This is a genomic window from Kitasatospora phosalacinea, from assembly GCF_000717185.1.
GTDB classification, from domain to species: domain Bacteria; phylum Actinomycetota; class Actinomycetes; order Streptomycetales; family Streptomycetaceae; genus Kitasatospora; species Kitasatospora phosalacinea_A.
In genome coordinates this window covers 56,425-144,871 of the sequence record NZ_JNYE01000027.1, presented here as the reverse complement: position 1 = coordinate 144,871, position 88,447 = coordinate 56,425, and the positions used below count along the sequence as shown (strand labels likewise).

Genomic DNA, 88,447 nt, shown 5'->3' with positions numbered 1-88,447 from the left:
TACAAGCGACGCACCGACCTCGATTGGGCCTGCTCCAACCAGCCTGCAGCCATCATCTGCCTGCGGAAGCTCCGAACCTCATTCTGAAACGATCAGTTAGCCGCACCTTGCCCGGAACCGTCCGGGACAAGGGATTCGAGTACAGACAGGACCGTACCGTGGACGTCTTCGAGACCATCAAGTCCCTTGCCGATCAGCTGGATTCGCTGTCGACCGTACCGCCGGAGCAGGCGGTCACCCTGCAGGCGCTCAAGGTGTCGGAGGAGGCCGGGGAACTCGCCGAAGCCGTCATCGGGGTCCTCGCGGCCAACCCGAGGAAGGGCGCGTCCCACACCTGGGAGGACGTGTACGGGGAGGCGTGTGACATCGCGGTCACCGCGCTGATCCTGCTGGCCCGCCGCAGCGAGGACCCGCGCCGACGCCTGGAAGCGCACCTGCAGCACCTGGTGCAGCGCTCGCTCACGCCGGAGCCCACCGCTTGAGCCCCCTGCCCGGAGCTCCGGGTCGGCACCGGCGCCCGACGCCGCAGCACCCCGTCCCGCCGGAGGCCGCGGAGCTGCACCTGCGGGCGATCACCGAGAGGCGGCCGGTCGAGGAGGTCGGAGTGTTCACCTCCGGCGGCATCGCGTTCTGGTGGCGGCAGGAGTACCTCCCCGACGGCCGTACCCACCGCTACCTGGTGCGCCTGGACAGCACACTGCCCTTCCCTCCACCCGACCCGCGCTGACACCCCTGCCCCCGCCCGCCTGCGCCGACCGCCGACGGGCCCGCTCCCGCCCACTGCCCACCGTCCGGAGGAGACACCCCTGATGACACCGCCCCCCGTCCGCCCGGCTCTGCCCGAGGACGCCGAGGAACTGCTACGCCTGCGCGTGGACGTCCTGACCGGCCGGCCGACCACCGACGCCTGGCGCTCCACCTTCCTGGCCGACATGCGGGCCCGCCTCGGCACCGACCCGCACCTGCTGGCCTACGTCGCCGACGCCGGGGACGGCGTGCTGGCGGCGTGCGCGATCGGCGTCGTCTACCGGGGCTACGACGGCCCCGCCTACCCGGACGGCCGGTGGGGCCGTGTCCACACCGTGGTCACCGATCCGCGTCACCGGCGCCGCGGCCTGGGCGAGGCCGTCACCCGCGCCCTGGTCGGCGAACTCCAGGACCGCGGCTGCTCCTCGGTCGAGCTGATCGCCACCGAAGAGGGCCTGCCGCTGTACGAGAAGCTCGGCTTCGAGTCGGCCGCCCACTACCTGACGCTGCGCCACCCCCTGGCATCGACCGCCCCCGTCCGCCCCGCGACCGCGGGAGGGGCGGCGTGAAGCGGCTCCGGCGCGGGACGGCCCCGGTGGACGGGTCGTCCCCGAGCGAGCAGCTGCTGTTCGGCGGGCCGATGCGCTACGACGCCGGGTTCGTCCGGTACGAGGACGCCGGCGCACAGGCCGGGCTGTGGGCAGTGGTCCGGCAGATCCCCGGGATGCTGCGCCTGGCGTGGCAGCTCGCCTGGCGGGCCGACCGTACAGCACTGGCGGGGGTGGTGCTCGCGGAGGTCGGACGGGCCGGCGCCGGGGCGCTGTCCCTGGTCGCAGTGAACACCGCCCTGGGGCACCTGTTCGCCTCCGGCGGCGGCGCCGGCACGCTGCGCGCGGTGCTGCCCTCCGTGCTGGCGGCGGGCGCTGCCGCCGGTGCCGGGGCGGTCTTGGCGGCGGTGTCCTCTTGGGGGGGGCGGACCGGCTCAGCCCGCGGATCCAGCGCACCGCGACCCTCACCCTGCTGGAGCGGGCCCAGCGGGTGGAGCTGGCCTCCCTGGAGGACCCGGAGTTCAACCGGCTGCTGGAGTCCGCCCGGTTCGGCATCCACTCCGTGCAGCGTCTGACCAGCGAGTCGGTCTCGGTGCTCAGTACCCTGCTCTCGATGGCGGCCACCGGCGGCGTGCTGTTCACCCTGTCTCCGGTGCTGCTGCCGCTGATGGTGCTGATCGCAGCGCCCCGCGCCTGGGGGGCGGCTGTCACCGCCCGGCGGCGACGCACCTCAGTGATGGCCTGGCTCCAGCACCTGCGGGCCTCCCAGCTCGTCGCCCAGCTCCTCACCCAGACCCACACGGCCGCCGAGATCCGGGTGCACGGCGTCGGTGCCTTCCTGCTGCACCACTTCGAGCGGATGGCCGTGGCCTCGGACCGGGAGCAGGCCCGCCTGGCCGCGGCCGGCGCCCGCACCACGATCGCTGCCGCGGCTGCCTCCGGCCTCGCCTTCACCGCCACCTTCGGCCTGCTGGGCGCGCTCGTCTCCGGCGGGCACCTGGCGCTCGCCGCCGCGGGTACCGCCGTCGTCGCGGTGCGCACCGGCGCCGCGAACGTCGGCGGCCTGCTCGGCAGCGTCAACCAGCTGTTCGAGGAAGCACTGTACGTCGGCGACCTGCAGAGGCTCACCACCGAGGCCGACGCCCTGGCCATCCCCGCCGGCGGCGACGACCTGCCCGAGCGCCCCGCGGCGATCCACGTCGAGGACGTCTGCTTCACCTACACCGGCCGCACCACGCCCTCGCTGGACAAGGTCAGCCTGGTGGTGTCGACGGGCAAGATCGTTGCCTTGGTCGGTGACAACGGCGCCGGCAAGTCGACCCTGGCGCGGCTGCTGTGCGGGCTGTACCAGCCGGACAGCGGCACCATCCGCTGGGACGACGTCGACACCGCGACCGCCGACCGCAAGCAGCAGTTCGCCTCCACCGTCCTGCTCCCGCAGGACTTCTTCCGCTGGCCCCTGACGCTTCGGGCGATCGTCACCACCGGCCGTCCCGGCCACCACGACGACGCCCACGCCCTCGGCGCGGCGGCCGACTTCGCCGGGATGCAGGACCTGCTCCGCAAGCAGGACCGGGGCTGGGACACCCTGGCGGCACGCGGCTTCGAGGGCGGCGTCGACTTCTCCGGCGGCCAGTGGCAGCAGATCGGCACCGCCCGCACCCACCTGCGCGCCACCACCACCGGCGCCGAGGGCCGGCGCCCGTTCCTGGTCGTCGCCGACGAGCCGACCAGCGCGCTCGATCCGGCCGCGGAGGTGCGGGCCTTCGACAACCTGCGGCGACTGGCGGGCCAGGGGGCGACGGTGCTGCTGATCACCCACCGCCTCGCTGCCTCGGCCGCCGCCGACCTCATCTACGTCCTCAAGGACGGCCGCCTGGTGGAACAGGGCACGCACGAGGAACTCATGGCCGCCGCCCCGAACGACGACCGGCCCGGCGCGGGCAGCTACCGCACCGCCTACCTCCTCCAAGCCCAGCAGTACGCCACCCGGCTCCCCGGCCCGCGGTCCGCTGACGCCACCACCACCGCTGCCCCGTGACCGGCGCCTCGTACGCCGAGCGGGGCGCACCAACTCCGCCACCGCAGCACGACCCGTAGGAAGAAGGAGCAGGCGACATGATCGAAGGCTGGAGCACGGAGTCGTCGACCATCGTGTTCACCGGACGCCGGGTGGTGGTGCGCCGCGACGAGGTCCGGCGCGCGGACGGCAGCCTGGGGACGTACGAGTACACCGAGTCGGTCGACGGGGTGCGCGTCCTGGCCCTGGACGACCGGGGCCGCGTGGCCCTGGTGGAGGAGAACGTCCACGCCTGCGGCCTGCGGCTGCTGATGTGCCCCGGCGGCGGGTGCGGGGCGGACGAGGACCCGGCGGTAGCCGCGCTGCGCGAACTGCTGGAGGAAGCCGGCATCCGCGCCGCCCGGATCGAGCCGCTGACGGCGATGTGGCGGATGCCCGCCGGTGCGCGGACCCGCGAACACCTCTACCTCGCCACGGACCTGACCGTCGGCGAGCACCAGCGGGAGGCCAGCGAAGCCGACATGGAACTGCGCTGGGTCCCGCTGGAGGAAGCGACGGCGATGTGCGCCGACGGCCGGATCACCGAGGCCGGCACCCTCGCGGCCGTCCTGCTCACCGCACAGCGCACCACCGGCCTGCTGCCGCACCAAGCCACCGACCAGGCAGTGACGCCCCTCGTATCCGGTCGATCGACAGCGCCTCAGGAAGAGGAACCCGCTGACCGCCCGTCACCGCGGGCTCCCGCCGCCGGACCGGCCGAGCGGACCGGCCGGTGACCGCGCCCGCGGGGCGGATCGCCCGGTGCCGCCCTGCATGGAACACCACCTGCGCCTGATCGGAGCGTGCCCCATGGAACTCAGCGAGATCACCGAGCGTGCGATGCGCGTCCACGCCCTGTACGACCGGCTGAACGCGGCGCAGCGCGGCCGCACCTGGGAGCGGCAGGACTTCGTCCTCGGCTTCGCCGGGGACGTCGGCGACCTGGCGAAGCTCACCCAGGCCGCCGACGGGATCCGTCCCGCGCCGGGTGGACGCGACCTCGGCCACGAACTGGCGGACTGCCTGTGGTCAGTCGTCGTGATCGCCCGGCTGTACGGCGTCGACCTCGAATCCGCCTTCACCGCCACCATGGCGGACCTGGAGCAGTCCATCACCGGCGCACTCGACGCGGAGGCGCAGCGATGAAGCGGATCGAGTTCGACGAGCAGGCGTATGCGCGGCGGTCCCGGAGCGGGCCGTGCTTCATCTGCCGCATGCTGGCCGGCGACGAGGAGTTCCGGCACGAGGTCGTCTACCGGGACGAGCAGCACGTCGTGTTCCTGGACCGGTACCCGACCCTGCTCGGCAAGCTCCTCGTCGCTCCCGTCGCACACCGGCGGGACGTGATCGGCGACTTCACCGCGGTGCAGTCCGCCGCGCTGTGGCACACCGTCCACCGCGCCGGGGCGGCGCTGCAGCAGGTCGTGCCGACGGAGCGGATCTACCTGCAGAGCCTCGGCTCCCACAGCGGCAACAGCCACGTCCACATCCACGTGGCCGCCCTCCCCGCCCGGCGTGCCCTACGAGCAGCAGCAGACGGCCGCCCTGCTCTGGGAGAGCGCCGGACTGCTCGACGTGCCGACCGAGGAGACGGCCCGGATCGCCGCACGGCTTCGCGCCGCCCTCGCCGCGCCGCCGGCCGCAGAGCCCCCCGCGGACGGTCCCACACCGGCGGTGCGGGAGTTCACCGAGCAGGCCGTCGGCCGCATCGCCTCCTGGACGGACGTCTCCTGGGCCTGGCCGGGCAGCCGGGTGTGGCGCGCCACCGGGGCCGAAGGCGGCCAGTGGTACGTGAAGATCCACCGGGGCGCGCGCTTCCACCAGCGCGAGGTGCGCCTACCGCACCTGGGTGCCCGGCCTCGGGGCGGCCACACCCCGGCTGGTGGCCGTCGACGCCGACTTGTCGGCCGTCGTCGTCACCGCGCTGCCCGGCCGCCCCCTGCACGGCGCCGTCCACCCGCCTGAGCAGCAACGCGCGATCTTCCACCAGGTCGGGGCGCTCGCCGCCGCGATCCACCGCCCGGCCCCCGCCGCCGGGCCCGACGACACCCTGTCGGCCGCGCTGGAGAAGATGGAACGGCACCTGGATGCCGCCCGCACCCACCTGGCGCCCGGCGACGCGGACTTCGTCCGCGCCCTGGCGGCCCGCGCCGAGCTGCTGCAAGAACCCGAGACGGTGTTCACCCACGGGGACCTGCAACTGCGGAACCTCCTGCTCGGCGAGGCCGACGAGCTGTACGTGATCGACTTCGAACGCGCCCAAATGGGCCCGGCCGTCCGCGACTTCGTCCGCCTCGCCGACCTCTGGGCAGGCCGCCCGGACCTGCTGGAGGCCCTGACCGACGGCTACGGCCGCACCTTCACAACCGCGGAGCTCGAATACCTGACGGTGCTGGAGGCCCTGGACGCGGTGTCCGGCATCCAGTACGGGGCCGCCGCCGGCGATCCCGAACTCCTGGAGCGCGGCCTGCGAACCCTCACCCGGCTCCGCGCCACGGCCGAGGCCGCAGCCCGACGGGAGGGTACGACGTGACGGGACTGCTCCACGATCCGTCCCTGGTCGGCCTGACGCTGGTCGTCATCGACTTCGAAGGGCTCACCCCCACCGGGCGCCCGGCAGAGCCGACCGAGGTCGCCGCGCTCGCGCTGCGCCCCGTACACGGACGCCTGGCGGAAGTCGGCCGGTTCGAGTCCCTGATCCGGCCGCCCGCCGACGTCCCCGTCACCGCACGCGACGTCGCGCAGAGCGGCATCACCGCACAGATGCTTGCCGCCGCGGACCCGGCCGCCGTCGTCCTGGCCCACCTGGACGCGCACCTGACCGCGCCGCCCTACCGGCTGGTGGCCCACCACGCCACCACCGAGGCCGGGATGATCGCCCGTCAGGCCGCGCACTGCCCCGTCCTGGCCGCCACACCCCTGCTCGACACGATCCGCCTCGCCAAGGCCCTCACCCCCGGCCTCGGCTCCTACAGCCTGGACACCCTCCTGGCCCACTACGGCATCGCCCGCCCGGCCGACCGCCACCGGGCGATGCCCGACGTCACCGTCACCGCCCAGTTGCTGGAACGCCTGCTCACCGACGGGTGCACCGCCGGACGGTGGAACACCCTGCTCGACCTGGACACCACCGCCGGACTGCAGCCCAAACGCCCCGCCCGGCCCGACCCGCCCGCAGAACAGGACGCCCTGTTCTAAACCCCGGCCCGCCCGCGCCTCCAACGGCTCGATGCCTGCGGAACGACAACTGCACCGCCAACCCGTCTTCTGCCCGACGCACCGTCACGTAGATCCATGACCGTCCCCAGTTCACTGCCGCCGTCTGGAACGAGAGCTACGAGACTGGCATCGCCTTCACAGCCCTGCGCCCGTAGGAGCAGGCTGCGCTCACCAAGCACGCGCCCGCCCGACCACCCGGGGCTTCCCGCTGGTGCCCGCGTTCCTGTCCCTGAACGCCGTATCAGCCAACCCACCGAACCGCCGACCCGCGTGGCCTCACCTCCACCGTCCTCGAACCAGCCCCTTCCTCTCCTCTGCCATCACGAGGTCAATCAGCAGACGGTCCGTAGCAGCTTCTGTCGGCATCGGAGAACCGCCGGACCGCGGTGACCATCCTGATCCCGCTCCACCGGAGCATCGCAGCGCAGGGAGAAGGATCGATGGTTTCACAGTTCATGGACGCCAAGCAGACGGCCGAGTACCTGAACGTCTCGCTCTCCTGGTTGTACCGGGAGGCCGCAGGCGTCGGTCTGGTGGCCTACCGGTTCGGGCAGGGGCGGAACGCCAAGCTCCAGTTCAAGGTGTCCGAAGTCCAGGCCTGGATCAAGCAGCAACGAACGTACATGTGAGCACCGGGTACGGCCCACCGATCCGGTGGGCCGCAGCCAAGCGGGACCCACCCGGTCGAGGCGGGCCCTCCTCGGCCGTCAGGCGGCGAGGCCACGGCCGAGGATCTCGGCGGCCCGTCCGATCGAGCCGGGCATGAGGTGTCGGTAGGTCTTGAAGGTGATCTCGATGTTGCGGTGGGGCACTGTCGGGCCTTGGATGTCGCCTCCTCACCTGACCGTCCCGCGCTTCGTCCTGCCCGGCCTGGAACTCCTGCTGCTGATCCCGCTGATCGCGGTCAACCCGCGCCGGATGACCCGGCAGAACCGCTTCTCCCGGATCGTGTCGCTGACCCTGGTCGCCCTCATCGGCACCAGCAACCTCGTCTCGCTCGGCCTGCTGGTCGACGCCATGGTCACCAGCCGGGCCCAGGAGGGCGGCCCGCTGCTCCTCGCCGCGCTCCAGGTCTGGGCCACCGGCATCATCGTCTTCGGCCTGGCGTTCTGGGAACTCGACCGCGGCGGCCCCGTGGCGCGCACCCAGGCCGAGCGCTCCGACCTGCCGCTCGCCGACTTCCGCTTCTCCCAGGACGAGAACGACGACGCCATCGAAGAAGTCGCCGACGGCTCCTCCCGCACCAGCGACTGGGTACCCACCCTGATGGACTATCTGTACGTTTCGGTGACCAACTCCACCGCCTTCAGCCCCACCGACACCATGCCGCTGTCCGCCCGGGCCAAGGCCCTGATGGCCGTCGAGAGCATCGCCGCACTCATCACCTCCCTGCTCGTCATCGCCCATGCCGTCGGCGTCCTCGACCAGTAGCCAGGCGTCCCGGCCTGGAGCGCCGCGGGTAGGGAAGGGGGCGACGCCCTGCTGCAGTCCGGGCGGACGTTTGCTCGCCCCGCCGGGCTCAGCGGGTCCTGTGCGGCGAGGGATCTCCGCCTTGACAGTGCAGACGCTGCTGGCGCCCGTGATGTCCAGTAGATGCGAGACGGCCTCCGACAGGCGGGCCAAACCGCACCTCGACGGCGATGCTGGCGCTTACGACCTCGTGCGTGGTTGGCCGTGGCCCGTCTGTGGGGAGGTCCTGGCCTTGCCGATCACGCGGCTCGGCCCGACGAGAGTGCCATCAACTGTTGCTTGGACACGGCTTGTTGGTCCGACAGGAGTCCGGCGACGGCGCGGATGGTGTCGGGCAGGTAGTCGCGGCGGCCGTGGTGTCGGGTGAGGGTGCGCCAGTTCTTCAGGTGGACGATGCCGTGTTCGACCGGCATGCAGCGTGAGGAGTGTTCGAAGCGGGCCTATTCGTGGTGGGCCATGAGCCATTGGACCTACTCGAGGTACTTGCCGCGGCGTTTGCGGGGCGGGGTGACCACCTGGCCGCAGGTCTGGGCGCCCAGGCCCTGGTAGTCGGCGTCCGCAAGGATCTCCAGGTGGATGCTGTCGGCGAGCAGGTCGACCAGGCCGGCGTCGCGGGCCTGGGTGATGTCGGCGACCGACCCGGCCCGCACCTCGCCGCAGAACAGCACTCGGCCGCGGTCGTCGGTGACCACCAGCACCTTCATGGCGTTCAATCCGGCTCTTGCCCGAGACGAACCGATTGCGGCCCGGCCGGTTCGAAGCCGGGCGGCGCACTCGGATCTCGGTCGCGTCGATGATCCTGGTCCGCCCGGTGGCGCCCAGGTGGGCGATCACGTCCGCGAGGGTGCGAAGACGAAGGCCGGACGTGATGCGGCAGCCGCGCTCGGCCAGCAGCGGGCGGATCTCGCCGATCGCGCGGGTGACGGTGGAGCGGTCCACGCCGAACCAGCAGGCCAGGACGTCGTGGGTGACACCGTGCCGCAGGTGGACGAGCGTGGCCAGGAGCCGGTCGACGAAGACCAGTTTGTATTCGCGCCCGCGCCGACCGCCCGCCGCCGCAGCCGCTCGGACAGCTCTGCGTCACGCCGGGCTTGCCACATCGGTCCCAACTCGGTCACCAGGTCGGCGATCACCGCCCGCAACAAGCCGGTGATCCGACGCTCCGAGACGATCAGTGCACGCGTTGCAGTCCCCACCACGGAAGGTCCAACGACCAGGCCGCCCGCAGGCCACGGCCAACCACGCACGAGGTCGTTAGAATTCCTAACGAAATGCGGTCCGTGATCCTTCAGTGGGTCGGTTCCGCTGCAGCTGTGCCGGTGCGGCGTGGTCAGTGGCGGATGGAAGGGTCGGCTCGTGACGTGTGACGTGTGCGGGCACGAGATGCGACAAGTGCCAAGAGCGGACTCGCGGGTGAGCGAGGCGTGGGTCTGTCCCTGGTGCTACGCATGGACCGAGCTGGGTGCTCATCCGGGCTTGGTCAGCCGGTCGTGGTACGAGCCTGTGCACATGCGGTGGGAGCGCGCCGATGCCACAGAACTGCCCGCTGGCGTCTCCCATGCATACAGCCACTTCGGTGCAACCTTGTGCGGTATGCAGCAGGAGGGCATGGTTCCCTCTCCCTACCCGTGGGTCCCCGATTGGGACGACGCGTGCCGAGAATGCAAAGAGACAGCCATCGTCATCGACGATCGCTGGCCTGTTGACGTGGGCGGCGAGAAGCAGGAGCGGCTACGCCCTACGCCTCCGCCCGGTGCCGACTGGCCGCTCTTCTAGCGAGCGCAGGGCCAGCGGAGGGGTGCCGCTGGCGCGCTCGATGCTACCGCGCTCGCGGTCGGAGCCGAGGACATCGCGCAACCGGGCCGGAGGTGATGGCGGTGCCGTCCGAGGCGTACGCGCAGTCGCCGGAACTGCGGCCCGCACCAGGAAGATGACTGGGTCGATGAGCCCGTCGAGGTCGGTGGCGTCGTCGTAGGGGAGGAGCCGGGTGCGGGTGGGCAGGACGTGAGACCAGATGGCGACCCGGGTCAAGGCTCAGCCGCGACGGCCCCGGGAAAGGAGACCGAGGGCGGGTCGGCGTGGACGGGGCACAGTGCTTTCGACAGCGCCGGTGATCCAACTGGGCTGCCGGATGCCCCAGCCGTCATGGCTCTGGTACCCGGCGTGACGGTCGTTGACGGTGTCCACCAGGATCGCCAGTCCGGGAACTGCCGCGCTCTGGGCCAGATCGGCGGGCTGGCCGAAAGTGCCGTCCCCCGAACTCGTTCTGAGGCCGTGCAACACATGTGCGGGGCCCGCCCTGACCGAGCGGGCCCTGCACATGCTCAGGCGGCGAGGCCGAGATCAAGGATCTTGGCAGCCTTCCCGATCGAGCCGGGCATGAGGTGCCGGTAGGTCTTGAAGGTGATCTCGATGCTGCGGTGGCCCATCCACTCCGCGACATCGGTGATCGGGATGCCGCGGCTGAGGCAGTTCGAGGCGAAGAAGTGGCGCAGGCCGTAGAGGACCATCCCTTCCGGGATATGAACCTGCCTGGAGCGCCTGATCCTGCGCCACTGGTTGTCGACGGTGTGGTGCGGCATGGGCAGGGTGATGTCCTTGGGGTTACGCAGGAGGTAGCCCTCAACCGTCCCGTACGTGTCCGCGTAATGTTCGATCGCCTGTTTGGTCCGCGCGGGCAGCGGGACGTCGCGGTACTCCCCCACCTTGCGGTGCTTGAGGGGTGCGTAGGTCTTGGTGGTCTGGTTGACCTGCTCGGTGACGCGGTACACGTCGTCGGCGACGATGTTGTCGACGTTGATCGCCAGTGCCTCGCCGTTGCGCAGGCCGCAGCCGCTCATGAGTTCGGCCACCAGGTTGAAGGCCTCGTCTCCGGCGGTGCGGATCCCCTGGAGCTGGGCGAGGGAGGGGATCACCGCGCGCTTCGGGTCGTACTGCGGGGGCTGGACGCCGTCCACCGGATTGTCCTCGTACAGGCCGAGCCGGTGCGCGTCCAGCAGGATGGTCTTCAGCCTGACGAACGCGTGGGTCTGAGCGGCGAGGCCGACACCATTGCGCTCCATCGTCTCGATGAACGCCTCCACGACCTTGTGGTCGAAGGTCCCCATGCGGCGGCTGCCGAACGCGGGCAGGAGGTGGTTCTTCAGAGTGGACTCGAGCATCCGCAGCGAGGCCGGGCCCTGGTGACGCTGGCCCTTGAGCCACTCGGCGGCGTAGGCCGAGAACTGCATCCCGCCGTACTTCTGGATGCGCTCCGCCTTGCGCTGGCTCTGCGGGGAGTTCTTGCGCGCGTGGTAGACCTCGGCGAGCCTGGTCCTGGCCTTCTCCTGGGTGGCGAAACCGGACTCCTCGGTCTGCTGTCCCGCCGCGTTGCGGTACCGGATCTTGTACTCGTGGGGACACCTGGTCCAGCGGGACTCGGGGTGCTCGCACTCCTTGAAGAAGCTGCCCATGCCGCGGGTGAGACCTGTGGTTGCCATGGCGGACGGTACCTCCGGGAACTTGCTGACGTTTCGCTGACCCCGGATGGTCGTCCACCCCTCTGAGCTGGGAAGAACCGTCAAACCCGTGATACGTACAGGTAGTCCATCAGGGTGGGTACCCAGTCGCTGGTGCGGGAGGAGCCGTCGGCGACCTCCTCGATGGCGTCGTCGTTCTCGTCCTGGGAGAACCGGAAGTCGGCGAGGGGCAGTTCGGAGCGCTCGGCCTCTGCCGGGTCATCCGGCGCGGGTTGACCGCGATCAGCGGGATCAGCAGCAGGAGTTCCAGGCCGGGCAGGACGAAGCGCGGGACGAACAGCAGCTGCTCCGGCAGCACCAGGTAGAGCAGCACGGCGGCCAGTGTGGCGAGCACCGCGGGCAGCCGGGCCTCGCCGCGCCGGTCGTGGCGGGGGAAGCGCTGCAGCGCCCTCGCCCGGTGGTCGTTGACGTGCCGTCGCTCTCCACTGTCCATGGACGGGTCCTCCGGGTCGGAACGGGTGGCACGGCGCCTGCCCGATCGGCCCGGGCCCACACCCCCGGGCGTCCGCGGGCATAGGCGCGGCCGCACCGGGCAACCGGGGGCGGGGACGGCGCGGGCGGCGGAGAATCGGCGGGAGCGGCCCGGCCCCGGCCTCCCGACCCCGCCCCCGTTCCCGTTCCCGCCGACCAGGTGCGACGAGCGAAAGGACCCCCTATGGACGACTCTGCGCAGTCCGGAGGCGGCCCCGGCCGTGACGAGAGCCCGCAGGAGCGGGCGGACCGGCAGTGGGACGAGATGCTGCAGGAGGTGCGGGTCGCCCAGACCGGGGCGCAGATCCTGTTCGGCTTCCTGCTGAGCGTGGCCTTCACCCCGCGGTTCGCCTCGCTCGACGACTTCGACAAGGGCCTGTACACGGTCACCGTCGTCCTGGGCGCCTGCGCGACCGCCTCGCTGATCGCGCCGGTCGCCTTCCACCGGCTGCTGACCGGGCACGGCCTGAAGCCGGTGCTGATCCGCACCGGCTCGCGCCTGATCGGGCTGGGCCTGACGCTGCTCGCCCTGACCATCGGCTGCGCCCTGTTGCTGCTGCTGCGCACCGCGACCGGCAACGCCGTGCTCGCCGCGACGGTGTCCGCCTGCACGGTCGCCTACTTCGCGACCACCTGGCTGGTGCTGCCCTTCCTGCTGCTGCGCCACGAGGAGCGCCGCCAGCACGAGCGGTGAGCGGCCCGGGGCCCCGCGGCCGGACGGCTGCGGGGCCCCGGGCCGGGCGGGCGGTCACTTCGTGGCGCTGGGCACCTTCAGCGGGTCGCGGGTGGCGGTCTCCCTGGCCGCCGCCAGGCGCTCGCCGAGTTCGAGGAGGCGGTTGCGCCCCATGGCCTTGCGGACCTCGGGGAACCAGTCCCGTTCCTCCTCCTCGACGTGGTGGCGGACGTTCTCCATCAGCACCGTCATCTTGGCGTCGAACCGCTCGTCCTCGGGATCGAGGCCGGCCAGTTCGGCCAGCATCCACACCACGACGTGGTGCTCCTCGACGCTCTCCAGGACGTGGTCGGTCGTCCCGGGGGCGGCCTCGCGCGCCGCCGGGTAGAAGACCTCCTCCTCGATGACGGCGTGGACGGTCAACTCCTCGATCACCCGGTCGGCGAGCCTGCGCTTGGTCGCGAAGGCCCGGTCACCGGCCTTCTCGAACTCCTTGAAGAGCTTCTCCACCGTCTTGTGGTCTTCCTTGAGCAGCACGATCGCGTCCATCGGGCCTCCTGGTCCGGGATGGGGTGGGACGGGGTGGGACGGCCGTCGGCTACCCGGAACGGGCCGGGGCAACCGGGGCCGGTTTGCGGCGGGCGGCGCCGGGCAGCCGCGGGAGCGTTCCCGGCGGCACGGCGGAGGAGGTCCGGTGGAGGCGGCAGCGGTGGTGTACAGGCCGGTCGGCATGGTGGTGGGGGCGCTGGGCGGGGTGGTGGCCGGGGCGGTGTTCAAGCGGCTGTGGCAGCGGGTCGCCCACGAGGACGACGCGCCGGACGCGACCGACGAGGACCGCGGCTGGCGGGAGGTGCTGATCGCCGCCGCGCTCCAGGGGGCGGTGTTCGCGCTGGTGAAGGCGGCCCTGGACCGGTCGGGTGCGGCCGCCTGGAAGCGGGTGACGGGCGTGTGGCCCGGTGGGTCGGGCTGAGCACCGGGCGCGGTTCACCCGGTCGGCCCCGTGTGGCCGTCCGGGTCGGGGGTAGCCGCCCGGTGTCCCGACGGAGTGCAGGAGAGGAGCAGCCATGACCACGCAGGACGGCAAGGACCGGGCCGCCGAGGAGGCGCCCGGGGAGGACGTGCGCGAGCGCTCGGCCGAGGAGCGCGAGATCACCGCGCCGACCCCGGCCGACGTACGGGCCAAGGCCGCGGGCCGCGGCGGCGCTGGGGGCGACGAGGAGCCCGAGCCCCCGGCGGCGGACACCCAGGCTCCCTGAGGCCCGCCGGAAGCGCCCTGACCCCCGCCGCCCCGGTCCGCGCGGCGGGGGTCAGGGCGTTTCCGGCGGCGGGGTGAGGAGGGCGGAGAGGAGTTCGGCGATGGTGGGCCCGGCGTCGGCGGGATGGCGCAGTTGGCCGTCGATGACGTGGTAGTGGTTGGTGCGGCCGCGGCGCTCGTGGGAGAGGTACCCGGCTTCCTCCAGGTCGGAGATGATGCGCTGCACCGCCCGTTCGGTGAGCAGGCACCGGGCGGCTATGTCGCGGACCCGGATGCCCGGGTCGCGGTAGATCTGGATCAGCACCCTGGCGTGATTGGTCAGGAACGTCCACTGGCGGCTGGATTCGACGGCTCTCTCCACCCATCCAGGATAGGTAGTGCAGTTCGCGAATCGTAATGCATGACATAATTTTCGTGCATTCATTGACGCATGTCGTGCGTGCGGGGAGAGTGGGACGTGCCGGCCTCCCCGCACCGGCACCTGGAGGCGATGTCGTGGAGGTCCCGACCCGGGCCCGCCTGGAGCACTTCACCGAGGCCCTGACCGCCGGCACCGGCGCCGTCGAGGCCCTACCGCCGCAGCTGCGGTACGCGATCGCCGGGGTGAGCGCCTACCTGGCCGCCGTCGAGGAGGGGGCCCCGGCCGCCGGCCACCTGCACGGCAACGCCGTGGCGCTGTGGGAGACCCTGCGGGACGCGGTCGGCTCGTCCGCCGTGCCCGTGCCCGTGCCGCTGCCCCCGCCCCGGAGCGCCCCGGCGGGTGCCGCACGGTGACCCGACGCCACGGGCGGCCCGTCGTGGTGCGCACCCCCGACCTGCGGATCGAGACCCGCCGCACCGGGGGCACCGTCCGGTGCGCCCTGATCGGCGCCCTGCACCAGGACAACCAGCAGGTGTTCGCGCTGGCCCTGCGGGACGGCCTGCGGGCCCGCCCGGTCCGGCTCTCGGTCGACCTGCGGGCGGTGGACCTGTTCACCTCGTCCGCCCTGGACACCCTGCTGCGGACCAGGTACGAGGCCCGCGCCATCGGGGTGGCGCTGGCGCTGGACTCGCCGTCGCGCTGCGTGCGCCGGGTCCTGGAGATCAGCCGCTCCGCGCCGTACCTGCCGGTCGAGGACAGCGCCCCCGTCCGGACCCGGCGGTGCCCGCGCCGGAGGCCGCCGGGAACGCCGGAGGCCGACCGGAACCCGGTCGGCCTCCGGCGCGGCACCGCCTTCAGGCGGCCCGGGGCATGACCTCCTCGGGCTCGCGGCGCACCAGCAGGGCGCGCCGCTCGTCCTCGGTCAGGCCGCCCCAGACGCCGTAGGGCTCGCGGGTGGCGAGGGCGTGCCGCCGGCACTCCAGGCGGACGGGGCAGCCGGCGCACACCCGCTTGGCCGCCTCCTCGCGCCGGCGGGCCTCGGCGCGGCCCTCGCTCGCGGGTCGGAAGAAGACCTCGCTGCCGACGGTGCGGCAGGAGCCTTCGAGCTGCCAGTCCCAGTGGTGCGTCTGAGCGCCGGGGAGACGGGAGACCATGGTCACGACGGTGCCTTCCGGACGGGGATGATCGAACGACCGCCGTCTAACCGCTCCTCCGCAGGTCATGCACGCCCCGCCCGATCCGGGTCAGCGGCCGGGGTCGGTGGGGGCGAACTCCGGGCCGTCCCCGGCGTCCTTGGTGCTCTCGTCGGGCGCGGGGGCGCCCTCGCCGGTCATCCGGGCCTCGGGGGTCTCCAGCGCCCGGTCCGTGTCGGCCGCGGTGCGGGCACCGGCGTCGGCGCCCTTCAGGGCGGGCAGCACCCGCGTCCGGTAGGCCTCGAAGAAGGCGTCCTGGTCGGGGCCGATCTGCCCGACGTACACCTCGTCGAAGCCCGCCCGCGGGTAGGCGAGGACCGCTTCGACGTGCGCGTCGACGTCGTCGCCGCAGACCACCGCGTCGGCGACCATGTCGCGGGTGACGAGGGTGCTGGCCTGCTCGAAGTGGGCGGGGGTGGGCAACAGTTGGGCGAGTTCGCCGGGGAGCAGCTCGGTGGGCCAGCGGCGGTGCACCTCGTCGATCGCCGCCTCCCGGTCGGCGCTCCAGCAGACCTTGAGCCCGCCGACGACGGGTTTGCCCGCGCCGCCCGCGCCGCGGAAGGCGGCGACCAGGTCGGCGTCGGGCGTCATGGTGACGAAGCCGTCGCCGATCCGGGCTGCCATCGCGGCGGCCTTGGGGCCGAACCCGGAGACCAGGACCGGCAGCCGGCCGCGGGGCGCGGTGTAGAGGCGGGCGTTATCGACGGTGTAGTTCGGGCCGCGGTGGCTGACCTGGCGGCCGGTGAACAGCTCGCGCATCACCTCGACGGCCTCCTCCAGCATCTCGGCGCGCTCCTCGAAGGAGGGCCAGCGGTCGCCGAGGACGTGCTCGTTGAGCGCCTCGCCGGTGCCCACGCCGAGGGCGAAGCGGCCGTCCAGCAGGACGCTGGAGGTGGCCGCGGCCTGGGCGGTGACCGCCGGGTGCAGGCGCACGGTGGGGCAGGTCACCAGGGTGGTGACGGGCAGGTCGACGGTCTGCGAGAGCGCGCCGATCACCGACCAGACGAAGGCGCTGTTGCCCTGCGCCTCGTTCCACGGGTGGAAGTGGTCGGAGATCGCCAGCCGGGTGAACCCGGCCTCCCGAGCCCGTTCGGCCTGGCGGATCAGTTCCTGCGGGGTGAACTCCTCGCAGGACAGGAAGAACCCGTACTCGGTCATCGCTGCTCCTCGTCTCGGTTCGTCTCGGTGTCCGGGGCCCGCTCCTCCTCGGGCCACTTGCGGGTGTCGCGCGGCGGCACGTACGGCTCCTCGTCGGGCGGCATCCCGCCCTCGACGGCCCGCTCGCGGGCGAGCTCGGCGTCGAACTCCAGGCCGAGCAGGACCGCCAGGTTGGACAGCCACAGCCACACCAGGAAGACGATCACCCCGGCGAGGGTGCCGTAGGTGCGGTTGTAGGAGCCGAAGTTGGCGACGTACGCGGCGAACCCGCCGGAGAGCAGCAGCCAGAGCAGGACGGCCAGCAGGCTGCCCGGGGAGATCCAGCGCCAGCCGCGGCCGCGCACGTTGGGCGCCGCCCAGTACAGCAGCGCGATCATGATGCTGACCAGCAGCACCAGGACCGGCCACTTCGCGATCGACCAGACCGTCACGGCGGTGGCGCCCAGCCCGAGGACGTCCCCGGCGCGCTGGGCCACCGGGCCGGTGAAGACCACGATCACGGCGCTGGCCAGCAGCAGCACCATCATCAGCAGGGTCAGCCCGACCCGCAGCGGGGTGAGCTTCCACACCGGACGGCCCTCGCGGATGTCGTAGACCGCGTTGGACGCCCGGATGAACGCCGCCACGTAGCCCGAGGCCGACCACAGCGCGCCCAGCAGGCCCACCACGGCCAGCACCCCGCTGGCGCCGCGCCCGTCCTGCAACTGCTCGACGGTGGAGCGCAGGACGTCCCGGGCCGGGCCCGGGGCGAGCTGCTGCAGGTTGTCGAGGACCGTGTCGGTCGCGGAGCGCCCGAGCAGCCCGAGGACGGAGACCAGCACCAGCAGCGCCGGGAAGACCGCCAGCACCCCGTAGTAGGTCAGGGCGGCGGCCCGGTCCGGCAGCTCGTCGTCCAGGAACTCCTTCGCGGTGCGCCGCAGCACCGCGAACCAGCCGCGGGCCGGGACGTCCTCCGGCCCGTCCGGGGCCGCGGTGCTCCCGGCCCGGCGGCGGGGCCCGTCCTGCTCGTGCTGCGGCATCCGCGTCCCCTTCCGTCCGTGCTGCGGTTCGTCCTGCCGTTCGTCGTGTCGTCCGTGTGCGTTCATCCGGCCCGGACCGCCTCGATCACGAAGCCGCTGCGCGGCCGGGCGATCATCCGGCCGAGCGGGATGGCGAGGTCCTGCGCGGGCAGCACGTACTCCAGCCGGGCCAGGCGCACCGACAGGTCCTCCAGCAGCCCGACCACCACCGCCTCGCCCGGGCAGCGGTGGCCGCTGCCCGGGTCTCCGCCGCCCTGCGGGACCAACTGCCCGACGTCCTGCGGGCGTTCGAGGAACCGTTCGGGACGGAAGGCGTACGGGTCGGGCCACAGCTCCGGGTCGTGGTTCTGCCCGTACAGGTCGAGCAGCACCGTGGTGCCCGCGGCGATCGGCTCGCCCCGGTGGGTCAGGTCGGCGGCGGCCCGGCCGCCCACGAACGGGGCGAACGGGTAGAAGCGGCGGACCTCCTGCGCGAACGCCCGCGCGTAGGCCGGATCGCCGGTGGCGAGCGCCTTGCGGGTCTCCGGCCAGCGGTGGGTGGCGTGGGCCGCGAACGCGACGAACCAGCAGACCGCGACGGTGGGGCGGACCAGGTTGAGCACCTCGACGGCCGCGACCCGGGGCTCCAGCAGCTCGCCGTCCGCGTCCCGGTGCAGCGCCACCCGCTCGACCGGGCAGCCGGACGGCAGCGGGGCGCTGCCGTCCCGCGCCCCCGCCACGATCCCGGCGATCCACGCCTCCCGGCGGCGCCGGGCCAGCCGCCCGCGCCAGTGCCGCGGGCCCGGCGTGGCGAAACCGTCGACCATCGCGACCAGGTCCGCGGCGAGCGGGCCGACGCCGTCCGCGGGCAGCGGCAGGCCCGCCCACCGGCACACGCCCTCGGTGAGGACCCGCGCCGACGCGTCCAGCAGCACCACCCGGGGCCGCCCCGCCCAGTCGTCCGCCGCGGCGTCCCACGCCGCGCCGACCTCGTCGACCAGGGCCCGCACCTGGGCCGGATCGGCCAGCAGCGACAGGAACATCGCCTTGCGCAGCCGGTGCACCGGGCCGTCCAGGGAGTGCACGGCGCCGTGCCCGAAGAGCGTGCTGCGCACCGGCTCGGGCAGCGCGCCCGCGCGTTCGACGTGCCGCTCGTCGTAGAAGAAGCGGACGGCCTCCGGCCCGTGCAGGGCGACCGCGGGCCGCCCCGCCAGCCTGGTCCGCACGACCGGGCCGGGGTGGCGGCGGCGCAGGTCGGGCAGCCACGCGTAGCCGCGCGCCAGCAGCGGAAGGGTGCTGTCCCACCGGGGGTGATGTCGTCGGTCCATGGCCGTCGGCTGCCCCGGTCCGGGAATCGGAAACGGCCCCGCCCGGCGCCTCACCCGCCCCGCCCGGCGCCTCACCCGGACGGGGGCGGCGGGCGGGGCCCGGTGGCCGCGGCTCAGTCCGGCCGGTCGGCGAGCAGGTAGTCGGCGGTGCCGGTGAGGCGCAGCAGGCGCTCCAGGTGGGCGGGGCGGTGGTCGAGCCGCAGCCGGCCCCCGGCGGCGTCGACGTCGCGCCGGATCTGGAGCAGCGCCGACAGGCCCATCGAGTCGCACAGCGACATGCCCGCGCAGTCCAGCCGCAGCACCTCGACCTGCGGGCGGGCGGCCAGGTGGACGGTCACCGCCCGGACGAGCTCCTCGCAGCTCTCGTGGTCGAGTTCGCCCTCCACCGGGACGGTGACCGTACGGGGCCGGGGCCCGGGGCCGGTGCTCACGCGGCGCCCCCCGCCGACGTCGACAGGGCGGCCGTCAGGACCGCGACGCTGCGCGGCAGGTCGCGCAGCTGCTCGCGCAGCACCGTCAGCGAGAAGGCGAGCAGGGCGTCCGGGACGCCCCGGGCGAGCAGGATCTCCCTGGTCCAGCCGGTGAACGCGGTGAACAGCTCCGGGTCGCCGGTGTACAGGGTGACGGCCAGGTGCTCGACGATGTGGGCCAGGTCGTCGAGGGTGTGCGCGCGCTGGAGCGGGGTGTAGGAGCGCACCGCCGGGTGCTCCCGCTCCAGGGCCGCCATCACGGCGCCCACCAGCTCGCGGGAACTCCGGCTGACCAGGGTGTACTCCTGGTCCGCGAGGTGCGGGAGGTCGTCGACCGGCTGGTGCGGGGTAGCGGGCAGCGGCAGCCCCCGGGCCAGGCGCTCGGCCGCGGCGCGGGCGTCCGGCGCCCAGGCGTCGGCCCCCAGCAGCCGGGCGTGCCGACCGTCCGGACCGAACGCGGCACCACCTGCGATGACCGGCACGCCCGCGGCCTGGGCCGCCGTGACGGCCGCGTGCGCGGCGGGCAGCCGGGTCGACAGCGAGGCGGACAGGGCCAGCGCGTCCGGGGCGGTCCGGTGCAGGTGGGCGATCAGGTGCGGGGTCGGGCACTGCGCCCCGAGGTAGTCCACCCGCCAGCCGCGCAGCATCAGCACCTCGGCCAGCAACCGGGCGGGGAAGGCGTGCCACTCGCCGTCGACGCAGGCCACCGCGATCCGGCCGCGATCCGGCTGCCGGGCAGCGGCGGCGGCGAACGCGGGGTGCCCCGCGACCAGCGCCACCACCCGGTCGTTGACGGCGGTGGCGGCGTGCTCCTGGATCACGGTGATCCGATCGGCCGCCCACTCCCGCCCGACCCGCGCCTGCAACCCCCCGATCACGTCCAACAACAACGCCTCCGGCTCCAGCCCCGCCTCCAACGCCCCCGTCGCAAGAGCCGCGGCCCGCACCTGGTCGCCCCCGATGACGGCCTCCCAGAGCCGCCCGGCGAGAACGGACACGGACGGGGGCGGGGAGGAGGGAGGCGGAACGAGAGCGGGAAGGGACGGGGCCGGGCCGGACGCGGCGGGGGCCGCCGTCCCCGCGGCCGGAGGCGAAGCTAGGGTCGCGGCCCGCGCGGCAGGGGCCGGGGCGCCCTCGCTGAGGGCGGTCGTCCCCGTGGCCCGGGGGTGCGGGGGTGCGGGGGTGGTCGGGGTGTCGGTGCTCATGTCGTGTGTCCTCGGCGTTCGCCGACCACGGGTAGGTGGCCGCGTGGGGGTGCGGCGATGACCATGACTGCCATGTCGTCGTGTCGGCCGTCGCGCAGCCACTGCGCGGCGAGCATCTGGATGCGTTCGACGATCGCCTCCGCGGGCAGGCCCGCGCACTGGGCGAGGGCCTGGCGGAGCCGGTGGTCGCCGAACTGTTCGCGGCCGGTGGGGCCGCCCTTGGCCTCGGTGATGCCGTCGCTGTAGAGGAGGCACGCTTCGCCGGGGTCGAGCAGGACGGTGTCGGTGCAGGTCGTGGCTTCGGGGAGGACGCCGACGATGCTGCCGAGGGTGGTGGAGTCGGTGACCCGGCCGTCGGCCCTGAGCACCATCGGCGCGGGGTGCCCGGCGGCCGAGAGCCGGACCCGGACCCGGTCGTCCTCGCGGCGGACCGAGGCGAGGACGAGGCTGGCGAAACGGGTGTGGTGGGAGGTGAGCAGGGCCCGGTTGAGCAGGTTCAGGACCCGTCCGTGGTCGTCGGCGAGCGGGAGCAGGGCGTGCAGCGTGTTGCGGACCTTGCCGGTCATCACGGCGGCTTCCAGGCCCTTGCCGCTGACGTCGCCGAGCAGGGCGAGCGTCTCGCCGCCGGGGTCGGCGGCGGGGTGGACGTCGTAGAAGTCGCCGCCGATCCGGTCGCGGTCGACGGAGGCCCGGTAGCCGCCCGCATAGTCGACCCCGTCGAGGTGCTCGAGCCGGGGCGGGAGGAGTTCGCGCATCAGCAGGTCGGTGACGGCGGCCTGCTCGGAGTACATGACGGCGGCGGAGACGGCCGCGCCGGCCCGGGTGGCGAACAGGCGGGCGAAGACCTCCTCCTCGCTGGCGAACGGGCCGCCGCCCGCCGCGCGGAGCAGGACCAGGGCCCCGGCGGGGACGCCGTGCCCGGGCAGCGGGGTGACCAGGACGGAGCCGACCCGGCCGAAGCCCGCGGGGACGAGCCAGCGCGGGGTGGCGTCCGGGTCGATCCAGCGCGAGGGCACCGGGGGGAAGCCCTGCAGCGCCTCGGCCAGGCCGGGCACCTCGGCGGGGTCGGCCCGCTGCTGGACGTGCGCCGGGTCGCCGCCGCGCAGGCAGGTGACGAGACGCAGGGTCCGTCCGTTGCCGGGGGCGACCACCACGGCGGCGTCGGCCAGGTGCAGCGCGGCCTGGCGGACGACCGTCTCCAGGATCCGGTCGACGTTCAACGAGGACAGCAGCAGGCCGGACAGCCGGGTCAGCAGCTCCCAGTCGCAGGCGCCGTCCCCGGCGGTCCGCGGCAGCAGGCCCGCGCAGCCCTCCGGGACGACGAGCCACCACACCGTGCTGCCGTCGGGCCGGGGCACGGGGTGCGCCTCGACCGGGCCCGCGACGGGGTGGGTGTGCCGGACGGTGTCGGGCCGGGCACCGTCGGCGAGGGCCTGCTGGGCCCGGCGCAGCCAGGGTGGGACCCCGCCGGTGGCGGGGCCCTCCAGGAGGAGGCGGGCGCTGCGGCTGGAGTGGAGCAGTTCGCCGTCGGGGCCGAGCACCACCACCGGGTAGGGGGAAGCGGCGAGGAACTCCCGCTCGGTGGTCGCCGTGGAGGAAGAAGATGCCATCGTCCGGGCCCTGACGGGCCCTCACCTCGCAATTCGGTTTCCGCCGCCCGGCCGGGCCCGGGGGCCACCGCGGTCGGCGGGTTTGGCGCGAACTGCCGATCCCGACGGGCGGGTCCGACGGGCCGCACCCGAACCGCCATGCTACCGCCACCCGGTGGGAACCCTGACGGGCCGGTGCGAGTCCGGCCCGCAACGGGCCGGGCCGACAGCCGGGCAAGCGGGCAAGCGGGCAAGCGGGCAGCCAACAAGCAGCCAGGCGGAGCCGACAAGCGAGTCAGGCCAGTAGACGGGCCAGGCCGGGGTCGAGGTCGAGGTGGGCGGACTCGGTGCCGGGCGGGACCTCGGCGAAGGTGTCGGCGAGGAAGGCGTTGACGGTCTCGGCGGGGGCGCTGATCACCGCGCGGTCGGTGCGGCTGCCGAGGGTGACCAGGATCCGGCCGTCCGCGCCCGGGGCGACCCGGACGTCGCCCTCGCCGCTGGGGGTGTGGCGGCCCTCGGCGAGCAGGTCGCGGCCGAACCACCAGACGATGTCCTGGTCACCGGGGCGGCGGGGTGGGAAGGCCAGCCCGACGCCGTAGGGCAGGGCGGGGTCGAAGCGGAGCTGTCCCGTGACCGGGGTGTGGGGGTAGGGGCTCTCCGGGAGGGTGACGGAGATCGGCCTGGACACGGCGACGGGCATGCGGGGTCCCCTGTTCCTGTTCGTGCTGGTGTGCCGGTGACGTGCCTGCGGGAGCGGCCCCGGTGCCGGTCCGGGTGCCGGTCCGGACGGCCGGGGCCGTGTCGGCGCGACTACCCGGGGTCGGGGGGTCCACGCGGGTGATGCGAAACCGTTATCCGGGGGCGCGGGCGGGTTTCCGTCCGGCCGCGGCGGGCAGCCGAAGGACGGTCGGCGCTCGCCGACCGCCCCCGACGTGGAGAGGACCGAACGATGGACATCGCCACCGGCAGCCCGCTGGCCGCGCACGACCGCGACACGGCAGGGGAGGCGCTGCAAGGCGCCCTGGTCGATCTCGTGGACCTGTCGCTGATCGGCAAGCAGGCGCACTGGAACCTGTACGGCCCCCGGTTCCGCTCCGTCCACCTGCAGTTGGACGAGGTGGTGGCCACGGCCCGCGACTTCTCCGACCAGGTGGCGGAGCGGGCGGCCGCGATCGGCGTCAGCCCGGACGGGCGGGCCGCGACCGTCGCGGCGGGCGGCCTGCCCGGGGTGCCCTCGGGCTGGCAGGCCGACACCGCGGTCGTGGAGCAGTTGGTGGGGGCGCTCGCGGCGGTGGTCGGCCGGATGCGCGAGCGGATCGCGAAGACCGAGGAGGCCGACCCCGTGACCCAGGACCTGCTGATCACGGTGACCGCGGCGCTGGAGAAGCACGCCTGGATGTTCAGGGCGGAGCACGTGGACCGGCGCTGAGCTGCGGAGCTCCCGCGGAGTCCCCGCGGAATCCCCCCTGCGGGGCGGCCGGGGAAATTCTTCGGCCGCTGCTGCATACCCCGCGCTGACCGGGGCAGAAGGCGCGCGGCGACCCGACCGACCGGTCCGGGTCGCCGCGCGCCGTCGCGTAACGGCCCGGCCCCGTCCGCGGGGCCTTATCAGCGAGGAGAGCGCCTGATGGCGGTGGAGCGTGCGTCGGAACGGCTCGTGGAGCTGCTCACCCGGGACGGTGCGGTGCAGGAGCAGTGGGTGGCGGCCGTGGCGGCGTCCCTCGGCGGCCGGATCAGCCGGGCCGAGTTGGAGCGCGAGCTGTCGGACCTTTACCAGGCGCTGCTGCAGGCCCTGGACAAGGGCGGCCTGGACTGGCAGGACGAGGCGTACTCGGAGGTGCGCGCCCTGCTGGTGGAGCTCTCCCGGAGCCGGGCCCGGCACGGTTTCACGCCGACCGAGACGGCCGTCAGCGTCTTCGCGGGCAAGGACGTGCTGGAGCCGACCGCGGACAGCACCGCCGAGGACACCGCGGCCTACCTCCAGCTGGCCCGGCTGTTCGACGCGCTGGGCCTGTTCACCATCGAGGCGTACGCCCGCACCCGGGAGGAGATCATCAGCGCCCAGGCCGAGCAGCTGCTCGAACTGTCGACGCCGGTGGTCAAGCTGTGGGAGGGCGTGGTCGCGGTGCCGCTGGTCGGCACGCTGGACTCGGCGCGCACCCAGGTGGTGATGGAGAAGCTGCTGCAGAGCCTGGTGGACTCGGAGTCCGAGCACGCCATCATCGACATCACCGGTGTGCCCGCGGTGGACACCGAGGTCGCCCAGCACCTGTTGAAGACCGTGGTCGCCGCCCGGCTGATGGGCGCGGAGTGCACGATCTCCGGCATCCGGCCGCAGATCGCGCAGACCCTGGTCGCGCTGGGCGTGCAGTTCGGCGACATCGTCACCAAGGCGACCCTGGCCGACGCGCTGCGCCACGTGCTGCAGCACAGCGGCGCCGCGCTGCCTTCGGGCGGCGACCGATGAGCGACCGCGTCCCCGTCCTGAAGATCGGGCAGGTCCTGCTGGTCTCCATCCAGGTCGACCTGGAGGACCAGATCGTCCTGGACCTCCAGGACGACCTGGCCGAACGGATCGTCGCCACCGGTGCGAACGGCGTGGTCATCGACATCACGGCGCTGGAGATCGTCGACTCCTTCGTCGGCCGGATGCTCGCCAACACCGCCGCGATCTCGCGCATGCTGGACGCCGAGACCGTGGTCGTCGGCATGCGCCCGGCGGTGGCGATCACCCTGGTCGAGCTGGGCCTCTCGCTCGGCGGGGTGCGCACCGCGCTCACCCTGGAGAAGGGCCTGGCGCTGCTGGAACGGGACCGTACCGCGCGTACGGGCCGCCCATGACCGGGCCGCGGGTGGTGGAGGACGAGCAGAGCGTGCCGATCGGCTCCAACGACGACGTGGTGCGGGCCCGGCAGACCGTCCGGACGTACGCCCAGCAGTGCGGGCTGTCGCTGGTCGACCAGACGAAGCTGGTCACCGCGGCCAGCGAGCTCGCCCGCAACACGCTGGTGTACGGCGGCGGCGGCCTGATGCGCTGCGCCGCCGTCCGCAGCGGCGCCCGGGTGGGCGTGCACGCGGTGTTCGAGGACAGCGGCCCCGGCATCGCCGACCTGGACCTCGCGCTGACCGACGGGTGGACCTCCGGCGGCGGCCTGGGCCTGGGCCTGAGCGGGGCCCGGCGGCTGGTGGACGAGTTCGAGCTGCGCAGCGAGCCCGGCTCCGGGACGAAGGTGTCGGTGACCAAGTGGGCCCGGTGACCCCCGACCGGGCGGGCCCGGCCGCGCCCGTCCCGGCCGGGTGCGAGGACACCGTGTGGTTCCGGCACTCCGACTCGCTGCCCGCCGCCGCCCGCGGCACGGCCCGGCAGCTCGCCCACCGGATCGGCCTGCTGCCCGAGCGGGCCGCCGAGGTGGCGCTCGCCGTCAGCGAGGCCGCCACCAACCTGCGCCGGCACGCCGTGGACGGGGCGATGGTGCTGCGCGTGGTGCGCACCGACACCGAGGCGGCGCTGGAGTTCCTCACCGTCGACAGCGGGCCGGGGATGGCGGACGTCCCCGCGGCGCTCGCCGACGGCTACTCCTCCGGCCCGACCCTGGGCATCGGCCTGGGCGCGGTCGCCCGCCTCGCCGACGCCTTCGACCTGCACTCGCTGCCCGGCCGGGGCACCGTGCTGACCGCCCGGTTCTGGAACCGCACCCCGGCCGGGCGGGCGGCCGCCGCGGCGGGCGAACCGGCCGCGGCCGGGCTGACCCGGCCGATGAGCGGGCAGGAGCTGTGCGGCGACGCCTGGGCGGTGCGCCCGCTCGGGGCGCTGCCGCCGGTGCCCGGCCGCGTCCTGCCCCGGGCCGCGGGGGTGGCGGGGGCCGCGCTGGACTGGTCGGTGCTGACCAACCGGGCGCCCCGGACGCCCGTCTCCCCCGGGCCGGGGCGGCCGGACGCCGGTTCCTTCCTGCTGCTGTTCTGCGACGGGCTGGGCCACGGTCCGCTCGCCGCCCGGGCCGCCTCGGACGCCGTCGCCGCCTTCCACCGCAGCCAGGCGCACCGGCCCGAGGAGGTCCTGGCGGACCTGCACCGGGTGCTGCGCACCGGGCGCGGCGGGGCGATCGCGGTCGCCCTGGTCGAGCCCGCCGCCGCCCGGGTGGTGTTCTGCGGGGTCGGCAACGTCAGCGCCTTCGTGGTGGACACCGCCACCGGGGCCCGCCGCTCGCTGCCCTCCTCCCCCGGCATCGTCGGCCACCAGCTGCCCGCGCCGCACACCGTCCAGCAGGAGCTGCCGCCCGGCAGCGCGGTCGTGCTGCACTCGGACGGCCTGACCGACCGCTGGCGGGCCCCCGACGTCCCCGGCCTGTTCTCCCACCTGCCCGTCACCGCGGCCGCGCTGCTGCTGCGCGAGGCGGGGGTGCGCCGGGACGACGCCGGCGTGGTGGTCGCGAAGGGTGCCTGGTGAACGGACCGAACGACCCCGTGGACGACCGTACGAACGAGCCCGACGACCAGCCCGCAAACGACGACCCCGCGAACGACCAGCCCGTCGAACAGCAAGCCGTGCACCTGGGCGCCGCGCCCCTGCTCACCGCCCAGGACGCCTTCGCGCTGCGCCGCAGCGCCCGCGCCGTCGCCGACCTGCTCGGCGCGGACGGGCAGGACGCCGTCCGGCTGGCCACCGTGCTGAGCGAGCTCGGCCGCGGCCTGCTCGGCGCCGAGCGGCTCACCGCCTCGTTCGACCTGCTGCCGGGGAGGCCGACCGCGCTGCGGGTCACCCTGGCCTGGCGGGGCGGCCACCGGCTGCCCGACGAGGCGCTGGAGGCGTCCGCCCGGCTGCTGCCCACCCGCCACGAGCACGGCGGCGGGGACGGTCTGGTGCGGGTCGAGCAGCGGCTCGGCTCCGGCCCCGAGCCGGGCCCGGAGCTGGTCGGGCAGGCCCGCGACCTGATCGCCGCGCACACCGGCACCAGCGCCCTGGAGGACTCCCGGGCGCAGACCCGCGACCTGATCGCCGCGCTGGAGCGCACCCGGGCCCAGCGCGAGGAGCTGCGCCGCCTGAACCGCGAGCTGGAGGAGACCAACCGGGGCGTGGTCGCGCTGTACTCGGAGCTGTCGGAGGAGCTGGAGGAGACCAACCGGGGCGTGGTCGCGCTGTACGCCGAGCTGGACGAGAAGTCGCGGCAGCTGCGCGAGGCCAGCGAGGCCAAGAGCCGGTTCTGGGCGAACGTCAGCCACGAGCTGCGCACCCCCGTCAACGCGGTGGTGGGCCTGGCCGAGCTGCTGCGCGCCGACGCCGACGCCCCGCCGGAGGAGCGCGGCCGCCAGCTGTCCCTGATCGCCGACTCGGGCCGCACCCTGCTCGCCCTGGTGGACGAGCTGCTGGACGTCGCGAAGGCGGAGTCCGGCACCCTCGACCCGCTGTGGGCGCCGCTCGACCTGCGCGCCGTCCTGGCCCACCTGGACGGCACCCTGCGCGGCCTGGCCCGCCCCGGCGTCGAGCTGCGGATCGGCCCGGCGCCCGAGGTGCCGGGGGCGCTGCTGGGCGACGAGACGATGCTGGTGCGGATCCTGCGCAACCTGCTGTCCAACGCGCTCAAGTTCACCGAGCGCGGCTCGGTGGAGCTGACCACCCGGGTCGAGGAGGCCCGCGGCGAGGGCCCGCTGCTGGTGATGACCGTCACCGACAGCGGCGTGGGCATCCCCGCGGACCAGCACGAGCGGGTCTTCGAGGAGTTCTACCAGGTGAAGGGCGCGCACCAGCGGGGCCGCCGCGGCACCGGCCTGGGCCTGCCGTACGCCCGCCGGCTGGCCGAGATCCTCGGCGGCACGCTGCGCCTGGACAGCGCGCCCGGCCGGGGCAGCACGCTCACCGTCCGGCTGCCCGCGCGTCCGGCCCCGCCGCCGGGCCCGCGGCGGGGCGTGCTGGTCGCGGTCGACGACGACCCGGCGTTCCGGGACGTGCTGCGCCCGCTGCTGCACGAGATCGCCGAGCGGGTGGTGGAGACCGACGACGGGGCGGCCGCGCTCTCCGTGGTGCGCGACGTCCGGCCCGACGGGATCGTCCTGGACCTGCACCTCGGCGACGTCGACGGCTACCAGGTCCTCGCCGAGCTGCGGGCCGACCCGGTGCTGCGACGCACGCCGGTGGTGGTGCTGACCTCCGCCTCGCTGACCGCCGCTGACCGGGCCCGCCTGTCGCACGCCCGCGCCGTGCTGCCGAAGTCCGGGCTGAGCAGCGGCCGGATCGCCGCCGCCCTGTCCGCCCCCCGCCCCGCCGCGCCGCGGCGGCCGTCCCCCGAGGAGGGGTCATGACCGGCTCCGATTCCGGGCCCGCCACCGTCCTGGTGCTCGACGACAACGACGCGACCCGTTACATCGTCGGCAGCTGGCTGCGCCGCTCCGGGCACACCGTCGTCGAGGCGGTCGACGGCACCCAGGCCCTGGCGCTGCTGGAGCGCACCCCCGCCGCCGAGCTGCCCGAGCTCGCCGTGGTGGACATCAGCCTGCCCGACATGACCGGCTTCGAGGTGTGCGAGCGGATCAAGAGCGGGCCGCGCACCGCCGCGCTGCCCGTCGTCCACATCTCCGCCACCGCGATCGGGGCCAGCGACCGCACCCAGGGCCTGCACCGGGGCGCCGACGCCTACCTGACCGAGCCGATCGACCCGGCCGAGCTCCAGGCCACCGTCACCGCCGTGCTGCGCTACACCCGGGCCCGGCGGCACGCCGAACGGCTGGCCGCCCGGGTCGCGGCCCTGCACCGCAGCACGCTCGCCCTGTACGGCGCCGCCGACACCGACGAGCTGGTCGCCGCGGCCGCGCTCGGCGCGATCCGGCTCGGCGCCGCCCGGGCCACCGCGATCGCCCTCGGGCCGGACCGCGACGCCCTGCACCTGGCCCACCACGACCCGGACCTGCCGGACGGCCCGGCGGTGCGGCTGCTCCAGGCCCCGCCGGTGCTGCTCGACGTCATCGCCCACCACACCCTGGGCGACGCCACCGGCACCGACACGGCCCTGCTCGACGCCGACCAGTGGCACGAGGTCCTGGCCGGCCACGGGCTGGGCGGCGCGGGCCTGCCCGCCGGGCCGGTCGCCCTGGTGGTGGCCCGCACCAAGCCCGGCCGCCCGCTGCTCGCCGTGGTCGTCGACCGGGACGCGGTCGCCGCCCCCGACGAGCGCGGCCTGCTCCCCCAGCTCACCCAGGCCGGGGCGCTCGCCCTGGAGGCCCAGCGCAGCCAGGCCGAGGAGCACGCCCTCGCCCTGACCCTGCAGCGCAGCTTCCTGCCCAGCCGGCTGCCCGCCGTCCCCGAGGTCGGGCTCGCCGTGCGGTACGAACCGGCCTCCGCGCGCAGCGAGATCGGCGGCGACTTCTACGAGGCCATCGACACCCCCGCCGGGCTGCTGCTGGCGATCGGCGACGTGGCCGGGCACTCCCTGGAGGCCGCGATGGCGATGGGCGAACTGCGCCACGCGCTGCGCGCCTACGCCATCGAGGGCCACGACCCGCAGACCCTGCTGCACCGGCTGGACGCCCTGCTGACCCGGCTGCGCCCCGGCCTGACCGCGACGGTGTGCCTGGTGCTGATCGCCCCCGACCGGCGCAGCGTCAAGGTCGCCAACGCCGGTCACCTGCCGCCGTTGCTGCGGCTGCCGGACGGCTCCGCCCGCTACCTGACCGAGCACGGCATCCTGCTAGGCCTGAACGTGCCGCAGCCGCCGCCGGTGGACTTCCCGGTCGAGCCCGGCACCACCCTGCTGCTGGTCACCGACGGCCTGATCGAGGTGCCCGGCGAGCACCTGCAGACCGGCCTGGACGCCCTGCGGGACGCCTTCGCCGCCGCCCCGGCCGCGCTGGACCCGGCGGCCGACCTGCTGCTGTCCTCGTTCGCCCGGGCGCAGACCGACGACGTCGCGCTGCTCCTCGCCCGGCTCGACTGACTCCGCTGCCGCACCCCGCCCCGCCCCGCCCCGCCCGCAAGTCCGCCCCGCACCGTACGGAGCCCCCGTGCCCGAGTACGCCCTGACCATCGAGGTCCGCACCCGTCCCGTGGGGGTGACCGTCGTCGCGCTCGCGGGCGAACTCGACCACCACACCGCGCCGCGCCTGCACCGGGCCGTGGAGCGGACCGCCGAGGACCTGCCGCTGGTGCTGGACCTGACCCGGCTCGGGTTCTGCGACTCGGTGGGCGTCGCCGAGCTGCTCTTCGCGTTCCGCCGGACCCGGGCCGCCGGGACCTCGCTGGCCCTGGCCGGGACCTCTCCCGACCTCGGACGGCTGCTGGCCATGGCCGGGGTGGACGGGCTGCTGCCCAGCCACGACACGGTCGACGCGGCGGTCGGCGCGCTGCACCGCGGCGGCTGAGCCCGCCCCGGGCCCCTCACCCCTCGGGCCGCTGCGGGCCGTCCGGGGCGAGCTCGGGCTCCAGGCCCTCGGCGAGCGGCGGCGGGACGGGGCGGCCGGTCTCGCGCCGCCAGCCCTCGAACGCCCAGGCGGTGGCCGCGACCAGGGCCAGGCCGAGCAGCCACCCGCCCAGCACGTCGCTGGCCCAGTGCACGCCGAGCGCGACCCGGGTGAACCCCACCCCCAGCACGCTCGCCCCGGCCGCCACCCGGGCCGCCCACCGCCACGGCGGGCGCAGCACCGGGGAGAACACCAGCAGCAGCACGGTGCAGCAGGTCGCCGCCGTCATCGCGTGCCCGGACGGGAACGAGAAGCCCGGGGCGTGCGCCACCGGATCGGGCAGCGCGGGCCGGGCCCGGGCGACGGCCGCCTTCACCGCCCAGCCGATCAGCCCCGAGGCGGCCACCGTCGCGGCGGCCCACACCGCCAGCCGCCAGGCCCGCCGCCACAGCAGCCAGCCGACGGCCGCCGCGACCAGCAGCCGCATCGTCAGCGGGTCCCACACCCCGTTGCTGAGCGTGCGCAGCGCCGAGAGGACGGCGGGGTGGTCGCGCACGGTGGTGTGCAGCCGGTGCGCCGCGCCCGCGTCGAGCCGGTGCAGCGGCGCCCAGTGCGACTCGATCAGCACCAGCAGCAGCGCCGTCGGCACGGCGGCCACCGCGAACGCGGCGACGGCGGCGAGCAGGCGCTCGCCCAGGTGCAGGTCGGCGGTGCGCAGCCTGGCGGTGCGCGGGGACGGGCGGGGTCGGCGGATCACTGCGGCGACCTCCCCCGGACGCGGGTCGGCCGGTCCGACACGGACCGCCCCGACTCGGACCGCCCCGACTCGGGCCCTCCCGCCGCCGACCGCGCGTCCGCATCCGCGGCCGCGGCCGCGGCCTCCCCCTCCTCGGGGGCCAGCGGGTCGGGGAGGACGGGCCCGGGGCGGCCGGTGCGGTCGGCCTCCAGCTGGGCGGCGAAGGACAGGCCGAGGAAGAGCGCGATCGCGGTCAGGTACGCCCACACCAGCAGGGAGAACACCGCGCTGAGCGGCCCGTAGACGGCGTCGAAGGAGCCGCTCAGGCGCAGGTAGAGGCTGAGCAGCCAGGTCGCCGCCAGCCAGAGCACCAGGTGGACCCCGGCGCCGAACGCCAGCCAGCTGTAGCCGGGTTGGCGGCGGCGCGGGGCGCGCCGGAAGACGACCGCGGTCGAGGTGAGGGTGAGCAGCACGCCCGCGGGCCAGCGCAGCAGGGTCCAGGCGGTGGTGGTGGCCGGGGCGAGCCCGAACACCTCGTCGGCGGCGGCCGTGACCTGCGGTCCGGCGACCATCAGCAGGAACCCGGCGCCCACCGGCAGGCCCGCGCCCGCGGCCATCAGCAGGCTCCGCCCGTACTTGCGGTCGAACGGCCGGTCGCGTTCGATGCCGTAGATCCGGTTGGCGCCGCGTTCGATCTGGGACATCGCGGTGACCAGGTTGGCGAGCGCGAACAGGGCGCCGAACCAGAGCGCGAGGGTGCCGCCGGTGCGGTGGCGGCTGCGGTCGAGCACCTCGCGCACCAGGTCGGCGCTGGAGGCCGGGACCATCCGCTGGATGCTGGCGGCGACCAGTTGCCCGACCGGGCCGCCGTGCAGCGAGGAGGCCAGGCCGACCACGGCGATCGCGAACGGGACGAGGGCCAGCACCACCTGGAACGCCAGGGCGCGGGCGTGGCTGAACCCGTCGGCGTAGCGGAACCGCACGAAGGCGTCGCGCGCCAGCGGCCACCAGGCGCGCCGCCGCAGCGTCCCGACGGCCTCGTCCGCGGACAGGTGCTCCCGGCCGGGCCGGACCCGGCTGGCGGTTCCCATCAGGCCGCCTCCCGGTCGGCCCCGACCGGCTCGCCCGCCTCGACTGCCCCGACCGGCCCGTCCTGCCCCTCCGACCCGCCCGGCCCGGGCCGGGCGTCCTGCGGGGCGGCGGGGACGCGGACCAGCAGGGCGTCCGGGCGGGCGGTCAGGGTCAGGGTGCGGCCCTCGTCGACGGGGTCGCCGTCGCACTCGCGGGGGCGGGCGTGGTCCGCGGTCAGTTCGATGCGGCGGCCCCGGAAGTGCTCCAGCGGGGTGTCGGGGCCGGGGCGGCGGGTGCCGGTGAGCAGCTCCAGCAGGGTCTGCCACCAGCCGCGCGGCCCGTGCGGCTGCACCAGGACGAGGTCGAGCAGGCCGTCGTCGGGGGCGGCGTCGGGCAGCAGGCGCACCCCGCCCTGGAGGGTGCCGACGTTGCCGACGATCGCGGTGCGGACCTGTCGGCGCACGGGCGGGGCGCCGTCGACGGTGACGGTCAGCGGGAAGCGCCGGTCGCGGAGGTGGCGGGCGGCGGCGATCAGGTAGGCGGGCCAGCCGAGGCGGCGCTTGAGGGCGCGGCCGGTGTCGGCCATCACGGCGGCGTCGAAGCCCATGCCGACCATGGTCGCGGCGGCCCGGGCGGGCAGGCCGTCGCCCTCGACCCGCATCAGGTCGATCCGGCGGGTGCGGCCGGTGAGGGCGGCGGCCAGGGCGGTCTCGGGGTCGGTGGGCAGGCCGAGGTTGCGGGCCAGCAGGTTGCCGGTGCCGCAGGGGACGACCAGCAGGGTGGCGCCGGTGCCCGCCAGGGTCTCGGCGCAGGCGGTGACGGTGCCGTCGCCGCCGCAGGCCGCGACCAGGCGGGCGCCGTCGGCGAGGGCCCGGGCGGCGGCGGCCCGGCCGCAGTCCTCGGCGTCCCCGGCCAGGTGGCGGACGGGGCCGTGGCCGTGGGCGGTCAGGACGGCGGTGAGTCGCTCCAGCAGGGCGTCGTCGACGGTGGTCGGGTTGTGCACCAGGGCGGCCGGGAGCGGGGCGGCGGGGACGACCGGCGTCCGCCGCTCGCGGGCGGGCAGGGCGTGCGCGACCACCCACAGGGCGGCGGCGCCGTTGAGCAGCCCGGCCGCCACGTCGGTGGGGTGGTGCATGCCCCGGTAGAGGCGGCTGGCGGCGACCAGCACCGGCACCGTCCAGGCGAGGGCGCACAGCAGCACGCCCGGCACCCGCCACCGGCCGCGCAGCAGGTGCAGGGCGAGCAGGCCCAGGCCGCCGTACAGGGCGGTGGCCGCCCCGACGTGCCCGGACGGGAAGCTGGAGGTGGGCAGCGAGCCGTCCAGCCGGACGACGTCGGGCCGGGCCCGGTCGACCAGGTGGGCGGCGGTCACGAACAGCGCGGCCTGCAGCGTCACCGCACCGGCGAGCAGCACGGCGGCCCGCCACCGGTGCCGGAGCAGCAGCAGGGCCGCGGCGGCGGCCGTCACCGCCACGACGGCGGGGGTGAAGGCGAGCCCGGAGAGCCAGGTGCTGACCGTGGTCAGGGCGGGGGTGCGGTGCGCGGCCAGCCAGCTGACCAGGCCGTTCTCGCCCGGGTCCCACCAGCCGCCCGGCGGGTGGGTGAGCAGCAGTCCGACGGCGACCAGGGCCGCCAGCTGCCCCAGCACCGCCACCAGTACGCCGAGCGCTGCCGCCCGTCCTCCCCGAGTCGTCGTCATGGCCCCCGTGTCCCCCGGTCCGCGGTTTTCATCCCTGCCGGTTCTCGGCCCGGCCCGGTCGGCGGGCATCGTTCGCCGCGCAGCGGGTAGCCGAGCGCCCGCCACAGCGACCCGCCCCGTACGGAGGGACCCCATGACCACCGAGACCGCGCCCGAGCCCGCCCCCTCTCCACTGCCCGCGGACCGCGGCCGGGTGCTGCGCCGCCGACTGGAGGGGTTGATCGGCATCGCCGCGACCGAGGGCAACCTGCTGACGCCGCTGCGCAACGGGGACGAGATCTTCCCCGCCATGCTGGAGGCGATCGACGGGGCGCGGCGGACGGTCGACCTGATGACGTTCGTGTACTGGCGCGGGGACATCGCCCGGGTCTTCGCCCGGGCGCTGGCCCGCAAGGCGGCGCAGGGCGTGCGGGTGCGGCTGCTGCTGGACGGGTTCGGCAGTCGGCTGATCGAGCCGGAGCTGACCGACCTGATGGAGCGGGCGGGCGTCCGGATCTCCTGGTTCCGGCGGCCGGTGCGGCTGTCGCCGTTCAAGCAGAACCACCGCTGCCACCGCAAGGTCCTGGTGGTGGACGGCCGGACCGCGTTCACCGGCGGCGTCGGCATCGCCGAGGAGTGGTGCGGCGACGCCCGCCACCCGGGCGAGTGGCGCGACACCCACGTGCGGGTGGTGGGCCCGGCGGTGGACGGCATCGCGGCGGCCTTCGCGCAGAACTGGGCCGAGTGCGCCCCGGGCACGCTGTACGACGCGGCGGACCGGTTCGCGGAGCACGAGCAGCCGGGCGGTGCGGTGGTGCAGGTGGTGCGGGGTTCGGCCGCGGTCGGCTGGCAGGACCTGCAGACCCTGATGCGGGTGGTGATCTCCTCGGCCGAGCGGCGGCTGCGCCTGGCGACGGCGTACTTCGCGCCCGACGACTACTTCGTCGACCTGCTGTGCGCGGCGGGGCGCCGCGGGGTCGCCGTCGACCTGCTGGTGCCGGGGCGGCACACCGACAAGCGGGTGTGCCAGCTGGCGGGCGAGCGCCATTTCGGGCGGCTGACCGCCGCCGGGGTCACGGTCTGGCGGTACGGGCCGACGATGATGCACGCCAAGGTGCTCACCGTCGACGGGACGGCCGCGGTGGTCGGCTCGGCGAACTTCAACCGGCGCTCGCTGGACCACGACGAGGAGGTGGTGCTCGCCGTGGTGGACGGGGAGTTCACCGCCGTCCTGGACCGGCACTTCGACGAGGACCTGGCCCGCAGCGAGGCCGTCCTGCCGGGCCGCTGGCACCGCCGCGGGGCGGGCCGGCGCGCCCTGGAGGCAGCCACCGCCCCGATCCGGCACTTCCTGTGAGCGCCGGGCGGCCCGGCCGGGCCCGGGCGCACGGATCGCGAACTCCCTTTCCCAGCAAGGGGTTTGGGGCCAGCACAACGGGCAAGGCGGCAGCCATGAGACGGACAACTTCGGTGATATCGGTCCTGGCCCACGCGCTCGCGGCGATCCTGGTCGTCTGGATCCTGCTGGACCTCTTCGACGCCAACCAGGGCAACGGCCTCGTCAACTGGTTCCACACCGCAGCCGACTGGCTCTCCGGCTGGTCCCGCGGCCTGTTCACGGTGTCCAACCACACCGCGCAGGTCCTCCTCGACTACGGCATCCCGGCCGTCGTCTACGTGGTCATCGGCAACCTCGTCACCCGCAGTCGGGCCCTTGACTGAGCGGGAGCAGCGAGAAGGAGCAGGGAGGAGGACGTCCATGGATTCGAACACGCATGCGGAGGCCCGGCTGGGCCGGGTGACGACGGTCGCGGGCCGGTCGGGCTTCGTGGCGCGGGGCGTGGTGTACGCCCTGGTCGGGGTGCTGGCCCTGCGGATCGCCTTCGGGGCGGGCGGGGAGGACGCCGACCGGCAGGGGGCGCTGCACCAGGTCGCGGCGCGGCCGTTCGGCACGGCGCTGCTGTGGGTGCTGGCGGCCGGCTTCGTCGGGATGGCGCTGTGGCGGGCCGCGACGGCGGTGTTCGGCGAGGCCGGGCGGAAGAAGGCCGGTTCGCGGGTGCTGTCGGCCGGGCGGGCCGTGTTCTACGCCTTCGTGGCATGGGGGACGGCCGCGTACGCGGCGGGCTCCGGCGGCGGCTCGGACAGCGACTCCGCCTCCAAGGACTGGACGGCCACCGCGCTGGGCCGGCCCGGCGGCCGCTGGCTGGTGGGCGCGGCCGGGCTGGTGCTGGCGGGCGTCGGCGCGGCGATCGCGGTCCGCGCCCTGCAGCGGCGGTTCCTGCGCAAGCTCGACACCGCGTCGATGCACCCGCGCGCCCGGACCGCCGTGACCGCCACGGGCGTCTCCGGCAACGTGGCCCGCGGCGTCGTGTACGCGGCCGCCGGGGCGTTCGTCGTGGTGGCGGCCGTCCGCTTCGACCCCGGGCAGGCCCGGGGCATGGACGACACCCTCCGCTCCTTCTCCGACAGCGCGGCGGGCCCGTGGCTGCTGGTGGCGGTGGCCGCCGGGCTGGTCCTGTACGGCGTGTTCTCCTTCGCCTCGGCGCGCTGGCGCCGGTTCTGACCCCGCCTCCCCCGCTCAGAGCCGTTCGAGGCGGCGGCGCGCGGGCCCCAGCGAGCGGGTCCGGCGGGCGGCGTTGCGCCACGGGTCGGGGGAGCCCAGGCGCTCCTCCACGGTGGTGAGGGTCCAGCGCCGGGCGGTGAGGTCGGGGTCGTCCAGTTCGCCGCGGCCGATCGGGACGGCGACCGGCGCGCCGGGGAGGGCCCGGACCGCGTACGGGGTGACGGCGTTCTGGCCGTAGGCGTTGCGCTGGACGTCGAGGTAGAGCCGTCCCCGGCGGGCCGCCTTGCGGGGCTCGGTGGTGAGCAGGTCGGGGTGCCGGCGGGCGAGCAGGTCGGCGGCGTCCCGGGCGAAGGCCCGGACCTCGTCGAAGGGGGCGCTGCGGTCGAGCCGGACGAGCAGGTGCAGGCCGCGCGAGCCGGTGGTCATCAGGTCGGCGGGGAGGCCGAGTTCGGCGCACAGGCCGTGTGCCAGGACGGCGGCCTCCCGGACGGGCTCGAAGTCCTCGTCCGCCGGGTCGAGGTCGATCACCAGCAGGTCGGGGTGGTCGGGCCGGTCCGCCTTGGAGAGCCAGCGGTGCGGGGTGACGCAGGCCTGCCCGACCAGGTGGAGCAGGGTGGCCAGGTCGTCGCAGACGGGGTAGTGCACGGTGCCGCCCGCCTTGGGCAGTTCGGCCCGCCGGATCCAGTCGGGGAAGTGCTCGGGGGTGTCCTTCTGGACGAGCCGGGGGCCGTCGATGCCGTCCGGGTAGCGCTCCAGCATCAGCGGGCGGTCGCGCAGCTGCGGCAGGATGCGCCGGGCGACGCGGCGGTAGTGCGCGGCGAGGTCGGCCTTGGTGAGGCCGTCCGCCGGGAACAGCTCCTTGTCGGCGCGCTTGAGCTGGACGATCCGCCCGCTGGCCCGGATCTCGACGGTGGTCATGGCGTGCTCCGTTCCCGGACCGCCCCGGCGGGCCGTCCGTCCTCGTCCGGGCCCGGGCGCCTACCCGGCCGGACCCGCCCGACACGTTCCGCGTCCGGGCCCCGACCGGGTGCGGACCGGCGCCCGCGGCCGGACCCTGGTGTGGGCGCGGGCCGGACCGGGCAGCCGCGCGGCACGTGCCGGGACGGCGGAGGGAAAGGTGAGCACGATGGCCAAGGCGGTGTGGAAGGGAACGCTGACGTTCGGGCTGGTGAGCCTGCCGGTGGCGCTGTACCCGGCGACCGAGTCGCACGCGGTGCGCTTCCACCAGTTGCAGCGCGGCACCACCGACCGGGTGCGGCAGCGGCGGGTGAACGAGCGCACCGGCGAGGAGGTGCCGTTCGAGGACGTCGTCAAGGGCTACGAGCTCGCGGAGGGGCAGTACGTCGTCGTGGAGCCCGCCGAACTGGAGGAGCTCTCCCCCGGGCGCTCCCGGACGATCGAGATCGGCGGTTTCGCCGACCTCGCGGAGATCGACCCGGTCCTCTTCGACAGGACCTACTACCTCGGCCCCGCCGATCCGGCGACCGCCAAGGTCTACCAGCTCCTCGTCGAGGCGCTCGCCCACTCCCGCCGGGCGGGCATCGCCGTGTTCGCGATGCGCGGCAAGGAGTACCTGACCGCGGTCGACTCCGCCGACGGGCTGCTCGAACTGCGCACCCTGCACTGGGCCGACGAGCTGCGCGACCCGCAGCAGGAGGTCCCCGACCTGCCCGCCCGGCGCAGGGAGTTCAACCGGACCGAGCTCGCCACCGCGGAGCAGCTCATCGAGATGCTCTCCGTCGACTGGAACCCGGACGACTACCACGACACCCACGAGGAGCGGGTCCGCGCCCTGGTCGCGGCGAAGGCCGAGGGCCGGGAGGTCGCCCTGTCCGCCGGCGCCGAGCCCGAGGCCACCGAACTCACCGACCTGGCGGACGTCCTGCGCCGCAGCCTCGACGAGGCCCGCGCGGCCCGCGGGACCGGCCCGAAGGGCGGGAGGTCCGGGAGGTCCGGGAGGTCGGGGAAGCCCGGGACGGCCGGAGCCGCCGGGGCTGCCGGGGCTGCCGGGGCTGCCGGGGCTGCCGGGGCTGCCGGGGCTGCCGGGGCGAGGAACGCGCCGAAGCGGGAGCGGGCCCGGCGGGCGCCGGAACCCCCCGAGGCTGTGGAGGGCCTCGGCTCGCTCACCAAGGCCGAGCTGTACCGGCGGGCCGCCGCCCTCGGTGTCCCGCACCGGTCCACCATGACGCGCGACCAGCTCCAGTACGCCCTGGAGGCCGCCGCCAGGCCGCGCCGGAAACTGGGCAAGGCGTCCTGACCGGGCGCCGGACGGCCCTGACGTCAGTCGGAGGAGAGCAGCGGGCCGAGCGGCCCCAGGTCGATGTTGAGATCCTCCGGGGCGAGGCCGAAGTGGTCGCGGAGTTCCGCCATCCGCTCCTCCAGCGCCATCAGGGTCAGCCCCAGTTGCTCGATCTGCTCCTCGTCCAGGTCGCCCTGGTCGATCCGGCGCAGCGCCTGGCGCTCCATCAGCTGCCGGAGCAGTTCGACCACGGTGAGGACCAGGGCCGCGAGGTCCCGCCCGACCGTCTCGGGGTCGAGCTCCACCCGCCGGGGCCGGTCGCCGCTCACGGTGCCGCTCCCCCGCCGGCGACCGGCCCCTCGGCGGTCGGCCCGTCAGCGGTCGGCCCGTCGGCGGCCAGGGAGCGGACCGAGGCGATCAGGGCCCGCAGGCTGATCCGGACCAGGTCGACGTCGGCGATCGAGAGGGTGATCTCGCCCGCGATCACCACGCCGCCGGCCAGCACCCGGTCGAGCAGGTCGACCAGGGCGACGTCGCGCTGCCGCAGCTCGGGGGCGAGGTCGTACGCGCTCATTCCGCGTCGCCCCCGGTCGGCCCAGCTGCCCCGGCTGCCCCGGCTGCCCCGGCCTCGCCGGTCGGCAGGTCGGCGAAGGAGTACGGGGGCCAGGGCCCGGTGAGTTCCACCCGCAGCGCGGGGCCGTGCAGGCGCTGGAGGCCGGTGACCTCGCGGGCGAACTCCGCGGCCCGCGAACGGTGCACCAGGTAGGCGCCGTTGAGCAGCATCGGTTCGCGGACGCCGGTCGCCTCCGGGGGCTGCGGCGGGTGCTCGGTGCTGCGGTCGGCGAGCCCGGCCAGGGCCCGGTGGACCTGCCGGGCGCGTTCGGCGGCGTCCGTCAGCGCGTGGTCGGCCCGGTCGCGGGCGGAGCGGCGGCGCAGCAGGTAGGCGGTGCCCGGACGGTCGTCCGGCGGGCCGTCCCCCTCGGCCGCCGCGTCCGGGTCCGTCCGCTCCTGGTAGGCCTTGACGCCCCACTCGGTGCGGTCGGTGATGCCCGCGAGGGCCGTCCGGAACCCGTCGGCGTGCGCCGTCAGCAGGGCCCGGACCCGGTCGTCGTCGCGGTACACCGTGCCGTAGCGGACCGGGAGGGCCCGGCTGCCGACCGCGGTGACCACCCGGTGGTGGGCGCGGGCCGTGCGTTCGAGCCACTGCGGTTCGCCGAGGTGGCGTTGCAGGGCGTCGGCCTCGAAGTCCGGGGCGGGCACCGAGCCGACGACCGCGAGCAGTCCGTCGGCCGTGACCGTCCGCGGGCCCTCGTCGGCGACGCCGTCGGGGACGTCCGGCGGCAGCGGGTCGGGGCCCGCCCGGGCCACCGCGTACAGCCAGGTGTAGGTCACGACGCCCTCCGCGGTCGGCTGCCGGTGCCCTTCCGGGCCGGACGTTCGGCCACCGCCTCCGGCTCGGCGTCCGCGGTGCCGTCCGCGGTGCCGTCCGGGGCGTCCTCCGACGAGCGGGCGGCCTCCAGTTCGCCGAGGCGTTCGCGCAGGCGGCGGTTCTCGGCGGCGAGGTCGCGGCGGTGGTCGCCGGAGGAGAGCGTGGGGTCGTGCTCCCACCAGTCGATGCCCATCTCGCGGGCCCGGTCGACGGAGGCGATCAGCAGCCGGATCCGGATCGTGAGCAGCTCGATGTCGAGCAGGTTGATCCGGATGTCCCCGGCGATCACGATGCCCTTGTCCAGTACGCGTTCGAGCAGGTCGGCCAGGTTGGCGGGCTGCGGCGCGGCGGAGGTCCCGGGGTACGCGGGTGCCGCGCCGTTGCCGCGCCACGGGGTCGGAGTGCTCACTGTTCCTCCTCCTCGGGGAACCGGCCGCGGTGGTAGCGGCTCTCCCGGCGGTAGGCGAGCAGGTCGCCGTCCCCGCCGAGGTCGACCCGGTAGAGGGCCAGGATGTCGGTGGAGTCGGGGATCCGGCGGCTCTCCACCACCTCGATGCCGATCCGCCAGCCGTCCTCGGTCCGCTCCACCGCGGTGACGCCCTCCGGGCTGCGGCCGGTCATCGCCCGCACCTGGGCGGCGGCCCGGCGGGCGGCCTCGGCGGCATCGATCCGGGCGGGACCGTCGTCCTCCTCGGGTTCGTCCTCCTCCTCGGGCTCGTCAGGCTCCTCCTCGGGCTCCTCCTCCTCGATCTCGTCCTCCTCCGGCTCGACGTCCTCGGGCTCGGCGCGCCGGGCGGCCCGGCGGCGGGTGCGCGGTTCGGTTTCGGGAGCGGCGCGCGCGGTGCGTCGGCGCGGCGCGCCCGTGGACGAGTTGCCGTGCGTCGCTCGGCGGGTGCGTGGCTCGGGCACGGTTCACACCTCCCACCCCTCGGTCGGTGGTAGCAGCCGCCGCACCAGTTCCGCTTCGCGGCGGGCGGCTTCCTCCTCGCTGATCGTCCCCGCCTCCCGGGCGGCCTGGACCTCCGTCAGCTGGCGGCGGACGGCCGCCGGGTCGTTCAGTTCCTGCCACGCCTGGTCGTACAGCTGCTCGGCCACCCACACGACGCCGCGGACGGGGGCGAGCGGGAGGGTGAGCAGGCCGGTGATCAGTCCCATGAGTCGCGTCCTCGGGCGTCGACGAGTTGCGAGGCGAAGTCGTACGGGGCCAGTGGGCCGAGCAGCCGGAGGTCGATCCGGCCCTCCCAGGTGGCGGCGAGGCCGTCCGCGGCGCGTTCGAACTCCTCCCAGCTGTCCTCGGCGACCAGGAAGGAGGCGTTGACCGGCTGGTCGGCGGAGGAGTCGGCGCGGGCGGTGGCCGCCGCGAGCGGTCCGAGCCGGGCCGCCAGTTCGTCGGCGTCGGCCCGGGCGCGGGCGGTGAGTTCCTCGGAGACGAGTTCGCCGAGCCGGATCTGCTGGTAGCGGGAGGCGTCCTCGGGCAGCGCGGCGATCTCCTCGCGGAGGCGGGCGACGTCCGGCCGCTGTTCGAGGATCTCGCGCAGCACCCGGTCCTGCCGGTACGCGCCGCGGACGGTGAACTGGGCGAAGCCCTCCAGCCCCTCCAGCGCGGCCAGGAAGCGTTCCTGCTGCGGGGCGAGCAGTTCGTCGGTGACGGCCGCCGCGTCCCGGACCACCGCGCCGAACCGGAACGGCAGGACGGGCGTGCGTCCGGCCGCCACCGCGTCCAGCACCCGGGCGTGGCCGATCAGGTCCTGGGGCGTGCCGAGCGGGCGGCGTGGGTCGATCTCGCTGACCAGGGCGGCCACCTCCCCGTGCTGCACCGGGACCACCGGCGCGGGCGGGTCGCCGACGCCGAGCACCTCCTCCGGTACGGGGGCGTCGGCCGGGACGATGCCGTAGACGTAGCAGGCGGAGTCGGACGGGAGGGTGCCGCTCATTGCTCACGCCCCTTCCGGGCCGGCCGCGTCCGCCGACGGGGCCGCTCCTCCTGCTCCTCCTCGTCCTCCTCGCCGTCTCCTCCGATCAGGTCGGTCACCTTCTCCTTCACGCCTTCGAGCGCGCCGCGGGTCTTGTGCCGGGCACCGCCCTCCTGCATGTCGTTCACCAGCTGCGGAAGTCCTTCGCTCCGGTCCTGGGTGATGTCGAGCCGGTTGACCGCCTCGGCGAAGCGCAGGTACGTGTCGACGCTCGCCACCACGATGCGGGCGTCGATGGTCAGCAGTTCGATCCCGACCAGGGAGACCCGGATGTAGATGTCGATGACCAGGCCCTTGTCGAGGATCAGGTCGATCACGTCCACCAGGCCCGACGAAGAAGGGCGGGACATGTAGTTGCTGGAACGCGGGGCCACTGACACCGCTCTCACCTCTTCCGGGAGGAGGCCCGGCGGGAACTCCGGCGGGCGGGCTGTTCGGGCTCGTCCTCCGTGTCCTCCGCGTCCTCCGCGTCGTCCTCGTCCTCGTACTCGCCGTCCTCGTCCTCGTCGCCGCCTTCGTCCTCGTCCTCGTACTCCTCGTCGTCGTCGTACTCCTCGTCGCCGTCCTCGCCCTGGTCCTCGTCCTCGTAGCCCTCGTCGTCGTAGCCCTCGTCCTCGGGCTCCTCCTGGTCCTGGTCCTCCTGGTCCTCCTGGTCCTGGTCCTGCTCGTCCTGGTCCTGCTCGTCCTGGTCCTGCTCGTCCTGGTCCTGCTCGTCCTGGTCCTGCTGTTCCTCCTCCTGCATCGCGTCCTCGTGGGAGCGGACCACCTTGCTGTCGCGTATCTCGCCGCGCCAGCCCTCGACGTCGTCGGGGTCGAGGATCGTGCGCGTCATCACGTGGCGGCGGAAGTGCTTCAGCTCCAGCCGGGCGCGTCGGCCCTGGGCCCGCCACAGGTTGCCCGTCCGTTCGAACAGGCCTTGGGGGTGGTACTCGAGGACGACCAGGATCCTGGTCAGGTTGGGGGCGAGTTCGTGGAACGTCACCGCCCCGTCCACCGAGCCCTTCTGGCCCTTGGAGCGCCACACGATCCGCTCGTCCGGGACCTGCTCGACGATCGTCGACTCCCAGGTGCGGTGCGAGAGGAAGATCCCGGCCTTCCAGCTCAGCTTCTCGTCGGAGGACTGGTCGACGCTCTCGACCCGCTTGGTGTACTTCGGGAAGTCCTGGAACTGGGTCCACTGGTTGTAGGCGACCCGGAGGGGGACCCCGACGTCGACCTGCTCGATGATGTTGGTGACCTTGGTCTCCTTGCTCCCTCCGCCACCACCCCCGCCACCGAGTTTCCCGGTCACGGCATCCTTCACCTTCGACACGCCCGCTCCCAGCGCCTTCTTCGCGAGGGTTCCGCCGATGCTGCCGCCACCGCCCCCACCGCCACCGTCGTCGTCATCGTCGTCACCGCTGCTGCTGCCGCCGCCGTTCGCCACGTAGTCGACGAGCCGCTCGGTCACCCCGCCGACCTTGTCGGCGGCTGCCGTCATCGCCCGCTCCCCCACTGCGGAGACCAGCTCCCGGGCCTGTTCCATCAGCCGGTCGGTGGGGAGCGCCTCCAGCACGCTGCCCGAGCCGCCCTTGTCGTCATCGGAATGGGACTGCCTGGCCATCGCCGGTCACCCCGCCTTCGTCTTCTTGGCGGACGCCCGTGTCCCGGTGCTCTTGCGGGCGGACGCGGTACCGGTCGACTTCCGTCCGGAGGCCGACGAGGCGGTCCGTTTGGCGGCCGTGGACTTCCGCGGCGCCGCCGCCTTCTTCGCGGTCTTCTTCGCGCCGGTGCCGCTTCCGGTCGAGCGGGAGCGGGAGGCGGTGGACGCCGTGCCGCTCTTGGCCCGCGACGGGCGCTTCGTGCCCCCGCCGGCCCCGCCGCTCGCGCGGGAGGCGCTGCTGCTGCTGCTGCTTCGCGAGGTGCGTCGCCGGGGCGGCGGCTCCTCCTCGGCCTCCTCCGGTTCGTCCTCGGCCTCGTCCTCGGCCTCGTCCTCGGCCTCCTCCGGCTCCTCGGCTTCCTCGGCCTCGTCCGGTTCCTCCTCGGCCTCCGCCTCGTCCGGCTCGGGCTCCTCCTCGTCCGGTTCCTCGCTGTCGTCCGGCTCCACCTCGTCCTCGTCCGGTTCCTCGTCGTCCCGGCCGCGTCCCGCAGTACGGTCGCGGACGGCTTCGGTCTGCTGCTGCAGACGGTCGGTGAGCGCGCCCATCCGGTTGCCCGCGGCCGTCACCAGGGCGTTCTTGCCCGCTTCGGTGAGGTCGCCGCGCATCTCGTCCACCAGGCCGCGCAGTTGCGGTGAGGACTCCATGAGCTGCCCGAACAGCACGCCCGGATTGGTGCTGAGTTTCTTTCCCGCCGCCATGCCCGCCAGGGCCAACGCCCAGCGGGCCTTGCGCCAGCGCCCGAGGAAGTAGCCCGCGACCACAGCAGTTGCCAACTTCGAATTCTTCATCGGATACCCCGTAGAAGGAGTCGGACCGGTCCTGGTGGCCGCCCCTCTTCGACAGTCGTACCGCCTACCCGGAGCGCGGAACACAACACACCGATATCCGGACCTATCGGGCATTCATTCCGACCGCACCGGGTAGGCGGGGTGCGACGCGGGCCCGATCGGACCGGCCCGCCGGAGCGAAGGAGCAGGTCATGACGGTCGACGTGGTACTGGCGGCGGAGTCGAGCGGCCCGTCCCTTCTGGTGATGGTCATTCCGGCGCTGATCATCGTCGCCGCACTGATCGGGGCGTTCGTGTGGGGCAGTCGGCGGCGCGCCCGGCGGCGCCCCCCGGCGGGGCCCGGGCCCGCGGCCCCGCGCTCCGACTCCTGGAGCACGCCGGAGGGCGACGGGCCGGACCGTCCGGAGCCGACCGTCCCCCCGCGGGGCCCGGACGGCCACTGACCGACACGGCCGTCGACCGACACGGAAGCCGCCCGGCGCGCACCGCCCGGGCGGCTTTTGCGGGGATCGACCCGTTGGGCGCCGGAATGTCGGGCATACGTGCGACGTATCCGGAGGCTTTCGGCGATCGAGGAGGCGGTCAGCGGTGATGCTGCTGTGTCTGGGGGTGGTGGCGGGCTACGCGCTCGGCGGGCTGCTGACGGCCCGGACGGTCTTCCGGCGGGGACGGGCACGCTTCCTGCGGGCGGGCGGTGCCCGGGCGGCGGCCGACGAGCGGCGGGTCGGCACGTTCGAGCGGCAGGAGCGGCAGCAGACCGAGGCGTTCGCGTTGTGCGCGGGCGCGCTGTGGCCGGTGGCGCTGCCCGTGCTGGCGCTGCACGGCCTGGTCGGGGCGGTGGCCCTGGACCGCGGCCGCCCCGCCGCTCCGGCCGCCGCCCGGCCGGACCCGCAGGAGGTCACGGCCCGCATCGAGGAGCTGGAGCGCGAGCTGCAGCTGGGCCCGCACGCCGGGCCCGCCCCCCGTACGGTCGAGCACCGGGCGGTGGAGCACCGAGCAGTCGAGCACCGAGCGCCCGCCCACCGTACGGCGGAGCGGCGTATGCCCGAGCGGCGTACGCCCGAGCGTCGTACGCCCGAGCAGCGTCCGGCCGGGGCGGCGCGGTCCCGGCGTCCACGATCGGTTTGAGAATCGGTTCGAGAGATGCCTGACGAGACCGGGACACCGTCCCTGAACCTCGGTGAGCAACTGCTGGAGCAGTTCCTGACCGCGGGCCGCACCCTCGACCCGGGGGAGGCGCCGCGCTTCGCCGAGCAGTACACCCGGACGCTGGGGCTGGGGTCGTCCGCCGTGTACCTGGCCGACATCCAGCAGCACCGCCTGGTGGCCCTCGCCGAGGGGCCGGACCTGCCGATCGACGGGACGCTGGCGGGCTGGGCGTTCCGGACCGGGACGATGCGGGTGGCCGAGGACCCCGACTCCGGGCTGCGGGTCTGGTTCCCGCTGAGCGACGGGGCCGAGCGGCTGGGCGTGCTGGGGCTGCGGACGCCGTCCCTGGACCGGGAGGCGGTCCGGCGCTGCCGACTGCTGGCCTCGGTGCTGGCGATGGTGATCACGTCCAAGCGGGACACCAGCGACAGTTACGCGCACGGCACCCGGGCCGACACCATGAGCCTCCCGTCGGAGATGCTGCGGGCCTTTCTGCCGCCGCGCACGATCTGCACCGACCGGGCGATCTCCACCGCCGTCCTGGAGCCGGCCTACCGGTTGGGCGGGGACGCGTTCGAGCACTCGCTGGCCGACGGGGTGCTGCACGCCGCCGTGCTGGACGCGATGGGGCACGACCTGGCGTCCGGCCTGACCGCCGCGCTGGCGCTGGGCGCGTGCCGCAACGCCCGCCGCAACGGCGCGGACCTGCCGGACCTGGTCGACACGATCGACCGGGCGCTGCACGACTGGTTCCCGGACCGCTTCGCGACCGGCGTGTTCCTGCGGCTGGACGTCGCGACCGGCACCCTGCACTGGGCCAACTGCGGCCACCCGCACCCGCTGCTGATCCGCTCCGGCGAGGTGGTGCCCGGCGCGCTGGACGGGCCGGGCGAGCTGCCCCTGGGGCTGAGCCACTACACCGACGTGCCGCGGACGGTGCGGACCTTCTCGTTGAAGCCGGGCGACCGGCTGCTGATCTACAGCGACGGGGTGGTGGACGCGAAGGGCTCGAACCACGAGTTCTTCGGCCTGGAGCGGTTCACCGACTTCGTGATCCGGGCGGCGGGTGCCGGGGAGACGGCGCCGGAGACGCTGCGCCGGCTGATGCACGCGATCCTGGAGCACCAGGACGAGGGGCTGACCGACGACGCCACCATCATGATGATCGAGTGGCAGCCGCTCTCGCCGCCGCTGCTGGACGACACCCGCCCCCGCGTCTCCCGCTGGTGAGCCCGTTTTTACGCACACGTACGCCTTTTACGCACACGTACGCCGACGGCGGAGGCTGTGGACCTCCGCCGTCGGCGTCGTTCGTCGTTCGTCGGTACCGCCGGATCCGCTACCAGCGGTACCAACGTCCGCGGCCGCCGGTCGCGTTGGTGCCGCGGGCGAGGAAGCCCACCAGCCACACGACGAGCACGATGACCGCGACCCACCACAGGATCTTCACCGCGAAGCCCGCGCCGAACAGCAGCAGGGCGAGGAGCAGGACCAGCAGAAGCGGAACCACGATTTGTCCTCCTTCGTATCAGTACGTCCGCCGTCTGCCCGCTGATCGTTCACCCATGCCGCCTCCGGTAGGAAAATCCGCCCGGTTCAGCTCTGCGCGGGCGGCGGGAAGCGGTCCCAGACCCGGTGCCCGGCGAGCAGGTCCGCGAGGTCGCGCAGGACCTGCACCGGGTCGGTGCCGAGGACGACGCCGGGCCCGTCCGACGGGAGCCCGGCCGCGGTGAGGGCCTCGCGGGCGTCGCCCCAGCCGCCGATCGCCTTGGCGTGCCGCCAGGCCTCGTCGAGCAGCAGGGCCAGCCGCGGGTCGAGGACGGCGTGCGGCCCGGCGGCGCGGGCGTCGCGGGCGGGGGCGGCGTCGGCGGCGGGCGCGGGGGCCCCGGCCAGCAGGACGGCGTCGAACTCGACGGAGCGGGCGGTGGCGAAGCTGCGCTGCACCCGGGCCGGGTCGCCGCCGGTCGGGGCGACCACCAGCGGCACCAGGTCGGCGGCGAGGGCGGCGTCGCGGACGGCGTCGAGGGTGGCGGGGTCGGCGTCCGGCCCGGTGAGGATGCCGACGGTGCGCCCGGCGACCGGCCAGCTGCGGCCGAGCTGGGAGAGCGCGGGGCTGGGCTCGGCGGGCCCGTCCGCGGGGTCCCCCTCGGGGGCGGGCAGGCCGAGGGCGGCGGCGACCTCGGCGCACAGCCGTCCGTCGATCCGGGCGAGGACGCGCAGGCTGCGTTCGCGGACGGCGGGCTCGGTGCACTTGCCGAGCTCGAAGCCGTAGGCGTTGATGATGTGCTCCTGCTCGACGGGCGTCATGCTGGCCCAGAACAGCCGGGGCTGGCTGAAGTGGTCGTCGAACGAGGCGGGCAGCTCCCGGACCTTCCTGGACTCCGGGACGGGCTGCGGGTGCTCGACGAAGGCCCGCTCGTCGGTCCCGGCGAAGAACGGGCAGCCGCCGTCCAGCGAGTTGGGCTTGTAGGGGGCGACGCCGGTGTGCACGGCGTCCTGGTGGAAGCCGTCGCGCAGCATGTCGTTGACCGGCGCGTGGGTGCGGTTGATCGGGATCTGCGCGAAGTTGGGGCCGCCGAGCCGGGTGATCTGGGTGTCGAGGTAGGAGAACAGCCGTCCGGCCAGCAGCGGGTCGTCGGTGACGTCGATACCGGGCACCAGGTGGCCGGGGTGGAAGGCGACCTGCTCGACCTCGGCGAAGAAGTTGGTCGGGTTGGCGTGCAGGGTCATCAGGCCGAGCGCCTGCACGGGGGCCAGCTCCTCGGGGACGATCTTGGTGGGGTCGAGCAGGTCGATGCCCTCGAAGGTCTGCTCGGGGGTGTCGGGCATGACCTGGACGCCGAGCTCCCACTGCGGGAACGCCCCGGCCTCGATCGCGTCGTACAGGTCGCGGCGGTGGTAGTCGGGGTCGGCGCCCCCGATCAGCTGGGCCTCGTCCCAGGTCAGCGAGTGGACGCCGAGCTTGGGCTTCCAGTGCCACTTGACCAGGCAGGTGGCGCCCTCGGCGTCGACCAGGCGGAAGGTGTAAATGCCGAAGCCCTCCATCGTCCGGTAGGAGCGCGGGATGCCGCGGTCGGACATGTTCCACAGGGTGTGGTGGGTGGCCTCGGTGTGCAGCGAGACGAAGTCCCAGAAGGTGTCGTGGGCGGACTGCGCCTGCGGGATCTCCCGGTCGGGGTGCGGTTTCGCGGCGTGCACCACGTCCGGGAACTTGATCGCGTCCTGGATGAAGAACACCGGGATGTTGTTGCCGACCAGGTCGAACACGCCCTCGTCGGTGTAGAACTTGGTGGCGAAGCCGCGGGTGTCGCGGACGGTGTCGGCGGAGCCGCGCGAGCCGAGCACGGTGGAGAACCGGACGAAGACGGGCGTCTTCGCCCCGGCGGCGAGGAACCCGGCCTTGCTGATCCCGGCGCCCGCGCCGTAGCTCTCGAACACGCCGTGCGCGGCGGCGCCGCGGGCGTGCACCACGCGTTCCGGGATCCGCTCGTGGTCGAAGTGGGTGATCTTCTCGCGCAGGTGGTGGTCCTGGAGCAGGACGGGGCCGCGCGGTCCGGCCTTCAGCGAGTGGTCGGAGTCCGGCAGCCGGGTGCCCTGCGCGTTGGTCAGGTACGCACCCTCCTGCGCGCGGACCGGGCCGTCCGTCCGCGGGCCGCGCCCGGTGGCCGAGAGGGGCGCGGGCGCGGCCTGGTCGGGCTTGGGCGGCAGCGGCGGGCGCGGCTCGACCGGCTCCTCGACCGTGGGCTCGCCGGAGCTCGGCGCGCCGGGCAGGTCGGGGCGGGTGTCGTCGGCAGTCATGGGAGTCCTTCCGGAACGTGGACGTGGAGGGGCGTTACCGACGCGGCTAACCGGTCGGGGCCGAACGGAAACGGGTGAATGTCCCCATCCATCTCTTATCGCCCCGTTTCCTCCCCTGCACCTCGGGCAGGCGCGGCGCAGTCGGATCCCCGAGGAGAGGTGGCGGCCGTGGAGCGGACGGATTTCGCGGACCGGGCGGCGCTGGTCACCGGCGGGTCGCGCGGGCTGGGCCTGCTGGTCGCGGAGGAGCTGGCCCGGCGCGGCTGCCGGGTCGCGGTCTGTGCCCGGGACGGCGCCGAACTGGCCTTCGCAGAACGCAGGTTGGCCCGGCTGACGACCCGGCGGGCGGCGCTGGAGTGCGACCTGTCGGTGCCGGGCGCGGGGCGGGCGGTGGCCGCGGAGGCCGCCGAACGTCTGGGGCGTCCGCTGGACCTGCTGGTGAACAACGCGGGGGTGATCCAGGTCGGGCCGCTGTCGGCGCTGGTCGAGGAGGACTTCCGGCTCTCCTGGGACGTCATGGTCGCGGCGCCGCTGGAGCTGGTGCTGGCGGTGCTGCCGGGGATGCGCGAGCGCGGCGCCGGGTCGGTGGTGAACATCGCCTCGATCGGCGGGCCCGTCCCCGCGCCGCACCTGCTGCCGTACGTGACGGCGAAGGCCGCGCTGGCGGCGTTCTCCCGCGGGCTGCGGGTGGAGCTGGCGGGCAGCGGGGTGCGGGTGACCACGGTGGTGCCGGGGCTGATGCGGACGGGTTCGCACCGGGCGGCCCGGTTCTCCGGCCGGGCGCCGCTGGAGTACGCGTGGTTCGGCACGGCGGCGAGCACGCCGCTGCTGTCGATGGACGCGGGCCGGGCGGCGCGCCGGATCGTGCGGGCCGCCGAGCGGGGGCGGCCCGAGCTGGTGCTGACCCCGGCGGCGAAGCTGGCGGTGCGCCTGCAGGGGGTGGCCCCGGCGACGTTCGGGGCGCTGCTGGGCGCGGCGGGCCGGCTGCTGCCGGGGCCGGGCCGGGTGGCGGAGCACGACCTGCCGGGCGAGGACGCCTCCCGGCGCACCGGGCGGCTCGTCCCGGTCCTGACCGCGCTCGGCGACCGGGCCGGGCGGGGGAACAACGAGCCCGGCCCGCAAGCGGGTTGACCCCTCGGCTCGACCCTTCGAGTCGACCCTCGACTCGATCCCTCGAACGGAAGGAGCGCGTGATGCGTGCGGTGACCTGGCAGGGCAGGCGGGACGTCCGGGTGACGGAGGTGCCCGACCCGATGGTCGAGGACCCCTCGGACGTGCTGGTGGAGGTGAGTTCGACCGGCCTGTGCGGCTCCGACCTGCACCTGTACGAGGTGCTCGGGCCGTTCCTCGACCCGGGTGACGTCCTGGGCCACGAGGCGATGGGCACCGTCCAGAAGGTGGGCGGCGCGGTGCGGACGCTGAGCCCGGGCGACCGGGTGGTGGTGCCGTTCAACGTCAGCTGCGGCACCTGCCGGATGTGCGCGGACGGGCTGCACTCGCAGTGCGAGACCACCCAGGTCCGCGAGTACGGCAGCGGTGCGGCGCTGTTCGGCTACACCAAGCTGTACGGGCAGGTGCCGGGCGGGCAGGCCGAGCTGCTGCGGGTGCCGTTCGGCGACACGCTGCCGGTGAAGGTGCCGCAGGGACCGCCGGACGACCGGTTCGTGTTCCTCTCCGACGTGCTGCCGACGGCCTGGCAGGCCGTCGAGTACGCGGCGGTGCCGGAGGGCGGCACGCTGCTGGTCCTGGGCCTGGGGCCGATCGGCGAGATGTGCGTGCGGATGGCGCTGCTGCGGCCGGGCGTGCGGCAGGTGATCGGCGTCGACCTCGTCCCGGAGCGGCTGCAGCGGGCCCGGGAGCGCGGCGCGGTGGTGCTGGACCTGAACGACCGGCCGAAGCAGCTGCCGCAGGCCGTCCGCGACCTGACCGACGGGCTGGGCCCGGACAGCGTGATCGACGCGGTCGGCATGGAGGCGCACGGCTCCCCCGCCGCGACCGCGGCGCAGCGCGTCACCGGCCTGCTGCCGGACGCGCTGGCCCGGGCGCTGATGCAGAAGGCCGGGGTGGACCGGCTGCACGCCCTGCACCTGGCGGTGGAGCTGGTGCGGCGCGGCGGGACGATCTCGGTGGCGGGCGTCTACGGCGGCGCGGCCGACCCGATGCCGCTGCTGACCATGTTCGACAAGCAGGTGCAGCTGCGGATGGGCCAGGCCAACGTGCGCCGCTGGACGGACGAGCTGCTGCCGCTGCTGACCGACGCCGACCCGCTGGGCGTGGACTCCTTCGCCACCCACCACCTGCCGCTGGACGAGGCCCCGGAGGCGTACGCGATGTTCCAGCAGAAGCGGGACGGCGCGGTGAAGGTGCTGTTCCGGCCCTGACCGCGCCGCTGGCGGTGGCGGTGGCGGTGGCGGCGCTCCCGGCAGCGGCGGGCGGCGGCCGGAAAACCGCTTGGGGGCCGCTGGCATGCTGGTGCCGTGGAGAGACCGGAGATCTGGATCGAGTTCGCCCCCGACCTGCACCCCTTCGTCGGCTCCCGGCACCGCGGCGGGCCCGCCGCGGTGCGGACCGACGGCACCTCGTCGCTGGGGCACGTGGTCGAGTCGCTGGGCGTCCCGCTCACCGAGGTCGGCGAGCTGCGGATCGACGGCGCCCCCGTGCCCGTCTCCCGGGTCGCCGGGCCGGGCGCGCGGGTCGCGGTGCTCGGGGTGACCAGGCCGCAGCGGCTGGCCGGGCCGGTCCGCTTCCTGCTCGACGTCCACCTGGGCACGCTGGCCCGGCGGCTGCGGCTGCTCGGCGTCGACGCCGCGTACGAGAACGTGGACATCGGCGACCCGGCGCTGGCCGCGCGGTCGGCCGCCGAGCAGCGGGTGCTGCTCTCCCGCGACCGGGGCCTGCTGCGTCGGCGCGAGCTGTGGGGCGGCGGCTACGTCTACAGCCACCGGCCGGCCGAGCAACTGCGCGACGTGCTCTCCCGGTTCGCGCCGCCGCTGGCGCCGTGGACCAGGTGCACCGCCTGCAACGGCCCGCTGCGCGCCGCCGCCAAGGAGGCGGTGCAGGGCCGGATCGAGGACGGGACCGAGCGTTCGTACGACGTCTTCGCGCAGTGCACGGAGTGCGGCCAGGTCTACTGGCGCGGGGCGCACCACGCGCAGTTGGAGGCGGTCGTGGCGGCGGCGGTCGCCGAGTTCGGCGGCTGACGCCCCCGGGTCCCCACGGTCGGGTGCGTCTCACCGGGCGGCGCGCAGCGCGGGCAGCAGTTCCCGCTCGGCCCAGTCGAGGAACGCGGGCTGGCTGTCGCCGCCGACCTGGATCAGCGCGAGTTCGTCGAACCCGGCCTCGGCGTAGGGGCGGACGGCGGCGAGGAAGTCCTCGACCCGGTCGCCGCACGGGACGGATTCGGCGACGTCCTCGGGCCGGACGTACCGGCTGGCGGCGGCGAACCCGGCGGTGCCGGGGAGGTCGGCATTGACCTTCCAGCCGCCGCCGAACCAGCGGAACTGCGCGTGGGCGCGGGCGACGGCGGCGTCCCGGTCGCGGTCGAAGCAGACCGGCACCTGGCCGACCGCGGGCTTGCCCGCGCCGCCCGCCGCGGCGAAGGCGGTGAGCAGTTCGCGCTCCGGCTGGACGGCGATCGCCAGGTCGGCGAGCCGTCCGGCGGTCGCGCAGGAGACCGGGCCGGAGACGGCGACGCCGATCGGCGGGGGCTGCTCGGGCAGGTCCCACAGTCTGGCGCCGTCGACCTGGAAGTGGCGTCCGTGGTGGGTCACGTACCCGCCGTCGAACAGCGCCCGGATGATCTCCACGGCCTCGGCCAGCATCTCCTGCCGGACCGCGACGGGCGGCCAACCGCGGCCCACCACGTGCTCGTTGAGGTTCTCCCCGCTGCCCAGGCCGAGCCGGAACCGCCCGGCGGAGAGCAGTTGCACGGTGGCGGCCTTCTGCGCCACCACCGCCGGGTGGTAGCGGACGGTCGGGCAGGTCACGTACGTCATCAGCGGCAGGGTCTCGGTGGCCTGGGCGGCCGCGCCGAGCACCGCCCAGGCGTAGGGGGCGTGGCCCTGCTCGTCCAGCCAGGGGAAGTAGTGGTCGGAGATCACCGCGAAGTCGAACCCGGCCCGCTCGGCGAGCGCCGCGTCGGCGACCAGGTCGCGCGGGCCGCGCTGCTCGGTCATGAGGGTGTATCCGATGCGCATGCTTGGCTCCTCGTTCGGGTGGTGCGGTCAGCTCGCGGTGAGCAGTTGCGGGGCGAGCGTCTTGGTCAGGGTGTTGGTCCAGCGCATCTGGCGGAGCGTCTGCGGGTGGCAGCGGCTCGCCAGGGCCAGCAGTTCGCCGTCCCGGCCGGCCTGCGCGGCCTGGGCGAGCATCTCCCAGTGCAGCGAGTTGCGGACGGCGGCGAGGTGCAGGGCGGCCAGGGTCTCCAGCAGGTCGGGGAGGCCGTCCGGGCGCGGGGCGAGGTCCCGGGCGGCCTTGCGGCGCAGCCGGGTCAGGGCGGGGCTGTCCGGGGCGGCGGGCAGGTGCAGGCCGCGGTCGGCGGCGGTGGCGGCGATCAGGCGGGCGTGTTCGGCGGACCAGCGGGCGGTGTCGGTGGCGACGTGGTGGAACTCGTGCTCGGCGGCGTGCTCCTCGGCGGCGGCCAGCAGGTCGTCGTGGAGGGCGAGTTCACCCTCGTGCAGGGTGCGCAGGACGGCTTCGACCGGGTTCACGGGGTGGCCTCCGGTGCGGGTGGGGCGGGTGGGGATGCGGGTACGGATGCGGCCTCCTGCCGTGCGGGCCGCTGGTCGGCGAACGCGTCGGGGCCGCCGGTGGTGGGGGGCGCGGCGGCGGGGTCGGCGGGTGCGGCGGCGCCGGTGGTGGGGGCGGGTGCGGGGGTGCCGTCGGCGGGGGCGAGCCGGGTGAGGCGGGCGGCGGCGGTCTTGTAGAGGGGCTGCTTGGAGACCGGGTCCCAGTCGGTGGGGGTGGTCTCGTTGGCGGCGCGCCCGCCGTCGGGGCCGGGGCCGGTGCGGCCGGGGGTGTCCCAGTAGCCGTAGTGGAAGGGCAGGAAGAGCAGTCCGTCGCGCAGCGCGGTGACCCGCAGCCGGGCCCGGACGGCGCCGCGCGCCGTGGCGACCTCGACCAGGTCGCCCTCGCCGAGGCCGCGCCGGTGGGCCTCCCCGGCGCCGATCTCGACCCACATCTCGGGTGCGGCGGCGGCGAGTTGGGGGGTGCGGCCGGTCTTGGTGCGGGTGTGGAAGTGGTAGAGGGTGCGGCCGGTGGTGAGCTGCAGCGGGTACTCGGGGCTGACGTCCTCGTGCAGGGGCAGGTGCTCGGCGGCCTTGAGCACGGCCCTGCCGTCCGGGTTGAGGGCCCGGTACTCGGTCTCGGAGACGGCGGCGCCGGTGACCAGGTCGCGTCCGTAGGTCTCGCAGGTGTCGGGGGCGGCCCAGGAGATGCCGTCGGTGTAGAGGCGTTCGGTGCCGTCGGGGTGCTCGGCGTCGCAGGGCCACTGGACGCCGCCGCGCTCGCGCAGCAGCGCGTAGCTGAGGCCGGTGTAGTCGCAGGGGCGTCCGGCGGAGCAGCGCTGCCAGGCGGCGAAGGCGCCGGGCGCGTCGTGCCAGCCGATCAGCGGGGCGCCGTCGCGGTCGCGGAAGTCCATCCGGAGGGCGTAGTCGAGCAGGATGGCGAGGTCGGAGCGGGCCTGCCCGGGCGGCTGGACGGCCTGTTCGCAGAGGTGGACGGTGCGGTCGGCGTTGGTGAAGGTGCCGGTCTTCTCGCCCCAGGTGGCGGCGGGCAGCACGACGTCGGCGAGCAGCGCGGTCTCGGTCGGGTAGAGGTCCTGGACGACGGTGAACAGCCCTTCGGCGCGCAGGATCTCGCGGATCCGGGCGAGTTCGGGCAGCGAGACCGCCGGGTTGGTGCCGGAGATCCACAGCAGTTTGACCGAGCCCTGTTCGGCGTACCGGAAGATCTGCATCGCGGGGGTGGGCGGGCCGTGGTGCGGGATGCGCTCGGGCTCCACGTTCCACAGCTCCGCGAGTTCGGCGACGTGTGCGGCGTTCTCCCAGTTGCGGAAGCCGGGCAGGTCGCCGTCGGCGCCGCACTCACGGGTGTTCTCGGCGGTCGGCTGGCCGTTCATCTGCAGCACCCCGCAGCCGGGGCGGCCGAGCATGCCGCGCACCAACTGGATGTTGTTGACCTGGACGGCCGCGGCGGTGGCCTGGTGCGACTGGTAGACGCCCTGCAGCACGGTCGACAGCAACTTCCGTGCCCCGCCGAGCAGTTCGGCGGCCCGCCGGATCTCCCGGGCGGGAACGTCGCAGATCCGCGCGGCCCACTCGGGCGTGCACGTCGCGACGCCCGCGGCGAGCTCCTCGTACCCGACGGTGTGCGCGTCCACGTACGCGTGGTCGATCCGGTCGGTGCGGACGAGTTCGTGCAGCAGGGCGTTGAGCAGCGCGACGTTGGTGCCGGTCCGGGGCGCGAGGTGCACCTCGGCGCGGGCGGCGACGGGCGTGGGCCGCGGGTCGACGCACAGCAGCCGGGGCGGCTCGGGCCCGGCGAGGCGGTCCAGGACCCGCATCCACAGCACCGGCTGGGTCTCGGCCATGTTGTGGCCGTACAGCGCGAGCGTGTCGCAGTGGTCGACGTCGGTGTACGAGGCGGGCTGGCCGTCGCAGCCGAAGGTCTCCTTGAGCGCCTCGGCGGCGGTGGCGGTGCACAGCCGGGTGTTGCCGTCCAGGTGGTTGGTGCCGATGCCCGCGCGGGCGATCACCGCGAGCGTGTAGTACTCCTCCAGGAACAGCTGCCCGGAGGTGTAGAAGCCGATCGAGCCGGGGCCGTGCGCGTCCAGCAGTTGCTCCGTCCGGTCGACGACCAGGCCCATCGCGGTGTCCCAGTCGCTCTCCTCCAGGCGGCCGCCGCGTCGCACCAGGGGCGTGGTGAGCCGGTCGGCGGCGTGGTTGGCCTGCCAGCCGAACAGGTCCTTGGGGCCGAGCCGCCCCCGGTTGACCCGGTCGTCGGCCCGGCCGCGCACCCCGACGATCCGGCCGTCGCGCACCGCGACGTCCATCGCGTCGCCGTTGGAGTGCAGCAGCGAGGCGGCGGGCACCCAGCGGTCCACGCCCGTCCCGGTCAGGTGGGTGTCCTGGCGCACCGGCCACGGCTGCCCGGGCCCGTAGGGGGTGCGGTCGCCCCAGGGTTCGGCGATCCGGTCGATCCGGTCACGCATGCTTCCGCCCTTCTCGGCGTTCGGTTCCGCCCTTCTCGGCGCTCGGTTCCGCCCTTCCCGGCGCTGTGGCCCGACGGCTGGCGCGTGTACCCGGGGGTGCGCGCGGCACACTCGCCGCGGCCGTTCAGCCCCCGGGGCGCAGCGCGTCGCGCAGCAGCCGCAGGGCGGCCTCGACCGCGGTGGCCCGGACGTCGGCGGGCCGGTCGGTGGGCGGTTCGGGGTTGGCGGTGCGGGTGCCGTCGGGGCCGCTGACGGCGACGTGCACGGTGCCGACGGGGCGCCCGTCGTGCGGGGCGGGCCCGGCGGCGCCGGTGGTGGCCAGGCCGTAGGTGGCGCGGGTGAGGGCCCGGGCGCCCTCGGCCATCTGGGCGGCGACCTCGGGGTGGACGGTGCCCTGGTCGGCGACCAGGGCCCGGTCGACGCGCAGCAGCCCGGTCTTGACCTCGGCCGCGTAGGCGACGACGCCGCCGAGGAAGACCCCGCCCGCGCCGGGGGCGTCGGCGAGGGCGGCGGCGAGCCGTCCGGCGGTGAGCGACTCGGCGGTGGCGACGGTGTGCCCGGCGGCGGCGAGCGCGGCGGTGACCTGCCGGGCCAGGACGGCGCCGTCGGGCAGGCCGGGCCGGGGCGCGCCGGTGCTCACGGCTCGCGGGCGACCTTGACGGTCGCCAGGTCGGGGTCGGCGCTGTCGGGGACGAGCATGCCCGCGTCCAGCCCGGTGCGCAGGTAGTCCAGGACAGCCTCGTTCAGGCGTTCGCCGGGGAGGACGGCGGGGATGCCGGGCGGGTACGGGGTGAGCATCTCGGCGGCGATCCGGCCGGACGCCTTCTCCAGCGGCACCTGCTCGGTCGGGCCGAAGAACGCGTCGCGCGGCAGGTCCGCCTGCTCCAGCCGCAGCCCGCCCGGGTCGGGGACGCTCACGGGGGTGGCGGGGCGCAGGGTGGGCGCGGCGGCGACGAGTTCGCGCAGGCCGTGCAGCAGGGCGTCGGCGGTGGTGGCGTCGTCGGCGTGGGTGAGCTGGGCGCTGATCCGCCGGTGGTCGCAGACGTGCAGGGTGAGCTGGTGGTACGAGCGCAGCCAGTCCCCGGCCCGGTAGCCGGTGGTGCCGAGCGCGGAGACGTCGACGATGACCTGCAGCGGGTCGAGGTCGGCGGCCAGGTCGGGCCCGCAGAAGTCCTCCCGGCCGTGGACGTGCAGTCCGTCGAACGCGTCGATCCGCTCGCGGACGTCGGCGGCGAGCGCCAGCGCGGCCCCGTACAGCTCGCGGCCGTGCTGGACCATCTGGCGGCGCCAGCCGTCGAGCGCGGCGTAGATCAGGGTGGAGGGGCTGGTGGTGCCGAGCAGGTCCTCGCGCTGCTTGAGGGTGTCGGGGGCGACCAGGTCGCCCCCGAGGTGGAAGACCGAGCTCTGTTCGAGCGCGGAGCCCATCTTGTGGACGGAGGTGACGCACACGTCCGCCCCGGCGTCCATCGCCCACTGCGGCAGGTCGGGGTGGAAGGGCAGGTGCGCGCCCCACGCCTCGTCCACGATCAGGGGCTTCCCGGCGGCGTGGCAGACCTCGGCGATGCCCGCCAGGTCGGCGCAGGTGCCGTACGGGGTGGGCGAGGTGACCAGGGCGCCCTTGACGTCGGGGTGCCGTTCCAGGGCGGCCCGGAACGCCTCGGCGCGCGGCGGGTGGGCCAGGTGCAGGTCGGCGTCCCAGGAGGGGTCGACCCAGACCGGGCGGATCCCGGCCAGGATCAGCCCGGCCACCACCGACTTGTGGGCGTCCCGGCCGACCAGCAGTTCCTCGTGCGGCCCGGCGACGGAGAGCATCGCGGCCTTGACCGACAGCGAGCTGCCGCAGGTGGAGAAGAAGGTGTGCTCGGCGCCCACCGCCTCGGCCATCAGCGCCTGGGCGTGCGGCAGGATGCCGCGCGAGTCGGTGCGGTCGTCGAGTCCGCCGGAGGCCAGCACGTCGGCCCGGAACACGTCCGCCCCGAGGACCGCCAGGACGCGGGGGTCGGCGCCCCGTCCCTGCTTGTGCCCGGGCGGGGTGAAGACGGTCAACGGGTTGGCGTGGAAGGCCGCGAGGGCCTCGAGCACCGGCGCTTGTGACTGGTCCATGCGGGCGCGTCTGCCCCTGGCCTGGGCGACGAAACGGGCCCGGCGGGCGGCGGTGCGCACCGCCTGCCGGTGCCCGGGCGCCCCGGCCCGTCGTCCTCACGCCCTGTCCTGCCCCTGCCCCTGACCCCCTCCGCCACCGGGGCGGGGGGGCCGGAGGTGCCTCCGGATCGGCTCGGCTACCCTTCAGCGCACCCCGGTGATGCGGGGCCGTCCGGGCGCGGTGTCCGGGCGCGGAGGGGGACGGGAGTCGGGGACGTGGACGAGCAGGAGCGCTCCGGGCAGCCGGTGGCGGCCGGACGGGTGCTGCCGGGGTGGCTGCGCGGGCGGGCGGCGCGCTGGGGCGGCGGGGTCGCGGTCGCGGCGCTGCTGGTCGGCGGCGGGGCGGCGGCGGTCGCGGCGGCCGGGCAGCACGGGGAGCACGGGCACCACGGGGAGCACGGGCACCACGGGGAGCACGGGCACCACGGCGGGAAGACCTCGGCCCGCGGCGGGGAGCGCGACGGGCGGCGGCACGACCGGGGCGGGCGCGAGGGCCCGGCCGAGCAGCGCAAGCAGGAGCAGCTGGAGCGGCGGCAGGGCGGTCCGGCCCCGGCGCCGCTGCCCTCGCTGGCCGCCGCCGACGCGGTGCTGAAGGCGGCCGCGGCGGTGCCGGGCGGCCGGGTGGAGTCGCTGCGCACGGTCGCCGCGGCCGACGGCGGCCGGGCCTGGCAGGCCGTGGTGCTGGGCCCGGACGGCGTCCGGCACCTGGTGACGGTGGACGGCACCACCGGCGAGCCGACCGGCAACACCGTCCTCGGCGGCTGACGCCCGCCGCGTCCCCTGCCCGCCCCCTGCTTACCCGCCCCGGTGGCGGACGGGGGGTTTCCCGGGGGCGTCTGCAGGACTTCGGGGACCGTCCGGCAGGGCTGGGCCCATGCTGGTGTCGACGGTGCCGCCCGGCTCCGGCGCTTCGCGGAAAGGCGCTTCGACGATGCTCTCCCCCTCGCTGCCCATCCGGCCGGGGCGCGCCCCCGGCTGCTCCGTCCCGGAAGCGGACCGCCGCCGGGCCGTGGCCCGGTGACCGGCGCGGACCTGCGGCGCCCCGCCGCCCTCGCCGCGGCCTGCGGCGGGGCGTTCGCACTGCTGGCGGTGGTGCTGGCGGCGCACGGGTGGCGGCCGTTCGGGTTCGAGGCCGCAGCGGTGCGCTGGGGCGTGGCGCACCGGCCGGAGGGGGCGCGGTCGGCGGCGGTCGCGGTGACGGCGCTGGGCACCGACGTCTTCCCGTACGTGCTGGCGCTGGCAGCGGGTGCGGTGTCCGTCCGGACGGGCGGGCCGTCCGGACGGCGGGGGCGGCGGACGGCGGCGGTGCTGTTGGCGCCAGCGGGGTGGCTGGTGGCGGGGCAACTGCTGCGGCAGGGCCTGATGCGGGGCTTCGCCCGCCCGCGGCCGCCCGCGGCGGGCTGGGCGTTCGACGCCTCGTGGTTCGCGTTCCCCTCGGGGCACGCCTTCACCTCGGCCCTGTCGGCAGGACTACTGGCCTGGGCAGTGGCCCGGGCCCGTCCCCGGGCGGCCCGCGCCGCAACAACGGCAGCAGTCCTGTTCACCGCCGCGATCGGCGCCACCCGGGTCTTCCTGGGCGTGCACTGGCCGCTGGACGTACTGGGCGGCTGGCTGCTCGCGGGCTGCTGGCTGGCACTGGGAGCGTGCCTCCTCCCGGCCCTCCCGACCCTCCCGGCCCTCCCGGCCCTCCCGCCCGACCCGGACAGCCACCGTCGCCGGCCCCGGCCTCCCCAGGACGACGACCGCACCGACCACAGCCGTCGACGAGTAGCGGCGACCGCGCTCCTCAGTGAACGCAGAACTCGTTGCCTGCCGGGTCCTGGAGGACCGTCCAGGTGAGGCCCGGGATGCTGTGCTCGCCGACGACGCTCGCCCCCAGCGCGACCAGCCGCTCCACCTCCCCCGCCATGCCGGTGCCGGGCGCGGCGGCGAAGTCGACGTGCACCCGGTTCTTGCCCCGCCGTTCCTCGGCCACCCGCTGGAAGCCCAGGGCCACCGGCTGCGCGCCGACGATGACGAAGTCGCCGTGGTCCTCGGCGATCTCGCCTCCCAGCGCGGTGGCCCACCACCGGGCCAACTCCTGCGGTTCCGCACAGTCCACCGTGATCATCGCTGCTGCCAGGCTCATGACCGCCACCCTAGTCGGCGTCAGGCGGCCTTCCCTCCTTGCCCGCCACCGGGCGGGAGGGGGGCGATCGCCGCACCGGCCGAAAGCCCGAGCACACCCGGTACGAGGAGTTCCGTCCGGCACGCCGCGAGTACGCGCTCCTGGCCACGGCCGCCGACGGCCCGCGGAACCGGGCGTGCGGGTCACGGCGTCCACCTACCTGCTGGTCCGCCGGGGCGGACGCGAGTAGTGGAGGGGTCGCGCATGGCCGTCGAGTTGCAGCGTTGCACCGTCCTCGGCCCGCGGGTCCGGCGGGTCCTGCTGGAGGTGTACGCGGATGTGCGGGCCCCGCTGCTCCACGAGCCGAACTACCGGGTCGCGGCGTTCGCCGAGCGCCTCGACGGGCACGCCGCCGCGCCGGGCTTCGTCCTCGTCCTCGGCCACGACGGCGGTGCGCCGGTCGGCTACGCCTACGGGAACACGGTCGGGCCCGGCGACCGGTACTGGCGGCGGATGGCCGAGCCGCTGCCGGACGGCTTCACCGACGAACCGGTGCTCGCCGTCCGGGAGATCGGCGTCCGGGCGCCCTGGCGGGGCACCGGGGTCGCCCGCCGGATCCACGACGCGCTGCTGGCCGGTCGGGCGGAGGGGCGGGCGGCCCTGATGGTCAATCCGCTGGCGGGCGGGGGCAAAGTGCAGCGGCTGTACGAGGGGTGGGGCTACCGGCCGTTCAACTCCCAGCGGGCGTCGGAGGTTTCGCCGGAGCTGGTGGTGATGATCCGCTCCGCGGCGGTCGGCTGACGGCCGGTCACCGCGGCGGGGCGGGTCAGGACTTCATCACCTTGAGGACCTTGCCGGTGGCACCCGCGGTGAGGTAGCCGCCGCCCCCGTAGTCGTCGGACAGGTAGTAGCGGACGGTGATCTCGTCGGCGAACCAGCCGTAGGTGATGATCAGGTAGCGCGACTCGGGCGCGGGCACGCCGAGTTCGTCCTGCGCGGTGGCCATCACGGTCGGGAGCTGGTTCCAGTCGATCTTCTGCAGGTCGACCGGCTTGTCCCGGTCGCTGGTGAGGCCGCCGGTGGCGCGGGTGACCTTGCCGTCCCGGTAGGTGACGGTGTCGTAGTGCTTGGGGTTCTCCTTGGTCAGCACCTTGGCGGTGGCGAACTCCGGGTAGACCACCATCTCGACCACGGTCGCCCCGCCGGTGGACGAACGGATCGCGTCGACCATCCCGCGGGCCCCGTCCGGCGTCAGCAGGTCGCCGCCCGCGGCAGGCCCGCCGGTCGCGCCGGTCGCGCCGGGCGTATCGGACGCCTCGGGCGCGGGGCTCTCCCCCGCGGGCGGCGGGGCCCCGGTGGTGGCGGGGCCGGTGACCTTCGTGACGGGGATGCGACCGCCCTCGGCCTTCTTCGTGTCGAACAGCTTCGGCACGAGCGTCCACCCCAGCAGCCCGACCACCGCGACCCCGGCCACCGCCACCGCCAGCACCGGCCCGGTGCGCCGCCGCGACGGCCGCTCCGGGCGCACCGCCTCGGTCGGGGCGTACGGGCCGCTGGGCGGGTACGGGCCCGTCGGGCCGGTCTGCGCGTACGGGAGGACGCCGTTGGTCCCGGTCGGGGTGTACGGGGGCGGCGTGTTGGTCTCGGTCGGCGAGAAGGCGGGGCTGCCGCCGAGGGTGCCGTCGACGCCCTGCTCGGCGGCGGCGAAGAGCCGGTCGAGGCGGACGGCGTCGGGCCGCCCGGCCGGGTCGCGGGAGAGCAGCGCGGTGAGGGTCGGCCCGAGCGCGCCGGAGCGGACCGGCGGCGGCAGCGGCTGGTCGAGGACGGCGGCGAGGGTGGCGATGCTGGTGGCGCGGCGCAGCGGGTGGTGGCCCTCGACGGCGACGTACAGCGTCATGCCGAGCGACCACAGGTCGGAGGCCGGGTCGCCCTCCTGGCCGCGGATGCGTTCGGGGGCGATGTACTCGGGCGAGCCGATCAGGGCGCCGGTGGCGGTGAGGCTGGTGGACTCGCTGAGCGCGGCGATGCCGAAGTCGGTGAGGACGGGCGTGCCGTCGGTGCGCAGCAGCACGTTGCCGGGTTTGACGTCGCGGTGCTGGATCCCGGCGGCGTGCGCGGCGGTGAGCGCGGAGAGCAGGCCGCGGCCGATCCGGGCGGCCTCCTGCGGCGGGAGCGGGCCGCGGGTGATCCGGTCGTGCAGGGAGCCGCCGGGGACCAGCTCCATCACCAGCCAGGGGTGGGCGAGTTCGGGGTTGTCGACGATGTGGTGGATGGTCACCACGTTGGGGTGCTGCAGCCGGGCCAGCGCCCGCGCCTCGCGCAGGACGCGCTCGCGCAGCTCGTGCGCGGCCGCCGGGTCGGCGGCGAGCATCGCCGGATCCGGCGGCCGGACCTCCTTGAGCGCGACCTCCCGCTCCAGCAGCGTGTCCCTGGCCCGCCAGACCAGGCCCATCCCGCCGCCCCCGAGCCGCGCGAGCAACTCGAAGCGGCCGTCGATCAGTTGGCCGCCCGGCCCCGCTGTCGTCATGCCGCCCATCGTAGGGGCTCCGGCCGACACCCTTCGAACGCGCCCGCGCCCGTTCCCGCACCTCACGGCCGTGGTGGACGAACGACCCGCCCCGGCAGCCGAACCGCTCCCGGCCCCAGTCCCAGGGCCGGGGCCGGGGCCGGGGCCGGGGCCGGATGGTCACCGGACCGTTCCCGGCGTACGACGGGCGGAGCCGCACCGGCAGGACGCGGCCGGCCACGATCCGGCGGGCCCGTGGCGACGGGGGTGGCGGGGTCCCCGGGGGTGGCGGTCAGGAGGTGGCCTCGAACGGGCGGACCGTGAAGTCGGCGCAGACGTTGAGGGTGTCGTTGTCGACGCCGCCGGTGACCGGGACCTGCACCTGCTCGGTGGTGTCGGGCAGGATCAGCGAGACCTTGGAGCCGGTGACCGGGCAGACCAGGCGGCCGGAGGCGCTGCCCTCGAAGTTGACGTTGGGGAAGAGCAGTTGGGCGTCGGCGGACTTGCCGGGCTGGAGCGTGACGGTGGCGGGGGTGCTGCCCGTCTCGCGGACGGCGTCCAGCGGGGCGGACTTGCCCTGGTCGTCGGCGAGCCGGACGCCCGGGAAGCCGGTCAGGGTGCAGGCCTTGCCGGAGGTGTTCCGGGCCCGGACGGTGGCCAGGGCGGAGGACTTGTCGGTGGCGTGGTCGTTGGGGCCGGTCACGGTCAGCTCGACGTCCCCGGCGGTGCACTTGGCGCTGCCCGCCCCCTTCGCGGAAGCGGTCGCGGCGGCACTCGCGGCGCTCGCGGGGCTGCCGGTCGCGGCGGCCGGAGCCCCCGGGGCGGACACGGCGGCGGACGCGGCGGCGGTCGGGGCGGCGCCCGCGGTGGCGGTGTCGTCGTCGTTGCAGGCGGTGAGGGTCAGCCCGGCGAGGAGGGCGACGGCGGCGGTGGCGGTCAGACGGATGACGGTGCGCATGGCGGTTCTACCTCGGTGGGGGTGGACGGGCGGTCCGGAGCGGACCGGGTGCCTTCCCCGAAGTTGTATCGCGCCAAGATCCACAGCCGCGTCCCCCGCCCGTCACAGCCGCGTCACGGGCCGGGGGCAGAACGGACGCGGGCGGACAGAACCGGCGCCGGGCCTGCCCGATGAGGCATCGTCGGACGAAAGGCACCCGGCGGTTCAGAGCGCGGCGAGGCGGGCGAGCGGGCCGCCGGGGTCGGCGATATCAGGGAGGCCGGGAAGGTCGGGAAGGCCGCAGGCGGTGCGGACGGCGGCGTCGTGCGCGGCGGCGAGGGCGTCCAGGCGGGCGAGGCGGGTGCGGCCGCGGCGGGAGAGGTGGGCGGTGATCCGGCGGCGGTCCTGGTCGTCATGGCGGCGGTGGACCAGACCGGCGTCGGCGAGGGCGTCCACCAGTCGGCTCAGGCTGGCCTGCGGGATGAGCAGGGCCTGCGCCAACTCGCCCATCGTGCGGCCCCGTTCGTCGCTGAGGGCGCGCATCGCCCGCCACTGGTCGACGGTGCAGTCCTCCTCGGCGAGGGCGGCGGCCAGCCCGGCGGTGAGGCGGCGGTGGGCGAGCGCGACGAGCTCGACCAGCAGCGGCGCCGGAGCGACCGCGCCACCCGCGACCGCGCCACCCGCGACGGCGTCCTGCCCGGCCGCGCCCTGCCCGGTGGCGTCCCGCCCGATGGCCTCCTGCCCGGTGGCGTTCGCGGACATCCGGCCTCCCGTTCCGATCCCTTGCCGCGGCCCGCCGGGGTTCCCCGGGGGCGGGCGTCACGACCATACTCGCACCGGTGAGGACGGAGTGATGCTGGACGCCAGGCTGGTCGACCCGCTCGACGCGCTGCACCTGGGACGGGAGGACGGCGCGTTCCGGGTCGGCCTCGTCGTGCCGCAGTCCGGGACGCTCGGGCTGACCGGCCCGTCCGCGCTGGACGGCGCGCTGCTGGCCGCGCACGAGGTGAACGCGCGCGGCGGGGTGCTCGGCCGCCCGCTGGAGCTGGTGCTGGTGGACGGCGGGGGCGCGCCGCAGCCGGTGGCCGAGCAGGTGCGCCGTCTGCTCGCGGCGGGGGCGCTGGACGCGCTGGCCGGGTGCCACACCAGCGACGTGCACCGGGCGGTGGAGGCGGTGGCCGCCGAGCGGGTCGCGTACGTGTTCACCCCGCCGCACGAGGGCGGCTCCCGGCGGCCGGGAGTGCTGTGCACCGGCATCGCCCCGGCGGCCCAACTCGGCCGGGCAATCGGTGAGTTGGCGCAGCTGCACGGGGTGCGCCGGTGGGCGCTGGTCGGCAACGACTACATCTGGCCGCGCAACGTGCACCGGGCCGCGGCCCGGCTGGCGGCCGGGGCGGGGGGCCGGGTGGTACTGGAGCGGCGGGTCGCGTTCGGGGCGGTGGAGCGGTCGGTGGAACCGCTGCTGGACGGGTTGCGGGCCTGCCGCGCGGACGCGCTGCTGCTCAGCCTGATCGGGCGCGACCAGGTGGTGTTCCACCGGGCGCTGCGCCGCAGCGGGCTGGACCGGCGCCTGGTGCGGCTGTCCGGCTCGCTGGAGGAGAACGGCCTGCTGGCCCTGGGCGGTGACGGCACCGGCACGCTGTACGCGGCGATGCCCTCCTTCGCGTCCCTGCCCGAGGAGCCGCGCCAACTGCTGGCCGAGCGCCACCGCGCACTGTGCGGCCCGTGGGCGCCGGTGCTGGACGCGTACGCGGTGGGCCTGTACGAGGGCCTGCACCTGCTGGCGACGCTGGCCTCCCGCCGGACCCTGGAGCCCGCGGGCCTGGCCCGGGCGGCGGCTCCGCTGCTGCGCGCGGCGCGGCGCACGGTGCACCTGGCCCGGGCCGAGGACGCGGGCTTCACCGTCCTGACCTGAGCCGCCCCCGTCCCCGCCGCCGCAGCCCCGCGCCGTCCCCGCGCGCCGAGAAAACCCTTCCATCTGGAAATACTTGCCCCTACAGTCTCCCCCACACCCGCTGACCCGTCACGGAGAGGGAGCACCATGGCCGACACACCCGCGCCGCAGGGCATCGAGAGCTACGGCTACCGACAGGAGCTGCGCCGCTCGCTGACCTTCACCGACCTGCTCGTCTACGGGCTGCTGTTCATGGTGCCGATCGCACCGTTCGGCATCTTCGGCAGCGTCTTCCAGGGCTCCGGCGGCATGGTCGCGCTGGCGTACGTGCTGGGCATGGTGGCGATGATGTTCACCGCGCTGTCGTACGCCCAGATGTCGCGGGCGTTCCCGATGGCGGGCTCGGTGTACACCTACGCGGGCCGCGGGATCGGCGCGCCGGTGGGCTTCCTGGCGGGGTGGATGATCCTGCTGGACTACGTGCTGGTGCCGGGCCTGCTGTACCTGGTCGCGGGGGCGGCGATGAACTCGCTGGTGCCCTCGGTGCCGGTGTGGCTGTGGGTGGTCGGGTTCGTGCTGCTGAACACCGCGGTCAACTACCTGGGGATCGAGACCACCGCCAAGGTCAACAAGGCGGTGCTGGTCGGCGAGTTGGTGGTGCTGGCGCTGTTCGTGGTGGTGGGCGTGGCCGCGCTGGCGGGCGGCAAGGGCCGGGGCTTCGACTTCACGCCGCTGTACGACGGGCACACCTTCTCCTGGAGCCTGGTGTTCGGCGCGGTGTCGATCGCGGTGCTCAGCTTCCTCGGCTTCGACGGCATCTCCACCCTCTCGGAGGAGAACCGGGACTCGGCGAAGGCGATCGGCAGGTCGATGGTGGTCGCGCTGCTGCTGGCGGGCACCCTGTTCATCGTGCAGACCTGGGTGGCGTCGCTGCTGGTCACCGATCCGGACGCGCTGGTGAAGGACGGCGACCCGGACGGCACCGCGTTCTACGACGCGGCGCGCACCGCCGCGGGCGGCTGGCTGGCCACCCTGACCGCCGCCGCGACCGCCGTGGCCTGGGGCTTCGCCAACTCGCTGGTGGCGCAGGCGGCGACCTCCCGGCTGCTGTTCGCGATGGCCCGCGACCGCCAACTGCCCGCCTTCCTGGCGAAGGTCCACCCGACCCGCCGGGTGCCGGTCAACGCGACCCTGCTGACCGCCGGGGTCTCGCTCGGGCTCGGCCTCTGGATGACCTCCCGGGACGACGGCATCACCCTGCTCAGCTCGCTGGTCAACTTCGGCGCCCTGAGCACCTTCCTGGTGCTGCACGTCGCCGTGGTCGTGCACTACCTGGTCCGCCTGCGCAGCCGGGACTACTGGCGCCACCTGGTCGCGCCGGTGCTGGGCTTCGCGATCCTGGCGTACGTGGTGGTCAACGCGAACATCGCGGCGCAGCGGCTCGGCTTCGTCTGGCTGCTGGTCGGCGCCCTGGTGCTGACCGGGCTGGTCGCGACCGGCCGCCGCCCCACCCTGTCCGTCGCCGAAGCCCCCGCCCCCGTCGCCGCCCCCACCACCACCGCGCCCGCCGAGGAGACCCCGTGACCCTGCCCGAACCCGTCCGCCTGTCCCACGGCCCGGAGGACTGGTCCTACACCTTCGGCGGGCGCGCGCCGCTGGTGACCGTCCCGCCGGGCAGCATCCTGGAGCTGACCACCGAGGACTGCTTCGGCGGCAAGGTCCGCGGCGTGGACGACCTGCCCAGCCGGGTGTGCGTGTTCCCGTACCTCAACCCGGTGACCGGCCCGGTCGCGGTGGCGGGCGCCGAGCCGGGGGACGTGCTGGCGGTGCACTTCGTGGAGGTCACCCCGGCCCGGGACCGCGGCTTCTCCAGCACCTTCCCGCACTTCGGCGCCCTGACGGCCACCCACCGGACGGCGATGCTGCACCCGCCGCTGGAGGAGCGGGTCTGGGCGTACGACCTGGACGTGGCGGCGGGCCTGTGCCACTTCCGGGCCCGGAACTCCGACTTCGCGCTCGCGCTGCCGCTCGACCCGATGCACGGGACGGTCGGCGTGGCCCCGGCGGCCGGGGAGGTGCTGGCCTCGATCACGCCGGGCGCGCACGGCGGCAACCTGGACACGCCCGAGATGCGGGCGGGCACCACCGCCTACTTCGGCGTCAACGTGGACGGCGGGCTGCTGGCGATCGGCGACGGCCACGCCCGGCAGGGCGAGGGCGAGGTGTGCGGGACGGCCGTGGAGGCGGCGATGCGCACCACCGTGGTGGTCGACCTGGTCAAGGGCGGCGGCCCGGCCTGGCCGCGGCTGGAGAACGACGACTACCTGATCAGCACCGGTTCGGCCCGCCCGCTGGAGGACGCGTTCCGGATCAGCCAGCACGACCTGGTCGGCTGGACGGCCGAACTCCTCGGCCTGGACCAGCTGGACGCGTACCAGCTGGTCAGCCAGACCGTCCTGGCCCCGGCGGCGAACGTCTGCGACACCGACTACACGATGCTCGCCAAGCTGCCGAAGTCCGTCCTGGGCCGGGCCCGGGCGTACGACGGCCTGCACGAGCGGCTGCGGGCGACCGCGGCGGCGTACCTGCGGAGCCGGTGACGGCGCGGCGGCGTACCTGCGGAGGCAGCGACGGCGCGGCGGCGCACCTGCGGGGGCGGTGACCGGCCGCGCCCGCCGGATCTGCGATCGTTGCAGGTGAAAGCGCACGCGAAGGCGTGCGGACCCACCGCAGAGGAGCAGCAGTCGTGATCTTCATCGCCGTGAAGTTCACCGTCCGGCCCGAGCACAGCGCGGACTGGATCGAGCGGGTCACGGAGTTCACCTCCGCGACCCGCGCCGAGGAGGGCAACGTCTTCTTCGAGTGGTCGCGCAGCGTCGACGACCCGCACCAGTACGTGCTGCTGGAGGCGTTCCGGGACGGCGAGGCGGGCGCCCGGCACGTGGAGTCGGAGCACTTCAAGACCGCGATGGCCTGGATGCCCGACTTCATCAGCCGCACGCCGGAGATCGTCAACGTCGAGGTCCCCGGCACCGGCTGGAGCGCGATGGCCGAACTCAGCCCGCGCGGCTGAGCCCCCGGGCGGCCGGTGCCCGACCCGGCGTCAGGCGCCGGCCGCCCGGTCCTGTCTGCGGGAGGCCAGCAGGCTGGCCACGGTGGTGACGGCCAGCACCACCACGATGAAGGCCAGCGAGAACGCGATGCCGATCTCCGGCACGTGGACGCCGCTCTCGTGCAGCGCGTGCAGGATCAGCTTGACGCCGATGAAGCCGAGGATCACCGACAGGCCGTAGGAGAGGTAGACCAGCCTGGTCAGCAGACCGCCGATCAGGAAGTAGAGCTGCCGCAGGCCCATCAGCGCGAAGGCGTTGGCGGTGAAGACGATGTACGCGTCCTGGGTCAGGCCGAAGATCGCCGGGATGGAGTCGAGGGCGAACAGCACGTCGGTGGTACCGATCGCCAGCAGCACCGTCAGCATCGGCGTCATCAGCCGCCTGCCGTCGACCCGGACGAACAGCTTGGTGCCGTGGTACTCGTTCGTGGACGGGACGCGCTTCTTGACCAGGCGCAGCAGCCGCCCCTCCTCGAACTCCTCCTCCGTCTTGTCCTGCCTGGCCTCCACGAGCAGCTTGACGGCCGTCCAGACCAGGAACGCGCCGAAGAGGTAGAACACCCAGGAGAACTTGGCGACCAGCGCCGCGCCGCCCGCGATGAAGAGGCCGCGCAGCACCAGGGCGATGATCACGCCGAACATCAGCACCCACTGCTGGTAGATCTTCGGCACCGCGAACTTGCCCATGATCAGGATGAACACGAACAGGTTGTCGACGCTGAGCGACTTCTCCGTGACGTACCCGGCGAAGAACTCCACCGCGGACTTCGACCCGCCGTACCACCAGACGAACCCGCCGAACAGGCAGGCCAGCACCACCCACACGGTGGTCCAGACTCCGGCCTCCTTGATCGAGACCTCGTGCGGTTTGCGGCCGCCGATGAAGAAGTCGGCCACGATCAGCGCGATCAGCACCGCGATGGTGCCGGCCCACAGACCCGCGGACACGTCCATGACTGCTCCTCGTCGCAGCCCCGGGAGGGGCGGTTCGGCACGGGAAGCACCATCCTGACCGCCGAAGATCGATCCGCCCGCGCGACACACCCACGACCCCGCGACCCCGCGCCCACTACTCCCCGCGCGCCGTGGAGACGCCCTGGCAGCGCCGCTTCGTCGCCCGCTTCCGCTGACCCGCCCCGTGACCCTCGCATTGCGGACGGGAACTGGCCGCTGCGGCCCCTAGCGTGGGGAGCAGGCCACCGACCGACGGGAGAACCCGCACCGCATGAACGACGTGCTGTCCGTCCGCACCCTGAACCGGACGCTGCTGGAGCGGCAGTTCCTGACCGGCCGGACGCGGCTGCCCGTGCCCGAGGTGGTGGAGCGGCTGGTGGCCCTGCAGGGGCAGGAGCCGAACTGGCCGTACCTGGGGCTGTGGGCGCGGGTCGCGGGGTTCCGGCGGGAGGAGCTGGCGGAGCTGCTCGCGGACGGGCGGGTGGTGCGGTCGGCGTCGCTGCGCAGCACCCAGCACCTGTCCGGCAGCGCGGACTTCGGGCGCTGGCGGCCGCTGCTCCAGCCGGTGCTGGACCGCACCTCGCGGGCCCGGTACTTCGCACCGGCCACGGACGGGCTCGACCTGGACGAACTCGCGGCCACCGGACGGGAGTTGCTGGCCGGACGGACGCTGTCGCGGCAGACCCTCGCCACCGAGCTGGCCGCCCGCTACCCGGGCCGGGACGGGAAACTGCTGGCGGGCGCGGTGCAGCTGCGGGTGCCGGTGCTGCAGGGCCCGGACAGCGCCGCCTGGGGCGGCTGGGGCACCCGGGTGAACACCTCGCTGGTGCTCGCCGAGCAGCGGCCCGGCGAGCTGTCGGCGGGCGCGGCGGTGCTGCGGTACCTGGCGGCGTTCGGCCCGGCCGGGGTGAAGGACTTCCAGGCCTGGTCCGGGCTGACCCGGACGCGGCCGGTGTTCGAGGAGCTGCGCCCCCGGCTGCGGGCGTACCGGGACGGGCGGGGCACCGAGCTGTTCGACCTGCCGGACGCGGTGCCCGCCGACCCGGAGCTCCCGGTGCCGGTGCGCTTCCTGCCCGCGTACGACAACCTGCTGCTCGGGCACGCGGACCGCACCCGGGTGCTCGCCGACCCGGACCGCCCGCGGGTGATGCCGGGCTCGGCCCGGGTCCTGCCGACCTTCCTGCTGGACGGCTTCGTCGCGGGCACCTGGGCGGTCAGGGGCCCGGAGCTGCTGGTCAGCCCGTTCCGGCCGCTGCCGGACGCGGCCGCCGGGGAGGTGGTGGCGGAGGCCGGGCGGCTGGCGGCGTTCCTGGGGCCCGATCAGCGGGTGTCGTTCGAGCCTGTGGGCTGACGTACCGTCAACTCACGGTCGCGGCGAGGGCGGTGACGTCGTCGCGGCGCCAGTCCAGGCCGAACCGGTCGGCCTCGGCGTGCAGGGCCCGGACGGCCGCGTCGGGGGCGCTCCCCGGCAGGGCGGCCAGCAGGTCGGCGACCCGCTGCTCGCCGAACTCGCCGCCGGGGCCGCGGCCTTCGGTCAGGCCGTCGGTGCACAGCAGCAGCAGGTCGCCGGGGCGGAAGGGGGTGCTGCGCTCGGTCCAGGTGCCAGGCCCGGGCCCGATCAGCGGGTGCAGCAGCGGGCCGGTGGGGGCGAGCCGTTCGACGGTGCCGTCGGCGCGGCGCAGGAAGGGCCGCTCGTGTCCGGCGTTCAGCCAGCTGAGACGGCCGGTGCGCGGGTCGATGCGGACCAGGACGAGGGTGGTGAAGTGCTCGTCCTCCGGGTCGAGGGTGTGCCAGGCCGCCCGGACGGCGGCCACCGGGTCGGCGGCGGTGCGCAGGGCGCCGCGCAGCGCGCACTTGAGCTGGACGGCGAGCAGCGCGGCCTCGACGCCGTGCCCGGAGACGTCGCCGAGCAGCAGGGCGGTGGAGCCGTCGGGCAGGGCGATCACCCCGAGGTAGTCCCCGGCCAGCAGCCCTTCGGCGGCGACCAGGTCGCCGTGCGCGCGGACGCCGGGCCCGGCCCGGTGCCGGGAGGCGAGGATCGCACCGAGGCCCTGGACGCAGGGCCCGTTCTGGACGAGGGCCTGGTGGTCGCGGTGGGCCTGCCGCTGGGCGGTGCGCAGCCGGGTGCGCAGGGCGTCGGCGGCGTGGGCGAGCCGGCTCACCGCGGCCGGGGCGGGGACGTCCAGGGCCGGGACGTCGTGCCGCAGCCGCTGCTCGATCCCGGCCAACGGGGTGAGCAGGCGGCGGGTGATCTGCCGGGCGGTCAGCCCGGCCAGGACGACCAGGCCGCCGCACAGGACGAGCAGGTAGAACAGCACGGCCCGGCCTTCCCGGCTCGCGTCGGCGGTGGTGTCGTGGGCCTCGGCGGCGAGCAGGACGGTGAGCCGGTCGGCGTTCCGGTGGACGGCGGGGTAGCCCTCTTCCTTCCCCTCCCCCTCCTCGGCGGCCCCGCTGTCGGAACCGCTGTCGGAACCGCTGCCGGAACCGCTGCCGGAACCGCTGCAGGCGGCGAGCGCGGCGGCCCGGTCGGCGGCGGGCAGGCCGTCCAGCCAGTCGGTGGCGGTGCGGTCGAAGTCCTGCGTGGCGGCGGCGAGTTGCGGATGGTAGGCGGTGAGGGTGCGCAGTTCCGGGAGCCGCTGGGCGAGCCGGGTGCGGGCGTCCGTGCGCAGCGCGTCGGCCTGGGCGCCGTCCTCGGCCAGACAGGCGCTGCGGGCGTCGCCGACCGCGGTCCGGGCCTGGGCGAGGACGCCCTGGGCGGGGCGGATCTTCTGCTCCAGGTGCCGGACGGTGCTCTCGTGGCGCTCGTTGACCAGGTAGCCGCCGACGGCGGAAGCCCCGGCGACCAGCGCGGACAGCGCCAGGACGAGGGCGGGCAGCGGAGGGCGCCCGGGGGCGTGCAGGGGCATGGCGGTTCTGCTTCCTCCCCCCACCGACTCCCCCATGACCTTCTCCCCCGTGACCTTCTCCCGTGGACTTCCCGCGGAGAACGGCGCGCGGCCCGGGCCCGTCCGGGGGCCGTTCTCCCACCCCTCCAGCCTGCCCGCCCCACCGTCCCCGGTCACCAGGGCTTTCGTCCCTGGCGGCCGGGGACGAAGGTCCGCCCGGCAGTCGGCGCGGCGACCGGCGCCGCGCGGTCACTGCGCGTTCAGCGAGGTGCTGTTCCACCAGCCCCGGCGGCCGACGGTGCAGTCGAGGGCCTGCGGGGCGTCGACCCGAACGCCCCGCCCGCACCCTCACCCCCGCCTCCGCCCTCACCCACACCGGCGGCACCGACACCGGCACCTACACCTGACAGGCCCGCACCTGCCCGGCGCCCACCCCGTCCTCGACGTCGACGGCACCCCGCGGGCCGCCACCGTCCGCCTCCCCTGAACCCGCCGCTCGCCCCGGCCCCGCCGCGGGCTCCGACGGATGGATGACCCGATCGGATGACCGCACGGCAGCCGCGACCGGACGCCACCGAACGCCACCGGACGCCCGACGCCGCTGGCTGCGGTACCGGCGGGGCGTCAACTTCCGTCCTGCGCCCGCTCTCCCGCGCTCCCGGCCTGCCGCCGCGGGCCCCTATGCTCGGCCTCCGACATCACCGAGCAGGGGCGATCAGTGAACGAACAGGTCCGGGTGGACCCGCAGGAACTGCGGGCCTCGGCGGCGGCCGCACGGAACATCGGCGAGGAGTTCCGGCCCCCGGCCGACACCGCCACCACCGCCGGACGGGCCGCCGGGGGCGAACTCGCCGGCTGGTCGATCGGACCGGGGCTGTGCGGGCTCGCCGACGGCTGGGCACCGGTGCTCGACACCCTGGCGGCACGCCTCACCGGCACCGCCGCGGCACTGGAGGCCACCGCCCGCGGCCACGAGGACAACGACCACCGGATCGCCGACGCCTGGCGGCTGCCGTGAGCGGCGCGGCCGCCATGAGCACCGCGCGGGCCGCGGGCGGCGACTTCGTCCTGCTGCTGCGCTTCGACCCGGCCGTCCTGCACGAGGCCGCCGCGGGCTGGCGGCGGTTGTCCGCTGCCGCCGAGGAGGCCCACCAGCAGCACCGGCGGCGGGTCGAGGGCCCGCTGCGCGGGCAGTGGCGGGGCGCGGACGCCGACAGGGCCTTCCGCGCGATGGCCGGCACCGAGCGGGAGCTCGACGTCGTCCGGGTCGAGGCCGCGTCCGCCGCCCTGGTACTGGAGACCGTTGCGGAGCGGATGGACCAGGCCAGGACCAACCTGTCCAACGCCCTGCGGCGGGCCGACGAGTGGCGGCTCCCGGTGGCGGAGGACGGCACCGTCGGTCTCCCCCCGCTGGCCCCCGCCGACCGTCACGACCCCGACGCCCGCGTCCAGCGGCAGCGGGACCTGCTGCTGCGGGCCCAGCTCCAGCAGCGGGTCGACGCCGCCCTGGCCGCCGCCCGCGAGGCCAGCGACCGGGGTGCCCGCGCCCTCGGGCGGCTCGGCGCGGACGTCCTGACCCAGCCCCGGCTGTTCGGGACGCTGCGCGAGTGCGCCGCCGACGCCCGGCGGGTGGCCGCGGACCTCGGTCTCGCCACCCCGTACGTCCCCGACAACCGGGACCCGGCCCGGTCCGCCGCCTGGTGGCACTCCCTGACGCCCGGAGAGCAGCAGGACCTGCTCGCCCTGCACCCCGAGCTGGTCGGTCGGCTCGACGGCCTGCCCGCGACCGTCCGGGACCGGGCCAACCGCCTCGTCCTGGCGCAGCGGCTCGACGCCCTGGAGGCCGGGAACGCCAAGGGCTCCGGCCTGACGTACGAGCAGTGGGGCACCCGGCAGTCCGGTCTGCGCGCGCTCGCGGAACGGCTCGACGGCGGGGGCGGTTCCGGCGGGCCGGACGGGGAGCAGCCGTTGCTGCTGCTCGGGCTCGACCCGGACGGCGACGGGCGGGCCGTCGTCGCCACCGGCGACCCGGACACCGCCGACCACACCGCCGTCCTGGTGCCCGGCACCGGCACCACCCTGAACCAGGTGCCCGGGCAGCTCGACCGCATCGCCCTGCTGCGGGACTCCGCCCAGCAGGCCGCGGGCCCCGGGCAGCGGGTCGCCGTCGTCTCCTGGCTCGGCTACGACGCCCCCGAGGTCGACGGCAGCGTGCTGACCACCCGCCGGGCCGAGGCCGGGGCCGAGGACCTGCGCCGCTTCACCGGCGGCCTGCGGGTCGCCGGGGGCGGCCACCGCAGCCACCTGACCGTCATCGGGCACAGCTACGGCACCACCGCGGTCGGCGCGGCCGCCGCGGGCGGGGCGGGCCTCCAGGCCGACGACATCGTGGCGGTCGCCAGCCCCGGCATGGCCGCCGAGCACGCCGCCGACCTGCACCTCGACCCCGCCCACGTCTGGGCCGGCACCGCCCGCGACGACGACGTCTCCCTCGCCACCGGCACCACCCTGGGCCCCGACCCGACCCTCCCCGCCTTCGGCGCCCGCACCGTCGGCATCGACACCTCGGGGCACAGCGGCTACTGGGACCCGGGCAGCGAGAGCCTGGCCAACCAGGGCCGGATCATCCCCCGTCCCCGTCCCCGTCCCCGTCCCCGTCCCCGTCCCCGTCCCCGTCCCCGTCCCCGTCCCCGTCCCTCTCCCTGTCCCTGTCCCTGTCCCTGTCCCTGTCCCTGTCCCTGTCCCTGTCCCTGTCCCTGTCCCTGTCCCTGTCCCTGTCCCCTGATCGGAGCGAACCCGCCCGTGCCCCGCACACCCCCCGACCCCGACGAGCCGCTGCCCGTGATGGCGCGCAGCGACGCCGAGTCCTGGGCCCGGGAGCTGACCGCGTACCTGGCCCGGAGCGCCGGTGCCACCCTGGCCCCGGGGAGCTCCCGGCCGTTCTTCAGCCCCTGCACCGGCCGGAACGGCGAGACCGCGGGGGACGGCCGCTACACCCTCGCCCACCACGCCGACGGCACCCTCCCGGCGGCCCGGCACCCCGCGGCCGTCCGCGCCCTGCGGGCCGCCCTGGAACGGGACGGCTTCACCGTCACCGCCTACCGGGAGACCGTCGACGGACGGCCGGACGCGCTGCTGTACGCCCGCCACCCGGCGGGCCGCTACTTCCTCGACGTCGGCACCGGCGGCGGCACCGACCGGCTCGCCCTCACCGTCCGCACCCGCTGCCTGCTGCCGCCCGCCGAACCGTCCTGACACGCAGACGTCCTGACACGCAGGCTCTGGCGCAGCGGGCCCTGGCGCAGCGGGTCCTGACGCACGGCCACCACCGCGCCCCGTCCGCCGACGGGGCGCGGTGGCGCCTGGGGGTGTGCGGTCTCAGAGGCCGGTGCCGTAGTAGCCGCCGACGCCGCGGCGGTAGTCGCGGTCCGTGGCGTGGGACTCGTGGTGGTACTCGGGGGCGTTCTTGATCTCGTCCTTGCTGCGGTCGACCCAGACCGTCTTCTCCCCCTCGTCGATGAGCCGGATGATGCCCGCCGGGAGCAGCACGGTGCGGCCGAAGATCCACGGGCCGGTGTCGACCACGATGTGGCCGTCCTCGGCCTCGTAGGAGTGCTTGTCGACCTTGCCGATGTGCCCGTCCGTGGCCTCGACCCGGAAGCCGGTCAGGTCGACGCCCGGGTTGTAGCCCTCGGCGTTCTCGTAACCCCACATGCCGTCGCTCACAACTGCCTCCTTGTCACGGGGAGTTCGTCGGTCTGCGGTTCGGCTGCCCGGTTCCGGCCGGAGCATGCGCGGCTTTTCGGCGGATTCGGGCGGAAGCGGTCTACGGGCGGTCAGCGGGCCGTCGGCGGCGGCGGTGACGGTGGCGGGGCGGCGGCGGGTTCGAGGCGGGCGAGCCAGCCGGTGAGCAGGGTTTCGAGCTGGGCGGCCTCGGCGGGGGCGAGGGCGGCGAGCAGGCGGTGCTCGTTGCGGATGTGGTCGGTGAAGGCGCGGTCGATCAGTTCGCGTCCGGCGTCGGTGAGGGCGACGACGCGGCCGCGGCGGTCCTCGGCGGCGGCGCGGCGGGTGACCAGTCCGGCCCGCTCCAGGCGGTCGATGCGCTTGGTGACGGCGCCGGTGGTGACCATGGTGTGGGCGGCGAGTTCGCCGGGGGCCCGTTCGTAGGGGGCACCGGCCCGGCGGAGGGCGGCGAGCACGTCGAACTCGCCCTCGCCCAGGTCGTAGCGGGCGTAGACGGCGCACAGCTCGTGGGTGAGCAGGGTGGCGACCCGGTGCAGACGGCCGATCACGCCCTGCGGGGCGACGTCCAGGTCGGGGCGTTCGCGCCGCCAGGCGGCCTGGATGCGGGCGACGTGGTCGGGCGGGTGTGCCGCGGACTGCTCCGCGGACCGCTCTGCGGACGGCTCCGTGTGCTGCTCCATGGCACCAGCATAGCGCCGGTCTCTTCCGCGGAAGCTATATTGTCTTCCATGGAAGCCATGTTCCGGTGGGGCGCACTCACCGCCCTCGCCCCGGTGGCCTGGGGCGCCAACTACTACGTCACCCACCACTACCTGCCCGCCGACGCCCCGCTCTGGGGCGCCGCCCTGCGCGCCCTCCCCGCTGGACTGCTGCTGCTCGCCGCCGCCCGCCGTCTCCCCCGCGGGGCCTGGTGGTGGCGGTCCGCGGTGCTCGGGGTGCTGAACACCTCCGCCTTCTTCGTCCTGGTCTACCTGGCCTCGCAGTGGCTCCCGGCCGGCACCGCCGCCATGGTGATGGCCCTCTCCCCGCTCGCCCTGACGCTCTGCGCCTGGCTGCTGGCCGGTGAGCGCCCGCGGGCCGCCCAGCTCTGCGGCGGCGCGGTCGGCGTCGGCGGCGCGGCCCTGATGCTGGCGGGCGACGCGGGGGCGGTGAGCGGTACGGGGCCGGTGAGCGGTGCGGACGGCCTGCCCGGGCTGCTCGCCTCGCTGGGGGCGCTGCTCGCCTCCTCGGTCGGCTACGTGCTCGCCAAGCGCTGGGCGGCACCCGCGGACGGCGGCGGCGCCCCGGGCGTACTGGCCTCCACCGCCTGGCAGTTGACGCTCGGCGGACTGCTCCTGCTGCCGGTCGCCGTACTGGCCGAGGGGGCGCCCCCGGCGCTGGCGGGCAGCGCGCTGCCCGCCTTCGGCTACACCTCGCTGGTCGCCACCGCGCTGGCCTTCCTGGTCTGGTTCACCGGCCTGCGCAGGCTGCCCGCCGCCACCGTCGGCCTGATCGGCCTGCTCAACCCCGTCACCGGCGTCCTGCTCGGCACCGCCCTGGACGGCGAACCGCTGGGCCCCGCCCGGCTCGGCGGCGCGGCCCTGGTCGCCGCGGGCATCCTGCTCGGCCGCCCGCGCCCCGGCGGGGCGCCGCAGACCCGTCCCCGCGCCGGGGTGCCAGCCGCCGCCCGGGCCGTGAACGGGGTCGGGAACGGCCGGTGGCGACGGCCGGGGCCGTGAACGGGGTCGGGAACGGGGACGGGGCGAGGGCCGGGGCCGAGGCGGCCGGGTTCAGGGGCGGCCGGGTTCAGGGGCGGGTCGGGCCGTCGCCCGCGCCGGTCACGGCGGCCGCGGCGGCGATCGCGTCCCGGTCGGCGTCGGTGAGCTCCAAGGATCCGGCGCCGATCCAGCCGGCGACCTGTCCGGGGCGGCGGGCGCCGACGATCGCGCCGGTGACGCCGGGCCAGGCCAGCGTCCAGGCGAGGGCGACGGCGGAGACCGTGGTGCCGTGCGCCGCGGCGATCGGACGCAGGGCGTCGACCAGGGCGAGGTTGGCGGCGAGCCCGGTGGTGAACTCGGGGGAGCCCTTGCGCCAGTCGTCGTCCGGCAGGGCCGCGACCCGCTCGGCGCTGAACGCCCCGGTCAGCAGCCCGGAGTGGAGCGGCTGGTAGACGATCGCCCCGGCGCCGTGGGCGTGCGCCCAGGCGAGTTCGGGCGCGGCCTCCCGGTGCAGCAGGCTGAACTGGGGCTGGATCGCGTCGACGTGCGCGACCGCCTCGGCGGCGGCCAGCTGCGCGGTGTCGTGGTTGGACAGCGCGATCGCCCGCACCTTGCCCTCGGCCTTCAGTTCGGCCAGCACCGCCCAGTACTCCTCCAGCGCGGTGGCGTGCCGTGCGGTGGTGGCCGGGTCCTCGTCGGGGCCGAAGGTCAGCAGCGCGCCGTCGCCGGGCCAGTGCGCCTGGTAGAGGTCGATCCGCTCGACGCCCAGGCGGCGCAGCGAGTCCTCCACTTCGGTGCGGATGCTGGCGGGCCTGAGCAGCTTGCGGGGGGCGCGGCCCGGGTCGACCGGGTGGTCCCACACCAGGCCGGCCTTGGTGAAGACGTAGGGGCGCTCGGACTCGGGCAGGGCGGCGAGCGCCTTGCCGACGACCTCCTCGGAGTGGCCGAGCCCGTACGCCGGTGCGGTGTCGATCCAGTTCACCCCGGCGGCGACGGCCCGGTGGACGGTCGCGATCGAGTCGGCGTCGTCCTGGGCGCCCCAGGCGAAGCTCCAGCCGGCCCCGCCCAGCGCCCAGGCGCCGAAGCCGATCCGGCTGATGTCGAGGTCCGTGCCGCCGAGGCGGGTGGTGGGCAGGGCGTTCATGGCTGCGGGTTCCTCACGTTCGGGTGTCCGGGCGTCCGGGCGTTCGGGTGTCCGGGCGTTCGGGTGTCCGGGCGTCCGGGCGTCCGGGCGTCCGGGGGTGCGTCACCCATCCTCGCGACCGCGCGCGGCCCCACCCAGGGCTCCGCTCGTCCCCGGTACCGCCCGTCCTGGGTCTGCCGGAACCACCTTCGGGCACCGCTCAGTCGGTGCACGCGGCCGGGGCGACGCCCGTGAAGCGGCGGAACTCGACCATCAGGTGGGCCCGGTCGTAGTGGCCCGCCGCCGCGACCTCCGCCCACCGGCCCGGCCCGGCCGCGAGCACGGCGCGCACCCGCTCGATCCGGGCGAAGCGCTCGGGCGACAGGCCGGTGGCGTCGGTGCACAGGACGTGCAGGCGGCAGTCGCCGAGGTGTGGCCGGGCCGCCGCTCCGACGGTTCCGGGCGGTCGGCCAGCGCCGCGCCGAGGGCGGCACCGGGTCGGCGGCGAACCGGTCGTCGGCGTCCCGGGCCCGGCAGTTCGCCCAGCGGCTGGACGCCGTCGGCGGGACCGTTCAGCGAACGTCCGAGCAGGGCGCGGGCGCCCCGGTCGCATCCGGTCCCGCACGCACGAACGGCCGGGCGGGGCGCGGTAGTAGGCGGCCCGGGCGCGGAGGCCCACGAGCACCGGCTCGCGCCGGTCGGTGCGCAGCAGGAGCGTGGTGGCGTGGTCGGGCTCGTCGACCGGCGCCGCCACCGGCACCGCGACCGCCGCCGCGCCTGTTGTCGCGTCCGTCGCGTCCGTCACGTCCGCTGAGTGCACCGCACGGCGGGGGGCCCGGCCGCAGGGGGGGAGAGTCGGCCGGGCCCGCGTCCGCCGCACCCACCGCCTGCCCCGCGCCCGCGACTTCACACCCACCGTCCTCCGTTCGCCGTTCGCCGCCCCTGGTTCCGCCCCCGACGGCTCCCCCACCCGTTCACTAGGATCATGGTCATGAACCGACGAGCCGACCTCGGTGCCTTCCTGCGCTCCCGCCGCGCCCGGATCCGTCCGGAGGACGCGGGGCTGCGGGGTTTCGGCGAGCGGCGGCGGGTGCCGGGGCTGCGCCGGGAGGAGTTGGCCCAGCTCGCCGGGGTGAGCGCCGACTACTACACCCGTTTCGAGCAGGGCCGGGCCGAGAACGTGTCCGACGCGATCGTCGACGCCGTCGCCCGGGCGCTGCGCCTGGACGCGGTCGAGACCGGCCACCTGCACCGGCTGGTGCGGGCCACCGGCGGGCCGCTGCCGACGCCGGTGCAGCAGGTGCGTCCGGGCCTGCGGCGGCTGATGGACTCGATGCCGCACACCCCGGCGTACGTGGTGGGCCGCCGCACCGACGTGCTGGCCTGGAACGCGCCGATGGCCGCCATGATGGTCGACTTCGCGGCGCTCCCGGCCGAGCAGCTCAACAAGGCGTGGCTGGTGTTCTGCCACGAGGAGCTGCGCAGCCGCTTCGTCGACTGGGAGGCCAAGGCCCGGGACGTCGTCGCCTACCTGCGGCTCGACCTGGGCCGTCACCCCGGCGACCCCGCGTACCCGGCACTGGTCGCGGAACTGTCCGAGCGCAGCGGCGAGTTCGGGAGGTTGTGGGAGCAGCAGGAGCTCCGGGAGAAGACCCACGGCAGCTACCACCTGCGCCACCCCGCGGTGGGCGAGTTCACCGTCGCCTACGAGAGCCTGACCCTGCCCGGCGACGCCGACCAGACCCTGGTCACCTACACCGCCGAGGAGGGCTCCCCCTCCCAGGCCGCCCTGCACGTCCTCGCCGAACTCGCCGGACCTGCCGCCCCCACCCCCGCCCCCGCCCCCGACCCCGACCCCGTCCCCACCGGTTCCGGCCGCTCCGCCGGGGTTTCCTGACCTTCCGTCAGTCCGCTTGCGTGACAGGTGGATGACAGTTCCATGGCAACGTCCGCGCGACCCCTACCCGGCGGTCACTTCACGGACTAGCGTGCGCCCGAGCTTCCGATACCCACTGTCAGGAAGAGGTCCAGGTGCCCGCTGCCCCCGTTCCGCGCCGACTGCGTTCGGCCGCCCTCGCCTTGCTCGCCTCCACCGCGCTGCTGCTCGGCGCGCTCACCGCCCAGCCGGCCGCCGCGGCGGCCGCCGGGCCCGCCCCCGCCGCCGGCGACCCGTGCCTGGGCCAGTGCCAGGACATCCTGACGGCGGGTGAGAACGGGCACGCCACGCTGGCCGGGATCCTGCTGCACCAGAGCGTGGGCACCCGCCCGGCGCACTCGGCCGACCAGGTCGACCGGTACGACGCGCTGCTGCACGACTACAGCGGCCTGACGCCCGACCAGCTGTCGGACTACTTCAACGACGCCTCGTTCGGGGTGCCCGCCGGGCAAGTGGAGAGCACCAGCACGCCGCGCGCCGGGGTGACCATCACCCGGGACAAGGCGACGGGGACGCCGCACGTCAAGGGCGTCACCCGGTCCGACACCGAGTTCGGCGCGGGGTACGCGGCCGGGCAGGACCGGCTCTGGCTGATCGACGTGCTGCGGCACGTGGGGCGCGGGCAGCTGTCCTCGTTCGCGGGCGGCGCGCCGGGCAACCGGGCGCTGGAGCAGAGCCTGTGGGCGGTGGCCCCGTACACCGAGGCGGACCTGCAGCAGCAGATCGACCGGGTGCGGGCGTCCGGGCCGCGCGGGGCGCAGGCCTGGCAGGACGTGCAGGACTACGTGGCGGGCCTGAACGCCTTCGCGGCGGCGGACGTCGCGGCGAACAACTACCCGGGCGAGTACGTGCTGACCGGGCACGGTTCGACCATCGAGCCGTTCACGGACACCGACGTGGTGGCGATCTCCTCGGTGATCGGGGCGATCTTCGGCGGCGGCGGGGGCGGCGAGGTCGGCAACGCGCTGGCCCGGCTCGCCCTGCGGCAGCAGTACGGCACCGAGGCGGGCGACCGGGCGTACGCGGCCTGGCGGGCCGGGGACGACCCGGAGGCGACCGCCACCGTGCACGACGGCACCTCCTTCCCGTACGCGGCCTCGCCCGCCGACCCGGTGGGCACCGCGCTGCCGGACCCGGGGTCGGTCACCGAGCTGTCGCACGCCGCCAACGGCACGGGGAGCGCGGCCACCGCCGCGGCCACCGCCGCGGCGCCCTCCGCCGCCGAGGGCGTGCTGCCCGCCGACCTGATCACCGCGAAGAAGGGCATGTCGAACGCCCTGCTGGTGTCCGGCGCGCACACCGCCTCCGGGCACCCGGTGGCGGTTTTCGGCCCGCAGACCGGCTACTACGCGCCGCAGATCCTGATGGTGCAGGAGCTGGACGGCCCGGGCCTGCGCAGCCGGGGCGCGTCCTTCCCGGGGCTGAGCTTCTACGTGGAGATCGGCCGCGGCCTGGACTACTCGTGGAGTGCGACCTCCGCCAACCAGGACATCACCGACACCTTCGCGGTCGACCTGTGCGAGCCCGGCGGCGGCGCCCCGTCCACCTCCTCGCGCAGCTACCTGCTGGACGGCACCTGCACCCCGTTCGAGCAGCTGACCAGGCACAACGCCTGGCAGCCGACCACCGCGGACGCCACCGCGGCGGGCGCCTACGACCTGGTGACGCTGCGCTCGGCGTACGGGCTGGTCACCCACACCGGGACGGTCGGCGGGCGGCCGGTGGCGTACACCGCGCTGCGCTCCACCTACCAGCACGAGGTCGACTCGGTGGTCGGGTTCCAGCAGTTCAACGACCCGGCGGCGATCACCTCGGCGGCGGCGTTCCAGCGCGCCGCGCAGGACATCGGCTACACCTTCAACTGGTTCTACGCGGACGCCGACCACACCGCGTACTACAACTCCGGCGCCGAACCGCTGCGCGCCCCCGGCACCGACCCGGACCTGCCGGTCCTGGCCCGGCCCGCCTACACCTGGCAGGGCTGGGACCGGGCCGCCAACACCCCGGCGGTCGAACCGCCCGCCCGGCACGCCCAGTCCACCGACCAGGACTACTACGTCAGTTGGAACAACAAGCAGGCGCCGGGCTTCACCTCCGCCTGGGGCAACGGCGCCGTCCACCGGGCCGACCTGCTGGACACCCGGGTGAAGGCGCTGGTGCAGCGCGGCGGCGTCACCCGCACCGACCTGGTCAAGGCGATGGAGGACGCCGCCAACGTCGACCTGCGGGCCGAACGGGTGCTGCCCGAGCTGCTCGCGGTGCTGGACTCGGCGCCGGTCACCGACCCGGCCGCCGCCGACGCGATCACGAAGCTGCGGGCCTGGGCGGCGGGCGGCTCGCACCGGCGCGAGGCGAGCAAGGGCGCGGGCGCGTACACCGACGCGGAGGCGATCCGGGTGCTGGACGCCTGGTGGCCGCTGCTGGTCGAGGGCGAGTTCCGGCCCGGCCTGGGCGACGGGGCGTGGCGGGCGCTGACCGCCGTCGCGCCGATCAACGAGACGCCCTCCGGCGGGCAGCTGGGCGCGACCTCCGGCGGCAGCGACATCGCGGCGGGCGAGGCGCACAAGGGCTCGGCGTTCCAGCACGGCTGGTGGTCGTACGTCGACAAGGACCTGCGCGCGGTGCTCGGCCGCCCGGTCTCCGGGCCGCTGGACCGGACGTACTGCGGCGGCGGCGCCCTGAGCGCGTGCCGCCAGGTGCTGCTGACCACCCTCGCCCGGGCGGTGGCGACCCCGGCGACCGCCACGTACCCGGCCGACAAGTCCTGCGCGGCGGGCGACCAGCTGTGCGCCGACTCGATCGTGCACCGGGCGATGGGCGGCATCACCGTCCCGCGGATCGCCTGGCAGAACCGGCCCACCTACCAGCAGGTGGTGGAGTTCCCGGCCCGCCGCACCGACGACCTGACCAACCTGGCCCGCGGCGCGACCGCCACCGCCTCCGACTACCAGGACGCGATCGTGGTCGCCTACCCGCCCAAGCTGGCCGTCGACGGCAGCACCGGCACCCGCTGGGCCTCCAAGACGGTGGCCACCGCCTGGCTGAACGTCGACCTGGGGTCGGTCCGCAAGGTCGGCCGGGTCGTCCTCGACTGGTCCGACCAGTACGCCACCTCCTACCGCATCGACGTCTCCACCGACAGCACCACCTGGCGCACCGCCTACTCCACCACCACCGACCGCGGCGGCCTGGAGAACCGCGCCTTCACCCCGGTCGACGCCCGCCACGTCCGGGTGGTGATGCTGGCCCGCGGCACCGACAACCGCTACTCGCTCGACGAGGTCGGCGTGTACGGGAAGTGACGCGACGTCGGGCCCCGGGCACTGCCGCCCGGGGCCCGGCGCGCGGGTTCAGTCCGGGTAGTGGCAGGTGGCGGTGTGGTCGACGCCCGGCGCCGCGGGCAGGGCGGGGGGCGTCTCGGTGGCGCAGCGGGCGCGCTGCTCGGGGGCGAGGGCGGCGTGGACGGGGCAGCGGGGGCGGAAGGGGCAGCCGAGGTGGCGTTCGGCCGGGGAGGGCGGATCGCCGGCCAGCAGCAGGCGGGGGCGGGCGCGTTCGGCGGGCGGGTCGGGGAGCGGGACGGCGGCGAGCAGGGCGCGGGTGTAGGGGTGGCGGGGGCGGGTGAGGACGCGGGCGGCGGTGCCGGTCTCGACGGTGCGGCCGAGGTACATGACGGCGACCCGGTCGGCGAGGTGGCGCACCACGGAGAGGTCGTGGGAGACGAACAGGTAGGCGAGGCCGAGTTCGGCCTTGAGCTGCTGGAGCAGGTTGAGCACGCCCGCCTGGACGGAGACGTCGAGGGCGGAGACGGGTTCGTCCAGGACCAGCAGGTCGGGGCGGACGGCGAGGGCGCGGGCGATGGAGATGCGCTGGCGCTGGCCGCCGGAGAACTCGTGGGGGTAGCGGTCGGCGTGCGCGGGGTCGAGGCCGACCTGGCGCAGCAGTTCGGGGACTCGGCGGCGGGCCTCCGCCTTGGGGGTGCGCTGGGCGAGCAGGGGTTCGGCGAGCACGTCGCCGACCGGCATCCGCGGGTCGAGGGAGGCGGCCGGGTCCTGGAAGACGATCTGGACGCGGGAGCGCAGCCGCCGGACGGCGGCCCGGTCGAGGGCTGCGGTGTCCTGGCCGAGGAGTTCGATCCGGCCGCCCTGCGGGGCGGCCAGCCGCAGGATCTCGTACAGGGTGGTGGACTTGCCGGAGCCGGACTCGCCGACCAGGCCGAGCGTCTCGCCCTGCCGGATGTCGAGGTCGACGCCGTCGACGGCGTGCACCTCGCCCGCCCGGCGGCGCAGCAGGCCGCCGCGGTGGCGGGGGAAGCTGCGGGTGAGGCCGCGGACGGCGAGGACGCTGTCGCGGGCGGCGCGTGGACGGGGAACGGCAGCGGGCAGGGCCGGGACGGGGTAGACCTCGGCGGGGGCGGGCCGGGTGGCGGCGAGGTGGTCGGCGCGGACGCAGGCGGCGCGGTGGTCGCCGGTGCCGCTGGCGCTGCCGGTGCCGGTGCCGGTGAGCGGGGGCTCGGCGGTGCGGCAGCGGTCCTCGGTGAGCGGGCAGCGGTCGGCGAACGCGCAGCCGGGGCGGGCGGGTTCGCCGGCGGCGGGCGGGCGGCCCGGTATCGGGACGAGCGGGCCGCCGCGGCCGTCGAGCCGGGGGACGGCGCCGATCAGGCCGAGGGTGTAGGGGTGGCGGGGCGCGGCGAACAGCTCGTCGACGGGGGCGGCCTCGACGATCCGTCCGGCGTACATGACGGCGACCCGGTCGGCGCTGCCCGCGATCACCCCGAGGTCGTGGCTGACCAGGACGAGGGCGGCGCCGCTCTCGCGCCGGGCGGTGCGCAGCACCTCGAGGACCTGGGCCTGGATGGTGACGTCGAGGGCGGTGGTGGGTTCGTCGGCGAGCAGCACGTCGGGTTCGTTGGCCACCGCCATGGCGATCATGGCGCGTTGGCGCATGCCGCCGGAGAACTCGTGCGGGAAGGCGTCCAGGGCGCGGGCCGGGTCGGGGATGCCGACCAGGTCGAGGAGTTCGGCGGCGCGCTTGCGGGCGGCGGTGCGGCCGACGTCCTGGTGTGTCCGGACGGCTTCGGCGATCTGGTCGCCGATCCGGTGGACGGGGGTGAAGGCGGACAGCGGGTCCTGGAAGACCATGGCGATGCGGCGTCCGCGGACGGCGGCGAGCTGCCGGGCGGGCAGGCCGAGCAGTTCGCGGCCGTCCAGGCGGACGGAGCCGCCGGTGCGGGCGGTGGCGGGCAGCAGGCCGAGGACGGCGAGCGCGGTGACGGACTTGCCGGAGCCGGACTCGCCGACCAGGCCGAGCGTCTCGCCGCGGTGCAGGTCGAGGTCGACGCCGCGGACCGCCGGGTGGCCGTCGAAGTCGACGGTGAGGTCGCGGACGGTGAGCAGCGGGGTGGTCATGGGGTGCTCCGGCGCGAGGGGGTGTCGGTGGATCGGGTGGGGCGTCGCCGGTCTCCGCGACGGGTGCGCTCTCCACGGCGGCTGCGGGGGCGGTGGCGTCCGGCGGCGGCCGTCGGGTCGAGGGCGTCGCGCAGGCCGTCACCGACCAGGTTGACGGCGAGCACGAACAGCACCAGCAGTCCGGCGGCGAAGTAGAACAGCCAGGGGAAGACGGGCGCGTCGGCGGCCCCGGCGGCCAGCAGGGTGCCGAGCGAGACGTCGGGCGGGCGGACGCCGAAGCCGAAGTAGGAGAGCGCGGCCTCGCTCATCACGGCGCCGCCGACGGTCACGGTGGCGTCGATGATCAGGAAGGAGGAGACGTTCGGCAGCACGTGCCGCCAGATGATCCGGAACGGCCCGACGCCCATGTACCGGGCGGCAGCGACGAATTCGCGCTCGCGCAGCGAGCGGGTCATCGACCTGACCACCCGGGCGGTGACCATCCAGTTGAAGACGGCGAGCAGCAGCACGAAGGCGATCCAGCCGCTGCCGCGCAGCCGGGGCGAGAGCACCGCGATCACCAGGAAGGCGGGGAAGATCAGCAGCAGGTCGACCAGGAAGGTCAGCACCCGGTCGGTCCAGCCGCCGAAGTACCCGGCGCAGGCGCCGACCAGTGAGGCCAGTCCGGTGGAGAGGACGGCCACCAGCAGCCCGATCACCAGGGACTTCTGCAGGCCGCGGACGGTCTGCGCGAACACGTCCTGGCCGAGCCCGTTGGTACCGAACCAGTGTGTGCCGGAAGGGGGTTGACGCAGGCTGCCGTAGTCGGGGGCGGCGTAGTCCCAGGGTGTCAGGTACGGCCCGACGAAGGCCAGCAGGAACAGCAGCACCAGCACGACCAGCCCGACCAGCGCCCCGCGCGACCCGGCCACCCGGGCGGCGGCCAACCGCAACCGCCCGCGCGGCACCGACGGCTCGTCGGGCGACTGCTCGGCAGCAGCGGCGAGTTCGACGCTCATCCGGCCACCGCCCCGAGGCCACGGGAACCGGACCGCCCGACGGCGGCCCCGGGCCGGTCTCCGACGTTGCCCGCTCCCCCGCCGGA

93 protein-coding genes and 3 pseudogenes are annotated in these 88,447 nt (G+C 75.2%); 48 read left to right on the top strand and 48 right to left on the bottom strand.

Going from position 1 to position 88,447, the window contains the following annotated elements; translation table 11 throughout:
• Positions 1–158 precede the first annotated feature (158 nt).
• From OO57_RS14615 to OO57_RS14570, 12 genes and pseudogenes are all read left to right on the top strand, one after another.
• A complete protein-coding gene (locus OO57_RS14615) occupies positions 159–482 on the top strand; it encodes a MazG-like family protein (protein ID WP_033252821.1) in 324 nt (107 codons plus the stop codon).
• On the top strand, positions 479–727 hold the full coding sequence (locus OO57_RS14610; RefSeq protein WP_033252820.1) for a hypothetical protein: 249 nt from the start codon (positions 479–481) through the stop codon (positions 725–727). Before OO57_RS14615 ends, OO57_RS14610 begins: the two co-directional genes overlap by 4 nt.
• Before the next feature lie 82 nt (positions 728–809).
• Entirely contained in the window at positions 810–1,316 is a 507-nt protein-coding gene (locus tag OO57_RS14605; RefSeq protein ID WP_051777593.1) for a GNAT family N-acetyltransferase, read from the top strand.
• Positions 1,317–1,710: 394 nt separating this feature from the next.
• Complete coding sequence (locus OO57_RS38485) at positions 1,711–3,336, top strand: ATP-binding cassette domain-containing protein (protein ID WP_081973680.1); 1,626 nt, start codon at positions 1,711–1,713, stop codon at positions 3,334–3,336.
• A 77-nt stretch (positions 3,337–3,413) separates the two neighbouring features.
• Entirely contained in the window at positions 3,414–4,091 is a 678-nt protein-coding gene (locus OO57_RS14595) for an NUDIX domain-containing protein (RefSeq protein ID WP_081973679.1), read from the top strand.
• A 73-nt stretch (positions 4,092–4,164) separates the two neighbouring features.
• A complete protein-coding gene (locus OO57_RS14590) occupies positions 4,165–4,500 on the top strand; it encodes a MazG nucleotide pyrophosphohydrolase domain-containing protein (protein ID WP_033252872.1) in 336 nt (111 codons plus the stop codon).
• Positions 4,497–4,790: pseudogene (locus tag OO57_RS45500) on the top strand (HIT family protein); the annotation flags it as partial. The gene OO57_RS14590 and the pseudogene OO57_RS45500, both read left to right, overlap by 4 nt.
• A 79-nt stretch (positions 4,791–4,869) precedes the next feature.
• A complete protein-coding gene (locus OO57_RS45495) occupies positions 4,870–5,319 on the top strand; it encodes a hypothetical protein (RefSeq protein WP_234337344.1) in 450 nt (149 codons plus the stop codon).
• On the top strand, positions 5,237–5,887 hold the full coding sequence (locus tag OO57_RS44710; RefSeq protein WP_199811263.1) for an aminoglycoside phosphotransferase family protein: 651 nt from the start codon (positions 5,237–5,239) through the stop codon (positions 5,885–5,887). The genes OO57_RS45495 and OO57_RS44710 overlap by 83 nt, the downstream gene beginning before the upstream one ends.
• The gene (locus tag OO57_RS14580) at positions 5,884–6,552 is read left to right on the top strand and encodes a PolC-type DNA polymerase III (protein WP_051777591.1); all 669 of its coding nucleotides are present in this window, start codon (positions 5,884–5,886) and stop codon (positions 6,550–6,552) included. Before OO57_RS44710 ends, OO57_RS14580 begins: the two co-directional genes overlap by 4 nt.
• Before the next feature lie 461 nt (positions 6,553–7,013).
• The gene (locus tag OO57_RS14575) at positions 7,014–7,202 is read left to right on the top strand and encodes a helix-turn-helix transcriptional regulator (protein WP_158715121.1); all 189 of its coding nucleotides are present in this window, start codon (positions 7,014–7,016) and stop codon (positions 7,200–7,202) included.
• A 196-nt stretch (positions 7,203–7,398) separates the two neighbouring features.
• Positions 7,399–8,004, top strand: coding sequence for a hypothetical protein (locus tag OO57_RS14570; protein WP_199811262.1), 606 nt, complete (start codon positions 7,399–7,401; stop codon positions 8,002–8,004).
• 278 nt (positions 8,005–8,282) lie between these two features.
• Here OO57_RS14570 and OO57_RS45490 read toward each other — a convergent pair whose 3' ends face one another.
• From OO57_RS45490 to OO57_RS38470, 5 genes and pseudogenes are all read right to left on the bottom strand, one after another.
• Entirely contained in the window at positions 8,283–8,456 is a 174-nt protein-coding gene (locus OO57_RS45490) for a hypothetical protein (protein ID WP_234337343.1), read from the bottom strand.
• Between the two features lie 57 nt (positions 8,457–8,513).
• Positions 8,514–8,747 (bottom strand): transposase family protein, encoded by a 234-nt coding sequence (locus tag OO57_RS45485; RefSeq protein ID WP_234337348.1) that lies wholly within the window; start codon positions 8,745–8,747, stop codon positions 8,514–8,516.
• A gap of 229 nt (positions 8,748–8,976) precedes the next feature.
• Positions 8,977–9,027 (bottom strand): annotated as a pseudogene (locus OO57_RS45480) (hypothetical protein); the annotation flags it as partial.
• A gap of 1,340 nt (positions 9,028–10,367) precedes the next feature.
• A complete protein-coding gene (locus OO57_RS14560) occupies positions 10,368–11,522 on the bottom strand; it encodes a tyrosine-type recombinase/integrase (protein WP_234337342.1) in 1,155 nt (384 codons plus the stop codon).
• A 109-nt stretch (positions 11,523–11,631) separates the two neighbouring features.
• Positions 11,632–11,994 (bottom strand): hypothetical protein, encoded by a 363-nt coding sequence (locus OO57_RS38470; protein WP_051777589.1) that lies wholly within the window; start codon positions 11,992–11,994, stop codon positions 11,632–11,634.
• Positions 11,995–12,216: 222 nt separating this feature from the next.
• Here OO57_RS38470 and OO57_RS14550 point away from each other — a divergent pair, with 222 nt between their 5' ends.
• Complete coding sequence (locus OO57_RS14550) at positions 12,217–12,726, top strand: DUF6328 family protein (RefSeq protein ID WP_033252817.1); 510 nt, start codon at positions 12,217–12,219, stop codon at positions 12,724–12,726.
• Between the two features lie 54 nt (positions 12,727–12,780).
• On the opposite strand, the gene OO57_RS14545 is transcribed toward OO57_RS14550, so the two are convergent.
• Positions 12,781–13,254 carry a hemerythrin domain-containing protein gene (locus OO57_RS14545; protein WP_033252816.1) on the bottom strand — a complete coding sequence of 158 codons (474 nt, stop codon included), beginning with the start codon at positions 13,252–13,254 and terminating at the stop codon, positions 12,781–12,783.
• 145 nt (positions 13,255–13,399) lie between these two features.
• Here OO57_RS14545 and OO57_RS14540 point away from each other — a divergent pair, with 145 nt between their 5' ends.
• Positions 13,400–13,675 carry a DUF4235 domain-containing protein gene (locus OO57_RS14540; RefSeq protein WP_033252815.1) on the top strand — a complete coding sequence of 92 codons (276 nt, stop codon included), beginning with the start codon at positions 13,400–13,402 and terminating at the stop codon, positions 13,673–13,675.
• A gap of 94 nt (positions 13,676–13,769) precedes the next feature.
• The gene (locus OO57_RS14535) at positions 13,770–13,961 is read left to right on the top strand and encodes a hypothetical protein (RefSeq protein WP_033252814.1); all 192 of its coding nucleotides are present in this window, start codon (positions 13,770–13,772) and stop codon (positions 13,959–13,961) included.
• Between the two features lie 51 nt (positions 13,962–14,012).
• Here the strand turns inward: OO57_RS14535 and OO57_RS14530 are convergent, their stop codons facing one another.
• Positions 14,013–14,321: a helix-turn-helix transcriptional regulator gene (locus OO57_RS14530; RefSeq protein WP_033252813.1), complete on the bottom strand. Its 309-nt coding sequence runs from the start codon at positions 14,319–14,321 to the stop codon at positions 14,013–14,015.
• Positions 14,322–14,455: 134 nt separating this feature from the next.
• Between OO57_RS14530 and OO57_RS14525 the strand changes: the two genes are divergently transcribed.
• Together OO57_RS14525 and OO57_RS14520 are read left to right on the top strand one after the other, a co-directional pair.
• A complete protein-coding gene (locus OO57_RS14525; protein WP_033252812.1) occupies positions 14,456–14,734 on the top strand; it encodes a hypothetical protein in 279 nt (92 codons plus the stop codon).
• The gene (locus OO57_RS14520) at positions 14,731–15,195 is read left to right on the top strand and encodes an STAS domain-containing protein (protein WP_033252811.1); all 465 of its coding nucleotides are present in this window, start codon (positions 14,731–14,733) and stop codon (positions 15,193–15,195) included. Before OO57_RS14525 ends, OO57_RS14520 begins: the two co-directional genes overlap by 4 nt.
• On the opposite strand, the gene OO57_RS14515 is transcribed toward OO57_RS14520, so the two are convergent.
• The 8 genes and pseudogenes from OO57_RS14515 to OO57_RS14480 form a co-directional block, all read right to left on the bottom strand.
• Positions 15,176–15,475 (bottom strand): WhiB family transcriptional regulator, encoded by a 300-nt coding sequence (locus OO57_RS14515; RefSeq protein WP_051777610.1) that lies wholly within the window; start codon positions 15,473–15,475, stop codon positions 15,176–15,178. The genes OO57_RS14520 and OO57_RS14515 overlap by 20 nt on opposite strands.
• Before the next feature lie 246 nt (positions 15,476–15,721).
• Positions 15,722–16,672 (bottom strand): annotated as a pseudogene (locus OO57_RS14510) (TIGR03557 family F420-dependent LLM class oxidoreductase); the annotation flags it as partial.
• Complete coding sequence (locus OO57_RS14505; RefSeq protein ID WP_051777588.1) at positions 16,669–17,691, bottom strand: YihY/virulence factor BrkB family protein; 1,023 nt, start codon at positions 17,689–17,691, stop codon at positions 16,669–16,671. The gene OO57_RS14505 and the pseudogene OO57_RS14510, both read right to left, overlap by 4 nt.
• 62 nt (positions 17,692–17,753) lie before the next feature.
• Positions 17,754–18,998, bottom strand: coding sequence for a cytochrome P450 (locus OO57_RS14500; RefSeq protein ID WP_033252809.1), 1,245 nt, complete (start codon positions 18,996–18,998; stop codon positions 17,754–17,756).
• 113 nt (positions 18,999–19,111) lie between these two features.
• On the bottom strand, positions 19,112–19,429 hold the full coding sequence (locus OO57_RS14495) for an STAS domain-containing protein (RefSeq protein WP_033252808.1): 318 nt from the start codon (positions 19,427–19,429) through the stop codon (positions 19,112–19,114).
• A complete protein-coding gene (locus OO57_RS14490; protein ID WP_033252807.1) occupies positions 19,426–20,466 on the bottom strand; it encodes a cobalamin B12-binding domain-containing protein in 1,041 nt (346 codons plus the stop codon). The genes OO57_RS14495 and OO57_RS14490 overlap by 4 nt, the downstream gene beginning before the upstream one ends.
• Before the next feature lie 203 nt (positions 20,467–20,669).
• Positions 20,670–22,283 carry a PP2C family protein-serine/threonine phosphatase gene (locus OO57_RS14485; RefSeq protein ID WP_051777585.1) on the bottom strand — a complete coding sequence of 538 codons (1,614 nt, stop codon included), beginning with the start codon at positions 22,281–22,283 and terminating at the stop codon, positions 20,670–20,672.
• A gap of 274 nt (positions 22,284–22,557) precedes the next feature.
• On the bottom strand, positions 22,558–22,962 hold the full coding sequence (locus tag OO57_RS14480) for an SsgA family sporulation/cell division regulator (RefSeq protein ID WP_033252805.1): 405 nt from the start codon (positions 22,960–22,962) through the stop codon (positions 22,558–22,560).
• 249 nt (positions 22,963–23,211) lie between these two features.
• Here OO57_RS14480 and OO57_RS14475 point away from each other — a divergent pair, with 249 nt between their 5' ends.
• From OO57_RS14475 to OO57_RS14440, 8 genes are all read left to right on the top strand, one after another.
• On the top strand, positions 23,212–23,691 hold the full coding sequence (locus tag OO57_RS14475; RefSeq protein ID WP_033252804.1) for a Dps family protein: 480 nt from the start codon (positions 23,212–23,214) through the stop codon (positions 23,689–23,691).
• Positions 23,692–23,889: 198 nt separating this feature from the next.
• On the top strand, positions 23,890–24,729 hold the full coding sequence (locus tag OO57_RS14470; protein ID WP_033252803.1) for an STAS domain-containing protein: 840 nt from the start codon (positions 23,890–23,892) through the stop codon (positions 24,727–24,729).
• Positions 24,726–25,103, top strand: a complete 378-nt coding sequence (locus OO57_RS14465) for an STAS domain-containing protein (protein WP_033252802.1) — start codon at positions 24,726–24,728, stop codon at positions 25,101–25,103. Before OO57_RS14470 ends, OO57_RS14465 begins: the two co-directional genes overlap by 4 nt.
• Positions 25,100–25,519 (top strand): anti-sigma regulatory factor, encoded by a 420-nt coding sequence (locus tag OO57_RS14460; RefSeq protein ID WP_033252801.1) that lies wholly within the window; start codon positions 25,100–25,102, stop codon positions 25,517–25,519. The genes OO57_RS14465 and OO57_RS14460 overlap by 4 nt, the downstream gene beginning before the upstream one ends.
• Positions 25,507–26,709, top strand: a complete 1,203-nt coding sequence (locus tag OO57_RS14455) for an ATP-binding SpoIIE family protein phosphatase (protein WP_234337341.1) — start codon at positions 25,507–25,509, stop codon at positions 26,707–26,709. The genes OO57_RS14460 and OO57_RS14455 overlap by 13 nt, the downstream gene beginning before the upstream one ends.
• 98 nt (positions 26,710–26,807) lie before the next feature.
• Positions 26,808–28,559, top strand: coding sequence for an ATP-binding protein (locus OO57_RS14450; RefSeq protein WP_033252866.1), 1,752 nt, complete (start codon positions 26,808–26,810; stop codon positions 28,557–28,559).
• On the top strand, positions 28,556–30,187 hold the full coding sequence (locus tag OO57_RS14445) for a fused response regulator/phosphatase (RefSeq protein ID WP_033252800.1): 1,632 nt from the start codon (positions 28,556–28,558) through the stop codon (positions 30,185–30,187). Before OO57_RS14450 ends, OO57_RS14445 begins: the two co-directional genes overlap by 4 nt.
• 67 nt (positions 30,188–30,254) lie before the next feature.
• Positions 30,255–30,611, top strand: coding sequence for an anti-sigma factor antagonist (locus tag OO57_RS14440; RefSeq protein WP_033252799.1), 357 nt, complete (start codon positions 30,255–30,257; stop codon positions 30,609–30,611).
• Between the two features lie 16 nt (positions 30,612–30,627).
• Here the strand turns inward: OO57_RS14440 and OO57_RS14435 are convergent, their stop codons facing one another.
• Genes OO57_RS14435 through OO57_RS14425 form a run of 3 tightly spaced genes read right to left on the bottom strand, consistent with a single transcriptional unit; the run spans position 30,628 to position 34,156 of the window.
• Positions 30,628–31,407 carry a phosphatase PAP2 family protein gene (locus tag OO57_RS14435; RefSeq protein WP_081973676.1) on the bottom strand — a complete coding sequence of 260 codons (780 nt, stop codon included), beginning with the start codon at positions 31,405–31,407 and terminating at the stop codon, positions 30,628–30,630.
• A complete protein-coding gene (locus OO57_RS14430) occupies positions 31,404–32,477 on the bottom strand; it encodes a YihY/virulence factor BrkB family protein (RefSeq protein ID WP_081973675.1) in 1,074 nt (357 codons plus the stop codon). Before OO57_RS14430 ends, OO57_RS14435 begins: the two co-directional genes overlap by 4 nt.
• Positions 32,477–34,156: a diacylglycerol kinase family protein gene (locus tag OO57_RS14425; RefSeq protein ID WP_158715120.1), complete on the bottom strand. Its 1,680-nt coding sequence runs from the start codon at positions 34,154–34,156 to the stop codon at positions 32,477–32,479. Before OO57_RS14425 ends, OO57_RS14430 begins: the two co-directional genes overlap by 1 nt.
• Positions 34,157–34,289: 133 nt before the next feature.
• Here OO57_RS14425 and OO57_RS14420 point away from each other — a divergent pair, with 133 nt between their 5' ends.
• The 3 genes from OO57_RS14420 to OO57_RS14410 all read left to right on the top strand — a co-directional run bounded on the left by OO57_RS14420 (position 34,290) and on the right by OO57_RS14410 (position 36,698).
• The gene (locus tag OO57_RS14420) at positions 34,290–35,492 is read left to right on the top strand and encodes a phospholipase D-like domain-containing protein (protein ID WP_051777581.1); all 1,203 of its coding nucleotides are present in this window, start codon (positions 34,290–34,292) and stop codon (positions 35,490–35,492) included.
• Positions 35,493–35,587: 95 nt separating this feature from the next.
• Complete coding sequence (locus OO57_RS14415; RefSeq protein WP_033252798.1) at positions 35,588–35,857, top strand: membrane protein; 270 nt, start codon at positions 35,588–35,590, stop codon at positions 35,855–35,857.
• 37 nt (positions 35,858–35,894) lie between these two features.
• Positions 35,895–36,698 carry a DUF1206 domain-containing protein gene (locus OO57_RS14410; RefSeq protein WP_051777579.1) on the top strand — a complete coding sequence of 268 codons (804 nt, stop codon included), beginning with the start codon at positions 35,895–35,897 and terminating at the stop codon, positions 36,696–36,698.
• A 15-nt stretch (positions 36,699–36,713) separates the two neighbouring features.
• Here OO57_RS14410 and OO57_RS14405 read toward each other — a convergent pair whose 3' ends face one another.
• Positions 36,714–37,616, bottom strand: coding sequence for a DNA polymerase domain-containing protein (locus OO57_RS14405; protein ID WP_033252797.1), 903 nt, complete (start codon positions 37,614–37,616; stop codon positions 36,714–36,716).
• Positions 37,617–37,824: 208 nt separating this feature from the next.
• Between OO57_RS14405 and OO57_RS14400 the strand changes: the two genes are divergently transcribed.
• Positions 37,825–38,955, top strand: coding sequence for a Ku protein (locus OO57_RS14400; RefSeq protein ID WP_033252796.1), 1,131 nt, complete (start codon positions 37,825–37,827; stop codon positions 38,953–38,955).
• A 23-nt stretch (positions 38,956–38,978) separates the two neighbouring features.
• Here the strand turns inward: OO57_RS14400 and OO57_RS14395 are convergent, their stop codons facing one another.
• The 10 genes from OO57_RS14395 to OO57_RS43810 are packed head-to-tail and all read right to left on the bottom strand — an operon-like array spanning position 38,979 to position 44,752.
• Positions 38,979–39,266, bottom strand: a complete 288-nt coding sequence (locus OO57_RS14395; RefSeq protein ID WP_033252795.1) for a gas vesicle protein K — start codon at positions 39,264–39,266, stop codon at positions 38,979–38,981.
• A complete protein-coding gene (locus OO57_RS14390; RefSeq protein ID WP_051777577.1) occupies positions 39,263–39,511 on the bottom strand; it encodes a gas vesicle protein in 249 nt (82 codons plus the stop codon). The genes OO57_RS14395 and OO57_RS14390 overlap by 4 nt, the downstream gene beginning before the upstream one ends.
• Positions 39,508–40,329, bottom strand: a complete 822-nt coding sequence (locus OO57_RS14385) for a GvpL/GvpF family gas vesicle protein (protein ID WP_051777575.1) — start codon at positions 40,327–40,329, stop codon at positions 39,508–39,510. Before OO57_RS14385 ends, OO57_RS14390 begins: the two co-directional genes overlap by 4 nt.
• Positions 40,326–40,775 carry a gas vesicle protein gene (locus tag OO57_RS14380; RefSeq protein ID WP_033252794.1) on the bottom strand — a complete coding sequence of 150 codons (450 nt, stop codon included), beginning with the start codon at positions 40,773–40,775 and terminating at the stop codon, positions 40,326–40,328. The genes OO57_RS14385 and OO57_RS14380 overlap by 4 nt, the downstream gene beginning before the upstream one ends.
• Positions 40,772–41,275, bottom strand: a complete 504-nt coding sequence (gene gvpO, locus OO57_RS14375; RefSeq protein ID WP_234337339.1) for a gas vesicle protein GvpO — start codon at positions 41,273–41,275, stop codon at positions 40,772–40,774. The genes OO57_RS14380 and gvpO overlap by 4 nt, the downstream gene beginning before the upstream one ends.
• 3 nt (positions 41,276–41,278) lie before the next feature.
• Positions 41,279–41,521: a gas vesicle protein GvpG gene (locus tag OO57_RS14370; RefSeq protein ID WP_033252793.1), complete on the bottom strand. Its 243-nt coding sequence runs from the start codon at positions 41,519–41,521 to the stop codon at positions 41,279–41,281.
• On the bottom strand, positions 41,512–42,300 hold the full coding sequence (locus tag OO57_RS14365) for a GvpL/GvpF family gas vesicle protein (protein WP_033252792.1): 789 nt from the start codon (positions 42,298–42,300) through the stop codon (positions 41,512–41,514). Before OO57_RS14365 ends, OO57_RS14370 begins: the two co-directional genes overlap by 10 nt.
• Entirely contained in the window at positions 42,297–42,719 is a 423-nt protein-coding gene (gvpJ, locus tag OO57_RS14360) for a gas vesicle protein GvpJ (RefSeq protein WP_418909885.1), read from the bottom strand. Before gvpJ ends, OO57_RS14365 begins: the two co-directional genes overlap by 4 nt.
• A gap of 5 nt (positions 42,720–42,724) precedes the next feature.
• Positions 42,725–43,942 carry an SRPBCC family protein gene (locus OO57_RS46770; RefSeq protein WP_063737562.1) on the bottom strand — a complete coding sequence of 406 codons (1,218 nt, stop codon included), beginning with the start codon at positions 43,940–43,942 and terminating at the stop codon, positions 42,725–42,727.
• 6 nt (positions 43,943–43,948) lie between these two features.
• Entirely contained in the window at positions 43,949–44,752 is an 804-nt protein-coding gene (locus OO57_RS43810) for a hypothetical protein (RefSeq protein ID WP_158715119.1), read from the bottom strand.
• Between the two features lie 206 nt (positions 44,753–44,958).
• Between OO57_RS43810 and OO57_RS14345 the strand changes: the two genes are divergently transcribed.
• The 3 genes from OO57_RS14345 (at position 44,959) to OO57_RS14335 (ending at position 47,146) form a co-directional block, all read left to right on the top strand.
• Positions 44,959–45,210 carry a DUF6479 family protein gene (locus tag OO57_RS14345; protein WP_051777571.1) on the top strand — a complete coding sequence of 84 codons (252 nt, stop codon included), beginning with the start codon at positions 44,959–44,961 and terminating at the stop codon, positions 45,208–45,210.
• A 148-nt stretch (positions 45,211–45,358) separates the two neighbouring features.
• Positions 45,359–45,895 carry a hypothetical protein gene (locus tag OO57_RS14340; RefSeq protein ID WP_158715118.1) on the top strand — a complete coding sequence of 179 codons (537 nt, stop codon included), beginning with the start codon at positions 45,359–45,361 and terminating at the stop codon, positions 45,893–45,895.
• A 15-nt stretch (positions 45,896–45,910) separates the two neighbouring features.
• Positions 45,911–47,146: a PP2C family protein-serine/threonine phosphatase gene (locus tag OO57_RS14335; protein ID WP_051777569.1), complete on the top strand. Its 1,236-nt coding sequence runs from the start codon at positions 45,911–45,913 to the stop codon at positions 47,144–47,146.
• A gap of 109 nt (positions 47,147–47,255) precedes the next feature.
• Here OO57_RS14335 and OO57_RS14330 read toward each other — a convergent pair whose 3' ends face one another.
• Complete coding sequence (locus OO57_RS14330) at positions 47,256–47,426, bottom strand: hypothetical protein (RefSeq protein WP_033252788.1); 171 nt, start codon at positions 47,424–47,426, stop codon at positions 47,256–47,258.
• 86 nt (positions 47,427–47,512) lie between these two features.
• The gene (locus OO57_RS14325) at positions 47,513–49,714 is read right to left on the bottom strand and encodes a catalase (protein ID WP_033252787.1); all 2,202 of its coding nucleotides are present in this window, start codon (positions 49,712–49,714) and stop codon (positions 47,513–47,515) included.
• 168 nt (positions 49,715–49,882) lie between these two features.
• On the opposite strand from OO57_RS14325, the gene OO57_RS14320 reads away from it, so the two are divergent.
• From OO57_RS14320 to OO57_RS14310, 3 genes are all read left to right on the top strand, one after another.
• Positions 49,883–50,845 (top strand): SDR family NAD(P)-dependent oxidoreductase, encoded by a 963-nt coding sequence (locus tag OO57_RS14320; RefSeq protein WP_285678807.1) that lies wholly within the window; start codon positions 49,883–49,885, stop codon positions 50,843–50,845.
• Between the two features lie 62 nt (positions 50,846–50,907).
• Positions 50,908–52,095, top strand: coding sequence for an alcohol dehydrogenase catalytic domain-containing protein (locus OO57_RS14315; protein WP_033252785.1), 1,188 nt, complete (start codon positions 50,908–50,910; stop codon positions 52,093–52,095).
• A gap of 96 nt (positions 52,096–52,191) precedes the next feature.
• Positions 52,192–52,914 (top strand): Mut7-C RNAse domain-containing protein, encoded by a 723-nt coding sequence (locus OO57_RS14310; RefSeq protein WP_033252784.1) that lies wholly within the window; start codon positions 52,192–52,194, stop codon positions 52,912–52,914.
• Between the two features lie 30 nt (positions 52,915–52,944).
• Here OO57_RS14310 and OO57_RS14305 read toward each other — a convergent pair whose 3' ends face one another.
• The 5 genes from OO57_RS14305 to OO57_RS14285 form a co-directional block, all read right to left on the bottom strand.
• On the bottom strand, positions 52,945–53,910 hold the full coding sequence (locus OO57_RS14305; protein ID WP_033252783.1) for a TIGR03557 family F420-dependent LLM class oxidoreductase: 966 nt from the start codon (positions 53,908–53,910) through the stop codon (positions 52,945–52,947).
• Between the two features lie 27 nt (positions 53,911–53,937).
• Positions 53,938–54,420 (bottom strand): hypothetical protein, encoded by a 483-nt coding sequence (locus OO57_RS14300; RefSeq protein WP_033252782.1) that lies wholly within the window; start codon positions 54,418–54,420, stop codon positions 53,938–53,940.
• Complete coding sequence (locus OO57_RS14295; protein WP_051777567.1) at positions 54,417–56,921, bottom strand: molybdopterin oxidoreductase family protein; 2,505 nt, start codon at positions 56,919–56,921, stop codon at positions 54,417–54,419. The genes OO57_RS14300 and OO57_RS14295 overlap by 4 nt, the downstream gene beginning before the upstream one ends.
• Positions 56,922–57,045: 124 nt before the next feature.
• Positions 57,046–57,561 (bottom strand): CinA family protein, encoded by a 516-nt coding sequence (locus tag OO57_RS14290; RefSeq protein WP_081973672.1) that lies wholly within the window; start codon positions 57,559–57,561, stop codon positions 57,046–57,048.
• A complete protein-coding gene (locus OO57_RS14285; RefSeq protein WP_033252852.1) occupies positions 57,558–59,024 on the bottom strand; it encodes an aminotransferase class I/II-fold pyridoxal phosphate-dependent enzyme in 1,467 nt (488 codons plus the stop codon). The genes OO57_RS14290 and OO57_RS14285 overlap by 4 nt, the downstream gene beginning before the upstream one ends.
• A gap of 255 nt (positions 59,025–59,279) precedes the next feature.
• Here OO57_RS14285 and OO57_RS14280 point away from each other — a divergent pair, with 255 nt between their 5' ends.
• Both OO57_RS14280 and OO57_RS47210 read left to right on the top strand, forming a co-directional pair.
• On the top strand, positions 59,280–59,828 hold the full coding sequence (locus OO57_RS14280) for a hypothetical protein (protein ID WP_033252781.1): 549 nt from the start codon (positions 59,280–59,282) through the stop codon (positions 59,826–59,828).
• Positions 59,829–60,080: 252 nt separating this feature from the next.
• Positions 60,081–60,902 carry a phosphatase PAP2 family protein gene (locus OO57_RS47210; RefSeq protein ID WP_063737561.1) on the top strand — a complete coding sequence of 274 codons (822 nt, stop codon included), beginning with the start codon at positions 60,081–60,083 and terminating at the stop codon, positions 60,900–60,902.
• Here the strand turns inward: OO57_RS47210 and OO57_RS14270 are convergent.
• The gene (locus tag OO57_RS14270; RefSeq protein WP_033252780.1) at positions 60,850–61,191 is read right to left on the bottom strand and encodes a VOC family protein; all 342 of its coding nucleotides are present in this window, start codon (positions 61,189–61,191) and stop codon (positions 60,850–60,852) included. The two genes, OO57_RS47210 and OO57_RS14270, sit on opposite strands and share 53 nt — an antisense overlap.
• Before the next feature lie 243 nt (positions 61,192–61,434).
• Here OO57_RS14270 and OO57_RS14265 point away from each other — a divergent pair, with 243 nt between their 5' ends.
• Complete coding sequence (locus OO57_RS14265; protein WP_033252779.1) at positions 61,435–61,971, top strand: GNAT family N-acetyltransferase; 537 nt, start codon at positions 61,435–61,437, stop codon at positions 61,969–61,971.
• A gap of 25 nt (positions 61,972–61,996) precedes the next feature.
• Here OO57_RS14265 and OO57_RS14260 read toward each other — a convergent pair whose 3' ends face one another.
• The 3 genes from OO57_RS14260 to OO57_RS14250 form a co-directional block, all read right to left on the bottom strand.
• Positions 61,997–63,697 carry a serine/threonine-protein kinase gene (locus OO57_RS14260; RefSeq protein ID WP_051777601.1) on the bottom strand — a complete coding sequence of 567 codons (1,701 nt, stop codon included), beginning with the start codon at positions 63,695–63,697 and terminating at the stop codon, positions 61,997–61,999.
• A gap of 271 nt (positions 63,698–63,968) precedes the next feature.
• A complete protein-coding gene (locus OO57_RS14255; protein WP_033252778.1) occupies positions 63,969–64,634 on the bottom strand; it encodes a DUF4232 domain-containing protein in 666 nt (221 codons plus the stop codon).
• A gap of 204 nt (positions 64,635–64,838) precedes the next feature.
• Positions 64,839–65,375 carry a MarR family transcriptional regulator gene (locus OO57_RS14250; protein WP_033252777.1) on the bottom strand — a complete coding sequence of 179 codons (537 nt, stop codon included), beginning with the start codon at positions 65,373–65,375 and terminating at the stop codon, positions 64,839–64,841.
• 91 nt (positions 65,376–65,466) lie between these two features.
• On the opposite strand from OO57_RS14250, the gene OO57_RS14245 reads away from it, so the two are divergent.
• The 4 genes from OO57_RS14245 (at position 65,467) to OO57_RS14230 (ending at position 69,580) form a co-directional block, all read left to right on the top strand.
• On the top strand, positions 65,467–66,528 hold the full coding sequence (locus OO57_RS14245) for an ABC transporter substrate-binding protein (protein ID WP_234337338.1): 1,062 nt from the start codon (positions 65,467–65,469) through the stop codon (positions 66,526–66,528).
• A 126-nt stretch (positions 66,529–66,654) separates the two neighbouring features.
• A complete protein-coding gene (locus OO57_RS14240) occupies positions 66,655–68,091 on the top strand; it encodes an APC family permease (RefSeq protein WP_051777565.1) in 1,437 nt (478 codons plus the stop codon).
• Positions 68,088–69,107: an acetamidase/formamidase family protein gene (locus tag OO57_RS14235; RefSeq protein WP_051777563.1), complete on the top strand. Its 1,020-nt coding sequence runs from the start codon at positions 68,088–68,090 to the stop codon at positions 69,105–69,107. The genes OO57_RS14240 and OO57_RS14235 overlap by 4 nt, the downstream gene beginning before the upstream one ends.
• A 146-nt stretch (positions 69,108–69,253) precedes the next feature.
• A complete protein-coding gene (locus tag OO57_RS14230) occupies positions 69,254–69,580 on the top strand; it encodes a putative quinol monooxygenase (protein ID WP_033252775.1) in 327 nt (108 codons plus the stop codon).
• Between the two features lie 30 nt (positions 69,581–69,610).
• Here OO57_RS14230 and OO57_RS14225 read toward each other — a convergent pair whose 3' ends face one another.
• Complete coding sequence (locus OO57_RS14225) at positions 69,611–70,573, bottom strand: TerC family protein (RefSeq protein WP_033252774.1); 963 nt, start codon at positions 70,571–70,573, stop codon at positions 69,611–69,613.
• 271 nt (positions 70,574–70,844) lie between these two features.
• Between OO57_RS14225 and OO57_RS14220 the strand changes: the two genes are divergently transcribed.
• On the top strand, positions 70,845–71,924 hold the full coding sequence (locus tag OO57_RS14220) for a winged helix DNA-binding domain-containing protein (protein WP_033252773.1): 1,080 nt from the start codon (positions 70,845–70,847) through the stop codon (positions 71,922–71,924).
• A 7-nt stretch (positions 71,925–71,931) separates the two neighbouring features.
• On the opposite strand, the gene OO57_RS39435 is transcribed toward OO57_RS14220, so the two are convergent.
• Positions 71,932–73,479: a PP2C family protein-serine/threonine phosphatase gene (locus OO57_RS39435; RefSeq protein ID WP_051777561.1), complete on the bottom strand. Its 1,548-nt coding sequence runs from the start codon at positions 73,477–73,479 to the stop codon at positions 71,932–71,934.
• Positions 73,480–74,176: 697 nt separating this feature from the next.
• Between OO57_RS39435 and OO57_RS14210 the strand changes: the two genes are divergently transcribed.
• Entirely contained in the window at positions 74,177–74,476 is a 300-nt protein-coding gene (locus OO57_RS14210; RefSeq protein WP_033252772.1) for a hypothetical protein, read from the top strand.
• 14 nt (positions 74,477–74,490) lie between these two features.
• The gene (locus OO57_RS14205) at positions 74,491–76,713 is read left to right on the top strand and encodes an alpha/beta hydrolase (RefSeq protein ID WP_158715117.1); all 2,223 of its coding nucleotides are present in this window, start codon (positions 74,491–74,493) and stop codon (positions 76,711–76,713) included.
• A gap of 123 nt (positions 76,714–76,836) precedes the next feature.
• On the opposite strand, the gene OO57_RS14200 is transcribed toward OO57_RS14205, so the two are convergent.
• Positions 76,837–77,184: a hypothetical protein gene (locus OO57_RS14200; protein ID WP_033252771.1), complete on the bottom strand. Its 348-nt coding sequence runs from the start codon at positions 77,182–77,184 to the stop codon at positions 76,837–76,839.
• A gap of 110 nt (positions 77,185–77,294) precedes the next feature.
• On the bottom strand, positions 77,295–77,882 hold the full coding sequence (locus tag OO57_RS14195; protein ID WP_051777556.1) for a MarR family winged helix-turn-helix transcriptional regulator: 588 nt from the start codon (positions 77,880–77,882) through the stop codon (positions 77,295–77,297).
• A gap of 48 nt (positions 77,883–77,930) precedes the next feature.
• Here OO57_RS14195 and OO57_RS14190 point away from each other — a divergent pair, with 48 nt between their 5' ends.
• Positions 77,931–78,920, top strand: a complete 990-nt coding sequence (locus tag OO57_RS14190; protein WP_081973670.1) for a DMT family transporter — start codon at positions 77,931–77,933, stop codon at positions 78,918–78,920.
• Positions 78,921–78,987: 67 nt separating this feature from the next.
• Here the strand turns inward: OO57_RS14190 and OO57_RS14185 are convergent, their stop codons facing one another.
• Both OO57_RS14185 and OO57_RS41055 read right to left on the bottom strand, forming a co-directional pair.
• Positions 78,988–80,043 carry an aldo/keto reductase gene (locus tag OO57_RS14185; RefSeq protein ID WP_033252770.1) on the bottom strand — a complete coding sequence of 352 codons (1,056 nt, stop codon included), beginning with the start codon at positions 80,041–80,043 and terminating at the stop codon, positions 78,988–78,990.
• 199 nt (positions 80,044–80,242) lie between these two features.
• Complete coding sequence (locus tag OO57_RS41055) at positions 80,243–80,827, bottom strand: AraC family transcriptional regulator (protein WP_234337337.1); 585 nt, start codon at positions 80,825–80,827, stop codon at positions 80,243–80,245.
• Positions 80,828–81,013: 186 nt separating this feature from the next.
• Between OO57_RS41055 and OO57_RS14175 the strand changes: the two genes are divergently transcribed.
• A complete protein-coding gene (locus tag OO57_RS14175) occupies positions 81,014–81,919 on the top strand; it encodes a helix-turn-helix transcriptional regulator (protein WP_063737560.1) in 906 nt (301 codons plus the stop codon).
• Between the two features lie 134 nt (positions 81,920–82,053).
• On the top strand, positions 82,054–85,260 hold the full coding sequence (locus tag OO57_RS14170; RefSeq protein ID WP_051777552.1) for a penicillin acylase family protein: 3,207 nt from the start codon (positions 82,054–82,056) through the stop codon (positions 85,258–85,260).
• A 48-nt stretch (positions 85,261–85,308) separates the two neighbouring features.
• On the opposite strand, the gene OO57_RS14165 is transcribed toward OO57_RS14170, so the two are convergent.
• Positions 85,309–87,363 (bottom strand): ABC transporter ATP-binding protein, encoded by a 2,055-nt coding sequence (locus tag OO57_RS14165; RefSeq protein ID WP_033252769.1) that lies wholly within the window; start codon positions 87,361–87,363, stop codon positions 85,309–85,311.
• On the bottom strand, positions 87,360–88,361 hold the full coding sequence (locus tag OO57_RS14160) for an ABC transporter permease (RefSeq protein WP_051777550.1): 1,002 nt from the start codon (positions 88,359–88,361) through the stop codon (positions 87,360–87,362). The genes OO57_RS14165 and OO57_RS14160 overlap by 4 nt, the downstream gene beginning before the upstream one ends.
• Between the last annotated feature and the right edge of the window lie 86 nt (positions 88,362–88,447).

What these genes read in the sequence shown, in the direction of transcription:
- OO57_RS14415 (WP_033252798.1), top strand. Translation starts at nt 35,588, where the DNA reads ATGAGACGGACAACTTCGGTGATATCGGTCCTGGCCCACGCGCTCGCG.
- OO57_RS14605 (WP_051777593.1), top strand. Translation starts at nt 810, where the DNA reads ATGACACCGCCCCCCGTCCGCCCGGCTCTGCCCGAGGACGCCGAGGAA.
- OO57_RS14175 (WP_063737560.1), top strand. Translation starts at nt 81,014, where the DNA reads ATGAACCGACGAGCCGACCTCGGTGCCTTCCTGCGCTCCCGCCGCGCC.
- OO57_RS14420 (WP_051777581.1), top strand. Translation starts at nt 34,290, where the DNA reads ATGACCACCGAGACCGCGCCCGAGCCCGCCCCCTCTCCACTGCCCGCG.
- OO57_RS14560 (WP_234337342.1), bottom strand. Translation starts at nt 11,522, where the DNA reads ATGGCAACCACAGGTCTCACCCGCGGCATGGGCAGCTTCTTCAAGGAG.
- OO57_RS14475 (WP_033252804.1), top strand. Translation starts at nt 23,212, where the DNA reads ATGGACATCGCCACCGGCAGCCCGCTGGCCGCGCACGACCGCGACACG.
- OO57_RS14240 (WP_051777565.1), top strand. Translation starts at nt 66,655, where the DNA reads ATGGCCGACACACCCGCGCCGCAGGGCATCGAGAGCTACGGCTACCGA.
- OO57_RS14160 (WP_051777550.1), bottom strand. Translation starts at nt 88,361, where the DNA reads ATGAGCGTCGAACTCGCCGCTGCTGCCGAGCAGTCGCCCGACGAGCCG.
- OO57_RS14265 (WP_033252779.1), top strand. Translation starts at nt 61,435, where the DNA reads ATGGCCGTCGAGTTGCAGCGTTGCACCGTCCTCGGCCCGCGGGTCCGG.
- OO57_RS14325 (WP_033252787.1), bottom strand. Translation starts at nt 49,714, where the DNA reads ATGACTGCCGACGACACCCGCCCCGACCTGCCCGGCGCGCCGAGCTCC.
- OO57_RS14270 (WP_033252780.1), bottom strand. Translation starts at nt 61,191, where the DNA reads ATGAGCCTGGCAGCAGCGATGATCACGGTGGACTGTGCGGAACCGCAG.
- OO57_RS14545 (WP_033252816.1), bottom strand. Translation starts at nt 13,254, where the DNA reads ATGGACGCGATCGTGCTGCTCAAGGAAGACCACAAGACGGTGGAGAAG.
- OO57_RS14465 (WP_033252802.1), top strand. Translation starts at nt 24,726, where the DNA reads ATGAGCGACCGCGTCCCCGTCCTGAAGATCGGGCAGGTCCTGCTGGTC.
- OO57_RS14345 (WP_051777571.1), top strand. Translation starts at nt 44,959, where the DNA reads ATGACGGTCGACGTGGTACTGGCGGCGGAGTCGAGCGGCCCGTCCCTT.
- OO57_RS14165 (WP_033252769.1), bottom strand. Translation starts at nt 87,363, where the DNA reads ATGACCACCCCGCTGCTCACCGTCCGCGACCTCACCGTCGACTTCGAC.
- OO57_RS14590 (WP_033252872.1), top strand. Translation starts at nt 4,165, where the DNA reads ATGGAACTCAGCGAGATCACCGAGCGTGCGATGCGCGTCCACGCCCTG.
- OO57_RS14485 (WP_051777585.1), bottom strand. Translation starts at nt 22,283, where the DNA reads ATGGCATCTTCTTCCTCCACGGCGACCACCGAGCGGGAGTTCCTCGCC.
- OO57_RS45485 (WP_234337348.1), bottom strand. Translation starts at nt 8,747, where the DNA reads ATGAAGGTGCTGGTGGTCACCGACGACCGCGGCCGAGTGCTGTTCTGC.
- OO57_RS14515 (WP_051777610.1), bottom strand. Translation starts at nt 15,475, where the DNA reads ATGGTCTCCCGTCTCCCCGGCGCTCAGACGCACCACTGGGACTGGCAG.
- OO57_RS14400 (WP_033252796.1), top strand. Translation starts at nt 37,825, where the DNA reads ATGGCCAAGGCGGTGTGGAAGGGAACGCTGACGTTCGGGCTGGTGAGC.
- OO57_RS14195 (WP_051777556.1), bottom strand. Translation starts at nt 77,882, where the DNA reads ATGGAGCAGCACACGGAGCCGTCCGCAGAGCGGTCCGCGGAGCAGTCC.
- OO57_RS45490 (WP_234337343.1), bottom strand. Translation starts at nt 8,456, where the DNA reads ATGCCGGTCGAACACGGCATCGTCCACCTGAAGAACTGGCGCACCCTC.
- OO57_RS14305 (WP_033252783.1), bottom strand. Translation starts at nt 53,910, where the DNA reads ATGCGCATCGGATACACCCTCATGACCGAGCAGCGCGGCCCGCGCGAC.
- OO57_RS14390 (WP_051777577.1), bottom strand. Translation starts at nt 39,511, where the DNA reads ATGAGCGCGTACGACCTCGCCCCCGAGCTGCGGCAGCGCGACGTCGCC.
- OO57_RS39435 (WP_051777561.1), bottom strand. Translation starts at nt 73,479, where the DNA reads ATGCCCCTGCACGCCCCCGGGCGCCCTCCGCTGCCCGCCCTCGTCCTG.
- OO57_RS14315 (WP_033252785.1), top strand. Translation starts at nt 50,908, where the DNA reads ATGCGTGCGGTGACCTGGCAGGGCAGGCGGGACGTCCGGGTGACGGAG.
- OO57_RS14190 (WP_081973670.1), top strand. Translation starts at nt 77,931, where the DNA reads ATGGAAGCCATGTTCCGGTGGGGCGCACTCACCGCCCTCGCCCCGGTG.
- OO57_RS14340 (WP_158715118.1), top strand. Translation starts at nt 45,359, where the DNA reads ATGCTGCTGTGTCTGGGGGTGGTGGCGGGCTACGCGCTCGGCGGGCTG.
- OO57_RS14405 (WP_033252797.1), bottom strand. Translation starts at nt 37,616, where the DNA reads ATGACCACCGTCGAGATCCGGGCCAGCGGGCGGATCGTCCAGCTCAAG.
- OO57_RS14220 (WP_033252773.1), top strand. Translation starts at nt 70,845, where the DNA reads ATGAACGACGTGCTGTCCGTCCGCACCCTGAACCGGACGCTGCTGGAG.
- OO57_RS14535 (WP_033252814.1), top strand. Translation starts at nt 13,770, where the DNA reads ATGACCACGCAGGACGGCAAGGACCGGGCCGCCGAGGAGGCGCCCGGG.
- OO57_RS14255 (WP_033252778.1), bottom strand. Translation starts at nt 64,634, where the DNA reads ATGCGCACCGTCATCCGTCTGACCGCCACCGCCGCCGTCGCCCTCCTC.
- OO57_RS14500 (WP_033252809.1), bottom strand. Translation starts at nt 18,998, where the DNA reads ATGGACCGACGACATCACCCCCGGTGGGACAGCACCCTTCCGCTGCTG.
- OO57_RS14205 (WP_158715117.1), top strand. Translation starts at nt 74,491, where the DNA reads ATGAGCACCGCGCGGGCCGCGGGCGGCGACTTCGTCCTGCTGCTGCGC.
- OO57_RS14595 (WP_081973679.1), top strand. Translation starts at nt 3,414, where the DNA reads ATGATCGAAGGCTGGAGCACGGAGTCGTCGACCATCGTGTTCACCGGA.
- OO57_RS14225 (WP_033252774.1), bottom strand. Translation starts at nt 70,573, where the DNA reads ATGGACGTGTCCGCGGGTCTGTGGGCCGGCACCATCGCGGTGCTGATC.
- OO57_RS14185 (WP_033252770.1), bottom strand. Translation starts at nt 80,043, where the DNA reads ATGAACGCCCTGCCCACCACCCGCCTCGGCGGCACGGACCTCGACATC.
- OO57_RS14295 (WP_051777567.1), bottom strand. Translation starts at nt 56,921, where the DNA reads ATGCGTGACCGGATCGACCGGATCGCCGAACCCTGGGGCGACCGCACC.
- OO57_RS14365 (WP_033252792.1), bottom strand. Translation starts at nt 42,300, where the DNA reads ATGAGCGGCACCCTCCCGTCCGACTCCGCCTGCTACGTCTACGGCATC.
- OO57_RS14260 (WP_051777601.1), bottom strand. Translation starts at nt 63,697, where the DNA reads ATGACGACAGCGGGGCCGGGCGGCCAACTGATCGACGGCCGCTTCGAG.
- OO57_RS14370 (WP_033252793.1), bottom strand. Translation starts at nt 41,521, where the DNA reads ATGGGACTGATCACCGGCCTGCTCACCCTCCCGCTCGCCCCCGTCCGC.
- OO57_RS14550 (WP_033252817.1), top strand. Translation starts at nt 12,217, where the DNA reads ATGGACGACTCTGCGCAGTCCGGAGGCGGCCCCGGCCGTGACGAGAGC.
- OO57_RS14335 (WP_051777569.1), top strand. Translation starts at nt 45,911, where the DNA reads ATGCCTGACGAGACCGGGACACCGTCCCTGAACCTCGGTGAGCAACTG.
- OO57_RS14575 (WP_158715121.1), top strand. Translation starts at nt 7,014, where the DNA reads ATGGTTTCACAGTTCATGGACGCCAAGCAGACGGCCGAGTACCTGAAC.
- OO57_RS14480 (WP_033252805.1), bottom strand. Translation starts at nt 22,962, where the DNA reads ATGCCCGTCGCCGTGTCCAGGCCGATCTCCGTCACCCTCCCGGAGAGC.
- OO57_RS14570 (WP_199811262.1), top strand. Translation starts at nt 7,399, where the DNA reads ATGTCGCCTCCTCACCTGACCGTCCCGCGCTTCGTCCTGCCCGGCCTG.
- OO57_RS14425 (WP_158715120.1), bottom strand. Translation starts at nt 34,156, where the DNA reads ATGACGACGACTCGGGGAGGACGGGCGGCAGCGCTCGGCGTACTGGTG.
- OO57_RS14245 (WP_234337338.1), top strand. Translation starts at nt 65,467, where the DNA reads ATGCTGGACGCCAGGCTGGTCGACCCGCTCGACGCGCTGCACCTGGGA.
- OO57_RS14410 (WP_051777579.1), top strand. Translation starts at nt 35,895, where the DNA reads ATGGATTCGAACACGCATGCGGAGGCCCGGCTGGGCCGGGTGACGACG.
- OO57_RS14505 (WP_051777588.1), bottom strand. Translation starts at nt 17,691, where the DNA reads ATGCCGCAGCACGAGCAGGACGGGCCCCGCCGCCGGGCCGGGAGCACC.
- OO57_RS14460 (WP_033252801.1), top strand. Translation starts at nt 25,100, where the DNA reads ATGACCGGGCCGCGGGTGGTGGAGGACGAGCAGAGCGTGCCGATCGGC.
- OO57_RS14285 (WP_033252852.1), bottom strand. Translation starts at nt 59,024, where the DNA reads ATGGACCAGTCACAAGCGCCGGTGCTCGAGGCCCTCGCGGCCTTCCAC.
- OO57_RS14430 (WP_081973675.1), bottom strand. Translation starts at nt 32,477, where the DNA reads ATGGGAACCGCCAGCCGGGTCCGGCCCGGCCGGGAGCACCTGTCCGCG.
- OO57_RS14445 (WP_033252800.1), top strand. Translation starts at nt 28,556, where the DNA reads ATGACCGGCTCCGATTCCGGGCCCGCCACCGTCCTGGTGCTCGACGAC.
- OO57_RS38470 (WP_051777589.1), bottom strand. Translation starts at nt 11,994, where the DNA reads ATGGACAGTGGAGAGCGACGGCACGTCAACGACCACCGGGCGAGGGCG.
- OO57_RS14250 (WP_033252777.1), bottom strand. Translation starts at nt 65,375, where the DNA reads ATGTCCGCGAACGCCACCGGGCAGGAGGCCATCGGGCGGGACGCCACC.
- OO57_RS14470 (WP_033252803.1), top strand. Translation starts at nt 23,890, where the DNA reads ATGGCGGTGGAGCGTGCGTCGGAACGGCTCGTGGAGCTGCTCACCCGG.
- OO57_RS46770 (WP_063737562.1), bottom strand. Translation starts at nt 43,942, where the DNA reads ATGGCCAGGCAGTCCCATTCCGATGACGACAAGGGCGGCTCGGGCAGC.